Below are 115,343 nucleotides of genomic sequence, written 5' to 3'. Positions count from 1 at the left end.
TAGCACTCAATGTGATAGAGTGCTAATAAAAAATAACTACATATATATTTAGGGAGGTTGTTTCACTTGTTAAAACCATTAGGTGATCGCGTCATTATTGAGCTTGTAGAAACAGAAGAAAAAACAGCAAGCGGTATCGTACTACCAGATTCAGCAAAAGAAAAACCGCAAGAAGGTAAAATCGTTGCTGTTGGTACTGGCAGAGTTTTAGACAATGGCGAACGTGTTGCTCTTGAGGTATCAGAAGGCGATAATATTATCTTCTCTAAATACAGTGGAACTGAAGTGAAATACGAAGGAACAGAATACTTGATTCTACGTGAATCTGACATATTGGCTGTTATTGGATAATAATTATTCATTTCAAAAACGATGAGGAGGTCATTTTAAATGGCAAAAGATATTAAGTTCTCAGAAGATGCACGTCGTGCGCTACTACATGGTGTAGATCAGCTAGCAGATGCAGTTAAAGTAACTCTAGGACCAAAAGGGCGCAATGTGGTTCTTGAGAAAAAATTTGGTTCACCACTCATTACAAATGACGGTGTAACAATTGCTAAAGAAATCGAACTTGAAGATGCTTTTGAAAACATGGGTGCAAAGCTTGTATCTGAAGTAGCAAGCAAAACAAATGATGTAGCTGGTGACGGTACTACTACAGCAACTGTTCTTGCACAAGCAATGATCCGTGAAGGCTTGAAAAACGTAACTGCTGGAGCTAATCCTGTTGGCGTTAAAAAAGGGATGGAAAAAGCAGTTGCAACAGCAGTAACTGAGCTACAAACTATCTCAAAACAAATTGAAGATAAAGAATCAATTGCTCAAGTTGCATCTATTTCTTCTGGTGACGAAGAAGTTGGCCAATTAATAGCTGAAGCAATGGAACGTGTTGGTAATGATGGCGTTATTACAATTGAAGAGTCTCGTGGTTTCACTACAGAGCTTGAAGTTGTAGAAGGAATGCAGTTCGACCGTGGTTATGCATCTCCTTATATGGTAACAGATTCTGATAAAATGGAAGCTGTGCTTGAAAATCCATATATCTTGATCACAGATAAGAAAATTACAAACATCCAAGAAGTACTACCTGTTCTTGAGCAAGTTGTTCAACAAGGTAAACCATTGTTGATGATTGCTGAAGATGTAGAAGGTGAAGCACTTGCTACACTTGTAGTAAACAAACTTCGCGGAACATTCAACGCAGTAGCTGTTAAAGCTCCAGGATTTGGTGACCGTCGTAAAGCAATGCTTGAAGACATCGCTATCCTTACAGGTGGAGAAGTGATCACAGAAGAGCTTGGCCTTGACCTGAAAGCTGCTACACTAGAATCTCTTGGACGCGCTGCAAAAGTAGTCGTTACAAAAGAACATACAACGATCGTAGAAGGTGCTGGCGAGCCAGCTAATATTTCTGCACGTGTGAACCAAATCCGTGTTCAATTGGAAGAAACAACTTCTGAATTTGACGGAGAGAAACTTCAAGAGCGTCTTGCTAAACTAGCTGGCGGTGTTGCAGTTATTAAAGTAGGTGCAGCAACTGAAACAGAGTTGAAAGAGCGTAAACTTCGTATTGAAGATGCATTGAACGCAACTCGTGCAGCTGTTGAAGAAGGTATTGTATCTGGTGGAGGAACTGCACTAGTAAATGTATACAAGAAAGTAGCAGAACTTGAAGCTACTGGCGACGTAGCAACAGGTATCAACATCGTTCTTCGCGCACTTGAAGAGCCTGTACGTCAAATTGCACACAACGCAGGACTAGAAGGTTCAGTTGTTGTTGAGCGTCTGAAGAAAGAACAAATCGGCATCGGCTTTGACGCAGCTATTGGTGAGTGGGTTAATATGATTGATGCTGGTATCGTTGACCCAACTAAAGTAACACGCTATGCACTACAACATGCAGCTTCTGTTGCAGCTATGCTTCTTACAACTGAAGCAGTAGTAGCTGATAAACCAGAAGAAGGCGGCGCTGGCATGCCTGATATGAGCGGAATGGGTGGCATGGGCGGAATGGGCGGCATGATGTAAGGAAAACTCTAAACCCCTGATATACTAAGGGTTAGATCAACTTTTATCATACCGTGGTCGCCAGTAAATCACTCTAAATATGAAGGTCTTTCATCAATTCACTGAATTGTTGAGAGGCCTTTTTTCTAGTCCTCATACTACGACAAAATTTGGATCCAACAACAAAGTCAATCTATATAGTGCGAAAAAGACATGGCTAGAAGCTGGAAAAACAAAAATTATATTTTAAAAAGGGGGATTAAAAAGTGGTTTTCAATTCCATGTATTTATCTTTCCCCTATGAATCTAGAAACAAAAAATGCTTTTTATTAAAATAAAAACTAGTCATTAAGTACCGAGAGATAATTCACATTTTTAGCCTCCTTTTCTGTAAACATATAGTATAAATTAACGATATTAGGGGGGATAGGGGGTTTTTGGAAAATATTGTTTTGTGTTTTTTGAGAGTTTTAGTAGTGTTTTATATGCAAGTGATATAAAAAATAAGGAGTAGTGAATTTATCAAATTGAAAAAGTATCTTGTGTATCCATTTCTAGTTGTATCTTTAATCTTTTTACTGGGGGCTTGCTCCGAACAGACGAAGGAAACAACAACTACATCAAAAAAAGAAGAAGTAACTGACACTAAAGAAAACAATGCAGCAGAGTCATCTGAGAAACCCACTGCTCAATGGTCTTACGAAGGAGAAACAGGACCTGAACATTGGGGGGAATTGGATCCTTTATTCTCAGCCTGTATCCAAGGAAATGAACAATCACCCATCAATATCGAATTCTCTCAGGTGAAAACAAGTGAAAAATTAGAAAACATCGAAATTCAATATAAACCAACACCATTTTCAATAGTCAATAATGGTCATACAGTGCTGGCTAACGCCGTAACACCAAGTAACAGCATTGTCGTTGAAGGAAAGGAATACAAACTTGTTCAATTTCATTTCCATACACCAAGCGAGCATCAATTTAATAATCAAAACTTTGATATGGAACTGCATCTTGTACACCAAGATGCGACCGGCAAGCTTGCTGTCCTTGGTGTGATGATTCAAGAAGGAAAAGAAAATGAAAAACTAGCACCTGTTTGGGATGTATTACCGAAGGTTGAAACAGAAAAAGATACTTTAATAAAAGAACCTGTTAATTTACAAACCTTACTCCCTTCAGATCAAACATTTTTCCAATACAATGGTTCATTAACGACGCCACCTTGTACAGAAGAAGTAAAATGGGTTGTTTTTGAAAAGCCGATTGAAATGTCAAAAGAACAAATTCAAGCATTTCAGCAAATTTTTCCCGATAACCATCGTCCTGTTCTGCATTTAAACAAACGCGAAATTAATAAGAACTAGTTAAGAGAGATTCCAATCACACTCAGGCATATCAGCTGGATATTCAAGGCGTCATCTATAATATTTACAGTGATAAATAGGAAGGTGAAGGACACCTTGCTCCGCTTGTAGAGAAAGTACCTACACGATATTACACACTCTCATTTTATGGGCGGCATCTCATCGAGTATTTTGATTTGTTCCTGACAATTAATCAGGTAAGAAAATCAATGGTGGTGAGTCGTCTAGGATATTTGGGAGACCATTTAATCCATCCTTTATTAGAAAGAAAATACCGTGTAGTTGCGCCAGGAGAAGGAGAGCAAGAAAGATTGAATGCCTTTAAGGAACTCGGCACGGCTCAGCGATGGGTGGATTCAATCTTTACACCGTTTCGGCATAATACAGGTGCAGCCTTTGCAATAGCCTCTTCCTTTGCGTCTATACTGTTCAAAGAGTTCAACCTGTCACCAATAGTTGTAGACATATCCGGTATCCGGGTTCCTCTACGAACGGCAAGACAACCGTTCAGAAGGCGTGTGCTAGTGTCTGGGGAGTGCCAAAAGAGTATATGGGTACCCTGTCCGCAACTAAAGTAGGGATAGAACGTCTTGCAGGTTTTTTAAATGCCTTCCCGTTAATTTTGGATGACACCAATACATCGGACAAGCCGCATCGCATGAGTTCCAAAACATGATTTACCAGTTCGCCAACGGTAAAGGTAAGTTACGTGGAAATATAGAGGGTAGCCGGGCAATCAGTGGCTGTCTGTAAACTCATCAGCCTTGCCCATCCCTGCATTAAAAGTTAGAATCACCATCTTTAAACCCGCGGATAGCAAGTAGCCTTTTTATTCGGTCTCGAACGTTCTTAATCACAATAGGATAGGCGTATTGTCGTTCCATTTTGGCAAAAATAAAATCTTAGTTAAAGTAAATATCACCTATTCGCTTTATTACCTCGTAATAAACTTTTTTATGCTCCTTTCGACTCTTCATTCGGTAAAATTCCGACAGGACACAAATTGCTGCCCTTTAATCAGCCTAATAGGAAAATGTATTAGTAAATTACTAGCACATTTCAAAAGCATAGACATAAACCAAAATAAATTAAAATTTCATTGAATCGAATGACATTCTCGTACTATTTTCGGGACTAATAGTCGATTCGTATTTTACTGGAAAAGAACATCCCCTTATCCCTCTAAACTTCTAAGTTTACCGATTTCATGACCTTTGTATGATATTTAAATGTTCCTATATTTGGTAAAATCCCCTTATAAAGATGATGGGAGAATTTTGATGTCCATACATATTACGACATTACTATAAAGAGGGTAGAATAATTTTAATCAACACTCAATAGTTATTCCAATCTAATGGGGGTGATCAGATAATGGGGAAAATTAGGGTTATGATAGTTGAAAATGACCAGAGTTGGATGAAAGTTCTATCAAACTGTATTGGTAAAGAAAATGATATGGAAGTTATCGAGCAGATTAGTACAAAAGCGGGCGTATTAAAAGACCTATGCAAGGAGATTGATATTGTCCTAATGGATGTGACACTTGTAGAAAATGGGGATAAGGTATGTGGTCTTGAGATTGCTAGTAAGCTATTACACAGTGGAATACAGAAAATTATCTTTGTTACTTCCTTAGTAGAAAAAGAAATCATTCTTAGATCATTTGATATTGGAGCGGCGAATTATGTTACAAAGGAATCATACAGAGACATACCTAAAGTGATTAGAGAAGCATATCAAGATAAGATTTGTATACGATCAGATATATCAACCGTGCTGATTGACGAACTCAGGAGAGAAAGAAAAGTAAAAGTGTTATCACCAGCAGAACGTGAAGTTTATTCTTTAAAAGAACAGGGATTTAACAATCGACAAATATCCCAAAAACTATACAAATCTACGGAAACTGTAAAAAAACAGATTAGAACTATTAAAAGTAAAATAAAGTAAGAAATTGTGTGTGAATCCCTTAGCGTACTTTAAAAGGATTGAATTAACTCGAAGTCTGTATTCAGAAAATTACAATTATACATATTCCCCTACGATTTGAACAGGGGTAAATTTTCCCCCCTTTAAGGTAATAGAAGTAGCCTGTACACTGGAATTAGTAGGATTTCCCATATTTAGTTAAAGTTATCCTGCTGCTGTATGTTAAGAACTTTGAAGGGGGGGGTGAAAAAATGACTAACATGCTAGACTTAGCAGCGTATAAAATGATGAATCAATTTTATAAACTGCAAGAAAATAAGGGTGCTCTCGTATTTATCATTGTTTTAATCATTTTATTAGTTTTTGCCTATGCTTTTTATTGTACATCAAAAGGGTTTAACTTCGCAGGGAATCAAAATGTGACGAAGACAGGTACTTCCTACAAAATTGGTTGTTGGAAATAGCAATATTCTGCACAAGCCAAAAAAAATACGGCTTGTGCAGGATCAAAAGGTGGATGAGAAAAGATGAATGAAATATTACAAGTAGTAGATTTGAACAAGGCTTATCATGGCAAACCAATACTCAAGGATTTTTCGATTACATTAAAAAATGCACACATTAGCACATTACTAGGTCATAATGGTGCTGGAAAAACTACTGCAATAAGAACAATCCTTGGTCTAGAGGAAAAGATTAATGGAGAAATTTTATTTAAAGGAAAGAATATTAAGGAAGATTACAATTACTATAAAAGTAAGCTAGGGTTTATACCAGATGATGATGAGTTGTTTGATGATCTTACAGCAATGGAGTATTTAAACTTTTTAGGTAAGGTGAGGAAAATCCCCAAAAAGGACTTCGATAATATAACAAACCATCTAATGGATATACTAGATTTATATTCATTTAGAAATAATCTACTAAAAACCTATTCGCATGGAATGAGACGGAAGGTACAAATTATTTCTGGAATTATCCATAATCCAGAAATACTCATTATTGATGAACCTACAAATGGTTTGGACCCGGATATGATTATCACCTTTAAAGAATTAATTAAGACGCTGCGTGATTTAGGAACAGCAATCTTGTTAAGTACACATAACTTAGAGTTTGCTGAAAATATAAGTGATAGCATTACAATTATAAAAAAAGGTGAGATAAAAATTAGTGGACTTAAACAGCATATGCTTAAAGAACTCCAGGTGAAAAATCTTGAAGAAGCCTATATAAAAGTTAACTTGGATTCACAAAAATTACAAAGTATAAGGAATGTATTCAATTATGCTTAACACTCTATATTTAAAAATATGGAAAAATAAATTAATACACCAACTAAGGAAAAATCCTATTTTTATCGTTTTTCCTATTTTATTTATTACCATTATTACCATTGCATCTATTAAAATTACAAATGAAAATATTCTAATGATTAAAGAGGTAGGAGATAATCTGGTTGTGAACCAAATACTATCTCAAAGCCTGCTTGCTTCAAATTTATTTTCGCTAATGATAGCTTTACTATTGTTCTTTATCTTTAAGAATAATTTTAATCGGTCAAATTTATTGCGGATTTTGCCGATGGCTAATTACCAACTGCTAATGATTGAGTTAATACCATTTATCTGCTTAATAATGGGGTTTGTTTGCGCAGTATATACGCCAACATATATCTATCTATTTATTCAATCCATGAATGAATATATTTTACTAGATTTTCTTTTTCTGACCATCTTTCTATTAATGAATTGTAATGCGATTTTCTTTTCATTTATAAATGTTTACTTTTTTAATAATATGTCAGAATTTATTGCGCATAAACTTAGAAAAGAGTATCTACATGAACCATTATTTTTTTCGATGATAATTGGATGTGGCTATATATACTATCAGATTTTAAAAGAAACCAATTTCTACGGAATAGCGACAAAAAATATTTTTGTAGAAGGAGATACTCTTGCAACATTATTTAATTGCTTACCGATTATTCTATTATCTGTTATTATTTTATTCCTATTTTATATTATTAGTTTTATTCAAAAGAAACCATTACAAAATGGATCCACTGCATTTCTATTCATTCCGTTTTCGAAATTCTTTCCTTTAAATGTTGTTGTATTAGAGTTTAAAAGAGTTGTTCGAGATTATCACCGAATTCTGACTATTTACTTTTTATTTTTATGTCTTTTACTACTCAATTGGGTCGCTCTAAAAAACCCGGAGAATAATGAATTGCTAATGATTTCGCAGTTTATACCTATGTTTGTGATTGAAATTGTCATTTTGCTTCCATTAGTCGCTAATTCAAGGGATTATAAGAAGGAAAATCTAATTTATTTATTACCAACTAAATATGATTATTTTATCATTATAAAAATGACATTCTATCTTGTTTTATCGCTCCTTTTAGCGGGTACGTACTTTATTCTCCATTCATTATTTGGTTTAGATCAATCTGCGATTCATTTAGTATTGTTTATTGAAATTTCGCTCTTTACAATACTTGCTTTTCTTGTTGGAACATTTTTACCTTCTGACAAAAACTCTGGACTGCAAGAGGGGCTAGGGTTAATCCTTCTATTCATTCTATATTTCACCTTAACCTATACAATGAACTCTTTGGGAATTTACGAAATTAAATATTTAGTAATGCTTTGTTTCTTTCTTTTCATCCTTTCCCCCATTGTCATTAAAAGAGTTTCAGTGGGAGTTCATAAATAAGATGATTACGGAGGTAAACCCAAGGAAATTCAACATTATTCTAGTCACTAACGTTCTTTATGGAATGAGAAATTTTTTAGTTTTCCATATGTTATTTTGTTTGGCGGTATTTATGATTTTAGTTCTATTCGCAAATTCTTTTTTAGGAAACTTATTCTTAATGATTTACGGGAACTTTATATTAAGTATGGTTTTACATGAGTTTGGACATCTCATTCCATATCTTCTGTTTACAAAATGTAGGCAATTTTTCATTATTAAGTCAAGTCTTTTTGAATTGTCGATTGTGACAAAGGAAATTTCGAGGTTGCAAAATATAATTATTGCCTTTTCAGGGCCAGCAATTTGTTTATTCGTAGGAGTTGCTGTCATAAAAGCCAATCTACTAATCGGGCTTGTCTACTGCTTTCATATCGTGAATTATTATCCAACATTGCAAGATGGTGAAAATATACTAAAAAATATAATAAGGAGTCGAAAAAAGCATGAAAGTATTTAAAAAAGTATCTACAGGTTTTTTTATATTTGTTCTTCTTTATGCGTTATTAGTTATTTTTATTCCAATGCTCTTAGATTTTATGAATATAACGATGAACGTAAAAATGCAACTATTCTCATTAGAGCTTGGTGAAATTGTCAATAATTCAAAGGAAATGTACGGAACATTAACCATTTACGGTATCTTGCTATCTGGTATAGTTGGTGCATTATTAAATATCTCATTTTATTATATTTTTAAAAGAAGAGCTCACCATTCACAGCTTTGAAGAAGCTGTGTTTTTTACTATAATCATTGTCAGGTCTTTGTTAGAAGGTTTATGGCCGACGATTCCTTACTTAAACTTTTTAGTGGACGATATAATGAATTGTAGGAAAAAGTAATAGAATTGAATCAATTTTATAATCCTTTAATTTAGAGAAGAGTATGAAATTACTTGGCAGTATTTTTTAATTATCTTTGTCCGCATCAAATTTTAAAAAAATCCGCAAATAGAAAAAATTAGACGCCCCGTTGTGGGTTCTTTTATCAATAATTTTAAGTAGGCTTGGCTATATTCATGTCATAGACTTATTTAAGCAACCCTTATTTGAATGTTATGTAACCTAAAAAAGATAAATTAAAAGGAGAATCCCTCTATTATAAAAAGCAAAGCCTTTGGACATAAATTAAAATTTTGTTCATGGAAAGGGCTTTCATTAATTTGCAGAAAAGTGTGTTAACATATGAAGTGAAGAGTTGTTATATGTCTAGGATCTTTTACAAGGAGGATTAAAATGAATAGTAGATATTCCCTTTTTGGTTTCGTGTATTTAAAGCTCCATGCAAAGTCTATATTATAAACAACAGCGGTTGTTTGTATGGAGCTAGTTTGTTACCACCGTTGGACTTCTTTCTGAATTAAATAGTCGATATTGTTGATAGTATAGGCTTTGCTACCTTAAAATTCACAATTATTTTAAGGAGCGGAGCGAAAATGAAACCTATAAAAGCACATTCTATTTTTCCAGAAGATCTTCTTAAGGAAATACAAAAGCATGTTCAGGGAGAACTGGTGTATATTCCAAAGGCAGAAGGTGATCGCAAGAAGTGGGGAGAAAAGTCAGGGTATAAAGAAACTTTGAGCCGCAGAAACGATGAAATTTACCGAAAGTTCCGTGATGGTGCAACAATTAACGAACTTATGGAACTATATTTTCTTTCATATGATAGCATTAAAAAAATTGTCTACTCAAAAAAATAGTTTAAAGGCTCGTGAGATATAAAACTCACGAGCCTTTTTGTGCAAAAAACAATTATAAACTATTTTATATATATAGGTGGAATATTGATTACTTTACAATTAGGTTGAAGTGAGAAAGTGATAGCAATCAAAGGTAACATACTGTCAGCTTCCATTTTCAGAGGCAGTATTTTAGGAGGATTTTAATGAAAACTGTATTTAGCAATTTTAATAGCTCTTACTATGACACAGTCTGTAATTTCCTGATTGAATTATCACGAGATGATCGCAAACATATAAATTAGAATTGGGCAAGATGGGAATGGATGGTGTTTCATCCTGAGTTTAATCATGATTTAGCGAATAAAATAGGCTTATGGTTTAGTAGTAATAATGAGTTGATCGGGATGACGACGTACGATCATTATTTTGGAGAGGCATTTTATGCGGTTAAAAAAGGCTATGAAGAACTTGAAAAGGAAATATTAGACTATGCGATTGATAATTTCAGTGATGAGAATGGGCTTGGCATTGCAGTTAATGATGCTGATAGCGATACAAGAGATTTCTTATTGGGGCAAGGGTTTATAAAGAATGCCAATACTGAAAACATACTTGCGTGCACATTTGAGGGGTTTGATTTTAATTACTCTTTTCCTAAAGGCATCGTAATAAAGAATCTTAATGCTAAAACGGATTTGTATAAACATCAGCAATTGTTATGGAAAGGATTTGAAAACGAAGGAAATATGCCTAATGATGAAATAACTATTAATAGACAAAAAAGAATGCTGTCTGCGCCACATTTAAATTCATACCTACATACTGTAGCAGAAAATGAAAAAGGTGAGTATGTCGCCTACTGTGGTTGCTGGTATAGCCCGAATACTGATTATTCCTATGTAGAACCAGTATGTGCGATTCCAGATTACCGTCATACGGGACTTGGGAGAGCAGTGCTGTTAGAGGCGTTGAAAAGAAGTTATTCCTTAGGTGCAAAAAAATCGTACGTTATCTCAGATGACCCCTTTTATAGGTCAGTGGGTTTTGAACAGCATTCACACTATAACTTTTACTTTTACAGCTAATTTGGTGGCCGCCGTTAATAAGATAGTGGAGGATTTTGCTAAAACAATCTGGCGCTTATCTTTAGTGAAATCTAGGTACCAATTTATTGGGTAATATGAATGTAAGTTCTCGGCATGGGAGGGGTATATATCGATGTTTGGTTCTTATTATTTAATAAATGAAGAGTTTGCGATAGTAAAGGCTGATCACCGGGAATTCGCAGTACATTATACAACATATGGAGAAAATATCTTTTTCAGACAAAGCTGGGAGAGAAGAGTAGCTATTGTTGAGGAGAATGACCCTTGTTACTGGATTACACTAAGGGAGCAAAGAATTGGCGGGATTTGCATTGAACCAAATTCATTATCGTTCTTTTTCTTAGAACCTCCCTTTACTGACATAAATCAAGTATTGCTGAAATTAAAACAGCTTTTAATACAATATTCTAATTTGAATGAACCCATCCGTGTATATGGGATATTACCCTATCAAACGGAACATTTTTTGCGATTAGGTTTTTTACCTACTGAAACGAGGCGCGTGATGATAAGGCCGACTGAAATATTTGAATCACAAGATGTAGGAGATGAATTTATTGTTGAACTACCAACTTTAGAGCATTTAGATAAAATGGCTCATTCTTGTTTTAATGCTTATTCAGGCGCGGATAGTATTGGCTATCCAGAAAAGAATACGCTTGAACAACAGAAACAAGATCTGGAATATTATTTTACACATAATAAAGAGGAAATCTTGCGGGCTTCATCCAGCATCGTATTTGATGAATCTAATGGAAACATTATTGCAGTTTGCTTAGTATCTTTATGGGAAGATCTGCCTTTAATATCGAATATTTCAGTAATTCCCCAATACCGTGGCAAACAAATCGCAACTAAGTTATTAAAAAAGGCATTAACTGTATTGTTTGAGGAGTATGATGTTGTGCGCCTTTTTGTTACCGCTGGAAACCCAGCAGAATCTTTATATTTCAATCTTGGTTTCCATCCGGGGATGGAACAAACCACATTTCATTTGCCCTATAGAAATAGGTAAATACCAAGAACCAATATGTGTAACCTATCGTAAAAATAAGGAGTTTTATGGCTATGAAAAATCCAATACGAGAAATAGATTATAGCAATTATTTTTGGCAAGATGATAAAGTTAGATTGCGTGCAATTCAGCCGGAAGATTGGGAAGGGGACTATATTAGTAACTTTGATACTCCTGCACGTCGTTTTTTAGAATGTACGATTGAGTTACCGCCTACTATTGCAGGCTCAAAAAAATTCACTGAGGAAAATGCCGATTTCACTTCAACTAATGGACGAATAATGTTTACTATTGAAAATTTAGAGTGTAAAAGTATAGGTGGTATTAATTTAAATAGTATTGACGAGAGAAATGGCACGTTTAGTATTGGAATAGTGATTGATAAAGAGTACCGTGGTAGCGGGTATGGAACAAGTGCGATGAAAATTCTTTTAAAGTATGCATTCCTTGAAAGAAGGCTTAATAAATTTAATGACTATGTTCTTGAAGGAAATGAAGGTTCTGCAAAAATGATGAAAAAACTTGGCTGTGTCCAAGAAGGTGTTCGTCGACAAGTTGTGTATTTAAATGGGCAATATTTAGATTTTATATTATATGGGCTAACGAAAGATGAGTTTATTGAAAAACAGAAAAGAAGTAATTAATTCTCATAGAATATAGAAGAAAATGATTTACAGGTGGCATGATGTAATTTTTCGATAGAAACCCTATCTCATCAAGATTTAAGAGGGGGGCGAAAAGTTCGTGTCCATATTTTGATCGATTTTTAATAAATAAAACGTTAAATTAGCAAAGGAAATAGGGGATAGAAATGTCTATCATTTCGTACCCTATTTTTTTAAAAGGATTTCTAATCTTACTGGGAATATACAATTCCTATTAATCAATTAAAAATCAACGGAAGAAATGCCTAATTCTGGATTTGAACTAAGGTTTAATACAATAAGCAAGTAGACACGTAAAAGATCAATTCAAATCGCTTTATACGCATAATTATAGGAGTCTTTGTACGATTCTGGTTCATCCCAAGCGCCCATCCCATTAAAGGAGGAAAGATAAAGCAATTGATCTTCACGAATAATGAATTCGATGCCATGCTCCACTTCCCATTCACAATTTCCTTCTAAATGGATAACGGGTTTATGCGGATCTCTTGGTTCATCCACGATTAATCCTGTTGGATCTATATAATTCAAAATGTCTCTCGCTTTTTCAATTTTAGGTGGCTCTTGTCCTATAGCATCGCAAAAATCTTCGCAATAGGCAATGGCAGCTCTGCATATCTCATCTATGAGCTTATCATTCAAGTGATTTAAAGCATCTACACAAAAACGTCCATACTCTAAATCTACTCCATCTTCAAGCCAAACTCGAATGTGTTTATCAAATAGCTTGGAATATGTCGTTCCCTCTATCCCGTATTTTGTTTCTTGTATATTTTCAATCATCTATACCTCTCCTTTTGTCCTTTAAATAGCAGCCTTTAGAAGTTTGTAATCGTAATCAAAGGTAGCATGGATTCTATGCCCACCAAATAAATCCCCATCATCATATTCCAAATAGATGCTCTTTTCGTTTATCTCGATATCCAAAAGGGTGATAGCGTGGCAAAACTCCTCTAAGGTTGTATCGTATGCTCCAGCGTCTACAGCATCCCAATCTAATGTTTCATCATCTTCGTCATATTCAGGCCAAAACTCATTTTTATAAACGATTAATTCCTTTGCAATGGCTATTTTTGCTTCTATATTAAACTCCTCTAAAACTGAAAATAGTGTTTCGGCTCTTTTAATCGTTTCTTCCAAGCTGACATGATTTTCATTCAATGACCAATGGATAGGACCACTTTCTAGTTTAAAAGACTTTAAATGCTCATTATGTATAAAGGTTCCTAATTTACTCTCGATTGATTTTTGCAATAATTTATGACTCCTTTGCTATCAACTTCTCTTGGTCGGTCTTAAGAAAATTATAACATTGACATAGATTTAAAAGAGAAGAAATTGGATTTTGAGCAAATAGAATAAGGTATCCAAAATAATTGGTAAATTGGGGTAATTTGGAATAAAAGTGTCTTTTCTACATGGATGAAAAAAGAGTTGGAAGGATGCGAAAAAGATATAGATTCTTTACTCTTCGACAAACTTTCTAAGCGTTTCTTGAAAGGTTTATCTAAACTACCGATAATAATGATAGATCAATTGAAATGGAGTTATGACAAAATGGAGAAAATGACAACTTGGATCCTGTTATTGTTTTTACTAGTTGGGTGTAGCCCTCAAGGCAATAAGCAACAGGCAAGTGAATCCGTGGATAATGAAGACACGAAAGTAGAAAAGACTGCTGCGAAGGGAAAAGTCAAAGATAAGTTGGAACAACAGTCTCCAAATTTAAGCAAATATGAGACAGTTAAATTGGAAGATAAACAAGAAGAATTCGAAATCGAGATTGAGTACCCCTCTTTCTCCTATGCTCCAGTAGATGAGCTTTTGTCAAAGGAAATGCAATCCCAGTTTAAAAATAGTCAAAAGGCAGCAAAAGAGATTATAGAAGATATCTATGAGGATGGATTGGGTACGAATCTTAAATACTCTTATCATGTATTCTTTGAGAAGCCGGTGATCACAGACGACTTTGTCTCCATTTATTTTAATATACGTATCTATATGGGTGGAGCCAGTGGAATGTCACAAAGTTATGCCTTTAACTATGACTTAAAGAATCAGCAACTGCTTGACCTCGAAGAAGTATTAAAGAGGAGAGATACAAATCTCCAAATAGTATCAAAATTAGTAGCCGACGAGCTAATTCATGGTGACCAGTTTGCGGAATATCGTGAGGATCCTGCTCCATTTACTTACAAAACGAGTGTGAAAGGAGAAACCGAGCCAACTGTTGAAAATTACTATGCTTTTTCATTGACGGAGGACTCGATCATCCTTTATAAGCAATTTTATAGCCTCTTTCCGAATGCGGCAGGGGTAGTTGGGGTGGAAGTGAGCTGGGAAAAAATCGATAAGGCAACAGAGGAGAAAAAGAATGACATTGTGTATAAAAACGATGATTACCATTTCACCCTTCGTCTCCCTTCATCTTGGGAAGGGAGGTTCATTGTCAAAGAAGGTGATTGGAATGTTGCAGCAGAAACCAGCTATGACTTTCAATTCATGCATAACGGGAAAGAAATAAGCAATATTTTTAGTGTAAGTGTACTAGATACGGAATCGGATGGAGACGAGGAATTTGGACCGATGAATTTTATTGCCAGCCAAAATGGAAAAACCTTTGTATGGAATTCTATTATGGAGGTTCCACCAGAATTTTGGGAAGGTGGAGAATTACACGAACTTCAAAATGAATTCACTCATATGTTAAATGAAGATCTTCGAGAAGTGATTGAGACCTTCACATTAGAATAAAAAAATGGCGGTAGGAAATTTTCTTTCATGGATTAGATGCAAAAGAAGGTGTCACACAGTCCACAAAACACTAACATGAATATAACAATTACTGAAAAGCTCTTATCGCGATCACTAGATAAGGGCTTTTTTTCTGTGAAAATAATCTTTGCATAGATATTTGATCAATCCTGTGTCTAACTTTATTTTTATTATCTATTATAATTTGTTAACTTTATTTCGATTGTGCTTACGAAACTCATGAATGAACCAGATAAAACACCCATACATCTCGAAAAAATCAAAAGATTCTAATTGACAATAAATGAAAGGAAATGTAAACTAATTGATAATGATTATCAATATTAAGTAGAAAAGGAGTTTGATATATTAAGATTCATCCAATTACTGCTGTTTATTCATTGTAGAAAGTAAAACATTCTTTACTGAATGGTTCTAAAAATTAACATTGTGGAGTTGCTCCACAATGTTAATTAGCACTAATTTAAAAATACATTTATTAATAAGGTAGGGTATGTAATGATCGCAAAACGAAAAAATTTATTAATAACATTTATTATTTTGGCTATATTTATGGTTGGTTGTTCAGCCAAATCTAGTTCAAAACCTGGGTCAACTTTGACAGAAACACCTTCTTCTAAAGATACAAATTCAGAGATCGTGATCGAGCATGCTTTTGGCGAATCTGTAATACCAAGCAAGCCTAAACGAGTTGTTACAGTTCAATGGGGGAATCATGATGTTGCTCTTGCTCTTGGAGTTGTACCTGTAGGTTTTTCGGCAGCGAATTTCGGCGTGCAGGATGACAGTGGACTTTTGCCTTGGACAGCTGAAAAACTTGAGGAACTCGACGTAACCAATCCCAATGTTTTCCAAGATACGGACGGTCTGGACTTTGAGGCTATTTCAGATGCTAAACCAGACGTCATTCTTGCAGCCTACTCGGGTATAACAGAGGAAGACTATGATCTACTAAGTCAAATCGCTCCAGTTGTGGCATATCCAACCGCACCTTGGGCTACTACTTGGCGTGAACAAGTTAGCTTTAATGCAACGGGGATGGGCATGAAAGCGGAAGGGGAGCAACTCATAGAGGACATCGAAGGCCTAGTTAATGAAAAGCTAAGTCAATATCCTCAGATTAATGGTAAGAAAGTAGTTTGGGTCAACTTCTCAGCTGATGATATGTCTAAATTGCATATTTATACTCCTGCAGATTCTCGGGTCTCTTTCCTATATGAGTTGGGAATGATTTATCCTGAAAGTGTTACGGAGAAAATTACGGACCCTACTAGTTACTCCTTGAATTTAAGTGCTGAGAATGCTGAGGCCCTTTACGATGCGGATCTATTAATTGGATATGGAAATGACGAGTTGTATCAAGCCCTTAAAGCAGATCCACTGTTAGGTAAAATTCCGGCGATCGAGCGAGGTTCTGTTGCGTTTATTGAGAGCGATACGCCTTTAGTAGCTGCGGGAACCCCTAATCCACTTTCAATTTCTTATACGATCGACGAGTATCTGAAATTAATAGGAGGAGCTATTGACAAGTTAGATGAATAGTTTATTGGCTTCAAAGGGTAAACAGCTAAGTTCACATATTCCAAAGCATTTCGCGATAGTCTTGGTGATTAGTTTTATCTTGCTCATCGTATGCGTGTTTGCTTCCTTGGTTTTAGGTTCTCGAATGGTAGGATTTAATGGAGTAATGGACGGTCTATTTCACCAAAGTATAGATTCTTACGAAGCAAACGTGGTTCGCAAGAGGATTTCTCGAACGATATTCAGTTTGTTTTGCGGTGGGGCACTAGGAGTTTCAGGAGCATTGATGCAAGCGGTCACTCGTAATCCGATTGCGGACCCGAGTATACTCGGGGTTAACACAGGGGCATCATTGTTTGTTGTTTGTGGAATGGCGTTTTTGAATATAAGTAGTGCAAATCAATATATATGGCTAGCTTTAGCAGGTGCTGCAATTACTGCTACTTTCGTATTTGGAATTGGCTCTATGGGGCGTAGTGGTGCGACGCCCATTAAGCTTGTTCTGGCGGGAGCAGCTACAAGTGCAGCCCTTTCTTCTTTGGTTGTTGCGATAATGATTCCGCGCTCCCATGTCATGGACCAATTTAGGTTTTGGCAAGTGGGAAGCGTCGGATCGGCAACTTGGGACGGTATTGCTACGTTCTCCCCCTTCCTGATTATTGGGATACTAATAGCTATTCTTTCTGCTTCAGCACTAAATGCACTGGCATTAGGGGATGATGTTGCGACCGGACTGGGTGTTCGAACAGGAGTGCTGAGGCTTATTGCTGCTCTTGGTGCTGTTTTTTTATGCGGTGCGGCTACTGCATTGGCAGGCCCGATTGGTTTTGTCGGGCTATTATCGACTCACGTCATGCGGCTTCTCCTTGGTCCCGACCTGCGTTTTGTTATACCAATGTCAGCTATTTCAGGAGCAATCATTTTGACTGTATCAGATATAAGCGGCAGGCTCATCGGTAGTCCAGGAGAGCTTGAGGTCGGCGTTGTAACAGCATTTATTGGGGCTCCGTTACTAATAATATTAGCTATGAGATCGAAAGTGAGTTCATTATGAAAAACAAATCTGTTGAGTTTATCATGGACGGCAGACGCCATAGACACCGCCGATGGATACTTGTTACGAGCATTCTTGCGGTAATTTCATGCATTCTATGTAGTGCTATGCTTATACTGGGCAACACCATTTATCCGATGAAAGATGTGATCCGTGCGCTTTCCGGTGAGCAAATCCAAGGTGTCTCTTTTGCGGTTAATAAGCTACGTCTGCCGAGAATGCTGGCAGGTCTTTTTGCTGGATTTGCTTTCGGAATTGCCGGTAACACCTTCCAGACTATGTTGCGTAATCCCCTTGCGAACCCAAATGTAATCGGTATTACCACCGGATCGAGCGCGGCAGCTGTTTTTTGTATCGTTATACTTCATGCGAGCGGAGCGGTCGTTTCCATTGTTTCGGTGATTGCTGGCCTTGCCACAGTAACATTAATTTACATATTATCTAGGGGGAAGTCATTTTCAATTGGCCGATTAATTCTTATCGGAATAGGTATACAGGCTATGCTTAACGCTGTGGTGTCCTATCTTCTACTCATTGGGGCAGAACGAGACATTCCGGCAGCGCTTAGATGGCTAAGTGGCAGCCTCAACGGCTCTCAAATGCATGAGCTTCCACCTTTAGTAATATCAGTTATTCTCCTAGCGCCTATCGTTATGATGCTAGGAAGGCATCTAAATATATTGGAACTTGGAGAACAGTCTGCCACTTCTCTCGGAGTGGATACGGACAAGACGAGAATGATACTTATATTGAGTTCTGTCTGTATGATATCTCTTGCTACATCTACGACAGGTCCAATAGCCTTTGTCTCTTTCCTTTCTGGACCAATCGCGAAAAGACTAGTTGGAGTTGGCTACTCAAATGTAATTCCAGCAGGTCTTGTTGGCGTTAATTTAGTTTTGGCTGCAGATCTAATCGGACAATTTGCCTTTGTGGTCAGATTTCCCGTGGGCATCATAACGGGAATAATCGGAGCGCCGTATCTGATTTACTTGCTAATCCGAATGAATAGAAAGGGAGAATTATGATGAAGCCAAAACATGTTTTTCAAGCCGAACAAATAGTAGCAGGCTATGATAATAAAACGGTTATCCAAGGAGTAAGCCTTGTTATTCCCAGTAATAAAATAAGTGTTATTATTGGAGCGAACGCTTCCGGAAAGTCTACGCTTCTTAAAACACTAGCAAGGCTATTAAAACCCGCATCAGGCAAAATTACGCTTGATGGAAAGCCAATCGTAAAAATTCCTCCAAAACAATTGGCTCGCGTTTTAGGGTTGCTACCGCAATCTCCAATTGTCCCAGAAGGAATTTCTGTCGCGGATTTGGTTGGAAGAGGCAGGTTTCCGCATCAATCATTGCTTAGTGGATGGACAAGAAAGGATTACGAGGCAGTGGCTGAAGCTATGAGGATTATGGATATAACTGAGCTTGCAAACCATAATATTGACGAACTTTCAGGCGGCCAAAGACAGCGTGTCTGGATTGCAATGGCCCTGGCGCAACAAACTGATATTTTATTTCTTGATGAACCGACCACCTTTTTAGATATTACATATCAAGTTGAGATTCTTGATCTGCTCACAGATCTTAACCGAAAATATGGAACAACGATTGTAATGGTTCTTCATGATATAAATTTGTCTGCGCGTTATGCGGACAATATTTTTGCGCTTCATAAAGGAAAACTTATGGCAGAGGGGGAGCCATCAAAGGTGATTACAAGCACATTGATTAAGGACATTTTTGAACTGGAGTGTATTGTGGTCGAGGACCCAATTTCAGGATCCCCTTCAGTAGTACCAATAGGCCGATATCATATTAATAATAAATGAACTCGATCATCTTGCTTTGGTTTTAACGGTTTAGAGATTTAAGAAGATCTAGACTATCTAATGTTTTAGGTAAATATTAAAATGTGAGTATATCAATACTACAAGGCACTTAACTATTATGGTTGAGTGTCTTCTTTTTAGATTACTACATGCCTATTTGTTGTTTGACTAGAGAAGATATAAGGCAATAGATAAACTCATAAATACTTCAGCCCCATGGAAATTTTAAATAATATAGGACGATAGTACGCCGTTTAGCAACGAATCTCACTTATTAGGGATGTAATGCAATAGATATAATTTGTGAATAGAACAAATTGCTCGAAATAAAAACAATCTATTGATATAGTTAGCATACTAACTAATTATAATTGAAAGAAGGTGAACCATTGATTGAGGATGAGATTCGAGAAATACTTGATGAAATATCGACCAGAAAGCGCAGGTATTATGCGGAAATGTTGCGTCAGCTAGATCTTCATATAGGTCAAGATCAGTTGTTATGCCGATTATGGAAAGAAGAAGGAATTACACAGAATCAGTTAAGCGAACGTTTAAATTGTGAACCTTCCACTGTTGCAAATATGGTAAAAGCATTAGAAAACTACGATTTAATCTACCGACAACGGGATGAATTAGACGCTAGGGTCAACAGAGTTTATTTAACAGCTAAAGGTCAAGACTTAAAAGAGCCGATAGAAAAATTGTGGAAAAAGCAACAGGGTAAATTATTGGATGGACTGTCATCGGATGAGCTTTTAATATTAAAGAAACTGTTGAAAAAAATGGCTGAGAACATATCATAAGCTCCTCTTTTTCCTAAGAACGTTAGCATGCTAATGAATTTTTGGTGATAAGAAAAGTAAGGTTTTTTACGTAATTCCAATGAAGTAAAAGATATCTAATATAAAAGTGAGGGAGCTTGATCATTTATGAAAGTTTTCATTGTTGGAGCAAACGGACAGATTGGAGAACATCTAGTCAATCTATTAAAAAAGAGTAAGGAACATACAGTGAGAGCGATGGTTAGAAAGAAAGAACAAGCGGAAGCTTTTGAAAAGTTAGGTATAGAAACGAGATTAGCAGACTTGGAAGGAACTATGGACGATATTGCAAAAGCTGCAAAAGGCTGCGATGCTATTATCTTCACTGCGGGATCTGGCGGACATACAGGTGCTGATAAAACGCTTTTAATCGATTTGGACGGTGCAGCTAAAACGGTAGAAGCTGCTCAGAAAATAGGCATCAAGCGCTTTATGATGGTGAGTGCGATTCATGCCCATAGGAGAGAAAAGTGGAACAGTATTAAACCTTATATGGTTGCCAAACATCACGCGGACAAAATCCTTGAACAAAGCGGCTTAACTTATACAATCATTCGCCCTGGTGGATTACTAAATGAGCCAGGTACTGGAAAGGTTTCAATTGCGGAAGATTTAGATGCTGCCTCGATTCCACGTGAGGATGTAGCACAAACAATTATTACTGCTTTAACGATGGAAAATACTTTTAACCGCTCATTTGATCTTGTATCTGGTGAAGATTTAATCTCAGATGCATTGAATAAGATTTAACAATTAAGAGTGATTAAAGAAACTCGACTTACAATAGGAATAAAATGACGGAAAGGATATGGACAAATGAGATTAAGTATTTTGGACCAAGCCCCTATTACGAAGGGAAATAAGGCTGTAGATGCTTTGAAAAAGGCAGAAGAGTTGGCTATTTTAGGAGAAGAATTAGGTTATTATCGAATGTGGATGGCAGAACATCATGGAACCAACGGTTTTGCAAGTTCAGCTCCGGAAGTGATAGCAGCTCATTTGGCTGCTAAAACGAGTAAAATACGAATCGGCACTGGAGGAGTAATGATGATGCATTATTCCCCATTAAAATTAGCTGAGGTATTTAAAACGTTAAGCGCCTTTTCTCCAGGCAGAATTGATTTTGGTGTTGGTCGAGCTCCGGGCGGGGATCAGCGTTCTATCTATGCCTTATCTGAAGGACGTCAGCCGCTACTGCATAATATGTATGAAAAATTTGATACGGCATTACAGTTCATTAATGATGAAGTACCTATAGATGACTTGTATAATCAAACCATCGCTACCCCATCTCAAGTCGTTTTACCAAAGGCTTGGCTGTTAGGTTCTACTGGCAATAGCGCCATTCAGGCAGGGATAAGAGGCGTCGGATATTCATTTGCACAGTTTTTCAATGGCGAGCTATCTAAACAAATTTTGGATGCTTATAAAAAGAACTTTCAACCTTCTGTTTTTATGGAGAAACCAGAAATCAATGTTTCTTATATGGTAACAACAGCGGAAACAAAAGAGGAAGCTGAATTCGAAGCAATGCCTCAAGATATTTGGCGTTTATTATTTATGAAGGGAAGGATCGCTCCAATCATGACCCCTGAGGAGGCCAATGAATATCCATTAACGGAAATGGATCGTATGACCATTAAAGAAAATCGGAAAATCCATTTAGTTGGAGATGCGAAAGAAATTGCAACGATGCTACAAAAAGAACAGAAGCAATACGGATTTGACGAAGCGATGATTATTAGCATTCCCCATTCACAAGAGAAACGTCTCAATGTTTATCGATTATTAGCGCGGGAATTATTATAAATTGGGGTAAGGAAAGAAAGTGAAATAATCCAAATGTCATTCAGCATAAATCTTAGGTATTTATCTTGTATTCCTATCTAAGTTTACAGCCCTTTCCTAAAAATATCTGGGAAGGGCTTTTTCATATGGAAATTAGAAATGCACAATTATCTCACAAAAACTCCTGTATATGTGGGAAGAAATTGATAGCTAAGACTGAGAAAACTTTGAACCCTTGCTTTTCTAGAATTTGAGATTGCTTAGAAGAGGCCTCATAATGGCATTGACTTTAGTTGAAAGAGATTGTAAAGCACTTATAATTGAATAAACTAGCAGTTATGTAAAAATTATCTTTATAATATTGATCTGAAAATTAAAAAGGAGTTTTAACAACATGAAAGATATTATGTACTATACAATGGTTATTATTATTTTTTTAGTTGTAATAATAGGCTTTGCAACTCTAGCTATTAAAATAGCAAAATCCCCCAAAAAGTTATTTCTTGGCACTAAATACTTAGGTGTAAAAAAAGTAAGTATCTCATTTAAATTGTTTAATACGTACATTGGGCGGAATTTCCTAGTTCAACGGAATCAGACATATGAAGTAGTTTACAAGTTAGAAACTGAGCAAGGTAAACTTTCTATGTCACTTGATAATCAACTTTTTGAAGAAACAACGTCTTGCTCAGAGGGTTCTCGGCTGATGACGTTTAATACAGGTCGTCCAGTATTGAAATTAGTCGGAACGGATGCTAAGAATGGGCGGGCTGAGGTGAAGCTTATTAAACATTAATCTACGCTTCTTCACTCTTAAACGAGCGTATCCTCTCTTTTATCTTAGATAACCCGCACGATAACAGTTTGTCTCATTAATTATGCCTAGGCGTATTCAGTTAGAAAAAGAAAGTTCTCGTCTATTTTTTTATTATGTCTAATTATGTTACTCTATACGATAACCGATAAATAGTGACATCTAGAATTTATTGGATGTACATTATTGTGACATAATAGCAAAGGAAGATTGCATGAGAAATATATGGAAAATATTTACCTCTGATGTTAAAAACATAAGTAAAAATTGGGTTGCTGCCGTTCTGATTGGCGGATTAATTTTTCTCCCCTCCCTTTATGCATGGCTCAATATCATCGCTTCGTGGGATCCTTATTCGCAGACTGATCAAATGCCGGTGGCGGTCGTAAATGAAGATGTTGGAGCAACAGTGCGAGATAATCAAATTGATGCTGGAAAAGAGCTCGTAAAGACGTTAAAGACGAATAAGGACATGGGTTGGGAGTTTACAAATCGGAAAAAGGCGATGGAGAAACTGGAATACGGTGATTACTTTTCCGTGATTATTATTCCTAAGGACTTTTCTGAAAAGCTTGCCTCTGTTATCTCGGACAAACCTGAGAAGGCGACAATGGAATATTATGTGAATGAAAAAATCAATTCCATCGCGCCAAAAATTACTGGAAAAGGTGCAAGTGTCATTGTGGAAAAAATGAGTGGACAGTTTGTTTCCACAGTTAACGGTGTCATTTTTGACTTGTTTAATGATCTCGGTATTGAAATTGAAAACGACTTACCAGATATTAAAAGGTTTGAACAGTATATTTTTGATGTAGAAGCAAACCTGCCAGAAATTAATCAGAAGCTAAAGGAATCATTAACAGATGCAACATCCGCACAAAATATTTTACGAAAAGCCCAGAATCTAATGCCAGAGGCTCAGCGCTTAACAAATGAGGGACTTGGAACGATCAATAGTACAACAGAGTTTCTTACAAAAGCGGAGAATAGGCTGAATGAAATGGCACCGAAAATTAATGAGGATTTGCAGAAGGTACAAAGTATATCTAAGGAATCAAATGAATTTTTAAAAGAAATTCAGTCTGTTGACCTTGATTTTACCGAACTAGAAAATGTGAAAAAACAAATGAACGAAAGAATGAATAGTGCGATTAGTACAGTTGAAACAATTGAGGCTGATCTTAAACATTTAAGAGATATAAATAATGCACAGCCTTCCACACCAGCCGAAGAAGAGGAGAATGAGGTACCTTCTGCTCCAATCGGAGGAGCTGAGCTTGATGATGCAATCGAAAAAACAGCAGCATTAAAGGTGACCTTAGTGGAAGTTCAAAACAATGTGGAAAATGTCAATGGATTAGTAGAAGGGAAACAACAGCAATTGAAGCAAGCGATTGACGACATGCAACAAATTGCAGCTGGCACTTCTATTAAATTGGATACGTTCATCAAAGATTATAAAGAAACGATTGAACCTAAGGTGTTTAGTGAAGTGGCAAATGCAAAGAAAACATTACTAGACGCGAAAGAAGTATTAGTTGGGATACAATCCACTATTCCTGAAGTAGAACGAATCATAAATAATACAGATGGGCATGTAAGTGATGGAACAGAAGTGATCGAGAAAATCCTTGGAGAGTTTCCTTATGTGAACGATAAGGTGCGACAACTTGCTGATAGAATCAGGAAAGTACAGGGAGAGATGGACATCGGCGATATAATTGAGCTACTGCAAAACGACCCAGAAGCGGAGCGCTCCTTCTTCGAGGAACCGATTGTTTTGAAAGAAAACAAACTGTTTCCGATTGAAAACTATGGAACAGGAATGACACCATTCTATACGGTGCTTGCGATTTGGGTTGGTTGCCTGCTATTGATTTCTTTACTTGCAGTCGATGTGAAGCATGAAGACAACTACTTCGCGAGGGAAGTTTATTTTGGACGATTATTTACTTTTATAACAATTGGCATTCTACAAACGCTTATAGTTACAAGCGGTGATATGGTCCTCCTAGGTGTGAAAGTCCAAGAGCCATTCTGGTTTATCGTTTTTGGATTATTCATCAGTCTCATTTTTATGTCTATTGTCTATACACTGGTTTCCGTATTTGGGGATGTTGGGAAGGCACTTGCTATTATCATGCTTGTTTTGCAGATAGCTGGATCTGGCGGTACTTACCCAGTTGCATTATTACCGGAGTTCTTCCAATGGATTAATCCTGTACTTCCATTTACGTATGCGATTGATTTAATGCGTGAAGCAGTAGGTGGGATTGTATGGCGAAGAGTGGGTACTGATATCCTATACTTAGCATGTGTGGGCATAGCGTTTCAACTATTTGGTGCCTTTTTAAAAGAGACGGTTAATAAACAAACAAATAAACTCTTGAAAAAATCTAAAGAATCTGGGCTGTTTCATTAAGACAGGAAAATATCAGGCTATGATAATGCCCATCATAACGAAAAAAAGGACGGATGAAGCAAAATATATGCTTTATCTGTCCTTCTTTTGTGCTTAAATATAGTTAGTAACTAACACTTTTTTGTCTTTTTCTAGCCAATCCATAAAAAGACAGGAGGGCCAGTGTACTAGCTGAAAATATAATAACACCCATTGGGACAGCAGTACTTTCGCCAGCGACCCCGACAAGCGGTGCAGAAATGGATCCCAATATAAATGGAAGTAAGCCTAATAGTGCAGCCGCACTACCAGCCATATGCGCTTGTGAGTCCATCGCGAGCGAAAACGATGATGTGGAAATAATCCCGATGGAAGAAACAAAAAAGAAAATAGAAATAACGACTGCAAAAAGTGGGCCATTAAATAGGACAACAAGTAATAAAGAGATACTTGCTAAGCTTGACATAAGTAGGCCAATCTTTAAGAAGCGTGTTTCTGAAACGACATCTGCAAGTCGTCCAACAAGATGTGTACCAAGCATAATGCCAATCCCGTTCATTCCGAATAAAATACTGAATACTTGTGGAGATACTCCGTAAATATTTTGGTATACAAATGGCGTACCAGATACATAAGCAAAGATACCTGCGGTGATAAAGCCTTGTGTTAGTGCATATCCAGTAAATTGGCGATCCTTAATTAGCGATAGGAAATTTTTCAATGTTTGCCCTATATTGCTAGGCACTCGATCTTGGGGTGGTAGTGTTTCTTTCAGCCTTGAGGACACTATGATCACAAGAAGAATACCAATCATACCTAATACGATAAATACACCGTTCCATTTTGTAAACTTAAGAATGCCTCCTCCAGCAACTGGTGCTAAAATCGGCGCAAGATTATTAATGAGCATGAGCAATGCGAAGAACTTCGTTAGCTCTCGGCCACTGTATACATCGCGGACAACAGCGCGTGAAATTACGATACCGGCTGCTGCAGCAAAACCTTGTGTAAAGCGGGCAACGATAAAAAGGTAAATATTTGGTGCAAAAGCACAAGCGATAGACGCGACAAAATACAATGTCAGAAAAATGATTAGTGGTAAGCGTCTACCACGAACATCACTCATTGGTCCAATAATTAATTGACCGATACCAAGTCCGAGTAAGCAAGCCGTTAAACTAAATTGGACAAGGGAAGCATTTGTGCCGTATTCATTTGCAATCGTTGGAAAGGAAGGTAAATACATGTCGATTGTGAGAGGGCCAAGTGCTGCAAGCATACCAAGTATTAAAGCCAATCTTAATCGTTTATTATCTTTTAATCTATTCAAATTCAATGCACCTTTCTTTTAAAAACATAATAATAGCCAAATAAAAACGAGAGAGGAACCGAAGAAGGTTCTTCTCTCAATAGATCCGTAAGATCTTGAGTTTTTCAATCTATAAAACTTTCCTTTATAAAGTAGACATGCCTTTCCATCTATTATACGACAAGAAAACTTGTTTGGCATTAGACTATAGGAAAAAGATTTATGAAAGTATTTAAAAGAAATACGCCATCTACAGTGTCTGGAGAAAAGGACGGAGATCATTACATACCTCTGATTTGAATTGGAGATACTTCACATATGTAAATCATCAATTTAAAATATTTAGAAAAGTATTGACAATGCGGAAATGGAAATGATATCCTCAAGAAGTTAGATAATATAAAGAGGAATGGAGGTACGAAGAAAATGACTAACTTTAACAATAACCATCATAATTGCATAGTAATTTCGTGCCTAACCGATCTTTATTTTTATGTGAATAAATAAAAGGGGATGGCATGGTCAGCCGTTCTTTTCTATGAGCACACGCTTATGTAAAAAGGCGTGTGCTTTTTTGTGTTCATTTTTAATGAAATGGATGTTTTCACGCATTGCGTGTTGCATAAATACAAGAGAAGGAGTGCTGATGATGGTAATGATGAAACAGCAAAGAAAACTATTGAAAAAGGAATCTCTCGAAGGTGGGTAGTGTGAAGGAGAAAAACGGATAAGGCGATTGACAACATGTACGAAGCAGTAAAAATACGTAGCAAAGGAGGAAAAAATATGATTACGCAAAATGCAAATGAGCAATTCAAAGAATCAACAGTACAAGAAAAAATGGAGTCTTCAGTAGTATATATAAGGGATAGATGGCTAGTAAGAATGGTGTGTGTCATTCCCTGACAATGTTATTAAAGGCTCCTTCTAAAGGAGCAAGGGTTATAATGATTAGGATAGATAAAGAAGTTATCCAACAACGTATGATGGACTTACAGAAGGAAGCAAGACAATATGAACTGGCGCGTCGTAATATAGCCTCGAAAAGGGAAAAGAGAAAGTCCTTTTTAGGAATATTCCTAACCATTTTTCGCAGGTGAAAAATGGCCTGAAAGTGTAAAGAATGCGCATTATGATTTAGTAAAAGTAACAGAAACCCACCGAGCCTCTTAACAATGCGTACTAAGGTGGGCTTTTTTTATTAGAATAGTAGTGTCAGGAAAATGTAATTTTAAAACGTTGAGCTTCTCTTCTATCGATGATTAAATTGGTTTAATGAGTCTGCGGAAAGCTTGAAGTCGATAAAGGATATATTAGAGTTATTAGAAATATAAAGATAACATATTTTAAGTATTAAGCACTAAAGGAAATAAGGGTTATCCTAGTGCTATTTATAACGGATTCCGTTGGACAATTCTTCTAGTTTAGTCCAATTTAATATACGAATAAAACTATTATCTCTTTCAATAATATTTTTTTGGGAAAGAGAATGAATAACTCGATTTAGATGGCGATATGTTGTGCCAAGTAAATCAGCAATTTCTTTCATATTTGAAGTTCTTATCTCTATTCCAAAGTTATTTTCAGAATCTGGTGATAATGTAGACATAAGATAACTCGCAAATTTGTTTTCCACAGATGCTAATAAATTTACACGAGAAGCTGTTGTACAAGTTTGAAGTTTATAGCTAACATGTTCTAAAAGTGTATGTAAAAACTTTGCGTTATCCATCTCATGATGTTTTATATAATTAAAATGTAGTCCAATCAACAAGCATGGATCAACTGCTTTGACTTGTGATTGGACGGGAACGTCACGAATTAATTCGACATCACCAATAATAGAAAACGGTTGAACAAATCTCAGTAAAAGTGACTTTCCGGTTTCAACACTTGATGTTATTTTCACCTTCCCTTCCACTAAAAATAACAGTGATTTCGCCTCCATCCCTTCAAATAGAATAATTTCATCTGGTTCATATTTCTGCAAAGTAAACGGAAGTTGTTTTGCTTGGTCAAATATTTTCTCCATATTAAATTCGTGTAGTTTTAATGCAAGTAGCTTTGAATCGAGAATATATTTCATATAAAAACTCCTCTTGGGACATATGTCCTTTTCATTATAAAATAAATTGATATGATAAGAAAAATAAAAAGATGTGGGAGTGGCGTAGAATGAAATTTGTATTTGATTTAGATGGGACAATATGTTTTAAAGGTCAGCCAGTTTCTGAAAAATTATTAATTGCATTAGAAAAATTAGTAGGACAGGGGCATGAAATCATATTTGCTTCAGCTAGACCAATACGCGATTTACTCCCCATCTTACATGAGCGTTTTCATCCATACCCAATGATCGGGGGAAATGGCTCCATGGTTGCAATAAAGGGGCAAACCATATCAACAGTCAGCTTTGATGAGGAGACACTCGCGAATATTATCGATTTAGTAAAAGGTAATAATGTTTCGTATTTGATAGATGGGGATTGGGATTATGCCTATACAGGACCAAGTACCCATCCTATTTTGAATAATCTTGATCCACAAAGACGCGCTAAAAACGTTAAATTGGATGAATTAGAGTCAATCTTAAAAATTTTAATGCTTACTTCAGATAATATGAAAGCTATCCACAAACAGCTTAGCAAGCTTGATGTTGTTATTCACTCTCATGGAAATGAGAGAGTTTTAGATATAAGTCCGAGTGGCATAGACAAGTGGAGTGGGTTGCAAAAATTAGGTGTACAAGAAGGAGAATATATAGCGTTTGGTAATGATGCGAATGATATTACAATGTTTCAACATGCCATGTATTCAATTATGATTGGTGAAAGTCAACAACTAGCCCCGTATTCATCTGAGCAAATGTTATTAAGTGAAGATATAGAAAACCTGCTCGTGCAAAGACTTATTGAATTGGGAGATATAAATACAAACATAAAGTTAGTTTAAAAGTATTAACCAATACTTTTATGATTAGGACCTACATGATTGTCTTTATAAATTGTTGGCAACATTTTTGGTCCAGATGTTGCTTACAGAGGGGAAGTATTTGAAAAAGTCCTTTTCTCGAAGCAAAGACTCATGATTGCACGAATGTTTTTATTACATCTCCTGAGAGTAATGGTGGATGCTGAGCTTATTATGTAAGCGATAGACTCTGTATCGTGTTCTACTTAACTATCAACATCCATATATCCAACAACTCATTTTTGTAAACCCATAACTGTATGAAGAATGCGGTTATATTGATTGCCGATACTTATAAGTGATCTTGAAATTATAGTATAAAATACAAGATTAAAGAGTGATAAAATCTGATTTATTGCAAGTATGTTCTTAAATAGATGAATGCATAGAGTGGTATAATTTTTCTATTAAGTAATAGATGATCTTTTCAAAAGGTGGGGAGTGATTTAAATGTTATTTCCAAAAATGGCAAAAATAAAACAGCATGTAGTAGTTGAGAGCATAGATGACATAGCAGGGAAAATAGCGGAAGAAGTAATCCGCGTCCAAATCGATGAGAAGATTAAAGCGAATATGGAGATTGCGATTACAGTAGGGAGTCGCGGAATCGCCAATATTCCGCTCATTGTCAAAAGTGTTGCAGATGAGGTGAAAAGAAGAGGGGCGATTCCCTTCATCATTCCCGCAATGGGGAGTCATGGTGGCGCTTCTGCTGAAGGTCAAATAAAAGTATTAGAGAGCCTAGGAGTAACAGAGGATTTCACGGGGTGTGAAATTCGTTCGTCGATGGATGTTGTCGAATTAGGGAAAACGAAAGAAGGAATTCCTGTATATATTGATCAATATGCATATGATGCTGACGGAATTATTATAATGGGACGGATAAAACCACATACAGATTTCAGTAGTAAGATTGAAAGTGGGCTCTTAAAAATGGCATCTATTGGGATGGGAAAGCATAAACAGGCATTAGCACTTCATTCACACGGGATTAAAGGGATACGCGACATGATGCCAGCAGTTGGGAATATAGTACTTGAAAAATCGAAAGTTTTATTCGGCATCGCAATTGTGGAAAATGCTCACGAAGAAACCGCAATAATAGAAGCTATTGAAACCAAGAACATTGAACAGCGGGAAAGAAAACTGATTAATATAGCTTATGAATTAATGCCAAGCTTGCCGGTAAAGGAATTAGATATCTTAATAGTTGATGAAATGGGAAAGGATTATAGTGGCACGGGATTAGACACAAATATTATTGGTCGCCTTCGCGTATTAGGAGTAGATGAACCTGAAACTCCTCAGATCAACTATTTAATTGCTTCTAATTTAAGTGAGGCGAGCCATGGGAATGCACTGGGGATAGGGCTTGCGGATTTAACGACAAAACGATTATTTGAAAAGATTGATATAAAAGTGATGAATGAAAATGTGATTACAAGTACATTTTTGGATAGAGCTAAAATTCCAATTGTTCTTGATAACGATATAGATGCCTTGAAAACAGCCTTTCGCGCAAGCTGGGGAATAAATCCTAAAGAAGCGAAAGTACTTCGAATTCCTAATACCTTATATATCGGTGAATTATATGTTTCAGAAGTACTTTTTCAAGAGTTGAAAAACGAAAAGAATATAGAAGTATTAGAAGAACTGCAGGAAATGAGATTTGATCAAGATGGTTATTTTTTACCGATGAAATAGAAGTAGAATGTATGAGGACTTCTAACCTAAGCTCGAAGATTACTATGATTCGGACAACTTTTTACGGCTGATATATTTTAAAAAATATGAAAAGCAGTATAATTAACAGAGGTAGACTTGATTTTTTGATTAGAGGAGCATACAGATGAAACTAAATAACGTTGAAATTGAAATTTTATCTATACTGGAAGAGAATCATAAACTTCCAGTGCAAGATATTGCAATGATGATGAATACAAGTGTGGAAAATGTGGAAAATACGATTAAAAAATTAGAAGCAGAAAAAATTATTGTTAGTTATCCAGCATTAATTAATTGGAGCAAGGTAGAAGGAAAAGAAGTTATTGAAGCAATGATTGATGTAAAAGTAACACCTAAGCGTGGTGTCGGATTTGATGAAGTAGCGGAAAGGATCTATCGTTTCCCCGAAGTAACTTCATTGTATCTCATGTCAGGTACATATGATTTATCGATCACGATTGAAGGTAGGACGATGACAGAAGTAGCTAAATTCGTTTCGAATAAATTATCGACAATTGATAATGTTGTATCAACAACAACTCACTTTATGTTAAAAAGGTATAAGCATGATGGCGTAATACTGGAAGATAAAGATGATACTGACCGCAGAATGGTGGTATCTCCGTGAATTATCAAGTTTATTTATCAAAAACAGCGAAGCAGATTCAACCATCAGGAATAAGAAAATTCTTTGATCTAGCGTCTAGTATGAAGGATGTTATTTCTTTAGGGGTCGGCGAACCTGATTTCATTACTCCCTGGAATATAAGGGAGACAACGATCGCCTCCTTGGAAGAAGGCTATACTTCCTATACAGCTAATGCTGGATTAATGGAATTAAGACAGGAGATTTCTGCTTACTTAGAAAGACGCTTTCATGCTAGTTACGCTGCAGAGGACGAAATTATCGTGACCGTTGGAGCGAGTCAAGCATTAGATTTAGCTTTTCGTATGTTATTAAACACAGGTGACGAAGTGTTAATTGTAGAACCAGCATTTGTTTCCTATGCCTCGCTCGTTACAATGGCTGGCGGAACACCGATCCCAATTTCAACAAATGCGGACAATGGCTTCAAAGTAACAGTAGAACAAATTGAAAAAGGAATTACGGATAAAACGAAGGCGATTTTATTATGTTCCCCAAATAATCCCACAGGGACTTATTTAAACGAAGAAGAGCTAACGAAAATTGCACAAGTAGTAAAAAAACATGATTTAATCGTCGTTTCAGACGAAATTTATGCTGAATTAACCTATGATGAGGTGTATTCTAGCATCACCTCGATTGAAGGTATGTATGAAAGAACGATTGTTATCAATGGTTTTTCCAAAGGTTTTGCGATGACTGGGTGGAGACTAGGCTTTGTAGCGGCTCCTAGAGAATTTACACAAGTGATGCTAAAAATTCACCAATTTACTACGATGTGTGCACCACATATGTTGCAACATGGTGCAATCGAAGCATTGCGCAATAGTGCTGACAATGTAGAGAATATGAAAAATAATTATCGAAGGAGAAGAAACTATATCGTCCAATCATTAAATATGATCGGATTAAATTGCCATACACCAGGCGGTGCTTTTTATGTCTTTCCTTCGATTAAAAGTACAGGTCTGACCTCTGATGAATTTGCAGAACAGTTATTGAAACAAGAAAAAGTAGCTGTTGTTCCTGGAAATGCATTTGGTCAATGTGGAGAAGGGTATGTAAGATGCTCCTATGCAACATCGATGGAGCAGTTGCAAGAGGCAATGAAACGGATGCAGAGATTTGTGGATACGTTAGTTTAAAGGTTGGCATTGAAAGAGTCCTTTTTAGGATGGAGGTTAATGTAGTGTTGTTAATTTCTGCTCCTTGAGGGCTCCTTTGGCATTCTGTGAATGTTCTTGTTGCTTTCCGCTTCAACCAACGCTATATATAGGATACTATATTTAACCTTTGAATCTTTTTGGCTAGGAACACGTAGTATTCTGTAAGAGGTGGTTAAATGAGAAAAAAGATAGGCATATTTCTTATCGTCTTTAGTTTATTGCTTGCTCTTGGCAGTTTAATAGAATTCGAGGAAGATATGGCCTTCTCCATCTTCACTTTATTTTGCGTAAGTCTTCCACTTTACATACTCGGTCAATTCCTGCGAACGTCCAAAATGGAAATGAAACGAAAAGGCAAGCATTGGTTAGCAATCTATGTCTTTTGTGTCATTATTCTTCCTTTGATATTTTACACATATGAAAAATATGAAGATATGAAGTGGAATACCATTTCGGATGGAAAACTCATACTTTATGAAGCAAGCTCTGGTAATTTAGGTCAACTTTCACTTGGATTCTTACTAGTGCTCCTTTTATTAATACCCATACGTCTCTTTAGTCCCGAATTAAAGAGAAAAAGACTTATGAGTATCATTATTATAGGGATTATTTTCATATATGGTGGTTTTCAATACATGATGTGGTCTGATTATCGGGGCGTTCACGCGGAACAGGGCTTGATTACGCAAAAGTGGAATGGTCAGAAGCATATTCAATCATTCAACGAGATGGAGAGAATCTATGTACAACCAAACCTCCATATTGGAAAATTAAGTGACCCATCTGATGAAACACAATTTATGTGGAAATTAATTTTTACAAACAAAAATGGTGAAAATATTATATATTCATATCGAGGACTATCTAAAAATGTTCTAGATAGCGCCCTTCAGATCAAGGGAATTGCTTCTAAAGAGCAAATCACATTTGAAGTAGAGCAGATGAGCGAAAAAGAGCGAGAGTGGTTTGATTTCGAATTGATGTTGCAAGAATTAGAGGAGGAACCATTCTATCACTTTTTTGAGGTAGAGGATAATTGAAAAGTGCAACAGACCTTGTGACATGAGGTCTGTTGTACTTTTTACTATCTACACGTGTAAGCAACGACAGAGTCATCTCAATATAAATTTTTGTATTCCATTTGGAGCTTTTTTGGGGAAATATTGTATTCCTTTTTAAAAAGTCTGTAAAAACTAGAATAGTCAGGAAAACCACAATTTAAGGCAATATCTTCTATGGAGTGCTGATTTTGCTTAATCATAGTGACAGCAAAAGATAAACGCTTTAATGATACGTAACGGTAAAATGGTAGGTGCATATTCTTTTTAAAATAATGGGAAAAATAGTATTTATTCAAATGAAAATACCTCGATATATTGTCTAAACTTAAATTCGGCTCAGTCAAATGTGATTCAATATATTCAAGTATGGATACGAACCTTTGGTCTAACTTTTCCTTGTTGTTAAGGTTGGGCATACTACTTGCGGGATCGAAGATAATTTGAAGTACCTGAAATAATAAGTAATGCAATGTAAAGGAAAAATTATCTTCATTATTTTTTATTCTATGATTCATATCATGAAGTAAAGAATGGACCTCCTGCGAATGCTTTGGATGCAGATGTATTACGTGGGAACTTTGTGTTTTTTGATAAACAATATTTTCCTGCAAAGATGCTGAACTAGACAGGTAATCATCCATTAGATGCTCACTAACGCTAACAATGATGCGCTCATAGTTATCCATATTTTTAACAGTAGCTTTATGAACAGCATAAGGAGGGATCACAACTACATCGCCACTCCTTAAGAAATATGTTTTTCCTTCGCAAAAGAATTCGCATTCCCCATCTAAAAATACAAGAACTTCAAGAACATCATGCCTATGCAATTGGAATAGAGACTCTAATTGGGAAAACTTTTCGTCTGAATCATTATACTTCTTGAGCCAGCCATGAGATTTATTTTTTTTGCTAAGGTAATTAATTTCAAAACCTTTATCTATTACTGGAATAAGATTAGATTGCTTCATTTACTGACATCCTCTTCTTTAGCAAGAATTACAATATTTCAAGCAATAAATGCTATTTAATTTTAACTTTTTGTTGTTATTATAACATTATAAAAAGTAATAACAAATTCACTATACATGTCATCTCGAAAGTAGAACTAAGAGAAGAGCAACTTTAGGAGGCATTAGATTAAAATGGAGTTTAACGATAAACAACCAGAATTAGAAACCAGAGTCAAGCACATCATTGAGGTGGATGGATTAAAATTTAAAGATTTGAATAACAGTGGAAAGTTAGAACCGTATAAGGATTGGCGTTTAAGTCCGCAAGAACGGGCAGAGAATTTAGTTTCATTAATGAATATCGACGAGAAGGTTGGTATGATGCTGATCAATACCCGGAGGATGGGGCTTTCTCAAGAAGATAAAGAGAAGACTAGTCATGATGGGGTGCTGGATGAGGCTATTATAGAAAAAGGGACAAATATTTTCGCGTCATCAAAAGTATATGGATCAACACATACGATTGAGAATAGGCATTTAAGACACTTCATTTTAAGAGATAACTTTAGTCCAGCTGAAATGGCGGAGTGGATTAATAAACTGAATGAAGTTGCTGAGGGAACGCGTCTAGGTATACCAGTCATCGTAACGTCTAATTCAAGAAATGAAAACGCTGAACCTATTTTTGGTATGAATGATGCGGCAGGTATTTTTTCTACATGGCCTGGAACCTTAGGACTTGCAGCGGCAGCACAAGGAGAGATTAAAAATGGCGGAGATGCGTCACTTATGAGCGAATTTGCTAAAATCGCTCATAAAGAGTGGAATGCAACTGGTATAAGAAAAGGCTATATGTATATGGCGGATACCGTTACAGATCCAAGATGGCAACGGACATATGGTACGTTTGGAGAAGATCCAGAATTTATTTCTGATGCGATTGGCCGCCTTATCGACGGGTTCCAAGGTGAGGAGTTAGGGAAAGATAGTATTGCGATGACAACGAAGCATTTTCCAGGTGGTGGAGCAAGAGAAAATGGATTTGATCCCCATTATGCAGAAGGAAAGTGGAATCTTTACCCAACGCCGGGAAGTTTAGAAAAGTATCACTTGCCTCCATTTAGAGCAGCAGTAGAACATGGCACATCGTCTATCATGCCGTATTATTCTATCCCAAGTATCAAGAAGAGTGTGGTTCAAGAATTTGAAGGTGAAGACATTCCATTTGAAGAGGTAGGTTTCACTTTTAATCATTATTTCATCAATCATATTCTAAGAGGAAAGCTTGGATTTAAAGGCTATATAAATAGTGATAGTGGCATTGTGAATAATATGTGCTGGGGCGTTGAAGAGTTAAGTGAGGCTGAACGTTTTGCTAAAGCAGTCAACGCAGGAACAGATATAGTTGCTGATACAGGTGATATTGAAAATCTTAAACTGGCTGTCAGCAAAGGGTGGATTAGTGAAAAGCGTATCGATGAAGCGAATGTAAGACTTTTGACAGAAATGTTTGCGCTGGGTCTTTTCGATGACCGTACGTATAATTCACCAGAATTGGCTACATCTGTTGTTAGCACCCAAGAACATTGGGATGCAGCTTATGGTGGACATAAAAAATCTGTAACCGTACTTAAAAACCAAAATCAGACATTACCTTTGACAACTGAAAAGCTTGAAGGTAAGAAAGTATATGTGGAAGTTTTCCACAAGGAAGCAGAACGGGCTACTGCCTACACTGAAAAAGCAAGAAAAGAATGCCAAGAGCTTGGCCAATTTACGTTAACTGATAACCATGAAGAAGCTGATGTAGCGATTCTATTCTTACATCCAAAATCAGGATCTTATTTCAATGCGACACCAGGATTATTAGAACTTGATATCTGTGAAGATAAAGTATTATCAGCCTTGGATGGATCATTATATCAAGAAACGACTTTAACTGGTATGAATCATCTAAAAGAAGTGGCAGACAACATTAAAAATCGTGGTGGGAAGGTGGTCATTAGTGTAAACGTGACATTGCCATGGATTCTTGGGAATGTTGAACCATTGGCGGATGCATTGATTGCGGGATATGATACCTTCTATAACGCGCAGTTTGAAGTGATTGCAGGAAATAGCCAACCTGTGGGTGTTCTACCATTGACATTACCAGCGAGCGATCAAGTCATTGCAGTTTATCAGAATGGTGAGTGTGTATCTAGAAATGATGTACCTGGCTACGACAAGGACAAGTATATGCCTGAAGGATTATCCTATGCATATAAGGATAGTGATGGTAATGTTTATAAACTCTGGCATGGGTTGAGGTATTGATTAAGAGTAAGGGAAGTAGCATGATGTAATTTGTTCCTCAACCATTGATATATACAAGGGTTTATGTAAGACGAGAGTGCGATCACCATAATCTACATAGAAAATTGTAGGTATTCCCCTTCAAATGAAGGGGAATGGCCTGCATACCCTTATGAAAATTATAATCTACCGCTAACTACTTACTTTGAGCTATTATCGTTTTTTCGGCTGCTGACTGCCCTTTTTCTTTGATACATAGCACACCTATCAAGCCGATGATTGAAAAAATTACTGGAATAATGAAACCGTAGTAGTAGCCAGCATTTATATTTCCTGAAGCCTGAAACTGGTCCAATATATTTCCGAAAAGGGTTGGAAGCAATACAGCACTCAGAAAGCCACCTGTATTTGCAAACCCGGAGATAAGGCCAGATTCTGATATTGGATAGGATTGGCGGATGAGAGCAAAGGTTAGCATACTTGCCCCATAACAAAGGCCAATAATAAAGAAAAATGTCATAACCATGAAAATCGGCGGCTTCCCATAATAGATCAAAAAGGCAGACCAGTTCAATAACATGGTTATATGAACCACAACATATGGTCGTTTCACCATTTCTAACCGACTTGAAACCCAACTGGATAGCGGTGCACCAATAAGTGCCCCGATAAGGCCAACCATAATAAGCTGGCTTGCACCTGAACGCGTCATCTCAAACACATTCATCCCATAGGGCACTGCCCACGAACCGATAAATCCAACATACGCACCAACAACCCCAAAGTGACAAAAGAACAAAGCCCATGCTTGCCGACTCGAACAGATTCTTTTCAGTAAGACAACTGTTTTTTCGTGCTGTACTTTATTTTTAAAAATTACCGTTTGCTTGGGCTTTTTTACAAGTACAAAATAAAGAATAATCCCGCAAATGCATAATAACAGTCCCGCTGTAAAAAATGCTATCCTCCAGCCTAGCAAGTCAATCCATAAGGAAAAAGGTACTGTCGCTAAAACGAAGCCAAGGCTCCCTGTCATTCCCGCCAAACCAATTAATTTTACAAATTCCTTTGCATTAAACCACTGGCTCAAAATTAACACCAGATTGACCCAGATTGTTGCATCCCCTATCCCCGTCAATATTCTCGCGAAGAGCAGGATAAATTCATGGGTACCAAGACTATAAATAATCGTGCCGGCACCTGTCAGGATGGCACCAATAATCAGAAAAAAATTGGGCCCAAAACGATCAGTTAAAATCCCCATCGGAATTTGCAAACCAGTATAAACAAAAAATTGTATACTTGCCAGTATTCCAATCGTCGATGCAGTTACAGAAAAGTCCCTCATCAATTGGTCTGTAATCAACCCCGGGGCCGTTCGCTGACTCGACATTAATAAATAAGTAAATGCAACAGCAATAAATACAATCCACCTAAATCTGCTATTTTGTTTATCCAATGATTTCTACTCCTGTGATCTTTTACTCTTATGTATATGGGATAACTGCAACAGTAGAAATTATTTATTAAAATTTCGTGTGAAACATTCTTATGAAGCAAGAGAAACTAAGCGACATGATGTAATGAAGCCTTTTTAAAGAATCAATTTCATTATTTCTATCCCTTGCACACCAAGCTTCTTGGACATAATTATCTTTAATTATCACCTATAGTGGTGGAAATTAAAGATAATTAAAAAACATACAAATGCAGTTTCATTTATGCAGACAACAAGTTAGTACTCTTTACTTTTTACGCAAACCTTTAGAACACGAATTATAAAATTACCTCAGGCAAATTATTATACTCCTATAATAATAGGAGTATAATGAATATTAAGAGATATCCACTTCTAGATACCTCAAATCATAAGAAAATCAGGAGGAGTTTCATTATGAAGTCAGCAGTATGGTATGGAGAAAAAGATATTAGAATAGAAGAAAAAGAATTAAAGACATTAAAAGAAAATGAAGTAACAGTACGTGTTGCGTGGGCTGGTATTTGCGGTAGCGATCTACATGAATATCAAGAAGGGCCTGTCTTTGTACCGGCTGAAAAAGCAGATCCATTAACAGGTGAAATTGCACCTATTATCATGGGGCATGAATTCGCGGGTGTAATTGAAAAAGTTGGCTCACAAGTAACTAAATTTAAAGTAGGTGATCGCGTTGCGATCAACCCTACATTAACATACGGCAACAAACCAGAAGATATCGATGCTTATGACGGCTTCAGTTTCATTGGCTTACACGGAGATGGTGGGTTTACGAGTTTTGCAAATGCTCCAGAATCTAACGTATACCTTCTTCCAGAAACGTTAAGTTTACAGGATGGCGCATTAGTAGAACCAATGGCTGTTGCTGTACAAGCTGTTAAGGAAGGTCAACTTCAGTTTGGGGATACTGTAGCCGTATTTGGTGCGGGGCCAATCGGCTTATTAAATGTAATTGCTGCAAAAGCAGCTGGTGCAAGTAAAATCATTGTGTTGGATTTATCGGAAACACGTCTTGAAAAAGCGAAAGAATTAGGCGCTACACACATCGTTAACTCTGGTAACGAAAATGCAGTAGAAGCTATTCGCGCAATTGTTCCGGATGGGGTGGATGTAACATTTGAAGTTGCAGGCGTTGCACCAACATTCAAACAAGCTATCGATGCGACAAAAGCTCGCGGCACGATGGTCATTGTATCTATCTTTGCAAGACCAATCGAATGGAACCCAATACAATTGACAAATACGGGTGTTAAAATAACATCATCCATTGCATATACACCAACTACTTTCCAACAAACTGTAGATTTAATGGGGACAGGTCAACTACAACCACAAGGGATTATCACATCTCAAATTCAATTGGATGACATCGTCGAAAAAGGCTTCGAAGCTTTAACAAACGATAAAACACAAGCGAAAATTCTTGTTGAATTAAGTGGCGAAAAATAATTAGGAAATACTTAATAGATAAAGCAGGTGAAGAAAAACGAGTCGTTTTACTTCACCTGCTTTTATATATTTAATAACTTTAAGTGTTGAGTGACCTTTTTAGACACCTGTGGTTCTCTGAGTGTTTAGTTACAGAATAATACTGACATCCTGTATAGAGATTTTTCATTTATAGAATAGAAAATAGAAGTAGCTTTCAAATTTTAGTATGTTTTCCTGTAATTATTTAATCATGATAATATTCTGCTAATGCATTTGCGGCAATAATAGCTTGATACACATCATCAGGAGTAACTGGGTGTGGCATATTCCCCATCGTGTCTCCTTCAGCACAAGCGTCTTGTGCTACTTTTCTCCATTCCTTTTCTCTAAATTCATCAAGCCCAAGATCATTTAATGTTAACGGTAGTCCAACTTCTTTGATAAAATGAATGACCGTTTTGATTTCCTCTTTTGGTGCACTTTCCAAAACAAGCTGTGTAAGCAAACCGAATACTACTTTTTCTCCATGTTGTGCTTGATGGAGTGAAGGGACAGCAGTCATTCCATTATGAATAGCATGGGCGGCAGCTAAACCGCCAGCCTCAGCACCAACACCACTTAAGTAAATGGTAGCTTCAATTGTATGTTCAACAGCTGGAGTAGAGATTCCTTTTTCAACAGCAACTTTAGCTTGAGGACCATATTCTAAAATTGTTTCATAACACATCTTTGCCAAACCTAATCCAGCAAGAGATGGTTTTAAGTTAACTAGATTATCCCCGTTTTTGCGATAACATGCGCGTGCTTCGAAGTAAGTAGCAAGAGCGTCACCAATTCCAGCTACAAAGAAACGAACTGGTGCTGCTGCTAAAATATTCGAATCGGCTATTACAACGTCTGGATTTTCTGGTAAGAATAGATATTTATCAAAGGAGCCATCTTCTTTATAAATAACAGCAAGTGCAGTACAAGGTGCATCTGTTGAAGCGATAGTAGGAAAAATGACAACAGGTAAGTGTAGGTAGTAGGCTGTTGCTTTTGCAGTATCTAAAGTTTTTCCGCCACCAATACCAACAATAACATTTGCATCCGATTTTCTAGCTCCCTCTTGGTGTCTATCAATTTCTTCTTGAGTAATTTGATTATTAAATTTAACAAATTCACTTTTTTGTCCAGCAGCTTCAAAGGACTTACCAGCTTCATCCGTTGCTCGCTCTAGAATAAACTCATCACAGATGACATAAGGGTGATCTCCATATATTTTAGTATACGTAGATAAGTCTTCTAATAAATTTTTACCTACAATAAATTTCTTTGGTGATGTAATTGATTTTACGGATTTTGTCATTTTAATCAATCCTCATTTCATTCTTAGTAATATTAAATACAAACAAATTGTTGAGAAAGGTGAATCTAAATATGGTTCATGACTATCATTTCCTATGATTGAAAACATTAAACAAAAGTCAGCAGTTTCCACAGATTAGATGAACCACCTATTATCAAAAGATCTTCCCCTCAAAGCGTTGTTGCTGTCTCTTTCACACTCGTGTATGTAGAACAACTTTTATCAAACTAAAACGCCAGTGAAGGTCTTTGATTGATTCACTGAATTGTTGAGAGGCTTTTTTCTAGCCCTAGTGTAAGGAGTCTGGAGTTTTTGCTGTTTCATTTGTGTTTTTCTTAACTTATAAATAGGATAAAATCCAAATTATAATAATTATCATTTGGTATTGATTATCATGTTATATGTGTTATAATAAGTGTAAGATCAATAGAGGGGGTTTTTTTATGGAAAAGTTACATACAGCATTAAATGTTCAAATTGCAAATTGGAGTGTTCTTTACACGAAACTTCACCGTTATCATTGGTTTGTTAAAGGGCCGCAATTCTTCACCCTTCATGAAAAATTCGAGGAATTATATAATGAAGCAGCTAGCGCTGTTGATGAGGTAGCAGAAAGACTTCTCGCAAGTGGTGGAACACCTGTTGCAACGATGAAGGAGTATTTGACCATTGCCACTTTAGATGAGACAAAAGAAGAAAGCAATGCCAATGAGATGGTCTCAAACCTTGTAGATGATTACAAGCATCTAAAAGAAGAATTAAAGGTATTAGCAGAACTTGCAGATCAACACGGTGACGATGTAATTAATGATCTCGCTGTTGGGTTATTAGTTAAACTCGACACACATATTTGGATGCTATCTGCTTACTTAGGAGAATAACGGAAACTTGAAGAAGAGTCAGTGATTTATATCACTGACTCTTCTTTTTTTATTATTAGACCTTATTGAAAAAAGGTGAGAAATGACAGGGGTTCTTCACCAAAATATTTATTTTCGCTGATCTAGTAAAAGAAAATTCCAAGACAAACTAAAATTGTGACTAGGGCTAAACCTACATAAATCCATGATAATGATTTAATGTTCACGCGCATCGAACTAGTTTCATATTCATGAGATCTCTTTAGCTCGTTTTCAGCTGTATCCTTTTTTTCTTCATAATCTTTGAGTTGAGAACTAATATCTTTTCCGACTAATAATGTTCCAACTAGTGCTAAAATACTTACCAAAACTGCGGCGAGAATTAAAAATGCAGTCATAATATTCACTCCTAAAGTAAAAGATTACAGGTTTTCGAGCCAACTATTTGTGGCTTTATACTTGCTTTTGAAAAAAGTGTATAATTAATATACATCTGAATGGAAGAATCAGGATGCTTAACCCTTGATAATAATTATGGTGGTAACAGATCTTCTTTCCATCATAATATAAATTTAATCTTTTTCACCATCCATTCCATTCTTTTTTTCACCATCCACTTCCGTTTTTTATTGAAAAGTGGTTGATAAAAGTATCGTTGTATTCTGGAAATATCGGAGGGAATGTTGAAATGGAGTGGAAGTTGGACCGAACAATAAAGAAACCTATATATAAACAGATCGCAGATTTTATTGAGCAGGGAATTTCTACAGGGGCGTTTTCACAGGAAAGTATGCTGCCATCGGAGCGCATACTTGCGAAAGAATTAGGTGTGAACCGAAGTACGATTGTGGCCGCATATGATGAGCTTCAGTCACTCGGTATCGTTGAGCGAAAGAAAGGAAGCGGGACCCGTATAAGCACGGACATTTGGGGAGTTTCTCACAAGCGTATTCCGAACTGGGGGCGTTACATGGAAGACGGCTCTTTCTTGCCTAATTTGCCGTTTGTACAACGCATTCGTACTGAAATTAGAAGAAACGATGTGATCAATTTATCAAGCGGTGAATTATCACCCACTCTATGGCCAAGTGAACAATTCCGCACGATCTTTACAAAACACCCATTTACGGAGCCTCTTGGGTATGATCATCCAAAAGGAAATGCGTCACTTCGAGAAACAATCTCTGAACATGTAAGAGAATACAGAAATATAGATATTCCATCTTCATCGATATTAATTACGTCTGGTGCTCAACAAGCACTTCATCTCATTGTCCAATGTTTATTAAAGTCTGGTGATTCGATTGCGATCGAAGACCCTTCTTATTTTTATTCATTACCGCTTTTTCAATCGGCCGGTTTAAAAGTATATTATCTACGAGTTGATCAAGATGGTGTTAATCCCGACGATGTAGTTGAACTATATAGGAAACATAGAATTAGAATGATTTTTTTGAATCCATCTTATCAGAATCCTACAGGTGCAAGTCTGCATCCATCACGTCGGAAAAAAATACTTGATATATCATCAGAACTTGGTATTCCTATTGTAGAAGATGACCCATATTCACTTATATCATTTAATGGGGACAATGGTACGACACTAAAATCAATGGATGAAAACGGTAATGTCCTTTATATTAGCTCTTTGTCGAAGATTGTTACTTCGGGCCTGCGGATTGGCTGGGTAATCGGCCCGTCAAAAGTAATAGATCGTCTGGCAGATGCAAAACAACAAGTGGATTTCGGTCATAGCATTTTTCCACAGTGGGCTGCCAATGAGTTTTTAAAGGATCCATATTTTGATGCGCATATATCTATGCTTAGAGGCGAACTGGAAAAACGGTGTGATGAAATTGTCAAAAGTTTAGACGAATATTTACATGGAGAAGTAGAATTTAATCGACCTAAAGGCGGGATACATATATGGTGCAGATTTAAATCAGTGTTTAATGAAAAACAGCTTCTGGAAGAATCAATGAGAAGGGGCGTTTCATTCGTTCCTGGGAGTGTCTATGGATCTGGAAAAGGCTATGTTCGTTTTACTTATGGAAGAGGTGAAATGAAGTTCATTCGGGAAGGGATTTCAAGATTTGCTGATGCATTGATAGCATGTAAGCAACAATAAACTATAATCGTAGGTAAGGGAAGGCATCTTTCTATCTGTATACTAATCAACGTATATAAATAGAACAGCTGCCTTCTCTTTTTAATGATAAATTCCTAATGGAAAGCCTTCAATAGCATGTTATCAAGTGAAGCAGACATCGCGATGTTAAAAATAATGATTGTTATCGAGAAATGATCCAATCTCTCCGTCTATCTAAAGAAAGAATATACAACGTTTTTAAATGGATAGAAAAATAATAGAAGAGTAGTTGACATTAATCATCAATTAATATAGTATGAATTAAGGATAATTAAATAAATGATTACTAAAGGAGATTCACATATATGAACGTATTAGTAGTAAAGGCAAATAACCGTCCAGCTTCAGAAGCTGTATCAAGTAAAATGTATGAAACATTTATGGAAAATATAGAAGGTGTAAATGTCACAACTTATGATGTTTTTGCTGAAGATATGCCTTACCTTGGCCAAGATTTATTTAATGCTTTCGGTAAAGTAGAATCAGGCGAGGAAATGACAGACATGGAACAACGCATTTTAGCTGCAAAACAAAAAGCAATGGATGCATTAACAGCAGCAGACATCGTTGTATTCGCATTCCCATTATGGAACCTAACAATTCCAGCTAAATTACAAACATTCATCGACTATGTGTATCAAGCAGGTTTCACATTCAAATATGACGAAAATGGTCAAGCAGTTCAATTGATGACTGACAAAAAGGCTGTCATCCTAAATGCACGTGGTGGTATTTATTCAACACCAGAAGCAGCGCCGATGGAAATGGCTGCTAACTATATTAAAAACGTTGCCGGCGGTGTATTCGGTATGGAAATCATCAATGAAGTTATTATTGAAGGCCATGCAGCAGCACCAGATCAAGCAGAAGCAATTATTGCTGAAGGGTTAGAGAAAGTGAAAGCTGTAGCAAAAGAATTATCAGCAGTTTTAGTTTAATTTTTATTTAGCCATTCTTTAGAAAAGACCATTCGTAAGCTTACTGAACTTATGAATGGTCTTTTTGTGAAATTTTGATCATCTTAGCGTATATTTCCTAAATTCTTTGCATTAGTATTGTCACTTCATGCGTAATAGAGGTAATTTCTATCAAACTTATTAAAAAGCTCCCATCTCAGCAAATGATGCTAAGATGGGAGCTTTTTCTGTTTATACTTTTGTTCCACTTGCTTAACCCATAAAATACAAAGAATCCTAAAGTATTAAATTTAATAGTAAGGCGAGATCAAAATATAAACCAAAACACCGGTTAAGCTGACATATAGCCAAATTGGCATTGTCCAGCGAGCGATTTTTTTATGGCGTTCATTTTCCATATTCCAAGCCCGTGCAACACTTGTAAGTGCAAGTGGAACGATTGCTGCTGCTAGTAAGATATGTGTAATCAAAATAAAATAGTAAAAGCCTGCCATAAAACCTTCACCACCATACGGAGTAGAAGGGGCTAAATAATGAAAAGCGACATATGTTACGAGAAATAGTGATGTTGTTACAAATGCCGCATAAATAAAACGACGATGAATCTTTACGTTTCGCTTTAGAATGGCAATCAATGCTCCGACTAAAAATAAAAATGTAAAGCTATTGAGAATCGCATTAATGAGAGGAAGGATCGTCACATCGAATGCATCAAAGTCATCAACACCCTGCATGCCAGAAAGAACACCGATCGCACCAATTAGGATGATAGAGATCGTTATGATTGCTGGTTTATAATTACGTTTTTTATTACCAAATACTGCATTGCTACTATTATTTAACATTCTATACGCTCCATGAAAATATTATATAATCTACAAATGTAGTGTATCATAACTATTTCCTTTATAGCGGGTGTTCTTACAAGTTTCACAGTCTTTTCGATATTTACGTTAGCAATAAACAAATCACCCTAGTGAATCCTTGAAGAAGACGCAGGGACAAACTCACCAATAGATATTGTAGACAATGGCACTGACCCCGATATAGAGCAGGATTATAGTAGTATTTACCAACTTTACGATCCACAAATTATCTTTGCGGGCGACCTTCCATTCCACGAAAGTTCGTAACAATGAAATGATAAAAAAATAGCTAAGTATGGTAAACATCCATCTCCCGTCACCAAAAAGAATCGCATTTTTATTCTTTAACAAAAGAAAGAAGGCGAGGGTAATTATAGCTTCCAGCACCAAGTGTAAATTATGACGATATTGATAATAACGCCCTTTTGGTTCTTGAACTATCCAATTCTTTCTAATGAAACTGTCAGTAACTATTGAAATTATTCCAAAGATAATTCCGGTAATAATAATCATCTTATACAAAATATTTTCGCTCCCTGTTCGGTCTTGTTGATGAAGTTCTAAAATATAGCTATCTTCCACCTTGTTGAAATTTAGTTATCAGAACTCATAAAATAGTTAGCTAGTTAATATATTAACATGTAAGTTTTATTTTTGGAGCGTTTAGAAAATAAATTTAAATGTTATTCTGTTCGCTAGAAAGAAATACAGTCTTTTCAACTTTACAGTTAATAAACAATGCAGGACATTAAAAAAGTATAGAAATACTATTGCTTTTTTTATAGAAATAATGTAAGATTTTTTCATAGTTCAAATCGTAATCATTACGATTTAGTTTAAGGAGGTATTATATATGAAAAATAAGCTTTATTTATTATTCACCGTTTTTATACTTATTCTTGCTGGTTGTCAAAATAACCAAACAGAAAAAGTAGGGAAAGAAAGCAAGAAAGAAAAACTGGATGTATTCACAACCGTCTACCCACTAGAATACATTACAAAACAAATTGGAGGTAACAGTGTAGATGTTAAATCTATTTACCCTCCAGGAGCTGATGAGCATACATATGAGCCAACCCAAAAAGATATGATGAAGCTAGCGGATTCAGACTTATTTTTATACATCGGTCTCGGTCTGGAAGGTTTTGTGGAAAAATCAGAATCTATACTAAAGAATGAACATGTAACAATGGTTGCTGCGGGGGAAAACCTTCCTATTATGGATCTGAACGAAAATGAACATGCTCATACAGAAGCTGATCATAGTCATGAGGAAGAAGCGGGAGAACATGAACATGTGGATGGTAGTGATGAAGAGCATGAGCATGAGGAAAATGAAAACGATGATCATGATCATCATGATCACGGAGATATTGACCCTCATGTATGGATGGATCCAAAGCTAATGAAAGAGCTTGCTATGAACGTATTAGGTGCTATGACTGAAAAAATGCCCGATCAGAAACAGACCTTTGAAAAAAATTACCAAGATCTTGTAAAAGAATTAGATGAAATTGATCTCCAAATTAGTGAGGTAGCTGAGAAGGCAAAACGTAAAAAAATAATTGTGCCCCATGCAGCCTATGGGTATTGGGAACTTAGATATGGCATTGAACAAATCGCAATCTCTGGCATCTCATCTACTAGTGAGCCTACACAGAAAAAGTTACAGAGTATCATTGATACCATTAAACAAGAAGAAGTTCCATATATTTTATATGAGCAAAATATTCAATCCAAACTTGCTGATGTAGTACTTGAAGAAACAGGTGTGAAAGCTTTGCATATTCACAATCTTGCCGTTTTAACAGAGGATGATTTGAAAAATCAGGATGATTATATAACTCTGATGAAAAGAAATATTGAAGTATTAGAAAAGGCACTAAATTAAATAATACTAGCTTTTTTTTAGGTTTTAAATCGTAATGGTTATTATTTGTAGTTGGAAACATGAAGGATTGCAACAGATGCAAATGGATAGAGAAAATTCAGATGAATAATATTCAATAGGTTTAATAATAAGGTGGGATACTAATGGGAAAAAGGATACCTGTGACAGTATTAAGTGGATATTTAGGATCAGGGAAGACAACACTTCTAAATCATATATTAGCAAATAAAGAAGATAAAAAGATTGCTATCATTGTAAATGATATGAGTGAAATAAATATCGATGCGGAATTGATTAAACAAGGTGGATTTTCCCGTACGGAAGAGAAAATGATAGAACTACAAAATGGCTGCATATGTTGTACACTTCGGGAAGATTTAATGATTGAAGTTGAGAAACTAGTGAGAGCAGGAAATATTGATTATATTGTGATTGAATCAACAGGTATATCAGAACCGATTCCCGTAGCACAAACATTTACGTTGGAGGACGAAACGATTGGGGTTCATTTGGCAGAAATCTGTAGGTTGGATACAATGGTGACGGTCGTGGATGGCAATCGTTTTTGGGCTGATTTTGCCTCTGGAGAAACTCTTTTGGATCGTAAACAAGCAATGGATGAAGTAGATACAAGGGAAGTGGTAGATCTACTCATTGATCAAATTGAATTTGCAGATGTAATATTACTAAATAAAACTGATTTGATCGATGAAGAAGCGACTCAAGAACTAATTTCCATTATAAAAAAGTTGAATCCACGCGCCAAACTATATGTAACTTCGCATGGGGAAATCTCATTAGACAAGGTATTGAATACACATTTGTTTGATTTTGAATCTGCGAGCCAAGGAGCGGGCTGGATAAAAGAGCTAAATGAGGAACATATACCTGAGACGGAAGAGTATGGTATTACTTCTTTTGTTTATAAAAGAAATCGTCCATTTCACACAGAAAGATGGACTAATTGGTTGAATGATTGGCCAGAAGATATTGTACGTGGAAAAGGGTTTTTCTGGGTTGCGACGAGAAATAACATGGTTGGATTAGTATCACAGGCAGGTCCATCTGTTAGCGTTCAAATGGTAGGTGAGTGGGTTGCCTCCTATCCTGAAAAAATAAGAGATGAAATACTAAGCCGAGAACCTGAACTAATGGTAGAGTGGGATGAAAAATATGGGGACAGAAAGACAGAACTGGTTATGATCGGTTTAAACTTGAATCAGGAAGAGATCATTCAATCACTTGATTCTTGCTTACTAACTGATAAAGAAATGGAACAAGATTGGTCCAAGTTCATTGATACGTTTCCTTCAATGGAAGCGGAAAGTATACATTAAGAGTTTTGGAGTTGAGATAAGATGAGAGTGAATATTACTTTGGCATGTGTGGAAACAGGAGATCGCAATTATATAACTACAAAGAATAAGCGTAATAACCCAGAGAGGTTGGAACTGTAAAAGTATTCGCCAAGATTAAAAAGAGTTACGTTGCATAGGGAAGTTAAATAATATTAAAATGGCTGTAGACAAGTGAGGAATAGACTTTGTCTACAGTTTTTCTATAAACAATTCGGAATTTATCCATGCAAATAGGACAATAAATTAGGAGATCGAAAATGCTAGACGAAGTATATTAATACTGATAGTATAGTGTAGGTCTGTATGAAAATTCACATAATGGTGGAAAGCGTACGCCTACATAGGAGAATAATGATGAAAAAACTTATTTGGATTGCTTGTCTTATTTATTGCTTAAATGGTTTTGGCCATATAATTATTGGAACCGTTTTAGAGCCTATGGTTCACTCTTATGGCATTGATTATCGAGACGGTGGGCAGTTGATTATGAACCAATTTTTAGGATTTCTAGGAGGGGTTTTAATTGCTCCACTGATTGTAAATTCAATTGGTCGCAGGATGACAATATTTATTGCTTTACTTAGTTTCGCTATTTCTCAATTTGTACTTAGCTTTCTCCCAAATTGGGATGTGTTGTTAATTACCGCTCCGCTCGGAGGGGCAGGGATTGGGATTGCTGAAACTGTTGTAGCAGCTCTTATCATCGGCTATTTTAAAGAGAAAAAGGCAACGACGCTTATACTTGCTGAGGTCTTTTTTGGAGTAGGTGCGTTAGTCATTCCTATTATTTCAGCTATTCTCATTACAAAAGGTATGTGGAATGCTTCGTTTACAATAGTAGCTGTGTTAACTACAATGACAATGTTATTATGGCTATTTATGTCATTCGGTGAGTTTGACTCTATTTTAAAAAAACAACCAAAAATACGAACGGTCGATGGAGAAAAATCTGTAAAAAGGCGTTATTCCCGTAAACAAATTCCGATTGTTGCATTTGGTGCCTTCTTTTTCTTTATGTATGTTGGAACGGAAATGACTCTACCCAACTATTTGCCAACAATATTGAGTAAAACAACAGATTTAGATGCTTCATCTTTGGCCTTAAGTATTACTGTATTTTGGGCAGCGATGACAGTTGGGCGGGTTGCTATGACGTTCATTATTGATAAAATAGGCTATACTAAACTTTTTATTATTTGCTGTATCGGACAATTTATCAGTCTTTTTATGTTCGCAAATTCAACATCCGTTGCCTTTAGTTTTATTTCCATCTTTTTAACAGGCTTGTTAATGGGAGGAATATTCTCGATCGGATTATTGCTTGTAAATGAAACTTCATCAGGTTTAGAAGAATGGACGACAAGCTTGCTCGTTGCCATGGGTGGATTAGGTGGCGCATTTTTACCGAGAGTTGCAGGAGAATTAATTGATCGCTATTCGATCACAGTTACTTTATGGTCTCTTGTTCTATGTGCATTCATATTATTGAGCTTAATGATAGTTATCTTCTACTTTAGAAATAAAGCGAGCAAATTGCCTGGTGTACATGTTGCAGATAAACAAGAAGAAAATCCTAGCGGAGCGATATAATAAGAGCATGTATAATATAAAAACAAAGATTCTATCAAAAGACTCATAGAATCTTTGTTTTTTTACTTCAAATGAGTTATGGACCTAAAGTCTATTTTACTAGTATGAAAAAACTAACCCTTCTTTTCGAATGCAAAGTTTACAATGTAAACACAATCTCATTAACTTTAGTCGATTAAAGTTAGGAAAAAACACCTATCTTTTAATATATTATTGAAAAGCGCTTCCAAAGAGTTTATACTTTTACTAAATCGATTTACTAAACCGGTTTATTTAAAGAGAGGAGTTAAAAATGAAGAGTGTCATTATTCCATTAAATGCATTTGATATAAATGCAGTATTAAAGAATGGTCAAATATCCTTTATTAAGTTAATTGCTGAATCTGGGGCATATGGGGTGGAAGTTAGAAGGGAGCTATTTTCTAATGGTAACTACCCATTAGAGCTGCTAAGGAAAGAGATTGAAAACCATTTATTATTCACTGTCTATTCGGCCCCCATTGAACTATGGAAACAGGATGGTACTTTGAATAGGGAAGGGCTAGAACAAATCTTTCAGGAAGCTAGCCGATTGGGAGCGAGTTGGGTAAAAGTCTCCTTGGGACATTATATAGATAAAATTTCAAATTTAGATGAACTAAAACAATTTCTTAATACTAAAGATCAATTAAAGTTACTCGTTGAAAATGATCAGACACCTTATGGTGGAAGTATAAGGAATGTAAAAGTATTTATTGAAAAGGCTTTCCGTATGGGAGTTCCTGTAAATATAACTTTTGATATGGGAAACTGGGTATTTACGAATGAAAATGTATATGAAGCCTTGGCTGAATTAAAAGATTATATAGTGTACATACATCTTAAAAGTGTCGTCCAAAAGAATAAAAGACTTATAACTCTCCCACTGTCACATGATTTAGATGCCGAATGGCGGAAGATCGTTCAGCATTTTTCGTGGGATCTTCCTAAAGCGCTCGAGTTTCCGATAGAGTCTTCAAAACAATTAAATGAATATATCAAGATGGTGGGAAATAATAAAGATTACGAGGAAGGTGATTTGATATGCAAAAGTTAGATGTGGTGACATTTGGAGAAGCAATGGCAATGTTTATGGCAGAAACTCCTGGACCTCTTCATGAAATTGAGCACTTTACAAGGGAACTCGCAGGAGCTGAAACAAATGTAGCAATTGGTCTTTCTAGGCTGGGGTTAAAGGCTGGTTGGGCAAGTAAAGTAGGATCAGACGCATTTGGTCAATTTATTATGAAGAGGCTTACTGAAGAAAATGTAGATTTAGAACATGTGTATACGGATGAGCGATTTCCTAGCGGTTTCCAGATAAAATCCAAAGTCTTAACAGGGGATCCTGAGGTGCAATATTTCAGAAGAGGATCTGCAGCAAGTTTTATGGGAGTAGAAGATTTTCAAAAAGAATATTTTAGTAATGCTCGGCACTTACATATGACTGGTATCCCATTGGCTATTTCAAGTCACACACGAGCATTTGCATATGCTGCTCTTTCACATATGAAGGAAATTGGGAGAACAGTTAGTTTTGACCCGAATTTAAGACCGACTTTATGGACGTCGAAACAGGAAATGATTGAAATAACGAATAAAATTGCGCAAAAGGCTGATTATGTTTTACCAGGTATTTCTGAAGGGGAGATTTTAACAGGATTTAACACTCCGCAAGATATTGCCTCTTTTTATTTAGATAAAGGGGTGAAACTTGTAGTAATTAAACTTGGCGATAAAGGTGCTTTTTATAAGAGTGGCATAGAAGAAGGCGTAGTGAAACCCTACGAGGTAAAGGAGGTTATTGACACAGTCGGTGCGGGTGATGGTTTTGCTGTTGGTCTAGTCAGCGGGCTTCTTGAAAATCTTTCATTGCAGGAAGCAGTTCTACGTGGAAATGCAATCGGGGCATTGGCTGTACAATCAGCAGGAGATAACGATGGATACCCTAACCGTCAACAATTAATTGAGTATATGAAAATACCAATACAAGAGGTGAATTAATATGAAGCAAACAATTGCGAAACAAAGGTGGATTCGTCTTATACCAATCGTTTTTATTACATATAGTCTCGCATATCTTGATCGGGCTAACTATGCATTTGGTGCAGCCGGAGGCATGGCTGAAGATTTAGGTGTTACACCGGGCATATCATCTTTGCTTGGCTCTTTATTCTTTCTTGGTTACTTCTTTTTCCAAGTTCCCGGTGCGCATTACGCGGAGAAAAAAAGCGCTAAAGTGCTAATTTTCTGGTCCCTGATTGGGTGGGGCGCTCTTGCGACTGCGACAGGGATGGTTTCAAATATCAACTTATTGATTGTCATTCGCTTTATGCTTGGTGTTGTTGAAAGTGCTGTCATGCCAGCGATGCTCGTATTCTTAAGTCATTGGTTCACAAAAGCAGAACGCTCTCGCGCAAATACTTTTTTAATACTCGGCAATCCAGTAACCGTTCTTTGGATGTCTATTGTCTCTGGATATTTACTTGAAGCATATGGTTGGAGATGGATGTTCATCATTGAAGGACTACCAGCAATCATTTGGGCATTTATCTGGTGGAAGCTTGTTATTGATGAGCCGAAAGATGCAAAGTGGTTAAGTGCTCGAGATAAAGCTGATCTTTATGCTGAACTAGAAAAGGAACAGCAAGGAATTAAACCAGTGAAAAATTATGGTGAAGCATTTAGATCACCAACCGTCATACTGTTGTCGTTGCAATATGCATTATGGAGTGTAGGTGTTTATGGGTTCGTCATGTGGCTTCCTTCCATTATAAAAGCCGCGCCAAATATGGACATCGTTAAAACAGGATGGTTATCTTCTGTCCCATATATACTAGCAGTTGTTCTAATGCTAACAGCTTCGCATTTCTCAGATAAGATGCAAAATAGAAGATTATTTGTATGGCCATTTCTTCTTATTGGAGCTATTGCATTTTATGGTTCCTATTTAATTGGTACGAGTAATTTCTGGCTAAGTTTTGTTTTGCTTGTTATAGCGGGTGGAGCAATGTATGCACCGTATGGTCCATTCTTTGCCATTATTCCAGAAATTTTACCTAGAAATGTTGCAGGAGGAGCAATGGCATTAATTAATTCAATGGGCGCATTAGGTTCATTTGCCGGAGCATATCTAGTTGGTTATTTGAATGGAGCTACTGGAGGCTTTGGTGCTTCCTATGTATTTATGGCCGGTTCCTTACTGATATCTGCTATTTTAACTATTATCGCAACTAAGAATAAACGGAAAGAAAATATAGAATCACCAAGTAAACTACGAGCTAGCGCATTATAAAAAGTAATCGTTTTAAAAGGAATAGGATTTTTTATCCATTGCAAAAAACGATTAAAGAAAGGGAGATAATAATGGGAGTAACCGAGATTAAAAATAGAGGTGTCGTGGCAGTTATTAGAGGAGCAACACCAGATTCCATTATACAGATAGGAAATGCGTTGAAAGAAGGCGGTGTTACAGCAATAGAGATCACGATGGAAACTCCGCAAGCCGCAGCGGTCATTGAAGCAGCCACTGTTTATTTTAATCAAGATGTTCTTGTAGGGGCTGGAACTGTTCTTGATGCTGAGACAACAAGGGTAGCGATCTTAGCAGGTGCAAAATTTATCTTCTCTCCAACTGTAAATAAAGAAACGATCACAATGGCTAAACGCTATGGGGTGATCAGTGTACCTGGGGCATTTACCCCTACGGAAATATTAACAGCCTATGAGTATGGTGCTGATTTAATTAAAGTTTTTCCAGCTGGAACAGGCGGTCCGGATTACATAAAAAATATTAAAGGACCATTACCTCATATTCCACTAATGCCGACAGGTGGAGTTGATTTAGATAATACAGGGGATTTTATTAAAGCCGGAGCAGTTGCGGTGGGAGTGGGAAGTACACTAGTTAATACAGAATCTAAATTAACAGAAGAATATCTGCTAACTATAAAGAATAAAGCGGCACGGTTTATTGAAGAAGTAAAGAAGGCGAGAGAATAGCAACAAAGCGTTAACCATGATTATAATTCCTACTCTTTTTCACAAACTTGTACCTCTCTATTCTGAGAAATAGTGGATTAATACGTTTGCAGCCTATAATATAGAGTTACAAAGCAAGTGGAAAGAGGAAGATAATATGTCAAGAGTAACAATGGCTGACGTGGCTAATGAAGCAGGGGTTTCTAAGAGCACCGTTTCACAATTTATTAATAAACGTTATGAATATATGGGAGAAAATACAAAGAAAAAAATTGATAAAGCTATAAAGGAACTAGGCTACCAGCCTAACTACCTTGCGAGAAGCTTAAAACAGAAACGCACGTCCATGATAGGCGTAATTATAGCAAATATTATGCACCGTTTTTCAACGGAAGTAAGCCGTTCCATTGAGGATTTTTGTCATAAGCATAATATGCACGCAATCTTATGTAATGCAGATGATGATCCAGAAAAAGAAAAGAAATATATAGAAGTACTTCGTGCAAAGCAAGTAGATGGTTTAATTATTTTTCCTACTGGAAAAAATATTGAACTATATGAAAAAATGATAAATGAAGATTATCCCGTAGTTTTCATGGACAGAAAGATAGAAGGATTACAAGCAAATGTAGTAATAGCTGGAAATAAGGAAGCTACTTATGAAGCTATTAACCACTTTTTAGAAAACGGTCATAACAAGATTGCTATAGCAACACCACCATTGAATATTAGCCCTCGGATTGACAGACTGAATGGTTATAAGCAGGCATTGCATGAAGCTGGTATTCCTCTCGAAAAAGAATATATGGTTCATTCCGAGATAAAAAAAATGAAAAATGAACTCGAAAAACTTTTTAATCTTCCAGAGCCACCAACCGCTTTATTAGCGGGGAACGATCTTGTATTTCTTGAAATTCTGGAGTTTTTCAAAGAAAAACAAATAAAGGTCGGAATAGATACGGCATTAATTGTTTTTGATAATCTTCCATTTGCCCATCTAACAGAGACTCCCGTAACAACGATTGCTCAGCCGGGATATGAAATGGGACAAAAGGCTGCAGACCTATTAATTAAGAAAATTAATAGTGAAAAAAAGGTACAAGACTTTAATGATTATGTTTTTCCATGTGAATTAATTATTAGGGAATCTTCCCAATCAGAAAACAAATAAATCATCAATGCCTTTCAATCTGAAGTTGAAAGGCATTGAATTAAATGTTACTAAATCGATTTAGTTAGGGTGATACAATGAAGATTCAACTAGCCTTAGACCGCCTAACAATTAGAGAAGCTATCCAGATAGCCAAAAGTACCGAATTATACATTGATATGATTGAAGTAGGCACATCATTAATAAAAGAGTATGGCGTAACAAGTATATCTGCATTAAAAGAAGTATTTCCTCATAAAACCATTGTAGGTGACATAAAAACAATGGATAATGCTACTTATGAATTCGATTTATGTTTTGAAGCTGGAGCAGATATAGCTACAGTGATGGGGGTGGCTCCATTATCTACAATAGAGGCATGTTTGGATCGAGCAAAAAGGCATGGAAAAACCGTAATGATTGATTTATTAAATACAACGGATGAGCAAAAAGAAGCTCTATACGAGTACAAAGAAGCGATATTTTGTGATCATATTAGCAAAGACGAACAAGAACTGGCAGGGAAAAAGGTAAATGAAGTGAGCTTTAATGATTCACTAAAATGGGCAGTCGCTGGAGGAATTACAACAGATTCCCTTAAAGGAATGGAAGAACGAAAACCTGATATTTTGATTATAGGTTCTGCGATTACAAAAGCTGAACAGCCAGAAGAAGTGGCAAAAATATTCAAGGAAATAATAGGATGAAGGAAGGCTAGATGTAATGGATCAAATAGAAACAATTCTTACAGAAATCTCTTCTGTACTCAAGGAGAGTAATACCCAGGACGTAGATATGATTGTTAAAGAGTTGGGGAATGGAAATAGAATATTTGTGATCGGAGAAGGACGTTCAGGCTTAATGTCAAAATCATTTGCTATGAGACTTATGCATCTAGATGCTGAAGTATATGTGATAGGTGAAACCATTACACCAGCAATATCAGCAGGGGACGTACTTATTGCTGTATCTGGTTCAGGAAATACAAAATCTGTTATCTGGACTGCAGAAAAGGCACAGTCTATTGGCTGCCCAGTTATTGCAGTTACTACAGATACGGAATCTGAACTAGCTTCATATGCTTCCTTGATCCTTCATGTCCCGGCTGCGACCAAATATCGAAAAGAAGGGGAACAAGCAACCATCCAACCGCTTGGTTCATTATTTGATCAATGTGCTCATATTCTCTTTGATCATATTTGCCTAACATATGCGAATTCAAAGGAAATTAGTAATGAACAAGCATTTTTGAAACACAGTAATATGGAATAATGTCCTTAGTTTAATCCATATTCACCAACCGATACTAATGTTTACATAGTACTAGGTCTCTCATTATTTTTAAAAGAGAGACCTATTGGTTTAAGTAACCTTTTTTATTCTAAGTAATGCGGCATTGCCGAAAGCAATTCCTACTAAAATGAAGACCACTCCACACCATTGGGAAATAGCCACTTGCTCCCTTAAAATGGTAGCAGACATGATTACGGCGATTGGCAGCTCTGATGCTGATAAGATCGTTCCTAGTCCTGGTCCTACATATGGCATGCCAATTGAAAATAACAAAGGTGGTAATATGACTCCAAATAAACCAAGTAATGAAGCATACGGTGCTAATTCAAGTAGTGTAGAGAAGTGAAATATAAACAATGGTGGAAACAGTATCATCACGATAAATAAAGCCCCTGTCGAAAGAAGCGCACTTTTAAGAATGGGAGGAGTATTGTTCCCAACTGCTCCGCTTACCAAAATAAAAACTGAAAATGTGCAAGCAGAAAGCAGTCCCCACACTATGCCGACTAAAGAGAATTGTCCCGAGCCATTTCCAATAAAACCAGCTGCTAACACGGAACCGAAGAGAAGAACAATAATAGCAATGATTTTGCTTCGGTCAGGCCTCTTTTTATAAAAAACCCATTCAATAACTGTCCCAATCCAAACAAATTGAAATAAAAAAATAATAGCAAGAGAAGCATCTACTGTTTGTAATGATTTATAGTAAAATATGCCTGTTAAACCCATTGGGAAACCAGAAACAATAATCTTTAGTATTTGAATTTTATCTATCAAAATCTTGTTTTTCCTAGTAAAAAGAAAGACCAACCATATGAAAAGGGTCCCGAATAAAAATTGCCCTCCTGTTACTTCTGCCATAGAAAAACCAGCAGCATAAGCTAGCTTAACGAAAGTCGATAAAACACCGTAACAACATCCACCTAAAAAAACGATGATTGCATATTGCCAAATTTTCATAAATACCCTCTTTTCTAATCAAATAAAATAGGGAGAGAGATAAACTCCAACCCTACTTTATTTCGGAAGTAACAATAAAAGACCTATAAGTGAAACGATAGGAAGGCTAAGTGTCAACATAACTCCTATGAAAGCCAATGTAGTAACGATGCCCTTTGTTTCTTTAGTTACATCCACCTTTGTTTGCAGAAATATAAAGAAAGGAGCGAAAGCCATGGATAATATAATGATGATAGCAGGTAATAATAAATCACCCATTAATGCGACAGGTTGACTCATAATAAATCCAAAGACAATTAGTATAATCGGAATAACCTCGGCAATTGCCACTCCAACAAAAAACTTCGATTGTAAGGCATTACGGTCCTCGGGTGCTCGCTTCACCTTATCAATGAACATCTTAAAAACTATTAAAATAGAAATAACAGCAAGAACAGAACCAAACATAAACAAATAAGCAGCTGACAATGAAATACCCTCCAGTTCTTTTACCGATTTAATTAAAGTAAATATCATGCTAATTTTATGATCGCCAGTATAAATATAATCACCATTGATTATACCGTACTGTTCTATTGATTTAAATCTATTATCCGTAAATCAAATGATTAACATAACATCAAATAGACTCATGAATAACGGTAAATGGTCTCAATGTATTGACAAGTACGGTGTATAATTAAAGACTAGATGAGTAAGTAAAGGTACATGCCTAATTCTATTTGAAGAGAAGTTGGGATTCGCACTAGCAGGCTATTGAAAGACATATAGATAAAGGAGTGGGAGAGCGCTGATGGTTAAAAAAGAACAAGTCATTGAATGGTCCATTTTAGAATATGACCTAGGACAATTATATATAGCCAAGACTGAAAAGGGACTTTGCTATATCGGTTCACCTGGGCAGTTGTATGAAGAGTTTGAAGCATGGATACAGAAGCATTTTCCGAAAGCAATCCTTATTGAAAAGCAGGAAACATTGAAACCATATTTATCTGAACTACGTGAATACTTTGAGGGAGATCGACAGTCATTCTCCTTGCCTGTAGATATAAAAGGTACGCCGTTTCAAGAAGAAATTTGGGAAGCATTAAAGCAGATTCCTTACGGAAAAACATACTCCTATTCAGATATAGCGGAAATGATTAAAAGGCCGAAAGCAGTCCGTGCGGTTGGATCGGCGATTGGTGCAAACCCAGTACTTATAACGGTGCCATGTCATCGTGTGATTGGAAAAAATGGGGCAATAACTGGTTATCGCGGAGGCACAGAAATGAAGCGATATTTACTTCAATTAGAAGGAGGCACACAAAAAAATACTTGAAAACTTTGGGTGTATCGAACTCATGCAGTAAAATTAGAAGAGATAAGTATTTTGGAAATATTTTATTAGTAAAGAGGTGTGTATTATATGGATGCAGAAGTAGCGGTAATTGGTCTTGGGACAATGGGTAGTATGGCAATGTGGCAACTTGCTCGAAGAGGTGTTTCCGTTTTAGGCTTTGAGCAGTTTGGGATTGGACATGATCAGTCAGCTGCCGGAGGGGAATCACGACTTTTTAGGACCGCATATTTTGAAGGTGCTGAATATGTGCCATTGCTTCAAGAAGCATTTAGTCAATGGAGAGAACTTGAACAAGAATCTGGCTTTAACCTACTTACTATTAATGGTGGTCTGATGATTGGTGACCCTGAAAGTGACTTCATAAAGTCGGTGATGAATAGTATTCAAATGCATCAGCTTGACCATGAAGTGCTCGATGAAAAAGCAGCGAAAGAACATTTCCCGCAACATCGTTTACTACCAGGAGAAGTGATGGTTTTAGACAAGCAAGCTGGATTTCTACGTCCAGAGCTTTCTGTTTTGGCGGCGGTTCAATCCGCTGAAAAACTCGGAGCAACTGTACAAAAACATGCGCAAGTTCAAGAGATCATCCCCGATGAACACGGTGTGAACATCAAAGCCAATGATGCGTATTATCGAGTGAAGAAAGTCATCATAACAGCCGGTCCTTGGACTGGGACTTTACTTCCAGAGCTTCAAAAGCAACTAACAGTTCAGAGATTAGTGATGACATGGTACCCTATATTAACAGAAAAGAAGTTTGATATTGATCAATTCCCTACATTTATCAGGATGAGCCGTGATATCACTTTTTTTGGGGCACCAACGTTAGACGGTAGCATGGTAAAGGTGGCACTTGGAACTTTTTATGGACAAGTAGATGATGCTAGCGCACTTGATCGAAGTGTAGACGTCCAAAGTCTACAAAAGGTAAATTGTGCAGTGAGTCAATTAATGTCAGGTTTACATCCGGCACCGAGCCGTGTAAGTGCTTATATGGATGCATATACACCTGATAATGATGCTATTGTTGGTATTCATCCCCAATTTAATAATACGGTTGTACTAGGTGGCTTTTCGGGGCATGGTTTTAAAATGGCGCCAATTTTTGGCCAAATAGCCGCAGATCTTGCCACAACTGGAAAAACGGATTATCCAATCGATCATTTATCATTAGCTAGATTTTTATAAAAATACAATGAATATTCATTTTGCATAGCTCCGCCCTTTTTACACAAGTATAAAATTGAGTGAAGGAGGGGAAAAGAAAGAAAAAGGGGGGGAGACTTCATGCATAAAGAATTTTATGAAACAGAACAGCGCCCATTTCCATTGCCACATAAACCATGGGTGATGACACAAACTTGGAATAATTTATTATTCAGTCATTGGCCTGTGCCCTCAGTTCTAATAAAAGATCTTGTTCCATCTTCTTTAGAAGTTGACCTTTATAATGAGACTGCTTGGATAGGGATTATTCCCTTCTATGTAAATCATATGAGGTTTCGTGGATTGCCTAACATACCTTATTTACACTCCTATTTGGAGTTAAATGTACGCACCTATGTTACCTATAAAGGAATACCAGGCGTTTATTTTTTTAGTCTTGATGCCAATAAATGGATGAATGTAATTGGAGCAAAAATAGGTGCATTGCTTCCTTATCGATATGCCACAATGGATATGAAAGTAGAAGATCATACAGTTCACTTTCATAGTGAACGAAAGTATTCCACAAATCCGAAGATAATTTTAAACCTCACCTATCGACCTACCTCTGACGTCTATTTACCAAACTTCGATAGTCTGGAATATTGGCTATTTGAACGCTATTGTTTCTTCACAGCTAAAGGAAAGCATCTATATCGTGGTGACATACATCATGATCGCTGGCGAGTAAGTGATGCGGAAATATCTTTGTACGCCAATTCTATGGCTCCCTTTCTACCAGAACATTATATTGAAAGTCAGCCACTTGTACACTATTCTACAAAAAAACAAGTCTTCGCTTGGCCGCTTAAAAAGTTGCGATAAATTAAATTTTTAAGCGGCTGAAATACATATGAAGTCCCCAATGAGCATTTTCAGCGATTGTAGAAATTGAAAAGCGATATTATTTCACTGGATAGCTATTTAAAAATGAAAAGGAATGAGCTAACTTTTTGGCAAATTGCAATGGAGGTTCAATAGATTGAAGATGAATGTACATAATCAATGGGTTCATGTATAACCAATGATTATGTAAGGCACTAACAATAATTCCTTGTTGGACAATAGAGTGCGTGAAACCTGGAATCTCTTCTTGTAAAATGGCAATTTCCGCTAAATTTAAAGCATTACCATTTTGATCTAGTGATTCAAATAAAACATCAGCTGGTACAACAGTTGTACTTGGACGCCCTTGAACAGTTACCTTCATATTACGGTGTAGAGATACAGAACAAACCCCTTTGTCTATCGAACTTATGCCATTAAGGATAGTGGCAAATTGGTCACATAAAGAATGAGCACTATTTAGTAGGCTCGTGCATGAATGATCGGATGTACATTTACAATGCTCTCCACACCGGCAATGAAAGTTATCACAGTGCGGATTAGGACAAGATGTTGAAATTGCTTGCTGGCTTTGTGCATATCTGTTAAACATATTTATTCAAAGGCCCCCATTCATCTTGCTAATATTAGTAATGATATTCATCCCTCTTTATAAGGTTCTATTTTCTCCATAAATAACCATGTTTTTTGAATAGATTTCCCTAAAACTTAACCAGGACCTAGGAACGATAATGGGTAATTAATGTTTAAATAAACGTTTATTGAGAAAATAGATGATATAAAGACACAAAGTAGAAAGAGGGAGAGATATTGAAAACTAAGGTCTTTTTATCATTTATTATCGTTTTTCTTTTAGGAGCCTGTGGGACTAAGGATATGGAAGTAGAAGATCAGAAGAAATTAAATGAAGAAACTTCATTAATAAATGAAAATAATAAACAGGAAGATTTAGATAAGGCTGATCAGACGACAGATACATTGATGGTAGAGTTGAAAAACACGAAAGATGAAAAAGTGGGCACTGCTGAAATAAACCAAGGATCAGAAGGAGTTTTGATCGATCTAAGCGTTACTGATTTACCACCAGGATTGCATGGTTTTCATATTCATGAAATTGGGAAGTGTGAAGCTCCGACTTTTGAATCAGCAGGAGGACATTTTAATCCAACAAATGCCAAGCATGGTATGGACGAAACGGAAGGTCCACATGCAGGAGATTTACCTAATCTTGAAGTAGGAGAAGATGGGAAAGTAGATTTAGAAGTGATAGCGGAGAATGTTACTTTATTAAGTAATGAACCAAATTCATTATTAGGTCCCGAGGGAACAGCTTTAGTAATACATGCTACGGAAGATGACGGAAAATCTCAGCCATCTGGCGACTCAGGTGATCGCATAGTATGTGGAGAAATTGGTCAATAAAAAGGACTATCTAATCAAGCAAATAAAGCCAGTGTCAAAATGACGCTGGCTTTATTATGGACAGGGGTTTAACGATTATTCAAGGTCAAAATTGCTTTGCAGCGGACAAGTAGTTCGGCAATTCACAGTCTGCGAAAGGATAATCTGATTTGTGTATAATGAAAGGGGGAAAATGTTACATAGATAGGAGAACGGACGTTGGGAATTTTAAAAGTCGTAATTCAAATTACCTTTTTATTCATTTTGTATCGAGCTGGTATATCAATTCAAGAAACATTTCACTTGAGTGTTCCTGGAAGCATCATTGGTATGCTCCTTTTATTCCTTTTATTATCAATGAAAATTGTAAAAGTGGAGTGGATAGAAAAGGGAGCATTATTATTAATTAAATATCTTCCATTGCTATTTCTCCCCATCACAGTAGGAGTTATTACGTTTTTTGATGTATTTATAGGGAAAGGTTTTTTCATTATTGTTATTGTGTTAATCAGTACTACCCTCGTAATGGTTAGTTCCGGGTTGATTAGTCAATTTCTGTTGAAAGAAAAGGTACAAGAACATGAATGATGTATTAATTGGTATGCTCGCCATCATTTGTACACTAATTGTTTTTTTCTCTTCCAAGTGGTTAAGTATAAGATACCCACACCCTTTAACAATACCGATATTAATTTCTACTATTGTTATTGTTGCGGGATTGCTTTTCTTCCATATATCGTATGATACATACTTTATCGGTGGTCAATGGATTGACCGCTTTCTAGGGCCAGCGGTAGTAGCACTTGCCTACCCACTTTATCAACAAAGAATTATCTTGAAAAAGAATGCCATACCTATAATCATCGGGGTCATTTGTGGTTCCTTTATTGGTGTATTAAGCGGATTGATCATGGGAAGATGGCTAGGTTTAGATCGTCTGATTATTACATCGCTTCTGCCTAAATCAGTCACTTCTCCGGTGGCAATGGATATTGCTCACACAATAGGCGGTTCTCCTGCATTGGCTGCAGTCTTAGTGATGTTTGCAGGTATAAGTGGAGCCGTAATGGGTCCATCTTTGCTGAAGTGGGCACGTGTTCATCATTATTTAGCAAAAGGTGTTGGTATGGGAAGCGCATCACATGCGATTGGAACGGCAAAAGCAATGGAGAGTGATATAAAAGCGGGAGCTGTAAGTACAGTTGCAATGGTACTAAGTGCAATCATTGTTTCTATCATTACGCCATTGCTCGTTATTCTTTTTATGTAATAGAGAGAAAGCCATTCTTGATTATCAACAACAAGAGTGGCTTTTTCTTCTTTAGTAGATCTTTTTCATCATTTGTTCAATAATTTGTAATAGTTACATAGAACATAGTGAAAAAAATTAGGTATACTATGTGTATAGAATATATTTGTAACAAGCTAAATCTTTTTTTACACTCACTTGTGAAATTATTCACAAGTTGATAGCAATACTTTATTTGTATGCCTCACATAGTAAATTTTTAAAATAACTTGTGAAAATATTCACATGGGGATAATGGAGGAACAAAATATGAAAAGGAAGCTAGTAATGATTGGAAATGGCATGGCTGGAGTTCGTTGTATGGAAGAAATACTGAAAAGGAATCGAGAAGCGTTTGAGATCACTATTATTGGTGATGAACCACATCCGAACTATAACAGAATTATGCTCTCTAATGTTTTACAAGGAAAAACTGAGATGAAAGATATCAATATGAATGAATGGGATTGGTACAAAAATAATCAAATTACACTGTATACAGATGAAAAAGTCATTGAGATTGTGCCTGAAAAAAAGGAGATTAAAACGGATAAAGGGAAAAGGATTGACTATGATGAACTTATCATCGCTACAGGCTCAAGTGCATTTATTTTACCAATACAAGGACATCAACTTGAAGGAGTTATTGGTTTCCGGACAATACAGGATACGGAGTACATGATCGAAACGGCGAAACAGTATAAAAAAGCAGTTGTAATTGGTGGTGGTCTACTTGGACTTGAAGCCGCAAGAGGATTAATCGATCGAGGAATGGATGTCTATGTCGTGCATCTCCTACCGAGTTTAATGGAGCAACAATTGGATGCTACCGCGGCAAAAATGTTGAAAAAGGACTTAGAAGCACAAGGAATGAAGTTTTTAATGGAAAAACAAACGACAGAAATACACGGAGACGGACGAGTAGAGGGAATTACTTTCTCGGATGGTACGTCTATTGAATGTGATCTTGTCGTCATGGCTGTAGGGATCCGACCGAATATCGATTTGGCAAAGAATGCAGGCTTAAATATCAATCGAGGCATCATCGTGAACGACTTTATGCAAACTTCTATTCCTACTATATATGCCGTGGGTGAATGCTCTGAGCATAATGGCATTACTTATGGATTGGTTGCACCACTTTATGAGCAAGGCATTGCGCTTGCTGACCATATTACCGAAATTAAAACAAATGGTTACCGAGGAAGCATTTTATCCACCCAATTAAAAGTAGCCGGATGTGACTTGTTTTCAGGGGGACAAATTCATGAAGATGATGATACACAGGCAATCATTGTACAAGATCAATTTGCAGGGCTTTATAAAAAGGTGCTTGTAAAAGATAACAAAGTTGTTGGGGTTGTTCTTTACGGAGATTCATCAGATGGTACCCGTTTGTTTTCTATGCTAAAAAAAGGGACAGATATAAGTGCATTTACGAGCGCAGCGGTTCTTCAAAAAGCAGGTGAAGATGCAGTAGGAGAAATGATTGCAGAGATGAGCGCTGAGGAAACAGTGTGCGGCTGTAACGGTGTAACAAAAGGTACCATTGTTCAAGCTATATTGGAACAGGAATTAAATACGTATGAAGAAGTAAAGACTTGCACAAAGGCAGGGGCGTCTTGCGGAAAATGTCGTGGTGTTGTTGAAGGTATTCTTGCTCATACATTGGGTGATAGCTTTGATGCTGCAGCAGAGAAAACAGGTATGTGTGTTTGTACAACATTCACACGTGATGAAGTGGTTGCGGAAATAAAAGCAAAAGGATTGCAAACACCAAAAGAAGTGCGCAATGTACTTGGATTTATAAATGAGGAAGGTTGTCCAACTTGTCGTCCAGCACTCAATTACTATATGAGAATGCTACGACCAGAAGAATATGAAGATGATAAAGCCTCAAGGTTTGTCAACGAACGGATGGAAGGAAATATTCAAAAAGATGGGACATTCTCCGTCATTCCTCGGATGTATGGTGGAACGACAACAGGAGAAGAGCTAATTCGACTCGGGGAGGTTGCCAAAAAATATAATGTACCGTTAGTGAAGATTACAGGTGCGAGCCGAGTTGGGCTTTATGGGGTGAAGAAGGAAGATGTCCCGCAAGTGTGGGAAGAACTTGGAATGCGCTCAGGATACGCCTATTCTAAATCATTACGAAATGTAAAATCATGTGTCGGATCACGTTTCTGTCGCTTCGGAACTCAAGATGCTTTAGGATTAGGCATCAAGTTAGAGAAAGCGATTGAAATGGTCGATACGCCACATAAAATGAAAATGGGTGTGTCAGGCTGTCCACGAAATTGTGCTGAAGCTTTGACGAAGGACTTTGGGGTAATATGTGTAGAAAATGGCTTTCAATTATATTTGGGCGGCAATGGTGGGACGGAAGTTCGTGAATGTGATTCTTTTATTACTGTAAAGACAGAAGAAGAAGTAGTTGCTATGGCAAAAGCTTATACACAATATTATCGTGAGACAGGGATTTATAACGAGAGAACAGCTCCATGGATAGAACGTATAGGTGCCGAAAATATAAAAGAAGTATTACTAAATGAAAAAATGAGCACTGAATTAGCTGCAAGCTTTGACAAAGCAAAAAATACGTATGAAGAAGCTTGGAGTAACGCGCTTCATAATAAGCAGAAAAAAGATATGTTTGAAATTATAAAAAAATAGGGGGATGTTCAATGAAAGCAGAGAAACGGAAAGTAAAAATCGCTGAACTGGATCATTTACCGAAACAAATCGGGAAAGAAGTGCATGTAAATGGAAAATCCATTGCCCTTTTTCACTTAGAAAATGGAGCTATACGGGCAATCGGAAGTACGTGTCCACATACAAATGGACCACTAGCAGAAGGGATCGTTTCAGGAGAATATGTTTTTTGTCCATTGAAGAATTGGAAGGTTTCACTGATTACTGGAGAGGTACAAAAACCAGATGATGGCATTGTGGAGACGTACAAAACAGAAATCCATGATGGCTTCGTATATATTGAGGTGTAGAGAATGAAAAATCAAAAAGGCTTTGTTTCATTTGTCGGGGCTGGACCAGGAGATATTGGGTTAATAACGCAAAAAGGTATGCAATGTATAGAAAGGGCGGACGTTATTTTATACGACCGCCTCGTTAATCCCAGATTATTACGATCTGCAAAGGCTACATGTGAATTTGTGTACTGTGGGAAATTACCGAAAAATCATATAATGAGACAAGAAAAGATCAATGAAATGCTCGTTCAACTAGCAGAACAGGGGCAATATGTGGTTCGCTTAAAAGGTGGTGACCCATCCGTATTTGGCAGAGTTGGTGAAGAGGCAGAGGAACTTGGAAAGCATGGTATATTATATGATATTGTTCCTGGGATTACATCGAGTATTGCGGCTGCGACCTATGCGGGGATTCCTATTACCCACCGTGATTATAGTAATAGTTTTACGCTCAGAACTGGACATTATTGTGCGAATAATGAAAGAGCCGATTCTAAGGGACAACAAATGGGTGATACGATTGCCTATTATATGGGGATTAAAAATCTGAATATCAATTGTAAAAGATTGATAGAACAAGGGAAGCCGAGTAAAACAAAAGTAGCAATTATTCAATGGGCTACACTGGGCAAACAAAAAGTGGTAGAAGGTACACTAGAGACAATCGCTGATATTGTCAACGAAGAAAATATTGAAAATCCTGCCATGATGATTGTTGGGGATGTTGTTTCATTAAGAGAGTCACTTGCTTGGTTTGACAAGAAAAGACTCAATGGAAAGCGAGTAATCATTGCAAAATCAACTGCAGGTGATTTTGAATTAGAAAGTTATTTTTCAGCACAAGGGGCAGAGGCTTATTCATTCCCGATTTTACAAAAGAAAGAGAGAAAATTTACAGAGAATGAATTAACAATGATAGTGAACAGTAAACGGCTCGCTTTTGCTACTCCAGATAGTGTAGTAATTTTGCTTGAGCAATTAATGGAAGCGGGCTATGATATTCGGGATCTGCCTAGAAACATAGCATGTCGTTCAGACAAAACAAAGAAGGTACTAGCCGAAAGGGGAATCATCGCTGACAAACTAAAAGGCAGTGACGAATCGATGGTAATGATTGCTCCAACGAATGATAAAGTAATTGGGCTAAATGTAGATTTATATTTTTCTCACGAAATACTTGTTGATCAGCGTTTTAATGAGATCAATGAGCGGATGTTAAAGGAGGATGAATGGGCTACTGTCATATTTCCAAATAAAGCTGCCGTTGATTCATATGTAAATGAACTGGTTAACCTGAATATCGAGCATATGCAAAACATCAATTTTGCATATATCGGGGAATCAGTAAAGGAGTATGCTAATAGGTTTGGATTCTCAACAATCGATGAAGAGATTCAGTGTCAATTAGATTGTAATGAATGGAGGCGAAGTCAATGATGGATGCCGTTGTTTATATCGGTCACGGTAGTCGGCGTGAGGAAGGGAATGCCCAATTTATTAGATTTGTAGAATCAGTCATGAAGGAAATTCCTTATAAGAAACAGGAAGTAGCCTTCTTAGAATTAACAACTCCAACGATTGCTGATACGCTAACGAAGCTTATTGCAGCAGGGGCTAAGCGAATTCTAGTTGTTCCCGTTCTATTATTTGCAGCAATCCACCATAAGCAAGATATTCCCGAAGCATTACAAGCTGTCCAAAATAGGCATCCTCATGTTACTTTTATGATGACAGAGCCATTTGGTGTTCATGACAATATGATTAAACTTGTGGTAAAACGAGTGGAGGCTGAGATAAGTGAAAGGAATGCGGCCATTTTACTAGTTGGGAGAGGAAGCAGCGATCCAGAGCCGATTGAAAAGCTTTATCAAATTAGTCGGAATGTGGAACAAATACTAGGCTTGCCAGTATATACCGCATTTCTAACATCCTTTGCTCCGAAAATGAACACGGCTATCTTAGATATTCAGAATAAATATAAAAAAATCTATGTAATGCCATATTTATTATTTACTGGATTATTACTTAAGAAAATAGAAAGGACAATTGCCGCTTATTCACAAAATATTATACTCTGTAAAAATCTAGAATTTGATGAATTAATGAAGCAAACTTTAATTGAGCGAATCGAGGAGAAATACGATGGATAATCTGTATCCCGTAATGATGAAAATGAAAGGGAAAAGGGTAGTAATTGTTGGTGGTGGTCAAATTGCTCTACGTAAAGCGAAGGGGTTGGAAGAATCAGGTGCTGATATTACGATTATCAGTCCTAATATTCACAAGGAATTACTGCAGCTACCTAATATAAAATGGGAAAAAAAGGAGTTTGAAGCAGAAGATATAAAAGAGGCACAACTTATCTTTGCTGCAACTAATATTAAAACAGTGAATGAATACGTTTGTCAATGTGCTACAGAGAGTCAATGGATAAACGATACGAGTAATAGTGAGAACTCTAACTTTATAACTCCAGCAGTTGTAAGAAGAGAAAAGTTCGTCCTCTCTGTATCCACATCGGGGGCAAGCCCAATTCTTGCTAAAAAAATAAAAAAAGAGTTGGAAGAACGATACGATGATCATATGGTGGAAATGCTCGAAGACTATGAAAGGAGGAGAGAAAAAAGATGAAAGAAACGATCGATATATTTGCCAACACCGCTGTTACAAAGGTAAACCAATTAAAAAGTAGTAAAAGTAAATATATTACGTTAGCAATGTTAGCTGGATTTTTCGTTGGTTTAGGAATTATTCTTATTTTTACAATTGGCGGTTTACTAGCGCCGGCTAATTTTGCTGGAACAAAGATTGTCATGGGAGTTTCATTTGGAATAGCGCTAAGTTTAGTAATTATGGCTGGAGCAGATCTATTTACAGGAAATAACATGATCATGACAATTGGTACAATGATGAAAAGGACGACATGGTATGAAACGATAAAGGTATGGATTTTTAGCTATTTTGGTAATTTTGCTGGGTCCGTTCTCGTTGCCGTCCTTTTTTTCTATTCGGGATTGGCTGTGGGCGATACAGCGGAATTCATTACAGGAACAGCAAGCGCTAAAATGAACGCGCCTTTTATGGAATTACTTGTTCGCGGGATACTATGTAATATTCTTGTATGTTTAGCCGTCTGGTGTTCTGTAAAGCTCAAAGATGAAACAGCAAAATTAATTATGATTTTCTGGTGTTTATTCGCTTTTATCACATCCGGTTTTGAGCATAGTGTCGCAAACATGACCTTGCTATCCATTTCCCTAATGATCCCACATCCCGAAACAATTTCGTTAGCTGGTATGGCAGCAAATCTAATTCCGGTATCTATTGGTAACATCATTGGTGGAACCATTTTTATTGGGGCCGCATATTGGTACGGCATTACTGAAAAAGAAGAAAAAGTTCAACCGGTGATTAGCGAAAAACATAGAAAAGAAGCTTAATTATTCATTTCATATTAAGCTACAAATATAGAAAAAGCTCAAGAAATAAATTGAGCTTTTTCTATATGAAAATCTTGCGCTTTCGCTTTTCCTTGTTATTCTATCGTTAAGCCTTTTTCTTCGTAGTATTTCTTAGCACCTTCGTGCAATGGTATTCCTGCAAGGTCTGTTGTTGCATTCTCTAATTCCATTTGTTTGACGATGGCATGAGTTGACTCCAATTGATCTAAGTTGTCCCAAAAGCTCTTAGTCATTTCATAAATGATATCGTCGTCTACAGATGCGTCGGCAATGAGCATCATTTTGATTGCTAATGTGTCAATATCTTTCTCTTGTTTTTCATATGTTCCTGTAGGTATGGTCATTTCAGAATACCATGGATACTCATCCATTAGTTGTTTGCGAATCTCAGGCTCAATACCTATTAACTCTCCGTCAGCAGTAGAGATCATTTCAGTTACAGCGGCAGTAGGTAATCCCGCTTGGATTAACGCACCATCGATTTGTTTATTTCTCATTAAATCAATTGCTTCCGTGAATCCAACAAAGTTTTCTTTAATATCATCTGGATAAGCTATTCCGTAAGCTGGAAGAATGATACTAGACTCTACTTCTGGAGTACTTCCTACAGATCCCGGAGCGAAACGTTTTCCTTTTAAATCTCCTAATGAACCGATATCTGCACCTTTTCGCACAACAAATTGATTCGGATTATAATATAGCCCAGCTACGATGCGAACATTATCATACTTACGGTCTTTAAAACCTCTTTCACCGTTAAAAGCTTCCCAAATGATTCCGGCAGTTGCGAATGAAATCTCCGCTTCTCCTTCTTTCATCAAGTTTAAGTTATTCACTCCACCATTTGAAGCTTGCGTATTCACCCGGAGTCCATCTACTTCATTTCCCCATAAATTTGCCATTGCAGAACCTAATGGATAAATGGTACCCGTCGTCGCAGCAGTCGGGAAATTCAAATTCACCGTTTTTTGTTTACCCTTTCCACCATCAGAATTGTTATTTCCACAGCCACTTAGTATAAGAATCATAGATAATAAACCTAAGCATAAAATGCTTTTCCATCTTCTATTTAACAATTTTATTTACCTCCATTTTTCTATTGAAAAGGGGCAGAGCTACTTAAATCGAATAGAACAACAAATAGATAGTAATTAATCTTTCATTAATATTCAGATTTCAAATGAAGTAGTTTCACCTTTATTTTGTATTTGCTTAATCCTAATCTATCTTCCATGCAAGGGTAAGTGCTCTACTCAACTTTAATTTTATTGATTGACTGCAATTTCGCTCACTGTTTTCTTTTTCATTACGCTTTGCCAAACGAAAACGACTATGAATAAGGCGATACCTATATAATCAGTCATAAAGTCAGGTGCGATCATTAATAGACCTACTATTACTAGAAGAACTCTTTGTAACATGGATGCTCGCATGAGAAGCCATCCTTGTAATCCAGCTGCCAGGGAAACGACCCCAACTGCGGCTGTGAGCCCAGGCATAATACTTTTTGCATAACTAGCTTCACCAATTAGTAATGCTGGTTCAAATATAAAGAAAAATGGTAAAATAAACCCGGTAATTCCCAGCTTAACAGCTGTCATGGATACTTTGTGCTGATTTGTCCCGGCGATCCCTGCTGCGACGTAAGAAGCAAGTGCTACCGGCGGTGTAATATTTGATAAGCAAGCATAAAAAAGTACAAACATATGTGCCGCAAGCGGCGCAACACCTAGATCGATTAAAACGGGAGTTCCAACGGTTGCCACAATCACATAAGCTGCAACACCAGGAACACCCATGCCTAAGATAATACTCATTAGCATAACAAGGAAAGCAGCGAAGAAAATATTGTCATTCGTGTAATTCATTACTGTATAGCCAAAATTAAGCCCAAGTCCAGTTAAAGAAACGGTACCTATAATCACACCAATAATTGCACAGGCAACAGCAACTCCAACTGCTCCTTTTGCTCCTTCTTCAAGCGCTAATATAATATCTTTTAAGCGCATCCTTGTTTCTTTGCGGAACCAACTAGCAACTACACACGCAATTATAGAAAATACTGCGGCATATAAAGGAGTAAATCCAGTAAATAAAAGTCCTAATAAAACAAATAAAGGAAGAGACAAATGACCTTGTTTTTTTATTACTTCCATTGCTTTTGGAATATTTTCTCGAGAAAGTCCTTTTAAGCCTAGTTGCTTCGCTTCAAAATGGACGACCATAATTAAAGCTAAATAATAGAGTATGGCTGGAATTATTACCGCGATCATAACAGTCGTATAAGGTACACCTAAATACTCGGCCATTACAAATCCAGCTGCCCCCATAATAGGAGGTGCGAATTGTCCGCCGGTAGATGCAACAGCTTCAACAGCAGCGGCAAAGTGGGCTTTATATCCATTCTTTTTCATTAATGGAATCGTCAATGTGCCAGTAGTCGCCACGTTTGCTATCGCACTACCATTAATCATTCCCATTAAAGCACTTGCGATGACCGCCACTTTGGCTGGTCCACCCGGAGAACGCCCTGCGATCGTTAAAGCCAGATCATTAATAAACTGACTAAAGCCGCTTCTGTTTAAAAAGGCGCCAAATAAAATAAAGAGGAAAACAAATGTGGCAGAAACACCAATTGCAATTCCGAATACACCTTCACTACCCCAAAATATGTAATCTACTATTCTTGTAATGCTAAAACCACTATGTCCGAATATACCAGGGATCCAAGGGCCGATAAAATTATATAAAAGAAAGATTAGCGCTAAAATTGCAAGATTTCCAACGACACGTCGAGCCGCTTCAAAAATAATTAAAATACCTATCGCTCCAAAAATATAATCAGGCGTTAATAAAAAACCGCCCCGTAGGACAATTGCCTTGTAATTAAATAGCAAGTAACCTATCGATATAATGCTTAATAATATACAAATCGCATCGAATAGGGATGGATAGCCGATTTTTCTTTTCGCTTTTTTTGTTGCTGGATATAACAGAAAGGTCATAACTAAGAGGAATAATAAATGCCAGCCCCTTAATGTCATCGCATCAAACACTCCTGCACCTGCAGAAAATATTTGAAAAGTAGACCAAATCACAGCAATGCCTGTTACGACCTTAGCGAATTTTCCGACATATTCCTTTGTACGAAATTCACTATCCGCTTTCTCCATTAATTCAGTAGGTGATTCTTCTACTTTAACCAATTCAGCCTCTCCTTTTCTGCTTTAACGCTGTAAAGTAATGGTATTCAAAGACGTTATTAATTATAACAAACATTCCTGTACAATGGAATATCTAATTTATCAGAATAATTTTAAGACAGCTTATTTTAAGCACACTTCATTTAGGCATGAATAAAGTATGTTGGCTGAGAAAAGTAAACGGGGGTATCAAGACGACTAAGGAAGATCGAAAAAGACTAGCATGGCATGAAACTCTTGAAATTCATGAGCTGGTTGCTGCTCAATCGAATGGATTAATGAAGCTTAAAATGTCAATCGGAAAAATAGATGATCCTGAACTCAGCAAGATTTATAAACAAGCTATTCAAGATCTAGAATTGAATTTAAATGAGTTAATAAGTTTTTATTCCTCTATGCCTTCAGGTGAAAGAGCGGAATCTAACAAGGATTTACTAGGCTTCTATGCAGGAGACTTACTTGCTTTGTCTAAAATATTAGTTCGAAATTATGCAATAGCAATAACAATAGCAATAGCAATAGCAATAGCAATAGCAATAACAGAAACGGCAACTCCTATTCTAAGGAAGACATTGACAGAGCAAATGTTAAGGGCGATCATATGCCATGAGAAGATTTTTAACTATATGTATAAAAAGGGTTTATATCCAGCGTATGACTTAAGCCAGCTATTAAACAACGATCTTAAAAATGCTAAAAAGCAATTTCGATGAAATATTAAAAGTATTTTAATAATAGAGGAAATAGTCTGCGAAAGTTATTTTAAGGAAACACTGGAATACGTCAACGATATTATAAGTGCTATATTGACTTCAATAGTAAATAAGCGAGAGATTGATGTTTTACGTCATTCTCTTCAGCTTGTGAGTATGAAGTCATTTTTCAGTGGCGGCGAACAGACATCGAATGACCGTCAGTTATTTTAAAATACAGACCATTTTGATTGTAGATAGTTGCCACTTACTGTTTATTATCCAAAATTACGGACAGGTTCATATAGTTATTTTACGTTTATTGGCTCAGGTGGACATCGAAAGGCATCTATAAGAAAAAAATAGATGCCTTTTTGCTTTTATTAGCGGTTAATAGGGATTTACTGGCGGTCACATGTAAGATACTAGCCAATGAAGTGAACTTACTGGCCTAGCTAACAACTTACAGGCCATTGTAGCCAGATACTGGCCGTCGTACATTTTAGTTAGGTGGGCACTGGAATTATTTTTCAACTTTTTTTCTATTTAGCAATCAAGTATAAGAAAAGGGTAAAGGAGATAGAACTAATTTCGTAAGGCGAAATAATATACTTTCTCATAGAGTTCTAATGTGGCTCACAGTCCATTCACATATTACAAAACTATGATAATAGTAAGCTCTATAACAGAAAATGAATGTAGCGGAAAAGAAAGGGGTGACGTGTTTAGTGGCAATTGAAATATTTAGTCGCCGAGAACAGAAATATTTAATTACTCGCGAGCAATATGAGCAGATAGTGAAAGAAATAGCACTTTATATGAGGCCAGATAAATATGGTCGGGATGGAAAGTACACGGTTACAAGTTTGTACTTTGATAATCAAGATCATCAAATCTACTTTGAGACGAAAAATAAATTAAAGTATCGCCAAAAGCTTAGACTGCGAGTGTATGACAAAACGAATAGGGAAGGCATTGCATTTTTCGAGGTGAAGCAAAAGCATAAAAATGTGGTGAATAAAAGGCGGATGACTATGCCACTTTCTGAAGCTTACCGGTATTTAGAAGAAGGTTCAGAACAGGGGCTATCAAGTTATCAAACGTCTAATCCGCAAGTGCTAAGGGAAATTGATCATTTCATACGCTTTTATCAATTAGAGCCGGAAATGGTTGTTAGTTATGATCGGCACGCGTTTCACGGAGTAAACGATCCAGAGCTCAGAATAACGTTTGACTTGGAATTGAGATGTAGAAATGAGGAATTATCCATTGAAGCAGGACCATACGGAGAACATTTCATCGATCCGAGCTATGTTGTTTTAGAAGTGAAGGTGAATGATAGTGTACCTCTATGGCTCGCAAGAATACTACAAAACTTAGATTGTGAGCAAAAAAGTGCTTCGAAGTTTTGTACTAGTAAAGAATTACTGAGGAAACATGAATTACCACAAGGTGAATGGATGGAAAATACAGCAATCGGAGGAATGGAATATGGGACAATTGAATGATTTTTTTAACTTTAATGGAGCGGCTGGAGAATCTTCTGTTTGGATGAGTCTTCTCGCCATGCTCCTCGCAACTGTACTTAGTTTAATCATTACCAAGCTATACCAGATTACTTTCACGGGAGAGCGTTATTCACAGGCTTTTGTTCATACGATTATTATGATGAGTGTCGTTGTCTCAGTCGTCATGAATGTCGTGAGTGGTAATGCGGGTGTCGCGTTTGGTCTGTTTGCAGTCTTCTCACTTATTCGTTTTAGAAGCGCAGTCACAAATGCAAAAGATATTGCTTATATCTTTTTTGGTCTGTGTGTCGGGATGACAAGTGGCCTGTTTCAGTTTAAACTAGCAATTGCACTTACATTGTTTGCAAGTCTTGTCTTTTATCTCTTATATAAATTTAACTATGGGCAAGGTCGTGACACACAGATTTTAAAAGTTACTGTACCTGAAAACCTTAATCATGAAAATTTGTTTGACGATGTGCTAGATGAAAAGACGGTTCATTATGAATTACGTCAAGTCGAAACGACAAATCTAGGAACAATGATTATGTACACTTACTCTATTCGTAGCAAAACTGAGACGAAGGATCAAGATCTTTTAAATTTAATTAGAGATAAAAATGCGAATTTGAAAGTTACTTTATCCTATTTGGAGACAAGAGATTAGCAAATACATCTTTTTAATAGGACTGTCTAAAATCTGTGTGAAAAGCTGATTTTAGACAGTCTTTTTCATTATCATTATTAATAAAGAAGGGACATGTCATTAATGTGATAAAATATCATGATAATCAGATATATATGGAAAAGGGGTAATTTAATTGGCCTGGCTGTATGTACTTTTTGCTGCCATAGTTGAAGTGTTTTGGGTAATTGGTTTACGATATTCCGATTCATTATTAGAGTGGAGCGGCACCATTATCATGATTGTATTAAGTTTTTATTTCATTATAAAGGCGTGTGAGCAGCTTCCGGCAGGAACGGTTTATGCCATTTTCACTGGGTCGGGGGCAGTGGCAATTGTATTCATTGACTTTTTAATTTTTGAAGCAGATTTTTCTATTTCTAAGATTTTCTTGATAGGTTTAATCATTACTGGGGTTGTTGGTATTAAAATGACAACAGAAAATCAACAGGATTCTGATCAATCTATGAAACGGGGAGGAAAGTAAAATGGCTTGGATATATTTGGTTATAGCAAGCTTAGGAGAAATATTTGGTGTGATGAGTATTAATATATATTTGCGTAAAAAAACATGGGGTAGATTGCTACTTATTGTGCTAACTTTTGGTACAGGTTTTATATTCTTATCGCTTGCGATGCAAGAAATTCCATTGGGAACTGCATATGCGATTTGGACAGGGCTTGGGGCAGCTGGAGCGGTCATAATGGGTATTATCTTTTTCAGTGAATCAGCTGGATGGAAACGTATGCTATTTTTAGTCTTTATTATTGCCGGCGCTGTAGGACTGAAAATAGTGGATTAGGTAAATCATTTTTAGAACCTGGTAAGAATATAATGTTAAAAGTAGGATTGTGGAAATAGTTTTCGAGCAAGTAGTTTCATATAAATAAAGGTAAATACCTTCTTCATGACGTAATGTATAAATAATAGACATTATTTTTAGAAGTATAGACCGATCAAAAGTAAGATAAGGGATTTGCGTTCTTCAACTGTTTAACTCATGACCTTAATTAATTGGCTAGATAATAAAGAAAAGGCGGGAATAAAATGAATGCTCAATTAAAGTTTGATTTTCATACGCATCATTATCGTTGTGGACATGCGCGAGGGGATATCAGGAATTACATTGAAGCAGCAATTGATAAAGGATTGGATATGATAGGTATATCAGATCACTCGCCATATTTTGCTAGGGAGGAAGAGCAAGCTTATCCATCTATCGCCATGGGAAAAAGTGAGTTTGACCATTATATTTCCGAGGTGTTAAAGCTAAAGGAAGAATACAAAGGAAAAATTGATGTGCTATTAGGTGTTGAATCCGATTTTTTTCCAGAATATATACATATTTATCGTGAGCAATACAAAAAATACGCATTTGACTATATTATTGGATCGGTTCATCAAGTAAATGGTATTAGTATATTTAACAAAAATCATTGGGAAAACCTATCTGTTTCAGAAAAAATAGAAACAAAAGAATCCTATTACACACTTATTGCTGAATCGGCAAAAAGTGGATTGTTTCAGATTCTAGGACATATAGACGCACTGAAGGCATTTTATCCCTCCTTCAGCTCTGTTCAAACGGATGCGGTAGACCGCGCTTTACAAGTAATCGGAGAATGTAATGTGGCGATTGAAATAAATACATCAGGAAAAATGAAAGACTGTGGTGGCTGGTATCCTGCCGATGATATACTTGAGAGGGCGCTTCGTTATGGAGTAAAAGTAACCTTTGGTTCTGATGCGCATGATCCCGAAAGAGTCGGCGATGAATTCGAAGTAGTAGGCAAGAGACTGAAGGAAATTGGCTTTAAAGAATGGGCATATTTTAAAGAACAGCAGATGTTCTTATCGCCATTATAAAAATTATTGGAATGGGAAAGGTCAGTGGAAAATGCACCAAATTTCAAAGGGAAATGATGGAAATTATCAAATATATGAATTAACAGATTCAGTGGCGAATGCTTGTTTGAAAGTAGCTCCTGAAAGGGGTGGAATCATTACTGGATTTACTGTACATGGCGAAGAGATTCTGTTTCTTAATAAAGAAACTTTTCAAGATGAAGCGGTAAATGTTAGAGGGGGAATTCCGATTTTATTCCCAATATCTGGTCAACTGGAGCAAGGGAAATACGAATGGGAAGGTATTCCATATAAGATGAGAAACCATGGATTTGCTAGAAATAATCCGTGGGAAGTCATTGAGACGAATACAGACGGGCATGCAGCAATTACTATTCGTCTAAACAGTAATAAAGAAACGAAAGAATCGTATCCTTTTGATTTTGAAGTAATATTTACATATATTTTAAAAGGGAATATGTTAACGATCGATCAAGCATATACAAATAAATCTGTCGATGATATGCCAATATATGCAGGCTTTCATCCTTACTTCAAAAGTACAAAGAAAAATATTTCGTATGATACAGATGCTATCACTTATCTAGATAACGATGAGTTGCAAGTGAAGAAAGTTATTGATGGACTTGATCTATCAAATAAAAAGGAAGCTTTCGTATTATTAGATGCAAAGAAGAAAGAAATCGCTTTTGAGCTACCAGATTTGAATAAGAAAGTACGAATGACATACGGAGATGAATTTAAATACGTTTATTTATGGACAGAGCAAGATCAAGATTTTATTTGTGTAGAACCATGGATGGCAATGACGAATGAGTTCAATAGAAAAAAAGAATTATATTTAGTAGCTCCAGGGGAAACAGTTAAGACGACAGTGACTATTTCCGTGGATTGAATAAAAGAAAGAGAGGCTTTGCAGAAAATGGCAAAGCCTCTTTTTGGCATTGACAAAAGTATAAAATATAGTAAAATGACTATTAGTCACATAATAATGATTTACAATCACAATTTGCCAGTAATTACTATATTTCTTTATATAGATTCAATTTAAGATTTTCTAATTTTTGATTTTCAAAGAGGTGATGATGTTGAAAAAGGATTATTTAATTTTACAGGCAGCTATTGAGCTTATTAAGGAAAAGGGATTTGAAAAGACATCAATTTCAGCGATCACTAAAAAGGCTGGAGTAGCTCATGGTACATTTTATCGTTATTTCAAAAGTAAAAATGAAATTATCCCGGCGATTGCCGAACTGATATTTGAGGATTTACTTACCACAGCACAAACGAGAGTAGATTCATCCATGCATTTCTCTGAAAAAATGGAGTGCCTTGTATCTGTTACTTTACAAAAGACAAGTGAGTATAAGGAAATGTTGATTTTCTGTTATTCAGGGATGGCATTACATTCCTCCTTTGAAAAGTGGGAAGAAATATATAGTGATTACTATGAGTGGCTTGGTAGTCTTTTACTTGATGCGCAAATTAAAAAAGAAATTGATTTATCCGCATATCCGGAAGCAAAGATGCTACCGAAAATGATTATTTCTTCTATTGAAAGCATTACGGAAAATTATTTGTTTTCGATGGAAAATGAGCAAACAGAAGATAAAGTATTACTTGAGCGTCAAATCATCACTTTTTTGACTCAGGCGCTTAATATTAAGAAAAAATAAGGGGAAATCTATATGGGTTGGCTATTATTAATTATTGCAGGTATAGGAGAAATTTTTTGGGCGAGCTTTTTAAAGTATGCAGATAGTGTGACAGATTGGGCTATCATTGCAGCGATGGTTGCAGGAAGTTTTATTTTACTCATCAGATCATATAAAACAATTCCAGTTGCTGTTGCATATACTGTATTCGTCGGTATTGGGACAATTGGCACCTATTTTGTTGGGATCTATTTAGGAGAGCCATATAATATGAAGCAAATCTTCTTTTTGTTCATCCTAATGACTGGAATACTCGGTCTTAAATTGACAACGGAAGAGAAGGAAGTGGCATAAATGGCTTGGCTATTGTTAGTTATCGCAGGGATCGAAGAAGTAGTTGCTGTGTTTTTTATGAAGCATGTAGATGGCTTTAAAAAGAAGTGGCCATTAATTGGCATGACAGTCGGGTTTATATTAACCTTTTATTGTTTGTCCGTAGCGATGCAAGAGATCCCGGCAGGTGTAGCTTATGGGGTTTGGGCAGGAGTTGGAACAGTTGGTATCGTCTTATTAGGAAGATTTGTATTTAAAGAGAAATATAATAGGGTACAATGGTTGTTTTTAAGCTTTGTTGTTATAGGGATATTTGGCATGAAAATGACTGTATAGCTAATGGATCATTATTTATTTAAAAAGGTTTAAATAAATCTTGAATCTAACTACAATAAGTATCAAAGTTTCACTTTGAGAAAAATATGTACAAAGTTTATATCATTCACATATTAAAGCGCAATCGCCTTAGTTTTCGATACACTCACTTCTTGTGGGTGCGTCGCTACAGGCGCTTGCGTTTTTGTCTATTTCAGGGTGAAAGATATAAATATAGAAAATGAACAGATATACCCATTTTTTTGCGGTAGGAAAAAAAAATATGAAGATATTGGAATTCAAAAGAGGGGTTACCCAGCGGAAAGGAAAATAAACCACAACCTATTGCCTAATTATAATCTCGGATTCAAAGTAATGCTAGGGAAAATATACTAGTTGAAAATTAGGACGTATTTTATCACAAATTGACCAAAATATGAACAAATGATATTACTTACATTATGAAAAACATGTGAAGGAAAGATAAACCAATATTTAAAGGATGAGATTTTAACAGATAAATAGATTAATTATCTAGAAAATATGAGGGGTACTTTATGCTGGTATTAGTAGATGAATTTTTAGCTCTCGATCAAACAGAAAGAATAAAAAAAATTAAACTTAAAGGCAAATTTTATCAATTACAAGATGCGATTCGTTTAATAAATCCGCGCTTAGTAGCAAGAAAATTAAAAATACAACTGCCATCTTTAAATGATGAATTGGAGTATTTTAGTAAGTTATTTCAGGAGGAAGACAAGATTGTATATTTTTATGATGCTCGGTATCAGTCAGGAGAAATATTAGATCGAATTCAAAACTGGTTACTACCTGATAAAATACTCTGGCCCATTCCTATTGTTAATGGGAATAAGGCAGAATTTTTATTTTTGCTAGATGAGGTGATGCAATATAATGACGCATCTACATCTTATACAGATTTGATGGCTCGTATAAATACGCTACGCTCTAATATGACATATTGGATTATGTCTCCAAGCCCTATGTTGGTTTTTTCGCCAAATAAATACAATGCAATTTATAAGAAGAAAGAGAGAAATATTTTTCTACTGACGGAAGTATTATCAAAAAATAGAGTGAAAACCCATCAATCAGGTGAAGTAAATGCATTATGGAGCTATTTAAGAGAAAAAAAACAAATTGATGAGATATGGGCAGTGAGCAAAGGAATAACAAGTGAGTTGCCTGCTTTACATAAACACGTAAAATTGGAAGAACCTACTTTACCAGTTGGGATTCCTTATATACAAATATTAACAATCAATAAAGATAAATAGTATCATGACCATGCAATATACCAAACTATTACCAGTTGTATCAGCAAAAAATGAATAATCATTGGTGGGGGAACATGTATGATCGACGCAAAAAGAAAAGCATTTATTTTTTTAATTATTGCATTTATTTTAGCCATTGTGACAGGTTGGTTTATTAGCAACCAGGTAACTTTAGCTAAAGAGAGTATGGGCCAGTCAGTAAAAGTGGCTGTTGCTAAAAAGAAGGTACCAGCATATACGGAAATTAGTGAAGATATGGTTGATTGGATAAATATCCCTAAATCAAGTGGCTTATCCTCTTTTATTACGAATAAAAAAGAATTGGAAGATCACCTATCTATTGTGAATTTAAGTAAAGGCGATTTAATTACAAAAAACATCGTAAGATCACGGGTAGATATTCCAGAAGATCATCGAATTGTTTGGTTAAACCCCACGCAAAATGTACTTATGGATCAGGAAATATTTATAGGTGACAAGATTGATATCATCGCTTCATATAAAGCAACAGAAGGTGCTGGAGTTGAAACGAAACGTATTTTAAACAATATCGATGTGATCCAAAGTGAAGAAGTGACAATGCCTAAAGAACAAACAAGCGGAACCGCGCTAAAGGTTTCCTTAACATTACCACAAGCTGAGCAACTCATTCATTTACAAAATACAGCGGAGCAAATTCGCGTACTTAGAGTTAATCAGCTAGAAGTAGAAGAGGCCGGCATTACAACTCAAAATGAAGAACAAGAAAAAGCAGAAGCAGAAGCAAAACAAGCTGAAAAAGAAGCTGCTGCTAAGCAAGAAGCGATAAAGAAAGAAGAGCAAGAAAAAGCTAAGCAGCAAAAAGAAAAGGAACAAAAAGAAAAAGCGAATAAAGAAGAAAAGAAATAAAAATGATAATCGAATGATTGCAGCCTCGCAATTCGGCTGAGGGAAGAGATAAATTAGCGCACGAAAAGAGGTCAATTAATGAGAAGTTCCACTGCACTTGTAATAACAGATGATGAATCTCTGCTAATGGGGATCAGACAAATACTTACAGAACATAATATTGAAATAAATGAAAGTGAAGAATGGGAAGGCCCTTATTTGGGAGAAGAGAATATCTCATACTTTATTATAGATGAATCAATTCTTGAAACCGCAAATGATATTCGTATACCACAGACAAGCGCCCTTATTGGGTTAGTACGAAAGCGATCATTTGAAAGTGCCAGACAATGGATGAAGTTAGGGGCAAAAGAGATTATTATTGTCCCTGATGAGATAGAACAATTGAATGCCGCTTTACAGAAAAATACTCCGCACTTATTAGGACAAGATCATGACTCAGCAGATGATTATCTTGCATTTGAAGGTGCTGGTAAAGTAAGAGCCTTTTATAGCGCTAAAGGGGGAACAGGAAAAACGCTCATTGCGTCGATGGTTTCTCAAAACCTGCAAATTCAATGTAATAAGAGTGTTATTTTAATAGATTTGAATGTCCAATTCGGTGGGGTTGAAGTTGTTTTTGGGATTGAGCCACAAAGGTCTTATATAGATCTATTACCTGTTATTGAAGAGCTCTCTGTCAGTCATGTCCATAACGTGGCTGTAAAGGAAGAAAACACTGGTATACATGTGTTATTAAGTCCCTCTAATCCAGAACAAACGGAAATGGTGACAGACCAATTAATTACCAGAATTATACGGACATGTAGAAATTATTTTGATGAAGTAGTGTTGGATTTACCAAGTGGATTTACATCTATTACCTTTACAGCTTTAAATGAAGCAACACACATATATTATCTTTTAAATCCAGATAGCTTGTCGGTTCGCAGTCTTAAGCATACGATCAATCAATTCCGCCGTTATCAGATTGGTAATAGGGATAACCTATTTTTAATTATCAATCGAAAAAATATTAAAAGTGAATTAACGGAAAAAAATATTGAACATTTAACGGATTTGCCGATTGCAGGCAGTATTAGAGCAGATTTCTATGGGGTACAACCATATTTAAATATGGGAAAACCTTTTTATCAGAAAAGGAATGATAAAGGGGCATCGAAGACAGCTCAAGATGTGAAAACGATGGTGAAGAAGTCCATCGTTAAAGGAGGTTAGGTATTATGCCATCGTGGTCAGGAAGAATGAAAGAACAAACTTTAAATATCCGTGATCAGTGGAATGTAACAGATATGCAGTTAGAAAAGAGAGCAAAACATTATAGATCACGGTTATTAAAAGAGTCTGATCTAGAAACAATTACCGCCCTTCCTCCTACAGAAATGCGTCAAACAATTGAGCGTTTAGTCTATCGAATGATCGAAGAAGAACGGGCTATTATTCCAAAAAAAGAAATGGAAGACCTTGTAAAGCAAATTATTAATGAATCTGTAGGATATGGCCCTTTGGAAGCTCTTCTTAAAGAGGACAGTATTACAGAAATAATGGTTAATGGTCCAAAAGAAATTTATATAGAACAAAAAGGTAAGTTATTTAAAACCGATGTTAGATTTAAAGATGATCAGCATATTCGCCATATTATTGATCGAATTATTGCTCCTATCGGTAGAAGAATTGATGAAAGTTCGCCAATGGTAGATGCTCGATTGCATGATGGTAGTAGGGTGAATGCTGTCATACCACCTATTAGTTTAAATGGTCCCATTTTATCGATTCGTAAGTTTAATAAAAATCCTTTTACACCAGATGATTTAATTGGATTTGGTACTTTTACAGATGATATAAGTGAATTTTTACAGGCGGCTGTAAAAGCAAAATGTAATATATTAGTATCCGGTGGAACTGGCAGTGGGAAAACGACATTACTTAATGTTTTATCCAGTTCTATTCCTATAGGAGAACGGGTTGTCATTATTGAGGATATGGCCGAGCTTAAATTTGAGCATGATAATCTCGTGCGAATGGAAGCCCGACCAAACAATATGGAGGGAAAGGGAGAAATAAATATTCGTATGCTCGTTAGGAATGCATTACGAATGAGACCTGACCGAATTATTGTTGGAGAAGTGAGGGGATCTGAAGCAATTGATATGCTTCAAGCGATGAACACAGGACATGAAGGGTCATTGACAACTGTTCATGCTAACTCCCCGAAGGATGCCCTAGGGCGTTTGGAAGCAATGGTTATTATGTCAGGTTTGTCCTTAAGTGTAGATGTTGTTCGGCAATACTTTGTCGGTGCTTTAGATTTAATTGTTCAAAGTGAGCGCCTTCCAGATGGGAAAAGAAAGTTAGTCAGCGTCGCAGAAATTGTTGATAACGCAGGTGTGATAGAAATTAAAGATATATTTAAATATAAAAGACATGGTGTAGATCAGCAGGGGAATGTTCATGGTTCATTTGTCTCAACAGGATATATACCTCGGGTATTCGAACGAATGAAATCTTTTGGTGTTGATGTGCCTGAGACGTTATTCCAAGAAGGGGTGTTAGTGTGAATAATGTTTTCCTAAGTAGTGGAGCAACCTTATTTACTCTATGTATCTCCTTTTACTACTTTTTTATCTATCGAAATACAAAGCAAACAAATAAAAAAGTGGAAGAATGGTTTGGTAATGATACTGATAATGAGAGAAAAAGTGCCATCCTTTTAATTGGAGATAAATATGATAAGTCTGAGGCAGCTGAAGATTTACAACGTAAGCTTATTCAGTCGGACATACAACTTAAACCATCTGAATATATAGGTATTTGTTTTCTTATGTTTGCGGCATTTCTCTTTGCTGGACATTTCTTATTTAAACTAATTTTTATCGTCAACCTGACATTGGCTTACTTCGTTATTTGGTTTGGTTCGAAAATGTATCTGAAATCCAGACAAGATAAATTGACAGAAAGATTAAATCAACAATTGCCAGAAATTTGCCGTACGATGAGCAATACGATGAAAGCAGGTTTAACGATCCCACAAGGAGTAGAATTGGTCGGTAGGGAAATGAAGGCACCAGCGGGACCAGAATTTAAAGCGATGGTTCAGCAACTGCGACTAGGTAATAGTTTTGAAGAGGTAATGGACCATTTACGTGACCGATTTGCAAGTAAGGAACTTAATATTTTTGTAAGCACCGTATTAATTCAACACCGGGTAGGTGGAAACTTAGCTGAAGTGTTAGGACTAATGGCTGAAACATTAGAAGAACGGGCAAGGGTTAATAAGGAAGTAGATACCGTAACAGCGGAATCAAAGTTTGTTGCATTAATACTTCCAATCATGCCGTTAATGATGGCATTAATGATGAACTTATTTATCGATGGCTTTTTGAATCCATTATTTACAAAATGGGGTCTTGTCCTTTTTATCATATTTTTAGGAATGCAATTTCTAGCCTATTTAGTTATAAGAAAAATTACACAGATAAGGGTGTAGCAGATGAGTCCTTATTTTGACATTATTGTAAAATTGCTTGTGATCTTTACGATCATCATGATTGGTATAGGGTTTATGTATATATGGTTTTATATCGCTAAAAAAGAAAAGCTAATCAAGCATATACATCCGGAAGAAAAGCGAAGAAATCAGAAGAAAATGCAAGATATTATTTGGGGGCCGCTTATTAAAGCAAGTGAATATATCGGACCCACAGCGAAGAAGTATCCACTGATGTTCGATTTTCAAAAGGATGAGCTAACATTGGTGCAAGCTGGAAATCCACATGGATTACGCATGGAGAGCCTTCATGGCCTACGATTTGTTCTTGGGATGGGATCGTTATTTATTGCCATTCTATATTCCTTTCTTGGTATGCCATTTGCCTTGCTACTATTAGTTATTTTACCTGTATCGGGTTTTATGTTTCCTTCACTGTGGATTATGTACCAAGCAAAGGAACGTCAGGAAATAATCAGTACCTCTATGCCAGACTTTTTAGACACTGTTAGTATTACTTTACAGGCTGGGGTTTCGATGGATGCGGCGTTACGTCAAGTAACGAACCAAATGGACGGACCACTTAGTGAGGAAATTCAAAGATTTAATAGAGAGATAGATTTAGGGGTTCAACGGCGTCAAGCTTTTCAAAGTTTATTGGATAGGAATACGTCGAAGGAATTAGAAATGCTCGTCAATTCATTAGTACAAGGTGCCGATTTAGGGGTTCCAGTATCAACTACATTCCGGGTTCAAGCGGAAGATTTACGTGCAATGCGAGGCTTTAAAGCGAAAGAAAAGGCTGCGAAGGCTAGCCCACAGGTTACGCTCGTAACTACTTTTCTTGTAGCGCCAGCAGTCTTTCTTTTAATCATTGGATTATTATTTTTAAATATGTTATACAATCCCGGAGCTTTTGGCCTTGATGTTTGGTTTTAAGGTTCATGCTTTGGGAGTTAATAAATAAATATAAATTATTGGGAGGAATAAAAATGTTAACAAAATATTATGTTTCTATTAAGTCAAAGTGGGATCATTATGTAGGTAAAAATGAGAAGGGTGCCCAAGCGCTTGAATGGATTGCTTTAGGAATGCTTGTTTTAGCTATCATGGGAGCAATTGCTGCAACAATGGAAGGCGATACATCTATGGGGCAGGCTGTAAAAACTCAATTGGCGAAAATGATTAATAGCTTAGGTGGTTGATTAATCTAACTTAACCATCGAAATTTGGCTGGGAATCGATCTGTAAGGGCGTGAATGATAGATGAAAAGCTTGAAAGGATATATGAGAAATGAGCGGGGATCACAGCTAATCGAATTTATGGCTGTGTTCCCTATGATTATCATGGCTTTGCTATTTATTTGGCAGGTTGCTTTAGTAGCATACACGGTTGTAGTTGCTGAATCCGCTGCACGAGATGGCGCGCGAGTAGCTGCGGTTGGCGGAGATTACGGTTCCGCAGTCGATCGAGCTGCTCATGGATTACAAGTAAGCAGTTCAGTATCTGAAGGAATGACTTCATATGGCGAAGAGGTAACAGTGACAGTTAAAGCTATTGTTCCAACAATAAAGATACCTTTGATCGGTAGATTTGAACATGAACTAACGGCAGATGCATCTATGCCTAAAGAGGAGGAGGAAGACTAATGGGGAACCGCTACTTAAATAACGAAAAAGGAAATACCCTTCTCGTTATTTTGGGTTTACTGGTAGGGGCAATCTTCATTAGTTTCGTCTTTTTTGACTTTTTTACAACTTATGCTAGTAAACGAATCAGTCAAACAAGTGCCGATGCAGCAGTTTTAGCCGCGGCTAATGAAATTCAAAAAGTATATGATGAGGAACTTAAATCAGAAATCGGGTCTAGAATGGATCGATTACGAGAAGTGGCAAAAGAACTTGTCGAAAAAGAAGTGGGCGACATAGAGGAAGAGGAAGAAAAAGAGAAAGAAAAGGAAAAAGAGAAAAACAAAGATAAAGGAAAGAACAAGAAGGAAGAAGTAGAAGAGAAAAGAGAATTTACAGATCGAGAAATGGATGCAATATGGAAAAAAGTGTTAGATAAAATGGAAATACCTAATGAATTAAGAAAAGCGGTTAGATATGAATATGAAGAAGTAAATGCAAACATTGCATTGAAATACTTTTTTAAAAATGTTTGGTATAAAGAATGGTTTAGTAGTGAAGTAAAAGAAATCAATGATGTAGCTTGTGAAGCAATTAGAAATGCAGAGTCCGAATGGACCGAGGCAGCTAAATACTTTGCAACAAAAAATGGGGCAGAGGAAGATTTTGAGTTGATTTTTAAAGGTCAGGAATTTAAGGTGAAGGCAAGAGTGAAAAAGGAGGCATCCTTCATCACAGTAGAAGATGAGACCTTTGGTAATGGGCAGCGAGATGTCTATGCAGAAGCGGAGGCAAGTATAAAAACTCCAAAAGATATTGACATAAAGTGTAATTAGTACTTAGAAGAAAATATAAGAAGCGCATCTTATGTTTTCTAGGAGGTTGTATGTTATTGAGTAAGCAACGAAAATATGGTCTCGTATCTATTATATTCTTAATTATTTGTCTAACATTGGTTGCATGTTCCTCCAAACAGGATACTGGCCCATCAAAAGATGAACTAAAAAAGGAAGAGAAAGCTGCTAATTCCGATCAAGGGAAAAATGGAAAAGAAAATATAGACTCACTGCTTGAAGCCCCACTTCCACCAGAGGATACACAATCATTTCTTGCTTATCCTTCCGGTGCTTTCTCAGAAGTATTTTATGATGATAATCAAGAAGCGATTGAGGAAGAACTAAAAAAATTACCGGCATTAAAAGAAGAAGCTAATGAAGTAGAGATTGAGAAGTATTGGGCAAAGTTACTATCCTTATTTGCTGAAGATTATCCGAATCCGGAAAGATTAATAGAAGACTGGAAAAAAGATGATTTCGGTAATCCAGAATTAGGAGATCCGCGGCTTGCATTTAAAGAGAATTATAATGTGGAAATAATATTAGATGCGAGTGGAAGTATGGCAGCTGAAATGGATGGGAAATCGATGATGGAGTTGGCGAAGGAGTCCATTCAAACATTTGCAGCCAATTTACCTAGTGAAGCGAATGTTGCTTTGCGTGTTTACGGGCATGAAGGAACAGGTGATGAGAAAGATAAGAATCTTTCATGTGCCAGCAATGAATTAATGTATGATATGCAGCCGTATGATGAAACGAAATTAAACGATGCATTAAATAAATTTGAACCAAGTGGCTGGACACCTGTTGCGGAATCTCTAATAAAAGCACAAGAAGATTTTGCCGAATTAAAAGGAGAAAATAATACGAATATTATTTTCTTAGTTAGTGATGGTGTAGAGACTTGTGATGGTGATCCTGTAGAAGCTGCGAAAAAATTAGCGGAATCAGCAATTACTCCTTTAGTCAATGTCATTGGTTTTAATGTAGATAGTGAAGGACAAAGTCAATTAAAGCAGGTTGCTGAGGCCGCTAATGGAACATATTCGACGGTTAGGAATATGGATCAATTACAAGACGAATTTAATCGATCACAGGAAATGGCAAGTAAATGGATGGACTGGAAGCTGGGTGCAGAAACAGAAAATATTAATACAGTTCTAAATAGAGAAAGTTCTATCTTGGAGTTTAAAAACGAATGGGCTGAAAAAAGCTCGCTAGAAATTCGAAATTTAGATGAAGCGATTTTCTTTTTATATAAAAATGATCAAATATCAACGGAACAAAGAGAGTTGCTAAAAAAGCAACGAAATGCACGTTATGATCTAGCAAATAATAGTGAAAATCAAGTTTATAATGATCTATTAAAATTAGCACAAGAAAGCTACCGAGAAATGGAAAAAGAAATTAATGAAAAATACAAGCAAGACAATTAGAGTTAAAGCACAAGTTAAATCGTGAATAGATAGGTATTTTCGACGTATTAACTATGCTTATTCACAGTTAAAGATTACATGCTTCTAGCAGCAAGTATATCAATCAAACTCCCGCTTCACTTAACTCAGATAGCAATGAAAACAAGCTAAATGGAATGAAGAATGCATGAAGAAATAGATAGATAAAAGATTGATACCCTAGTATCGAGGAGGATTCAGCATGGCTGACAGTAGCTATTATCGAACAACAAGCCATATGATTAAGACTGTAATGCTGCTTGTTTTCTTACTGTTTAATCCAGGTGCAAGTACGGCGGCGAGTACAGTTGGAGACATTGAATATGATAATAATGGTTTGACGCCTACAGAGCAGCAAGGTGGCAGTAGCAATGGTATAAACTTAAATCCCCTTGACTGGGATTGGGGTCAAATAGGCGAAATCGCATTGGATGGTTTAAAAGAATTATGGGATGGCGCAGTAGATGCTTGGGATGGATTCGTGGATTTTTTATCTGATGTTGGAGGTATGATAGGAGACATCTGGGAATCGATGCCTGACTGGGCTCAAGACTTAATTATCACAATTGGGATTGTCGTAGCAGCTGTGGTTGTAATCGCGTTGTTGGTAGTAGCCGGTGTCGTTACAGTTATCGTTGGCATCGTTGCCGCGATTGCAGCGATTATCGCAGGCGGTATTTATTTTGCCATACACGGTGGAACAGATTCCTTTAATCCATTACATGCTGCAGCATGGATATTTGGCTCGGCATTAGCAGGTGGATTATTAGCTTTTGCAATTGAAACAGGAGCAATGGCAGTATTCCTTTCTTCTACGTGGAACGGGATAAGATTTTTAGGAGGAAAGTTGTTACTAGGCTTACGGTTAGGTTGGCAATTCACATGGAACAAAGTCTTGGTCCCAGCATTTCAAGGTATACGTTTGTTTTTGCAATTTACATGGAGCAAAGGGCTGGTCCCAGTATTTCAAGGTATACGTTTGTTTTTACAATTCACATGGACACATGGACTTGTCCCAGCGTTCCGTATGATCGCAACTGGGTTCAGGGGCTTGCTAGCAGCAAATAATGGATGGATGGGCCTACTGAAGACTGGGATGAGCGGTTCCTTAGTTTCATTAGCATTTGATGGTGTAATGGGATTTATGACCGGAGAATGGGATATGAAGGCAATCTTGTTAAATGCCGCCTTTGGCTTTTTCGGAGCCGTTCTCGGTGCAGGATTATGGACTAGAGTACGCGGAGTTACGGGGTGGAGTCGACTTGGTTGGATATCCTATGGTGGAGCTGTTGGAACAGGCTTAGAATTACTTAAACAATGGGTAGCTGGTGACGGAATTAATTGGATAGATGTAGGAATAACTGCTTTGGTCTTTGGAACCCTAATTCCATTAAGCCGATGGACAGCGGGTTTAAATATTTCGGAAACGATGGATAAGTTTAAAATAATCGATTTCGCAGAGAAATTTCCGAGTAAATTCTTGTCGGGCTTATATAAAGATATTATTTATTGGAACAACCCAGATGCGCATCCAGACAACAATTTAAAAGATTATTACCATTCATGGGGAGACTTTATAAATAACTTTAAGTTTGAATTTACTACAGGTTATAAGAATTGGATGTGGAAGGTTTTTAGAATATATATCCCTTAAAATATCATTCGCCTAATCCATGAATGAGGAGTGTTTTTATTGAGTGATCAGATGTGGAATATAATATGGTGGTTTTTTGCACTTACAATTGCTATTGGGGTTTTAACATCAGCCTATTTTGGAGAAAGAAATCAATTAGGTATAGTAATGGATAACCCGTTGATCAAATATTCCATTATACTTTACCTTTTAGTAGGTGTTTTCTTTATTGTATACTCTGAGATACGTAAAAGGGTGGAAGTTGAAAGTGTTAAAACTATAATCGTTACTATTGTGATTATTCTTGTAGTATTTGGTTTTTTCGCACTTACTCGATTATGATATATCACAAAAAAGAGATAGAGACATAGAACTGTTATAGGAAAGTTTAGTGTACATGTTATACGGGGACCTAAGGGAGTGTTTCTTTGAGTGATCGAATATGGGGCTATTTAGGTCTATTTTTTACAATTACGATTATCATTGGAGGGTTAACATTAGCCTACTTCGGTGAAAGAAATCAATTAGGTATGATAATGGAAAGTAGATTAATTAAGTTTTCTATTATTCTTTATTGTATGCTGGGAGTATTTATTATGGTTTTCTCTGAAGTTCGCAAAAGAGTAGAGATCGTGAATGTAAAAACAATAGGAATTACACTTGCTATTATTTTGGTCATAATTGGTTACCTTGTACTTACTCGTCTATAAATAACAAAATGGTAGAAGTGAATATATTATGGGACCGATATTATTAGAAACTAACGTATCGGTCCTTTCTTGTTTTACTAAAGAAGCAGGATAGAAAATATAGTTGGGAAGCGAAAGAGAAGTAGCCAACCCGGTGTTTGTGCAATTGAAATATCACTTATTAGGCAAATCGATATATTCCAGCACCAATCTTTCAATTCTTGTAGATTGCAAGAAGTATTGAAGGTTTTTAAGATATCATTCGAAGACTTCATCTATGAATACGGGGTTTTTGGGTGAATACAATGTGGAGCTTTTTAGATGGAAAAACAGCAGGGTTGATCTTAGTAATTAAGAAGGGATTTGATGCTCATGAGTTATACAGTAAAGCCACCTCCTCTGATGAGCTTAGCTGAAGGGAAAAATAGCACAATGGCAGAACCTTATGTGGGGGCATGGGAGCTAGCGTTTATTAGTCCCGACATATTTATTGGGCAAGGGGTGTATCGACTATTAGGGATATATAGTGGTAGTTCTGGTAAAGTTGCTGCTGAACATTTTCATAAGTTTCATATTTTAAACGAAGAAGGAAAAGTAGTTGATGATGAGACAATTGCATTATATTGCATAAAAGTGTACGTAACTTTTTATAAACTGATGATTAGTAATAAGGATATAGAATACTCATTACTAATTAGTGAGAAAGATAATGTCGAGCTTAGAGATAATCTTCTCGATATAAAGGAATCGGTTGATGAAGGTTATATTCAAGATCATGGAAAACGTCATAAATTGTTTAAAGATATGGATGAGATGCTCGTTTATCTAGAAATGGTTGAGGGACTAGAAACGAAAATGCATGAATATGCTAAGCAAATAAGAAAATGTGAAGCTGATATACAAGATGAAACTAAGATGAATAAAGACGTACTTGATGCTTTACTTACTGCAACGTCCCAATTCAAAAAAAATGCAAGACAAAAAGGTATTTTATTAATGCAAAATCAGCATCGACTGCGAATGGTTAGAACCTTGTTACAAGATGACCTAGCAAATAAGTATTTGGACCCGGATCAAAAAGAAAAAGCTAAAAGAATGATTAAAAAGATCGGTGATGAAATAGAATATCAACAAATTGTTTATAGCACACATGATATGGTTCTTTTTACCCCTAAAGGATATATAAAAAAGTTGCAACAAATTCCGGACGATTATATAAGATTGGAAGCAGAACAATTTGTTGGGAAGAAGTGGATGGTTACTAAAAAGCCTTCTCTTTTGAAAAAATTCAAAAGAGAAAAGGAAGAATAATTTCATCTAACTTTTACAAAATGCTACGGAAAGGAGTGGAAAGAGATGAACTTGGAAAAAGCTGAGCAATCAATTAAAAGTATGGTAGTGATCGCATGTGTTTTAGCAGGGTTAACATTTATAGGCATTATATTATCAGCAACGGTAATAGAGTTGCCATTAAATTGGTGGTCATTAATTGATGTAATTATTTTTCTTTCTTTAGCTTATGGTGTACATAAAAAGAGTCGTGCTTGTGCTGTTCTTTTATTTGCCTGGTTTACTCTTAATCAATTAATTTTACTTACTACTATTAAATCAGGAGCTTCAGCCCCGGTCACTTTAATATTAGGGTATTTTTTATTCAAAGGAATGCAAGGCACTTTTACATATCATAAACATCATATCTCAGACACTTCTATAGTGGATGATGGTGATAAGGGGAAATGGTATAAAAGATTGAATCTAGTCTCCTTTTATCTATCCATACTCGTCTGGTCACTGCTTTTTTTATTAGTAATAACGAGCGTAGTTATTATTAATACTTCGATCCTTCCATCAGCAGTTGCACAAGTGTTACTCATGATATTCCTCATCCTTGTTGTCGTTGGAAATGTAGTTTTTAGTTTGACAAGTATTGGTTTGGGCATCGCTAGTCTCGTAAAAAGAGAGAAGAAACGTAAATTTTCTATAATGGGTATTATATTTAGCGGTTTATTCGCCTTGATATACTTTACAGTTGTGCCAATTCTTATTTCATCTTACCCATAAGCGATGTATCGGGAAGGTGTGAATTTGATGAAAAGTGAAAAGAAATGGAGAAGCCTTTATTTGTTTTTGAGGATATTCTTTTACGGAATTTATACACCTGTTCGATAATAGGGTGGCTAGCTGAAGATGAAAGATTCCCTATTATAGTCGGAGTTGCACTACTGTTCATGAGAAGAAGTCATTAAAAAAATACAGCAAAGTAGGAAAAGTAACTAACTCATTGAAAGACCGATTTCAGTCTAAGTATGTCAATCGGTCTTTTTGCTATTGAATTAAGCTATTTAAAGGAGGTTCGGAATGATTAGAATGCAGCATTTGCAAGAGCATATCTTAGAATCTTTAAAACCATACTATCAAAAAGATGAAACACCCGATGTTTTTCCAGCCAAATTTAGTATAGAGGGAGGTATGTATTATTTTTTCACCTTTGCCCCAGCTGCGGAACAACTTATTATGAAGGAAGATGGAAGTGTTTCAAAGTATAGTGAAATAAAACATATTAATTTACTTGCTACTGACTATAATTATTCAATTGAATTCTTGTTGAATATTGGCAGTAAATGGGCGAATATTTCGTTTTTAGATAATTACGTAAGGTTTCAAAAGATACTTAATGAAATAGAAGTGACGTTGCCTGCCGATCTAAGTATTTTAAGAGAGGATATTCTTATTTTAAAGACTACAGTATCTAAAATTATAGAGTATCATCATCAAACGGTTGATTTGGTGAAAATTATGATTTCCGCGTGGGACACAATGAAGAAAACAGAACTTGTAACAAAAGAAGATCAGAAAGAAATGAGAAATAATCGTTTTAAGTTAGCACAAATCCAGTTCAAACAAAATGAATTGCAAATTAATACGGAAATAGAAAGAATGAATGTTTTTAACTATCTATCTTCTAAAAAAGGGCTGGTTCATCTAAAGATGTGGAGCCTGTATCTAAAATTCAAGCCTTACCAGAGAAAAATGTTAACGAGTAATCAAATAGTAGAACTGGAAGAAACAAGAGCGATACTGTTAAAGGGGCAGTTGCCACTAGAAGAGGAAGAAAATGCGGTAGATATCCTTGCTCATTTACGTAATCCAAAATAAGAATAGTATTAAGTGTCAAGATTCAATATGTTTTACGAGGAAGAGAAAGAGGGAACATGAATGAAGTGTGATTCTATTTCAAATATAAGGAAGTAGAGATTTATTCTCTAGATAATAAGTTGGCAAGGGATCCAGAAATCACGCAAACCTTCAAGTTCTATCTGACTACTGGTATGATTAAAGAATACTTGTAAGTCATGGGAGGGAAAGATGGATAATCGTGATTGCTTAGTATTACTTAAGAAAACTTTTATTGTACGTCGTAACCCAGAAAATGCTGTACCTATGGAAAAATATATGAAAGGGCTTTTCCCCTTTGTAGGAATTAGAACTCCTGAAAGAAGAGAACTGTCCAAGCAATTTATTAAACAATTTAATTTCCAATCTGAGGATGCAGAGCTTATTATAAAAGAATTATGGGAAATGCCGGAAAGAGAATTTCAATATGTCGCAGCGGATGCGCTTGTAAGGAATAAAAAGATGCTTAGAGAAAACCATGCCGATTTGTTGGAATACTTAATTATGACAAAATCATGGTGGGATACTGTTGATACGATTGCTAGTCATCTGGTGGGGGCTTTGTTTTTTAGACATCCTCATTTAATTATTGAACGAGGTGATAAGTGGCTACACTCTGAAAGTATATGGCTACAGCGATCAATGGTTCTTTTTCAATTAAAATATAAGGACAAAACAGATGCAGAACTGTTGTTTTCTATCATTGAGAAAATTGCCCATAAAAAAGAGTTTTTTATCCAAAAAGCAATCGGTTGGTCCTTAAGAGAATATTCGAAAACGAATAGTGAAGCTGTTATTCATTTTATTGAAACGCATGAGTTATCTAATTTGGCAAAAAGAGAAGGTTTAAAACATATAGAAAAATAACGAAGTATATAAAAATTATGATAATATTTAAGTTAAGATTTAGAAAAACAATGAGGTGAAGTAGTGAGATTGTTATGGGATTTAGATGGCACAATTTTTGATACATATCCAGCAATATTGGATAGCTTTTGCAAGGTTCATGAAGAAGCCCATGGAAAAGCAGTTGACAGAGTGGAAGCACTTCGCTGGCTGAAAAGAACATCAAAGGAGGCGTTTTCCCATTACGGAATTTCTGAGGATTTCCGCGACAGATTTAAAGAATTGGATCACGCCAAGGCCGAAGCAGGGAGCCCACCATTTGAAGGTATTAAAGACATTTTAGCAATTGCAGAAGTAAATGTAATTGTGACACATCGTACGAAAGCTTCCACAAAAGAGCTATTGGAAAAATGGGGCTTGTTTCAGTATTTTGATGAAATTGTCAGTCCTGATGATGATGGTTATCCACGGAAACCTGATACCGAGGCTTATCAGTACTTGCATGATAAGTATGAGTTAGACTGGGCAATTGGCGATCGCGCCTTGGATTTAATGCCAGCTAAAGCGGTAGGGATGAAAACATGTGCATTTCAAAACCCTGATATTGAAGCAGATCTTCATATTGATGCATACGCAGATTCATTAATAGAAACAATGAAATCAACTGGAGGTAAGTAAATTGTCAAAAAGAGCTCTATTAAATGTTGATTATACATATGATTTTGTTGCGGAAGACGGGAAGTTGACTTGTGGAGAGCCTGGACAGAAAATTGAAAGTGCAATTGTTCATTTGACAAAGGCGTTTTTAGAAGGGGGAGATTTCATCGTTTTTGCGATTGATAAACATAAAGTCATTGACGAATTACATCCAGAAATGAAATTGTTTCCCCCTCATAATATTGAAGGAACAGCAGGCCGTGAACTATATGGGGAGCTTGCTGAGTTGTATAGTTTACATAAAGATAATCCAAACATATATTATATGGATAAAACTAGATACAGTGCTTTTGCGGGAACGGATCTTGAGATCAGGCTGCGTGAACGTGGGATTGAAGAAGTCCATATTTGTGGTGTTTGCACGGATATATGCGTTCTACATACTGCAGTTGACGCATATAATAAAGGCTTTGATATTGTTGTACACGCAGATGCGGTGGCAAGCTTTAATGCAGATGGCCATGAGTGGGCTCTAGGGCATTTTGCCAATACACTCGGTGCAAAAGTGAAAAGAACCGGAAACTAAGGAGTGTAGAAAATGAATAAGCGTTATGAAGATGATAGTTTAACACTACATACAGATTTGTATCAAATCAATATGGCGAAATCGTATTGGCAGGATGGTATTCATAATAGAAAAGCTATCTTTGACCTTTATTTTCGAAAGCTTCCATTTGCTAATGGATATGCCATTTTTGCTGGTCTGGAAAAAATAATTGAGTATCTTTCTGATTTCCGTTTTAGTGAAACAGATATCGCTTACCTACAAAACGAACTTAATTATGAAGAAGATTTTCTTGAGTATTTGCGTAATCTAAGGTTCACTGGTTCCATTCGTTCGATGAAAGAGGGAGAAAGTGTTTTTAGTAATGAGCCAATTCTAGAAGTAGAAGCACCGCTCGCAGAAGCCCAGTTAATTGAAACAGCCTTGCTTAACATTGTGAACTATCAAACATTAATAGCGACAAAAGCTTCTCGTATTAAACAAGTCGCTGGTGAAGAAGTAACATTGGAATTTGGAACAAGAAGGGCACAGGAAATGGATGCAGCACTTTGGGGGGCAAGAGCAACATTTATAGGCGGATTTGATGCGACAAGTAATGTGCGTGCGGGAAAATTATTTGGCATGCCAGTTGCTGGAACACATGCCCATGCGATGGTTCAAGCTTATCAAGACGATTATACGGCATTTAAAAAATATGCGGAAAGTCATCAGGAATGTGTATTTTTGGTTGACACGTATGACACATTAAGATCCGGTGTCCCAGCGGCTATTAAAGTAGCTAAAGAGTTTGGGGAAAAGATTCAATTCAAAGGCATAAGACTAGATAGCGGAGATATGGCATTTTTATCAAAAGAGGCTCGGAAATTGCTTGATGCAGCTGGGTTTGTAGATACAAAAATATTTGCGTCAAGTGATTTGGATGAATACACAATCTTACATTTAAAAGCACAAGGGGCAAAAATCGATGCTTGGGGTGTAGGGACAAAGTTGATTACAGCATACGATCAACCTGCCTTGGGTGCCGTATACAAACTTGTTTCCATTGAAGGTGAAAATGGTGAAATGGAAGATACGATCAAGATTTCAGCAAATGCTGAAAAAGTAACTACTCCTGGTAGGAAAAAAGTTTATCGAATCATAAATCGGTTAAATGATAAATCAGAGGGTGATTATATTGCCTTGTGGGAGGAAACTCCAGAGAATGAATCCCGATTGAAGATGTTTCATCCTATCCACACATACATTAGTAAATTTGTGACTAACTTTGAAGCAAGAAACTTACATCATCCAATTTTTGAAAATGGTGAACTTGTCTATAAGTTGCCAACATTGCACGAAATTCAAGCGTATGCTAAAGAAGGTCTTAGTTTGTTGTGGGAGGAATATAAAAGATCACTTAATCCAGAGGAATATCCAGTCGATTTAAGTCAAGAGTGTTGGGATAATAAAATGGCAAATATAGAGGCAGTGAAAGAGAAAGTAAAACTGTTGAAAAATAAAATGAATGAGTAGGAGGAATTGCATTGGATGAACTCCAACGTCAGATTATTGAAGAGTTAAAAGTTCAACCGTCTATAGATCCAAAAGTTGAAATTCGCAGAAGTGTTGATTTTCTAAAAGATTACTTGAAGAAACATGGATTTTTTCATGGATTTGTATTGGGAATTTCAGGGGGACAGGATTCCACGCTTGTTGGTAAATTAGCTCAAATTGCAGTAGATGAATTGAATGAGAGTCAGGACCAAGATAAGTATACTTTTATTGCAGTGAGACTACCATATGGGGCTCAGGCGGACGTAAGTGATGTAGAAGACGCACTGGCGTTTATCCAACCAAGTAAAACGTATGAGATCAATATTAAACAAGCAGTTGATGCAAGTGCTGCGGCGCTAAAAGCTGCTGGAGTGGAGATTTCTGATTTTACGAAAGGAAATGAAAAAGCTCGCGAACGTATGAAAGCTCAATATAGTATCGCGGCAACATATAATTGTGTTGTTCTTGGAACAGATCAAGCAGCAGAGGCCTTAACAGGATTTTACACAAAACACGGAGATGGTGCCTCTGATATGGTACCGATTTTCCGACTAAATAAAAGACAAGGAAGACAATTGTTGAAAGAACTTGATTGTCCTGAACATCTGTATATGAAAATTCCAACTGCAGATTTAGAAGATGATCGACCGATGCTTCCTGATGAAGTAGCGTTGGGAGTCTCTTATGAATCGATAGATGATTACTTAGAAGGAAAGCAAGTGCATGAAACAGCTAAAAATACGATAGAAGCACTTTATCGAAAATCACAACATAAGCGGCATTTACCTGTTAACGTGTTTGATGATTTTTGGAAATGAAGGAAAAAGTAAAAAGTGGACGATCAAGGGCGATAAGCAGAAGGCTATCACTGACAGAAGGCGTAGTTTGCCTCCAGGAGTGATAGCCCCTTGTGACAACACCCCTTGCCGCTAATCAATGTGAGTTCCTCCCTTGATAGAAAGTGTTTGTGGATTTTTCTAGCAAAACACATAATACAGCTAAATATAGCAATCCAGGAAGGAAGGCTATATCGACTGAAATAAAACCGACTAATAAAAACATCATCCCTGCGAGTTTTGGATTATTATTGCGACTAATATTCATTACACCGATAACTCCCAAAAATAAACCTATGCTAATAAGTGCGATTCCAATAGACGACATATTTGCAAATATCAGGTCCACATCAGCAACTTCTCTTTAAAGGATGTAGTCGATGACATACATGTCTTCTTTATCTACTTTGAGATCCTGAAACCACCAAAGTCCATTACACCGCATAGAATAATCCCCAGTACGTCCTAACGCAAATTCACCTGTACGCCTCAAATACAGAAATCCCTTTTCATATGTTCTCCCAACTATACTTATGAATGATGAATTAAATTGCAAGAAGTTTCAAAACACAAGGAATATTTCCCCGCCTAGTTTTTTCTCCATGTATAATAAGAGAAGGATGTAATAATCACCATTAGACATTAACAATTCCTCAAAGTGAAACATATAAAAGAAAAAATAGATGGTAGGTGCAAAACATGAATAATGATATGTTGCAACAGCAAGTAAAGAAAATTATACAAAATATTGAGAAGGTAATGATTGGCAAGAATGATGTGGCCAAGTTGAGCCTAGTGGCACTTTTGGCAGAGGGTCATGTATTGCTTGAGGATGTACCGGGTGTTGGAAAAACCATGATGGTCCGTGCTTTAGCGAAGTCTGTTAATGCATCATTTAAACGAATACAATTTACCCCAGACTTATTGCCCTCAGATGTATTAGGTGTATCTATATATAACCCAAAAGAAATGGAATTCACTTTCCGTCCGGGACCAATTGTAGGCAATATTATTCTCGCTGATGAAATTAATCGGACATCTCCTAAAACCCAGTCAGCTTTGCTAGAAGGGATGGAGGAAAAAAGCGTAACTGTTGATGGTGTCACTTTAAAATTAGACAAGCCATTTTTTGTCATGGCGACTCAAAATCCGATTGAATACGAAGGAACATACCCATTACCGGAAGCACAGCTAGATCGCTTCTTAATAAAAATGAAAATGGGATATCCTTCTATAAATGATGAAATAGAAGTATTAACAAGCTCGCAAAGGATATCTCCGATCGAAGAACTTCAACCTGTTATTACACTTGATGAATTAAGGGATATGCAACAGCAAGTGAAGGAAATATTTGTAGAAGAAAATATAAAACAATATATTGTTGAGTTGGCTAGTAAAACAAGAAACCATCGACATATATATTTGGGGGCCAGTCCAAGAGCATCCATTGCATTAATGAAAGCTTCACAAGCTTTTGCTTTCTGTTCTGGGAGAGATTATGTAATACCAGATGATATTCAATATTTAGCACCTTTTGTTTTTTCACACCGCATTATATTGAAATCAGAAGCGAGGTATCAAGGTATTATTGCTGAAACGGTGATCGAGAATATTATATCCGAAACTCGTGTTCCAATTAAAAGGGCTGTTAAATAAACATGTTGCATAAATGGCGGAAAAGACGTCGATTCAGGATGCTTAAATCATTGTTTAGTACATTATTATTACTTATCTTACTTATGCTTACCTATGCATATGCTATGTTTCAAGGCGGGTTTGTAAGTTGGTTTTTGTTTTATTGTTTTCTTCCATTTGCGGTTTATGCCGCTCTTATATTTATCTATCCGTTGCGGGAATTTAAGGTAACAAGAGTGATTAGCCCCCAAAGGATTAGTGCAGGTGATCAACTTATTGTAAAGCTTGAGCTAAAAAGAAAAATGCCATTTCCATTGTTATTTTTAATTATAGAGGATATCACTCCTAAGGAGTTTAATACTCAAAAGAGTAAACAAATTATATTTCTCGGGTTTAGGCGCAAATATAAATTAACTTATCATATAGAACAAGTACAAAGAGGAGAGTATACATTTGAGGCGATTCGCTTAAAAACAGCTGATGCACTTGGACTTGTTGAGAAGGAAAGCTATTTGGATTGTCAGGATACGATACTTGTATATCCAGAAATGGTAGAAATGGTTTACAAACCATTGGAAAGTCAATTTGAGCAAGGTGGAACTGTCTCTGCGATGCAATTTCAAAAAAACACCTCTCTTGTTGCTGGTGTCAGGCAATATCAGCCAGGTGACCGATTTGCTTGGATTGACTGGAAAGCAACAGCTAGAACGAATGATATGATGTCTAAAGAATTTGAGATTAGACAATCGAATGATTTACTTATTGTCCTTGATAGAACTCAATCTAATAATTTTGAGTTGCTTGTGAAATTTGTTGCATCTACTGTAAGAAGTAATTTAAAACAAGGTGGCCAAGTTGGCTTATTTTCTGCAGGAGAAAAAATGATGTTTATTCCAATTAATGGAGGAGAGCAACAGTTACATAAACTACTACATTATTTGGCTAGTGTGGACGTTATTAGAGATATTCACTTTACAAAGCTACTTTTGGAAGAGGTAACTCTTTATCAGCAATCTGCTAATTTACTAGTAGTGACCTCTAGTTTAAAGAGAGAGCTAATCGAAAATATTGGTTCCTCAATAAGACGTAAAGGAGCCATCTATTTGATTAAAAAAGATGGAGAAATTCTTTCGCGGGAAGAAGAGGAGCTAAGAATACTTGCTTTCAATAGTGGCATTAACATAGCAACGATTTACGAGTCTGATTTTCGAACAGCTTTTTCGGAGGTGAGACTAGCATGAAAAAAAGTCGAATTATATATACTTTTATATTATATTTATTCGGATTTTTTTTACTCTTGGAGTGGATGCTGCCTGTTCCTATTATTACGCAAACTGGAGAACTTCGTTATTTTAATTTATTTATCGCCATTTCACTTATATTATACTTTTTCCAATTTCCATGGTGGTTAAGAATCCCCATTAAATTTGGGATAATATTATATTTTCTTTATCGTATTTTTGGGGGAGGACTTCTAAGGGATCACTCGTGGATGCAAATTTTAATTTCCGATCTGATGGATGGTATGAAAAGTTTATTAGTAGGAGATTGGTATGACCTGTCTGATTTATCGAGAAGTTTATTGCTTTTTATTTTATTATGGTTGATGACATATCTACTTCGCTATTGGCTTATGATTAGGAAGAGTATTTTTATTTTTTATGTGATGACAATTATATATATTGCTGTGCTTGATACATTTACTGGATATGTTGGAGATTGGGCAATGGTTAGAATTGTAGCTATTGGGTTTGCCTTGCTAGGATTGTTGTTTTTCCAAAGGTTATTGGGCAAGGAGCAATTTGAGAATCGTCCATATATAATTATCAAATGGGCATTTCCATTAGTAATCATGATTACTGTAAGTGTATGCCTTGGCTATCTATTACCTAAAGCTGATCCGATATGGCCGGATCCTGTTCCGTTTATTCAATCAACTGCCGAAAATGTCCAGTCCCAATCTTCTATTTCTACAATTGGATACGGGCCAGATGATTCTCAATTGGGTGGACCTTTTGAAGGAAATGACCGAGTAGTTTTTGAGGTTGAAACTCCATCAAAACAATATTGGAAAGTGGAGATAAAGGATTATTATACAGGGAAAGGTTGGATATCTACGATTGAGCCAGATTCAGGATTTAGAATGGAATCAGGCGAAGTTTTTCCCGTTGAGATCGCTTCGAGGAAAGATGAGCCGATAAAAGAAGCGATTGTTGATGTGAAGTTAGCCTATCCACATATTGTAAGACCCTATGCATTCTTATCTGTAAAAGGAAATGAACAAGGTTACTTTCAGTATAATGGCAGTTTGGATAAAATTACTTCTTACTCTGATGATGATCAACCTGTCCAATTAGAAGAATATATCGTGCAATATAAAAACACGGCTTTTAGTATGAAAGAAATGCGCAAAACCACAATGGTTCCAAATGAGCAACAATATGATGATCTGTTTAAGTATTTCACGCAGTTACCTGAATCATTGCCGGACAGAGTAAGGGAACTGGCTGATGAGATAACAGCTGAGCATGATAATTGGTATGATCAAGCGATAGCAATTGAAAATTATTTTCAATCAGGCGATTTTATATATGATCAAAAGAATGTTGCCATTCCCGAGGAAGATCAGGATTATGTAGATCAATTTCTTTTTGAAACATTTCGTGGATATTGTGATAATTATTCTACATCCATGGTTACATTGCTCCGAGCAGTCGATATTCCAGCTAGGTGGGTGAAGGGATACACAGCGGGAAATTATATTGGAAACGCGGCTCAAGAGAATAGCATTTACCAAGTGACAAACAATGAGGCCCACTCATGGGTAGAAGTGTATTTTCCAACTGAGGGTTGGGTTCCTTTTGAGCCGACAAAAGGTTTTGATAATTTTGCTTCGTATGAACAAGACGAGGAAAAGACAGAGGTTGAACCTGTTCAGCCTAAAAAAGAGGAAAATAAAGTAGAAGCTCCTAAAATAAAAGAGCAGAAAGAAACAAAAAAGGATGAACCAAAGAAATATCGAAACTCTATCTCCATATGGCCTAAGCTAAAAGCTTTCTCAGCAGAAAATTGGTTTATATTTGTGGTTCTTCTAATAGTCATCATTGTTGGCTGTGTTTGGATGGTGTGGAACAAAAGTAGGTGGATTCCATATGTTTTAATTAAATTGTATAAAAAGAAAAACAACGAGGATATATTCGTCCATGCTTATAATGATTTATTAAGACAACTGAACCGTTTTGGTATCAAACGCGAGCCGGGACAAACACTTCGTGAATATGCACTTGAAATTGATAAGCATTTTGATACAAACGATATGACAAGGCTTACTGAATATTACGAGCGAATGATTTATCGTGGCGATCCAGCAGATGAAGATTGGGAGCATCTTCAAGACATATGGGAAAGTCTACTAAGAAAAACAACGAAAAAGCTGTCCTAGATAAATACTAGGACAGCTTTTTTTATAAACTGAAAGTTAGTAGAGAAAATCATGCTTGTGCCTGAGTTATATTCTCAATTTTTCTAAATGATCTTTCGCATAATAAGTAAAGAAAGTAGACTGCAATACTCCAAACAATAATAGAAGTAATAGGAATGAAAACACTTAAAAATGCAGCCAATACTAGTATTATTCCACAGAGAACTGTCACCCAAAGTTGGCTTATAGATATTAAGAAGGAATTTTTTATTAATAATGTCCAACGCAATTTATAATGAACCATAACAGGAAACAGAAAAATGCTTGTCATAATAAAAAATATACTAAAAAACATAAAGGTAGAGACCATAACAATCTTTAATACTCCAGACATATGCAAGCTCACGTTGATATTATAGTAAAGGGAAAAAGCTAATAGTAGCCAAACAAGCCCTACAATAAAGCTTTGTAAAAAATTTTCTTTGAAGAAAACAAAAAAGTTCCGGAAAACACCATTATCCTTTTTTTGGACCCATTGTCTAACGACGCCAAACATCGCTGTTGTGGCCGGGAAAATAGTGATAATTGGTATACACATAATAATCCATAATAAGTTTAATAATATGAAGTTAGTAAACTTTTCCAAGAAACGATAGAAGCCACTATCAAGACTAAATATATTCAATGTTTTTTCACCCTACTCTCTTTCTTGAAAGGATATGTTGTAATAAAATTATCACAATATGTGGAAGAAGGCAATATTTCAAGTTTATGAATTTTATAAAAATAACAGGTATTTATACCTATTGAAAAGTCCGATGAAGTATTTTAACATTCTAAATGTAAGCGATTTCTGAAATCGATATCATGTATAGTTCATAGAAAATGAAATGAGGGAGGGACATGCCGACTATCTCTGATGTAGCCAAATTGGCTGGACTATCTAGGGCAACTGTATCTCGAGTAATTAATAATCATCCATATGTCACGGAGGAAAAGAAAAGGCTTGTTGAAGAGGCGATGGATCACTTAGGGTATATTCCTAATTCCCATGCACAGTTTCTAAGAAAACAAAAAACAAATATTATTGCCGTTTTAGTGCCTAAGCTGACTAATCCGTATTTTGCTTATCTAGTTGAAAGTTTGGAAAGGCAAGCTTCTAGAAAAGGATTTCAAATCTTAATTTGCAATACATTATACGATAAAAAACGTGAAATTGAGTTTTTGGAATTATTGAAGAAAAAGCAAGTGGATGGAATTATTATGACGACTATCGAAAACGCATGGGAGAAGATTAATGCGATCCCGTTGGATGGACCGATTTTATTTTGCAACGAGTATGTTACGGGAGTAAATGTTCCATCTATTCGTTTGAATAATGTAGAAGGTGGATACATTGGCACGCGACATTTAATTCAAAGGGGACATACGAAAATAGGATATTGTTGGGGTGGAGATGATAGAAGTCTTTCTAAAGACCGTTGGGAAGGCTATCAATCAGCGATGACAGAGCAAAGGTTACCCATAAAAAAAAGTTGGTTATTCGAGAAAACTTTCGATATTGAAGATGGTAGAAGAGTAATGAATGAAATAATGACAATGGAAGACAAACCAACAGCTCTCTTTACGGGAAGTGATGAAGTTGCAGCAGGTATTATCTCCGAAGCTAAAAAACTAGGTCTTAGCGTTCCAGAAGATATGGCTGTAATTGGATTCGATGATCAACCAATTGCAAGAGTGGTAGAGCCACAATTGACTACGATTCGGCAACCCATTGAAGAAATTGGCGATATGACAATTAAAGTGATGCTGGAACTATTAACAAACAAAGAGAAAATGAAAAAACGACTGATTTATGAGCTACCCTTAAAATTAGTCGTGCGAGACTCAAGTTAAAAATAGAGGAGGATTTCTAAATGAAAAAGAAATGGTCGCTCATCAAAGTTATACCAATGTTACTAGTATTGTTGCTCATTATTTCGGGATGTAGTTCAGGTGCTAGTAAAGGTTCAGATGGAAAATCTGGTGGGAAAGTAAAGCTAACAATGTCTGCATGGGGGAACCCTGCAGAAATTAAAGTATATCAAAAAGCAATTGATGAATATCAAAAAGAAAACCCGAATGTGGAAGTGAAATTATTACCGGTTCCCGGTGATAATTATGAACAGAAACTTATGACTCAATTATCAGGAGGACAAGCGTCAGATGTTTTCTATGCGGGCTCAGAGTATATTTCTAAGTTAATTTCTACTGGGAAACTTGCTGAACTATCGGAATTCCTCGAAGGTCCTGATAGCTATGTAAAGCCAGATGAGTTTGCGGAAGGATTATGGGGAGCTGCAAAGAAAGATGACGAAATATACGGAGTAGCGGTGGATAATAATCCATTCCTAATGTATTACAATAAAAAACTACTTAAAGAAGCTGGGGTTGAAAAAACACCGCAAGAATATTTTGATGAAGGTCAGTGGAATTGGGATACATTTGCGGAAATGACAGGGAAGCTAAATGCTGCAGGAAAAAGAGGTTTTGTTGCTGAAAACAACAGTGGACATTTATTCTCGTGGATTTGGTCTAATGGTGGCGAAATGTATGATGAAGAAGGAAATATAATTTTAGAAGAAAATGAAAAAGCTAAAGAAACATTTGAATACCTTGCAAAATTAGTAAAAGATAAAAATGTTACTTACGCTGGGTCTTTACCGAAAGGGCAAGGTGCCGATGCTATGTTTATGTCGAACCAAGTTGGATTTGTTGCTGCTGGTCGTTGGTTAACACCAATGTTTAGTGAAAATAAATCATTGGAGTTTGACTATATTCCATGGCCAACTAATACAGGTGAAAAAACAGAGCCAGGTGCGATCGCGACAGCTTATATTGCCACTAGCGTAGATTCTAAAAATTTAGAAGAAGCAAAGAAATTTCTATCGTTTTATACTTCGACAGTAGGGCAGGAAGCACGTTTAACAGGCAATGGTAATGCTGTTCCTTCAGTAAGTGGTATTGATGAAATTATTACAGATGCAGAAATACCAGAACATGCTAGCTATCTGATTGATGCTCGTGAATCTGGGTTTGTAGATGACAAACAATCCGTTATTCCAGGTTTAGATAAAGAAATAAGTGACATTATGGACCTTATGTATCTTGGAAAGCAAGATGCTCCAAAAACAATTGAAGCTGTATCCAAAAAAGCGAAGGACATGATTGAAGATTATAGACAGCAATAATAGTAGATTATCAAATTGAAAGAAAGGAGAACCATTCCTTTCTTTCAATAGTTTGAAAGGGTGAGTCCATGAAAAAAAATAATACGGTTTGGGGTTATATATTTTTAGCTCCTCAATTAGTAGGATTACTCGCTTTTGCTTTGATTCCACTTGGCTTTGCTTTTGTTTTAAGCTTTATGAAATGGGACGGATTTGGCGAAAAAACATTTGTTGGTTTAAGTAACTTTATTGGTCAATTTTCTAATCCAGTTTTTTGGAAAGCCTTAGGAAATACAGCATATTACACCGTACTTTATATTCCTATCGGAATAACCATTTCTTTAGTATTAGCCATAGCATTAAATAAAATAAAAGGAAAAGAGTTATATCGCATATTTTTCTTTATGCCTGTTATCACAAGTTCTGTATCCGTAGGTGTTATTTGGATGTGGATCTTAAATGGGGATTTTGGGATATTAAATCAAGCACTTAGTTATATAGGAATCGCGGGACCGCAATGGTTAACCGATACTAAGTGGGTAATGATTTCCATTGCTATGCTAAGCATATGGTGGCAGCTTGGTTATAATATGGTTATCTTCCTTGCAGGTTTACAGGGGATTTCAAATAGTTATTATGAAGCTGCTGAAATTGATGGTGCAACAGGCTTTCAAAAGTTTATGCATATCACATTGCCATTATTATCTCCTACAACGTTTTTCGTAACAATTATGTCTATCATTAGTTCCTTTCAAGTATTTGACCAAGCATTTGTTATGACGAATGGTGGTCCAGCAAAATCAAGTTACACGATTGTTTACCATGTATACGAAAATGCGTTTATAAACTTTAGAATGGGTGAGAGTTCGGCAGCAGCGATGATATTATTTGTCATCATTTTGATCTTCACTTTAATTCAATTTAGAGTGTCAAAAAGGTGGGTTCATTATGAAGAGTAATATTCTAAATAAAGACAACAGCCCAGTAGTTTCAACAGCTAAGGTCCGGAAAAAAATGAAATTCTCTGGTTTACTTATCCACTTTTTCATTATTATTGGTTCACTTATTATGATTTTCCCATTTTTGTGGTCCATCAGTAGTTCCTTAAAAGATATTTCTCAAATATTTTTGGTGCCTCCTGAATTTATTCCAAATCCTTTCGTTTGGTCAAACTATCCCGCATCCTTACAGGCTATGCCTTTCGGTAAAGCTTATTGGAATAGTTTCTATATTACGGTGCTAGTAGTAGGGATTCAATTGATAACCGCTTCTATGGCGGCGTATGCTTTTGCGAAAATACGCTTTCCGGGTTCGAATTTTCTATTCATATTCTTTTTAGCGACGATGATGATCCCGAAGCAGGTAACAATGATTCCAACCTTTATGATTATGGAGAAAATCGGTTGGTTAGATACTCATTTACCATTAATTGTTCCTGGCGCTTTATTTAACGCGTTTGCTGTTTTCTTATTAAGGCAATTTGTAATGGGAATACCGAAGGAACTAGAAGAAGCAGCAATAATTGATGGAGCAAATCCATTGCGTATTTATTGGAATGTCATTTTGCCATTAATTAGACCAGCTATGGCTGCAGTAGGTATTTTCATATTTATGGGAACGTGGAATAACTTCTTGGAACCATTGATTTATTTAAGTACTCCTGATCTATTCACTGTACCTTTACTGTTAAACTATTTTAAAGGCTTGTACGTAACAGACTGGGCACTTATGATGGCAGGTTCGACAATATCTGTTATTCCTGTACTCATCATTTATATATTTGCTCAGAAGCATATAATAGAAGGAGTTGCTCTAACCGGAGGGAAATAATATTTAGTTAGAGTTAAAATACGTAATAAATGATGACTTTGGCAATTTGCCAAGGTCATTATTTGTTTATAACAGAATATGTCTTGGAATTATGGGAAAATTTAATTAGAAAGAGAACAGGTTGACCATGGTATGAAACAGGTATAAAATAAAAATTAATTAAAGATGATACGGTGCCAGTGAAAAGTGGAAGCTGGCGACCCTTCATATAATTCCGCAAATAAGGTGCGGAAGTCTCTACGTAGCCACCATAAAAGGCTCGGCTATGAAGGCAGTTTTTCCAAAACGATAAAAAGTTGTTGCGTCGATATGTGATGTTTTTGCGCATATAATGACGACTTTTTGTCCGATGTATGCTGGAATCCTGCCTTCTTAGCAATGAGAGGGAGCTTTCCGGTTTTTTTTATATTTAATATAGTAATGGAGGGTCTAGTATGCCAGGAAAAATAGAATTACAAAATCAAGAAATGATTATTGTGCTTGATTTTGGAAGTCAATACAATCAATTAATTACGAGAAGAATACGTGAATTTGGTGTTTACAGCGAATTGCATCCACATACTATTACAGTTGAAGAAATTAAAGAAATTAATCCAAAAGGGATTATTTTATCAGGTGGACCAAACAGTGTGTATGATGAAAATACATTTCGATGTGATGAGCGTTTATTTGAATTAGGAATCCCTGTACTCGGTATTTGTTATGGAATGCAATTGATGACTACTCATTTTGGCGGTAAAGTCGAGAGAGCTAGTAACCGTGAGTACGGAAAAGCGTTGATTCAGGTTGTTGAAGATTCGGCTTTATTTACAGAACTACCGAGCGAACAAGTTGTTTGGATGAGCCATGGCGATTTAGTACAAACGGCGCCAGCGGGTTTTGTTGTAAATGCGACAAGCCCTTCTTGCCCGATTGCAGCTATCAGTAATCCAGACAAACATTTGTATGCTGTGCAGTTTCATCCTGAGGTTCAACATTCCGTTCATGGAAATGAAATGTTGAAAAACTTTGTGTTTGAAATATGCGAAAGCAAAGGCGATTGGTCAATGGAGAATTTTATTGAAATTGAGATGGAAAAGATCCGCCAAGAGGTAGGAGATAAGAAAGTTTTATGTGCATTAAGCGGTGGGGTCGACTCTTCAGTAGTAGCTGTATTAATTCATAAAGCAATTGGAGATCAGTTAACATGTATTTTCGTTGATCATGGCCTACTACGCAAAGGTGAGGCTGAAAGTGTGATGAAGACATTCACTGAAGGCTTCCATATGAATGTCATTAAAGTAGATGCACAAGATCGCTTCCTTAATAAGCTTAAAGGTGTTTCAGATCCTGAGAAAAAACGTAAAATTATAGGAAATGAATTTATTTATGTGTTTGATGATGAAGCAACAAAACTTGAAGGCATTGAATTCCTAGCACAAGGAACGCTGTACACAGATATTATTGAAAGTGGGACAGCCACTGCACAGACGATTAAATCACATCATAATGTTGGTGGACTTCCTGAAGATATGCAATTCTCTTTAATTGAGCCACTTAATGCATTATTTAAAGATGAAGTACGTGCTGTTGGAACTGAATTAGGTATCCCAGACGAAATTGTTTGGCGTCAACCGTTTCCAGGTCCAGGGCTTGGAATTCGGATCTTAGGAGAAATAACTGAAGAAAAACTAGAAATCGTTCGTGAATCAGATTTCATTTTACGTGATGAAATTAGAAAAGCTGGATTAGAACGAGAAATCTGGCAGTATTTCACAGTGCTACCTGACATTCGAAGTGTTGGTGTGATGGGCGATGCACGGACATATGATCATACAATTGGTATTCGTGCCGTTACATCAGTCGATGGGATGACTTCAGACTGGGCAAGAATCCCATGGGATGTGCTAGAGAAGATTTCTGTACGAATAGTTAATGAAGTGCAACATATCAATAGGGTTGTCTACGATATTACAAGTAAGCCGCCAGCAACTATTGAGTGGGAGTAAATAGATATCCTAAAAAATAAATAGCTTTATATCGTATAATAACGGGAATATGGCCCGTAAGTTTCTACCGAGCTGCCGTAAATAGCTTGACTACGAGGTTATGGGAATAATGTTGAAAAGTGAAGCGGGCATAAAGCTTGTTTTACTTCTCGGTTCTCTACCTTTTTGTCATGCTCTGAGCGATAGCCGCTCAGAGCTTTTTTATTTTTAAAATAGAAGTTAGGTGGAGGAAGCATAGTGAAGAATTATTTTAAATTTGATGAGCTTGGAACGAATTACCGCCGAGAAATCATCGGTGGGTTAACGACGTTTTTATCTATGGCTTATATACTTGTATTGAATCCAATTACATTATCGTTACAAACCGTTGAAGGATTAGATGATTCACTGAGAATGAATTATGATGCAGTTTTTGTTGCAACAGCATTGGCTGCGGCGATCGGAACACTCACAATGGGATTGTTAGCAAAATATCCGATTGCTCTTGCACCAGGAATGGGATTAAACGCATTCTTTGCTTACTCTGTTATTTTAGGTATGGGAATACCCTGGCAGAATGCATTAGCAGGAGTATTATGTTCAGGATTGATTTTTATACTTCTAACATTATCGGGTATACGAGAGAAAATAATTAACTCTATACCTGCAGAATTAAAAATAGCAGTGGGAGCTGGGATTGGGTTATTCATTACATTTGTTGGTTTGCAAAATGCGAAAATTATTGTTGATAATGAAGCAACACTTGTTGGTTTAGGTAACCTGACCGATGGGAATGTCTTGCTTGCAGTTGTCGGTATCGTAATCACAGTTATATTAATGACTCGTGGTATAAAGGGTGGAATCTTCTATGGAATGTTAATAACTGCAGTTATAGGAATGTTTGCAGGTGTTGTGGAAGTTCCAAAACAGATTGTCGGGGCCGTGCCTAGCATTGCACCAACATTCGGCGCTGCTTTAGATCCAATTTTCAATTCGCCAGCTGAATTATTTACATTGCAAATGCTCGTGGTGATTTTAACCTTCCTGTTTGTTGATTTCTTTGATACTGCTGGTACACTTGTGGCAGTTGCTCAACAAGCAGGCTTAATGAAGGGAGACAAACTACCACGGACAGGAAAAGCATTGTTGGCAGATTCAACAGCAACTGTATTTGGTGCGATCCTTGGAACATCGACAACAACATCTTATGTCGAATCAACTGCAGGAGTTGCGGCGGGCGCACGTACTGGTTTTGCAAGTGTAGTTACCGCAGTGTTATTTCTATTGTCCTTGTTTTTCTTTCCTGTCCTTGGTGTGATTACAGCACCAGTTACAGCGCCAGCTTTAATCATTGTTGGAGTATTGATGGTGTCAGTCATTGGCAAAATAGATTGGAAAAAGTTTGAGATTGCTGTTCCAGCGTTTTTCACGATTATTTTTATGCCTTTAACTTATTCCATTGCCACCGGGATTGGTATCGGATTTATCTTCTATCCAATTACAATGCTAATAAAGGGTCGTGGAAAAGAGATTCATCCGATTATGTATGCATTTTTTGTCATATTTGTTTTGTATTTTATATTTATCCTTTAAAAAAAATCCCAAATAGATCTGTTGGCAAAAGCCAATGGATCTATTTTTCTATTAATCTTCTATTTGAAATGGTGTGTTCTGCTGCGGGTTATATGAAAAAAGAGGGAGTGGTGAAATCACTATACCGAATTAAAATAAACTATTGACCTATGTATGTGAAGATGGTAGAATAGCTTTACCGTTAAATATTAAAACTCTATTAAAAACATTTTAAAAAAAGAGTTGACGATTTGATGTGTGCGTGTTATATTAATAGATGTCGCTGCAAACTGAGTTTGAAGTTGGCGCTAAGTAAAAAAAAGAAAACAAAAAAACGCTTGACTAACTCACGAGAAAGAGTTATGATAGTAAAGTTGCTGAAAAAAGAGCAACAAGTAAGTTT

116 protein-coding genes, 1 pseudogene and 2 riboswitches are annotated in these 115,343 nt (G+C 36.4%); of the genes and pseudogenes, 100 read left to right on the top strand and 17 right to left on the bottom strand.

The window, feature by feature from the left end; all coding sequences use genetic code 11:
* Positions 1 to 66: 66 nt before the first annotated feature.
* From groES to BLE01S_RS17005, 16 genes are all read left to right on the top strand, one after another.
* The gene (groES, locus tag BLE01S_RS17070) at positions 67 to 351 is read left to right on the top strand and encodes a co-chaperone GroES (RefSeq protein WP_066145115.1); all 285 of its coding nucleotides are present in this window, start codon (positions 67 to 69) and stop codon (positions 349 to 351) included.
* Between the two features lie 39 nt (positions 352 to 390).
* On the top strand, positions 391 to 2,028 hold the full coding sequence (groL, locus tag BLE01S_RS17065; protein WP_066145113.1) for a chaperonin GroEL: 1,638 nt from the start codon (positions 391 to 393) through the stop codon (positions 2,026 to 2,028).
* 506 nt (positions 2,029 to 2,534) lie between these two features.
* Complete coding sequence (locus BLE01S_RS17060) at positions 2,535 to 3,377, top strand: carbonic anhydrase (RefSeq protein ID WP_066145111.1); 843 nt, start codon at positions 2,535 to 2,537, stop codon at positions 3,375 to 3,377.
* A gap of 161 nt (positions 3,378 to 3,538) precedes the next feature.
* Positions 3,539 to 3,955, top strand: coding sequence for a DUF927 domain-containing protein (locus BLE01S_RS20895; protein ID WP_111703400.1), 417 nt, complete (start codon positions 3,539 to 3,541; stop codon positions 3,953 to 3,955).
* Entirely contained in the window at positions 3,913 to 4,053 is a 141-nt protein-coding gene (locus BLE01S_RS21455; RefSeq protein ID WP_369691411.1) for a hypothetical protein, read from the top strand. The genes BLE01S_RS20895 and BLE01S_RS21455 overlap by 43 nt, the downstream gene beginning before the upstream one ends.
* The gene (locus BLE01S_RS21450; protein WP_111703402.1) at positions 4,017 to 4,130 is read left to right on the top strand and encodes a DUF927 domain-containing protein; all 114 of its coding nucleotides are present in this window, start codon (positions 4,017 to 4,019) and stop codon (positions 4,128 to 4,130) included. The genes BLE01S_RS21455 and BLE01S_RS21450 overlap by 37 nt, the downstream gene beginning before the upstream one ends.
* A 621-nt stretch (positions 4,131 to 4,751) precedes the next feature.
* Positions 4,752 to 5,330, top strand: a complete 579-nt coding sequence (locus tag BLE01S_RS17050; RefSeq protein ID WP_066145108.1) for a response regulator transcription factor — start codon at positions 4,752 to 4,754, stop codon at positions 5,328 to 5,330.
* Positions 5,331 to 5,560: 230 nt separating this feature from the next.
* Entirely contained in the window at positions 5,561 to 5,773 is a 213-nt protein-coding gene (locus BLE01S_RS17045; protein ID WP_066145105.1) for a hypothetical protein, read from the top strand.
* 63 nt (positions 5,774 to 5,836) lie between these two features.
* Positions 5,837 to 6,604, top strand: a complete 768-nt coding sequence (locus tag BLE01S_RS17040; RefSeq protein ID WP_066145103.1) for an ABC transporter ATP-binding protein — start codon at positions 5,837 to 5,839, stop codon at positions 6,602 to 6,604.
* Positions 6,597 to 8,033 (top strand): hypothetical protein, encoded by a 1,437-nt coding sequence (locus BLE01S_RS17035; protein WP_066145101.1) that lies wholly within the window; start codon positions 6,597 to 6,599, stop codon positions 8,031 to 8,033. The genes BLE01S_RS17040 and BLE01S_RS17035 overlap by 8 nt, the downstream gene beginning before the upstream one ends.
* 307 nt (positions 8,034 to 8,340) lie before the next feature.
* Complete coding sequence (locus BLE01S_RS20995; RefSeq protein WP_145981918.1) at positions 8,341 to 8,532, top strand: hypothetical protein; 192 nt, start codon at positions 8,341 to 8,343, stop codon at positions 8,530 to 8,532.
* Complete coding sequence (locus tag BLE01S_RS17025) at positions 8,519 to 8,800, top strand: hypothetical protein (protein ID WP_066145097.1); 282 nt, start codon at positions 8,519 to 8,521, stop codon at positions 8,798 to 8,800. Before BLE01S_RS20995 ends, BLE01S_RS17025 begins: the two co-directional genes overlap by 14 nt.
* A 708-nt stretch (positions 8,801 to 9,508) precedes the next feature.
* Positions 9,509 to 9,775: a CD3324 family protein gene (locus BLE01S_RS17020; protein ID WP_066145095.1), complete on the top strand. Its 267-nt coding sequence runs from the start codon at positions 9,509 to 9,511 to the stop codon at positions 9,773 to 9,775.
* A 305-nt stretch (positions 9,776 to 10,080) separates the two neighbouring features.
* The gene (locus tag BLE01S_RS17015; RefSeq protein ID WP_197713567.1) at positions 10,081 to 10,842 is read left to right on the top strand and encodes a GNAT family N-acetyltransferase; all 762 of its coding nucleotides are present in this window, start codon (positions 10,081 to 10,083) and stop codon (positions 10,840 to 10,842) included.
* Positions 10,843 to 10,975: 133 nt separating this feature from the next.
* On the top strand, positions 10,976 to 11,878 hold the full coding sequence (locus BLE01S_RS17010) for a GNAT family N-acetyltransferase (protein ID WP_066145093.1): 903 nt from the start codon (positions 10,976 to 10,978) through the stop codon (positions 11,876 to 11,878).
* Between the two features lie 53 nt (positions 11,879 to 11,931).
* Complete coding sequence (locus tag BLE01S_RS17005) at positions 11,932 to 12,522, top strand: GNAT family N-acetyltransferase (RefSeq protein WP_231955890.1); 591 nt, start codon at positions 11,932 to 11,934, stop codon at positions 12,520 to 12,522.
* Between the two features lie 327 nt (positions 12,523 to 12,849).
* Here the strand turns inward: BLE01S_RS17005 and BLE01S_RS17000 are convergent, their stop codons facing one another.
* Positions 12,850 to 13,326 (bottom strand): DUF6985 domain-containing protein, encoded by a 477-nt coding sequence (locus tag BLE01S_RS17000; protein WP_066145091.1) that lies wholly within the window; start codon positions 13,324 to 13,326, stop codon positions 12,850 to 12,852.
* A gap of 21 nt (positions 13,327 to 13,347) precedes the next feature.
* Complete coding sequence (locus tag BLE01S_RS16995; protein ID WP_066145089.1) at positions 13,348 to 13,797, bottom strand: DUF2262 domain-containing protein; 450 nt, start codon at positions 13,795 to 13,797, stop codon at positions 13,348 to 13,350.
* A 303-nt stretch (positions 13,798 to 14,100) separates the two neighbouring features.
* Between BLE01S_RS16995 and BLE01S_RS16990 the strand changes: the two genes are divergently transcribed.
* The 10 genes from BLE01S_RS16990 to BLE01S_RS16945 all read left to right on the top strand — a co-directional run bounded on the left by BLE01S_RS16990 (position 14,101) and on the right by BLE01S_RS16945 (position 25,575).
* Positions 14,101 to 15,297, top strand: coding sequence for a PdaC/SigV domain-containing protein (locus tag BLE01S_RS16990; RefSeq protein WP_169800040.1), 1,197 nt, complete (start codon positions 14,101 to 14,103; stop codon positions 15,295 to 15,297).
* A gap of 519 nt (positions 15,298 to 15,816) precedes the next feature.
* On the top strand, positions 15,817 to 16,860 hold the full coding sequence (locus BLE01S_RS16985; RefSeq protein ID WP_066145086.1) for an iron-siderophore ABC transporter substrate-binding protein: 1,044 nt from the start codon (positions 15,817 to 15,819) through the stop codon (positions 16,858 to 16,860).
* Positions 16,853 to 17,893: a FecCD family ABC transporter permease gene (locus tag BLE01S_RS16980; protein WP_066145084.1), complete on the top strand. Its 1,041-nt coding sequence runs from the start codon at positions 16,853 to 16,855 to the stop codon at positions 17,891 to 17,893. Before BLE01S_RS16985 ends, BLE01S_RS16980 begins: the two co-directional genes overlap by 8 nt.
* On the top strand, positions 17,890 to 18,921 hold the full coding sequence (locus BLE01S_RS16975; protein ID WP_066145081.1) for a FecCD family ABC transporter permease: 1,032 nt from the start codon (positions 17,890 to 17,892) through the stop codon (positions 18,919 to 18,921). The genes BLE01S_RS16980 and BLE01S_RS16975 overlap by 4 nt, the downstream gene beginning before the upstream one ends.
* Positions 18,921 to 19,727: an ABC transporter ATP-binding protein gene (locus BLE01S_RS16970; protein WP_066145078.1), complete on the top strand. Its 807-nt coding sequence runs from the start codon at positions 18,921 to 18,923 to the stop codon at positions 19,725 to 19,727. The genes BLE01S_RS16975 and BLE01S_RS16970 overlap by 1 nt, the downstream gene beginning before the upstream one ends.
* 389 nt (positions 19,728 to 20,116) lie before the next feature.
* Positions 20,117 to 20,533 carry a MarR family winged helix-turn-helix transcriptional regulator gene (locus BLE01S_RS16965; protein WP_066145077.1) on the top strand — a complete coding sequence of 139 codons (417 nt, stop codon included), beginning with the start codon at positions 20,117 to 20,119 and terminating at the stop codon, positions 20,531 to 20,533.
* A 126-nt stretch (positions 20,534 to 20,659) separates the two neighbouring features.
* Positions 20,660 to 21,301 (top strand): SDR family oxidoreductase, encoded by a 642-nt coding sequence (locus BLE01S_RS16960; protein WP_066145075.1) that lies wholly within the window; start codon positions 20,660 to 20,662, stop codon positions 21,299 to 21,301.
* Positions 21,302 to 21,367: 66 nt separating this feature from the next.
* Positions 21,368 to 22,360, top strand: coding sequence for an LLM class flavin-dependent oxidoreductase (locus BLE01S_RS16955; RefSeq protein ID WP_066145073.1), 993 nt, complete (start codon positions 21,368 to 21,370; stop codon positions 22,358 to 22,360).
* Between the two features lie 373 nt (positions 22,361 to 22,733).
* Positions 22,734 to 23,135 carry a hypothetical protein gene (locus tag BLE01S_RS16950; RefSeq protein ID WP_066145071.1) on the top strand — a complete coding sequence of 134 codons (402 nt, stop codon included), beginning with the start codon at positions 22,734 to 22,736 and terminating at the stop codon, positions 23,133 to 23,135.
* Positions 23,136 to 23,367: 232 nt separating this feature from the next.
* Positions 23,368 to 25,575, top strand: a complete 2,208-nt coding sequence (locus BLE01S_RS16945) for a YhgE/Pip domain-containing protein (RefSeq protein ID WP_174521742.1) — start codon at positions 23,368 to 23,370, stop codon at positions 25,573 to 25,575.
* A 103-nt stretch (positions 25,576 to 25,678) separates the two neighbouring features.
* Here BLE01S_RS16945 and BLE01S_RS16940 read toward each other — a convergent pair whose 3' ends face one another.
* Positions 25,679 to 26,884, bottom strand: coding sequence for a Bcr/CflA family multidrug efflux MFS transporter (locus BLE01S_RS16940; protein ID WP_082788794.1), 1,206 nt, complete (start codon positions 26,882 to 26,884; stop codon positions 25,679 to 25,681).
* 926 nt (positions 26,885 to 27,810) lie between these two features.
* Here BLE01S_RS16940 and BLE01S_RS20885 point away from each other — a divergent pair.
* Positions 27,811 to 27,963: a hypothetical protein gene (locus BLE01S_RS20885; RefSeq protein WP_157419508.1), complete on the top strand. Its 153-nt coding sequence runs from the start codon at positions 27,811 to 27,813 to the stop codon at positions 27,961 to 27,963.
* A 287-nt stretch (positions 27,964 to 28,250) separates the two neighbouring features.
* Here the strand turns inward: BLE01S_RS20885 and BLE01S_RS16935 are convergent, their stop codons facing one another.
* The gene (locus BLE01S_RS16935; RefSeq protein WP_066145069.1) at positions 28,251 to 28,949 is read right to left on the bottom strand and encodes a Crp/Fnr family transcriptional regulator; all 699 of its coding nucleotides are present in this window, start codon (positions 28,947 to 28,949) and stop codon (positions 28,251 to 28,253) included.
* A gap of 89 nt (positions 28,950 to 29,038) precedes the next feature.
* Here BLE01S_RS16935 and BLE01S_RS16930 point away from each other — a divergent pair, with 89 nt between their 5' ends.
* From BLE01S_RS16930 to BLE01S_RS16910, 5 genes are all read left to right on the top strand, one after another.
* Positions 29,039 to 29,815, top strand: coding sequence for an HAD-IIB family hydrolase (locus BLE01S_RS16930; protein ID WP_066145067.1), 777 nt, complete (start codon positions 29,039 to 29,041; stop codon positions 29,813 to 29,815).
* A 468-nt stretch (positions 29,816 to 30,283) separates the two neighbouring features.
* Positions 30,284 to 31,537, top strand: a complete 1,254-nt coding sequence (locus BLE01S_RS16925; protein ID WP_066145065.1) for a nickel pincer cofactor-dependent isomerase, group 22 — start codon at positions 30,284 to 30,286, stop codon at positions 31,535 to 31,537.
* A 145-nt stretch (positions 31,538 to 31,682) separates the two neighbouring features.
* Positions 31,683 to 32,186, top strand: a complete 504-nt coding sequence (locus tag BLE01S_RS16920) for an Lrp/AsnC family transcriptional regulator (protein WP_066145063.1) — start codon at positions 31,683 to 31,685, stop codon at positions 32,184 to 32,186.
* Positions 32,177 to 33,349, top strand: coding sequence for an aminotransferase (locus BLE01S_RS16915; RefSeq protein ID WP_082788793.1), 1,173 nt, complete (start codon positions 32,177 to 32,179; stop codon positions 33,347 to 33,349). Before BLE01S_RS16920 ends, BLE01S_RS16915 begins: the two co-directional genes overlap by 10 nt.
* Before the next feature lie 197 nt (positions 33,350 to 33,546).
* The gene (locus BLE01S_RS16910; RefSeq protein WP_066145059.1) at positions 33,547 to 34,410 is read left to right on the top strand and encodes a hypothetical protein; all 864 of its coding nucleotides are present in this window, start codon (positions 33,547 to 33,549) and stop codon (positions 34,408 to 34,410) included.
* Positions 34,411 to 34,487: 77 nt separating this feature from the next.
* On the opposite strand, the gene BLE01S_RS16905 is transcribed toward BLE01S_RS16910, so the two are convergent.
* Entirely contained in the window at positions 34,488 to 35,402 is a 915-nt protein-coding gene (locus tag BLE01S_RS16905) for a helix-turn-helix domain-containing protein (protein ID WP_066145056.1), read from the bottom strand.
* Positions 35,403 to 35,576: 174 nt separating this feature from the next.
* Here BLE01S_RS16905 and BLE01S_RS16900 point away from each other — a divergent pair, with 174 nt between their 5' ends.
* Positions 35,577 to 37,700: a glycoside hydrolase family 3 protein gene (locus tag BLE01S_RS16900; RefSeq protein ID WP_066145054.1), complete on the top strand. Its 2,124-nt coding sequence runs from the start codon at positions 35,577 to 35,579 to the stop codon at positions 37,698 to 37,700.
* 175 nt (positions 37,701 to 37,875) lie between these two features.
* Here the strand turns inward: BLE01S_RS16900 and BLE01S_RS16895 are convergent, their stop codons facing one another.
* Entirely contained in the window at positions 37,876 to 39,138 is a 1,263-nt protein-coding gene (locus tag BLE01S_RS16895) for an MFS transporter (protein WP_066145052.1), read from the bottom strand.
* 435 nt (positions 39,139 to 39,573) lie between these two features.
* Between BLE01S_RS16895 and BLE01S_RS16890 the strand changes: the two genes are divergently transcribed.
* Positions 39,574 to 40,623, top strand: a complete 1,050-nt coding sequence (locus BLE01S_RS16890) for a 2,3-butanediol dehydrogenase (RefSeq protein WP_066145051.1) — start codon at positions 39,574 to 39,576, stop codon at positions 40,621 to 40,623.
* 226 nt (positions 40,624 to 40,849) lie between these two features.
* Here BLE01S_RS16890 and BLE01S_RS16885 read toward each other — a convergent pair whose 3' ends face one another.
* On the bottom strand, positions 40,850 to 41,953 hold the full coding sequence (locus tag BLE01S_RS16885) for a glycerol dehydrogenase (protein WP_066145049.1): 1,104 nt from the start codon (positions 41,951 to 41,953) through the stop codon (positions 40,850 to 40,852).
* 443 nt (positions 41,954 to 42,396) lie between these two features.
* On the opposite strand from BLE01S_RS16885, the gene BLE01S_RS16880 reads away from it, so the two are divergent.
* A complete protein-coding gene (locus BLE01S_RS16880; protein ID WP_066145047.1) occupies positions 42,397 to 42,834 on the top strand; it encodes a Dps family protein in 438 nt (145 codons plus the stop codon).
* A gap of 122 nt (positions 42,835 to 42,956) precedes the next feature.
* On the opposite strand, the gene BLE01S_RS16875 is transcribed toward BLE01S_RS16880, so the two are convergent.
* Entirely contained in the window at positions 42,957 to 43,211 is a 255-nt protein-coding gene (locus BLE01S_RS16875; protein ID WP_066145045.1) for a hypothetical protein, read from the bottom strand.
* 290 nt (positions 43,212 to 43,501) lie between these two features.
* Between BLE01S_RS16875 and pdxR the strand changes: the two genes are divergently transcribed.
* Both pdxR and BLE01S_RS16865 read left to right on the top strand, forming a co-directional pair.
* Positions 43,502 to 44,941 carry a MocR-like pyridoxine biosynthesis transcription factor PdxR gene (pdxR, locus tag BLE01S_RS16870; protein WP_066145043.1) on the top strand — a complete coding sequence of 480 codons (1,440 nt, stop codon included), beginning with the start codon at positions 43,502 to 43,504 and terminating at the stop codon, positions 44,939 to 44,941.
* Between the two features lie 326 nt (positions 44,942 to 45,267).
* Positions 45,268 to 45,900 (top strand): FMN-dependent NADH-azoreductase, encoded by a 633-nt coding sequence (locus BLE01S_RS16865; RefSeq protein WP_066145041.1) that lies wholly within the window; start codon positions 45,268 to 45,270, stop codon positions 45,898 to 45,900.
* Positions 45,901 to 46,169: 269 nt separating this feature from the next.
* Here the strand turns inward: BLE01S_RS16865 and BLE01S_RS16860 are convergent, their stop codons facing one another.
* Together BLE01S_RS16860 and BLE01S_RS21445 are read right to left on the bottom strand one after the other, a co-directional pair.
* A complete protein-coding gene (locus BLE01S_RS16860) occupies positions 46,170 to 46,724 on the bottom strand; it encodes a DUF420 domain-containing protein (protein WP_066145039.1) in 555 nt (184 codons plus the stop codon).
* 162 nt (positions 46,725 to 46,886) lie between these two features.
* Entirely contained in the window at positions 46,887 to 47,258 is a 372-nt protein-coding gene (locus BLE01S_RS21445) for a DUF4181 domain-containing protein (RefSeq protein ID WP_369691412.1), read from the bottom strand.
* Between the two features lie 340 nt (positions 47,259 to 47,598).
* Here BLE01S_RS21445 and BLE01S_RS16850 point away from each other — a divergent pair, with 340 nt between their 5' ends.
* The 11 genes and pseudogenes from BLE01S_RS16850 to hxlB all read left to right on the top strand — a co-directional run bounded on the left by BLE01S_RS16850 (position 47,599) and on the right by hxlB (position 58,005).
* Entirely contained in the window at positions 47,599 to 48,636 is a 1,038-nt protein-coding gene (locus BLE01S_RS16850; RefSeq protein ID WP_066145035.1) for a metal ABC transporter solute-binding protein, Zn/Mn family, read from the top strand.
* Positions 48,637 to 48,779: 143 nt separating this feature from the next.
* Positions 48,780 to 49,973 (top strand): GTP-binding protein, encoded by a 1,194-nt coding sequence (locus BLE01S_RS16845; RefSeq protein WP_066145033.1) that lies wholly within the window; start codon positions 48,780 to 48,782, stop codon positions 49,971 to 49,973.
* Positions 49,974 to 49,994: 21 nt separating this feature from the next.
* A pseudogene (rpmG, locus tag BLE01S_RS20540) lies at positions 49,995 to 50,090 on the top strand (50S ribosomal protein L33); the annotation flags it as partial.
* Positions 50,091 to 50,348: 258 nt separating this feature from the next.
* Positions 50,349 to 51,584: an MFS transporter gene (locus tag BLE01S_RS16840; protein ID WP_066145031.1), complete on the top strand. Its 1,236-nt coding sequence runs from the start codon at positions 50,349 to 50,351 to the stop codon at positions 51,582 to 51,584.
* A 292-nt stretch (positions 51,585 to 51,876) separates the two neighbouring features.
* A complete protein-coding gene (locus BLE01S_RS16835; protein ID WP_066145029.1) occupies positions 51,877 to 52,659 on the top strand; it encodes a sugar phosphate isomerase/epimerase family protein in 783 nt (260 codons plus the stop codon).
* Complete coding sequence (locus tag BLE01S_RS16830) at positions 52,647 to 53,606, top strand: sugar kinase (protein WP_066145028.1); 960 nt, start codon at positions 52,647 to 52,649, stop codon at positions 53,604 to 53,606. The genes BLE01S_RS16835 and BLE01S_RS16830 overlap by 13 nt, the downstream gene beginning before the upstream one ends.
* Position 53,607: 1 nt before the next feature.
* Complete coding sequence (locus tag BLE01S_RS16825) at positions 53,608 to 54,897, top strand: MFS transporter (protein WP_066145026.1); 1,290 nt, start codon at positions 53,608 to 53,610, stop codon at positions 54,895 to 54,897.
* A gap of 71 nt (positions 54,898 to 54,968) precedes the next feature.
* Positions 54,969 to 55,604, top strand: coding sequence for a bifunctional 4-hydroxy-2-oxoglutarate aldolase/2-dehydro-3-deoxy-phosphogluconate aldolase (locus BLE01S_RS16820; RefSeq protein ID WP_066145024.1), 636 nt, complete (start codon positions 54,969 to 54,971; stop codon positions 55,602 to 55,604).
* 136 nt (positions 55,605 to 55,740) lie between these two features.
* Positions 55,741 to 56,754 carry a substrate-binding domain-containing protein gene (locus BLE01S_RS16815; RefSeq protein WP_066145021.1) on the top strand — a complete coding sequence of 338 codons (1,014 nt, stop codon included), beginning with the start codon at positions 55,741 to 55,743 and terminating at the stop codon, positions 56,752 to 56,754.
* 77 nt (positions 56,755 to 56,831) lie between these two features.
* Entirely contained in the window at positions 56,832 to 57,440 is a 609-nt protein-coding gene (hxlA, locus tag BLE01S_RS16810) for a 3-hexulose-6-phosphate synthase (protein ID WP_066145019.1), read from the top strand.
* A gap of 16 nt (positions 57,441 to 57,456) precedes the next feature.
* The gene (gene hxlB, locus BLE01S_RS16805) at positions 57,457 to 58,005 is read left to right on the top strand and encodes a 6-phospho-3-hexuloisomerase (protein WP_066145016.1); all 549 of its coding nucleotides are present in this window, start codon (positions 57,457 to 57,459) and stop codon (positions 58,003 to 58,005) included.
* Positions 58,006 to 58,095: 90 nt separating this feature from the next.
* Here the strand turns inward: hxlB and BLE01S_RS16800 are convergent, their stop codons facing one another.
* On the bottom strand, positions 58,096 to 58,986 hold the full coding sequence (locus tag BLE01S_RS16800) for an EamA family transporter (RefSeq protein ID WP_066145014.1): 891 nt from the start codon (positions 58,984 to 58,986) through the stop codon (positions 58,096 to 58,098).
* A gap of 57 nt (positions 58,987 to 59,043) precedes the next feature.
* Complete coding sequence (locus BLE01S_RS16795; RefSeq protein WP_111703407.1) at positions 59,044 to 59,454, bottom strand: ATP synthase subunit C-like protein; 411 nt, start codon at positions 59,452 to 59,454, stop codon at positions 59,044 to 59,046.
* 322 nt (positions 59,455 to 59,776) lie between these two features.
* Between BLE01S_RS16795 and BLE01S_RS16790 the strand changes: the two genes are divergently transcribed.
* From BLE01S_RS16790 to BLE01S_RS16780, 3 genes are all read left to right on the top strand, one after another.
* A complete protein-coding gene (locus BLE01S_RS16790; RefSeq protein WP_174521744.1) occupies positions 59,777 to 60,307 on the top strand; it encodes a methylated-DNA--[protein]-cysteine S-methyltransferase in 531 nt (176 codons plus the stop codon).
* A gap of 87 nt (positions 60,308 to 60,394) precedes the next feature.
* Positions 60,395 to 61,519: an N-methyl-L-tryptophan oxidase gene (gene solA, locus BLE01S_RS16785; protein WP_066145009.1), complete on the top strand. Its 1,125-nt coding sequence runs from the start codon at positions 60,395 to 60,397 to the stop codon at positions 61,517 to 61,519.
* Positions 61,520 to 61,618: 99 nt separating this feature from the next.
* Positions 61,619 to 62,362, top strand: coding sequence for a YqjF family protein (locus tag BLE01S_RS16780; protein WP_066145007.1), 744 nt, complete (start codon positions 61,619 to 61,621; stop codon positions 62,360 to 62,362).
* Between the two features lie 79 nt (positions 62,363 to 62,441).
* Here BLE01S_RS16780 and BLE01S_RS16775 read toward each other — a convergent pair whose 3' ends face one another.
* Positions 62,442 to 62,807: a DUF1259 domain-containing protein gene (locus tag BLE01S_RS16775; protein ID WP_066145145.1), complete on the bottom strand. Its 366-nt coding sequence runs from the start codon at positions 62,805 to 62,807 to the stop codon at positions 62,442 to 62,444.
* 386 nt (positions 62,808 to 63,193) lie between these two features.
* Here BLE01S_RS16775 and BLE01S_RS16770 point away from each other — a divergent pair, with 386 nt between their 5' ends.
* The 9 genes from BLE01S_RS16770 (at position 63,194) to BLE01S_RS16730 (ending at position 71,502) form a co-directional block, all read left to right on the top strand.
* Entirely contained in the window at positions 63,194 to 63,805 is a 612-nt protein-coding gene (locus tag BLE01S_RS16770; RefSeq protein WP_326255778.1) for a superoxide dismutase family protein, read from the top strand.
* 198 nt (positions 63,806 to 64,003) lie between these two features.
* Complete coding sequence (locus tag BLE01S_RS16765; protein ID WP_231955891.1) at positions 64,004 to 64,372, top strand: CidA/LrgA family holin-like protein; 369 nt, start codon at positions 64,004 to 64,006, stop codon at positions 64,370 to 64,372.
* On the top strand, positions 64,365 to 65,054 hold the full coding sequence (locus tag BLE01S_RS16760; protein ID WP_066145001.1) for an LrgB family protein: 690 nt from the start codon (positions 64,365 to 64,367) through the stop codon (positions 65,052 to 65,054). The genes BLE01S_RS16765 and BLE01S_RS16760 overlap by 8 nt, the downstream gene beginning before the upstream one ends.
* Before the next feature lie 288 nt (positions 65,055 to 65,342).
* On the top strand, positions 65,343 to 67,748 hold the full coding sequence (gene nirB, locus BLE01S_RS16755) for a nitrite reductase large subunit NirB (protein WP_066144999.1): 2,406 nt from the start codon (positions 65,343 to 65,345) through the stop codon (positions 67,746 to 67,748).
* A gap of 11 nt (positions 67,749 to 67,759) precedes the next feature.
* On the top strand, positions 67,760 to 68,077 hold the full coding sequence (nirD, locus tag BLE01S_RS16750) for a nitrite reductase small subunit NirD (protein ID WP_066144997.1): 318 nt from the start codon (positions 67,760 to 67,762) through the stop codon (positions 68,075 to 68,077).
* Between the two features lie 3 nt (positions 68,078 to 68,080).
* Positions 68,081 to 69,499 (top strand): uroporphyrinogen-III C-methyltransferase, encoded by a 1,419-nt coding sequence (gene cobA, locus BLE01S_RS16745; RefSeq protein ID WP_066144994.1) that lies wholly within the window; start codon positions 68,081 to 68,083, stop codon positions 69,497 to 69,499.
* A complete protein-coding gene (locus BLE01S_RS16740; RefSeq protein WP_066145143.1) occupies positions 69,499 to 70,212 on the top strand; it encodes a sirohydrochlorin chelatase in 714 nt (237 codons plus the stop codon). Before cobA ends, BLE01S_RS16740 begins: the two co-directional genes overlap by 1 nt.
* Complete coding sequence (locus tag BLE01S_RS16735) at positions 70,205 to 70,693, top strand: precorrin-2 dehydrogenase/sirohydrochlorin ferrochelatase family protein (RefSeq protein WP_082788789.1); 489 nt, start codon at positions 70,205 to 70,207, stop codon at positions 70,691 to 70,693. The genes BLE01S_RS16740 and BLE01S_RS16735 overlap by 8 nt, the downstream gene beginning before the upstream one ends.
* A complete protein-coding gene (locus BLE01S_RS16730) occupies positions 70,690 to 71,502 on the top strand; it encodes a formate/nitrite transporter family protein (protein ID WP_066144992.1) in 813 nt (270 codons plus the stop codon). Before BLE01S_RS16735 ends, BLE01S_RS16730 begins: the two co-directional genes overlap by 4 nt.
* Before the next feature lie 95 nt (positions 71,503 to 71,597).
* Here the strand turns inward: BLE01S_RS16730 and BLE01S_RS16725 are convergent, their stop codons facing one another.
* Entirely contained in the window at positions 71,598 to 72,599 is a 1,002-nt protein-coding gene (locus BLE01S_RS16725; protein ID WP_231955892.1) for a TAXI family TRAP transporter solute-binding subunit, read from the bottom strand.
* 189 nt (positions 72,600 to 72,788) lie between these two features.
* Positions 72,789 to 74,729 (bottom strand): TRAP transporter permease, encoded by a 1,941-nt coding sequence (locus BLE01S_RS16720; protein ID WP_197713568.1) that lies wholly within the window; start codon positions 74,727 to 74,729, stop codon positions 72,789 to 72,791.
* A gap of 146 nt (positions 74,730 to 74,875) precedes the next feature.
* On the opposite strand from BLE01S_RS16720, the gene BLE01S_RS16715 reads away from it, so the two are divergent.
* The 31 genes from BLE01S_RS16715 to nadE all read left to right on the top strand — a co-directional run bounded on the left by BLE01S_RS16715 (position 74,876) and on the right by nadE (position 101,288).
* Positions 74,876 to 75,439, top strand: a complete 564-nt coding sequence (locus BLE01S_RS16715) for a spore coat protein (RefSeq protein WP_082788788.1) — start codon at positions 74,876 to 74,878, stop codon at positions 75,437 to 75,439.
* A 707-nt stretch (positions 75,440 to 76,146) separates the two neighbouring features.
* Complete coding sequence (locus BLE01S_RS16710; protein WP_066144990.1) at positions 76,147 to 76,926, top strand: polyphosphate polymerase domain-containing protein; 780 nt, start codon at positions 76,147 to 76,149, stop codon at positions 76,924 to 76,926.
* Positions 76,910 to 77,593, top strand: a complete 684-nt coding sequence (locus BLE01S_RS16705; RefSeq protein WP_066144988.1) for a DUF4956 domain-containing protein — start codon at positions 76,910 to 76,912, stop codon at positions 77,591 to 77,593. Before BLE01S_RS16710 ends, BLE01S_RS16705 begins: the two co-directional genes overlap by 17 nt.
* Before the next feature lie 154 nt (positions 77,594 to 77,747).
* A complete protein-coding gene (locus BLE01S_RS16700) occupies positions 77,748 to 78,098 on the top strand; it encodes a DMT family transporter (protein ID WP_066144986.1) in 351 nt (116 codons plus the stop codon).
* Position 78,099: 1 nt separating this feature from the next.
* The gene (locus BLE01S_RS16695) at positions 78,100 to 78,414 is read left to right on the top strand and encodes a DMT family transporter (protein ID WP_066144984.1); all 315 of its coding nucleotides are present in this window, start codon (positions 78,100 to 78,102) and stop codon (positions 78,412 to 78,414) included.
* Between the two features lie 245 nt (positions 78,415 to 78,659).
* Positions 78,660 to 79,478 carry a histidinol-phosphatase gene (locus tag BLE01S_RS16690; RefSeq protein WP_066144982.1) on the top strand — a complete coding sequence of 273 codons (819 nt, stop codon included), beginning with the start codon at positions 78,660 to 78,662 and terminating at the stop codon, positions 79,476 to 79,478.
* 31 nt (positions 79,479 to 79,509) lie between these two features.
* The gene (locus BLE01S_RS16685; RefSeq protein ID WP_066145135.1) at positions 79,510 to 80,373 is read left to right on the top strand and encodes an aldose epimerase family protein; all 864 of its coding nucleotides are present in this window, start codon (positions 79,510 to 79,512) and stop codon (positions 80,371 to 80,373) included.
* A 187-nt stretch (positions 80,374 to 80,560) separates the two neighbouring features.
* A complete protein-coding gene (locus BLE01S_RS16680) occupies positions 80,561 to 81,154 on the top strand; it encodes a TetR/AcrR family transcriptional regulator (RefSeq protein WP_082788787.1) in 594 nt (197 codons plus the stop codon).
* A 12-nt stretch (positions 81,155 to 81,166) separates the two neighbouring features.
* Positions 81,167 to 81,487, top strand: coding sequence for a DMT family transporter (locus BLE01S_RS16675; protein ID WP_066144980.1), 321 nt, complete (start codon positions 81,167 to 81,169; stop codon positions 81,485 to 81,487).
* The gene (locus BLE01S_RS16670) at positions 81,488 to 81,802 is read left to right on the top strand and encodes a DMT family transporter (protein WP_066144978.1); all 315 of its coding nucleotides are present in this window, start codon (positions 81,488 to 81,490) and stop codon (positions 81,800 to 81,802) included.
* A 536-nt stretch (positions 81,803 to 82,338) separates the two neighbouring features.
* Complete coding sequence (locus BLE01S_RS16665; RefSeq protein ID WP_066144976.1) at positions 82,339 to 83,079, top strand: hypothetical protein; 741 nt, start codon at positions 82,339 to 82,341, stop codon at positions 83,077 to 83,079.
* 78 nt (positions 83,080 to 83,157) lie between these two features.
* Positions 83,158 to 83,967 carry an SAF domain-containing protein gene (locus BLE01S_RS20880; protein ID WP_066144974.1) on the top strand — a complete coding sequence of 270 codons (810 nt, stop codon included), beginning with the start codon at positions 83,158 to 83,160 and terminating at the stop codon, positions 83,965 to 83,967.
* Between the two features lie 78 nt (positions 83,968 to 84,045).
* Positions 84,046 to 85,185: a CpaE/TadZ family protein gene (locus BLE01S_RS16655; RefSeq protein WP_066144973.1), complete on the top strand. Its 1,140-nt coding sequence runs from the start codon at positions 84,046 to 84,048 to the stop codon at positions 85,183 to 85,185.
* Between the two features lie 5 nt (positions 85,186 to 85,190).
* Entirely contained in the window at positions 85,191 to 86,525 is a 1,335-nt protein-coding gene (locus BLE01S_RS16650) for a TadA family conjugal transfer-associated ATPase (protein ID WP_066144971.1), read from the top strand.
* Positions 86,522 to 87,454 (top strand): type II secretion system F family protein, encoded by a 933-nt coding sequence (locus BLE01S_RS16645; protein WP_066144969.1) that lies wholly within the window; start codon positions 86,522 to 86,524, stop codon positions 87,452 to 87,454. The genes BLE01S_RS16650 and BLE01S_RS16645 overlap by 4 nt, the downstream gene beginning before the upstream one ends.
* Before the next feature lie 3 nt (positions 87,455 to 87,457).
* Positions 87,458 to 88,393, top strand: a complete 936-nt coding sequence (locus BLE01S_RS16640; RefSeq protein WP_066144968.1) for a type II secretion system F family protein — start codon at positions 87,458 to 87,460, stop codon at positions 88,391 to 88,393.
* 53 nt (positions 88,394 to 88,446) lie between these two features.
* Complete coding sequence (locus tag BLE01S_RS16635; protein WP_066144966.1) at positions 88,447 to 88,659, top strand: hypothetical protein; 213 nt, start codon at positions 88,447 to 88,449, stop codon at positions 88,657 to 88,659.
* A gap of 61 nt (positions 88,660 to 88,720) precedes the next feature.
* On the top strand, positions 88,721 to 89,104 hold the full coding sequence (locus BLE01S_RS16630) for a TadE/TadG family type IV pilus assembly protein (RefSeq protein ID WP_066144964.1): 384 nt from the start codon (positions 88,721 to 88,723) through the stop codon (positions 89,102 to 89,104).
* Entirely contained in the window at positions 89,104 to 89,919 is an 816-nt protein-coding gene (locus BLE01S_RS16625; RefSeq protein ID WP_066144962.1) for a pilus assembly protein TadG-related protein, read from the top strand. Before BLE01S_RS16630 ends, BLE01S_RS16625 begins: the two co-directional genes overlap by 1 nt.
* A 56-nt stretch (positions 89,920 to 89,975) precedes the next feature.
* A complete protein-coding gene (locus BLE01S_RS16620) occupies positions 89,976 to 91,355 on the top strand; it encodes a vWA domain-containing protein (RefSeq protein WP_169800039.1) in 1,380 nt (459 codons plus the stop codon).
* Positions 91,356 to 91,575: 220 nt separating this feature from the next.
* Positions 91,576 to 93,027, top strand: coding sequence for a hypothetical protein (locus BLE01S_RS16615; protein WP_066144958.1), 1,452 nt, complete (start codon positions 91,576 to 91,578; stop codon positions 93,025 to 93,027).
* 39 nt (positions 93,028 to 93,066) lie between these two features.
* Entirely contained in the window at positions 93,067 to 93,348 is a 282-nt protein-coding gene (locus BLE01S_RS16610) for a hypothetical protein (RefSeq protein ID WP_066144956.1), read from the top strand.
* Positions 93,349 to 93,434: 86 nt separating this feature from the next.
* Positions 93,435 to 93,716 carry a hypothetical protein gene (locus BLE01S_RS16605; protein WP_066144954.1) on the top strand — a complete coding sequence of 94 codons (282 nt, stop codon included), beginning with the start codon at positions 93,435 to 93,437 and terminating at the stop codon, positions 93,714 to 93,716.
* Between the two features lie 351 nt (positions 93,717 to 94,067).
* Positions 94,068 to 95,006, top strand: a complete 939-nt coding sequence (locus BLE01S_RS16600) for a hypothetical protein (protein ID WP_145981919.1) — start codon at positions 94,068 to 94,070, stop codon at positions 95,004 to 95,006.
* A 45-nt stretch (positions 95,007 to 95,051) separates the two neighbouring features.
* The gene (locus BLE01S_RS16595) at positions 95,052 to 95,756 is read left to right on the top strand and encodes a hypothetical protein (protein ID WP_066144950.1); all 705 of its coding nucleotides are present in this window, start codon (positions 95,052 to 95,054) and stop codon (positions 95,754 to 95,756) included.
* Between the two features lie 297 nt (positions 95,757 to 96,053).
* Complete coding sequence (locus tag BLE01S_RS16590) at positions 96,054 to 96,851, top strand: hypothetical protein (RefSeq protein WP_066144949.1); 798 nt, start codon at positions 96,054 to 96,056, stop codon at positions 96,849 to 96,851.
* Between the two features lie 210 nt (positions 96,852 to 97,061).
* The gene (locus BLE01S_RS16585) at positions 97,062 to 97,736 is read left to right on the top strand and encodes a DNA alkylation repair protein (protein ID WP_066144947.1); all 675 of its coding nucleotides are present in this window, start codon (positions 97,062 to 97,064) and stop codon (positions 97,734 to 97,736) included.
* A gap of 63 nt (positions 97,737 to 97,799) precedes the next feature.
* The gene (locus BLE01S_RS16580; RefSeq protein ID WP_066144945.1) at positions 97,800 to 98,393 is read left to right on the top strand and encodes an HAD hydrolase-like protein; all 594 of its coding nucleotides are present in this window, start codon (positions 97,800 to 97,802) and stop codon (positions 98,391 to 98,393) included.
* Between the two features lies 1 nt (position 98,394).
* Complete coding sequence (locus BLE01S_RS16575) at positions 98,395 to 98,958, top strand: cysteine hydrolase family protein (RefSeq protein ID WP_066144943.1); 564 nt, start codon at positions 98,395 to 98,397, stop codon at positions 98,956 to 98,958.
* A 12-nt stretch (positions 98,959 to 98,970) separates the two neighbouring features.
* Positions 98,971 to 100,449 carry a nicotinate phosphoribosyltransferase gene (locus BLE01S_RS16570; protein WP_066144941.1) on the top strand — a complete coding sequence of 493 codons (1,479 nt, stop codon included), beginning with the start codon at positions 98,971 to 98,973 and terminating at the stop codon, positions 100,447 to 100,449.
* A gap of 11 nt (positions 100,450 to 100,460) precedes the next feature.
* Complete coding sequence (gene nadE, locus BLE01S_RS16565; RefSeq protein WP_066144939.1) at positions 100,461 to 101,288, top strand: NAD(+) synthase; 828 nt, start codon at positions 100,461 to 100,463, stop codon at positions 101,286 to 101,288.
* A gap of 115 nt (positions 101,289 to 101,403) precedes the next feature.
* On the opposite strand, the gene BLE01S_RS16560 is transcribed toward nadE, so the two are convergent.
* Positions 101,404 to 101,655 carry a hypothetical protein gene (locus BLE01S_RS16560; protein WP_066144937.1) on the bottom strand — a complete coding sequence of 84 codons (252 nt, stop codon included), beginning with the start codon at positions 101,653 to 101,655 and terminating at the stop codon, positions 101,404 to 101,406.
* 350 nt (positions 101,656 to 102,005) lie between these two features.
* Between BLE01S_RS16560 and BLE01S_RS16555 the strand changes: the two genes are divergently transcribed.
* The 3 genes from BLE01S_RS16555 to BLE01S_RS16545 are packed head-to-tail and all read left to right on the top strand — an operon-like array spanning position 102,006 to position 106,383.
* On the top strand, positions 102,006 to 102,962 hold the full coding sequence (locus tag BLE01S_RS16555) for an AAA family ATPase (RefSeq protein WP_066144935.1): 957 nt from the start codon (positions 102,006 to 102,008) through the stop codon (positions 102,960 to 102,962).
* A 50-nt stretch (positions 102,963 to 103,012) separates the two neighbouring features.
* The gene (locus BLE01S_RS16550) at positions 103,013 to 104,182 is read left to right on the top strand and encodes a DUF58 domain-containing protein (RefSeq protein ID WP_066144933.1); all 1,170 of its coding nucleotides are present in this window, start codon (positions 103,013 to 103,015) and stop codon (positions 104,180 to 104,182) included.
* Entirely contained in the window at positions 104,179 to 106,383 is a 2,205-nt protein-coding gene (locus BLE01S_RS16545) for a transglutaminase TgpA family protein (protein WP_066144931.1), read from the top strand. Before BLE01S_RS16550 ends, BLE01S_RS16545 begins: the two co-directional genes overlap by 4 nt.
* A gap of 49 nt (positions 106,384 to 106,432) precedes the next feature.
* On the opposite strand, the gene BLE01S_RS16540 is transcribed toward BLE01S_RS16545, so the two are convergent.
* Positions 106,433 to 107,047, bottom strand: a complete 615-nt coding sequence (locus BLE01S_RS16540) for a YesL family protein (protein WP_066144930.1) — start codon at positions 107,045 to 107,047, stop codon at positions 106,433 to 106,435.
* Positions 107,048 to 107,265: 218 nt separating this feature from the next.
* Here BLE01S_RS16540 and BLE01S_RS16535 point away from each other — a divergent pair, with 218 nt between their 5' ends.
* From BLE01S_RS16535 to BLE01S_RS16510, 6 genes are all read left to right on the top strand, one after another.
* Positions 107,266 to 108,258: a LacI family DNA-binding transcriptional regulator gene (locus BLE01S_RS16535; protein WP_066144927.1), complete on the top strand. Its 993-nt coding sequence runs from the start codon at positions 107,266 to 107,268 to the stop codon at positions 108,256 to 108,258.
* A 20-nt stretch (positions 108,259 to 108,278) separates the two neighbouring features.
* A complete protein-coding gene (locus BLE01S_RS16530; protein WP_066144925.1) occupies positions 108,279 to 109,592 on the top strand; it encodes an ABC transporter substrate-binding protein in 1,314 nt (437 codons plus the stop codon).
* Between the two features lie 68 nt (positions 109,593 to 109,660).
* On the top strand, positions 109,661 to 110,530 hold the full coding sequence (locus BLE01S_RS16525) for a carbohydrate ABC transporter permease (protein ID WP_066144923.1): 870 nt from the start codon (positions 109,661 to 109,663) through the stop codon (positions 110,528 to 110,530).
* A gap of 55 nt (positions 110,531 to 110,585) precedes the next feature.
* Positions 110,586 to 111,401: a carbohydrate ABC transporter permease gene (locus tag BLE01S_RS16520; RefSeq protein WP_066145133.1), complete on the top strand. Its 816-nt coding sequence runs from the start codon at positions 110,586 to 110,588 to the stop codon at positions 111,399 to 111,401.
* Positions 111,402 to 111,585: 184 nt separating this feature from the next.
* Positions 111,586 to 111,687, top strand: a riboswitch (purine riboswitch).
* A 148-nt stretch (positions 111,688 to 111,835) separates the two neighbouring features.
* Positions 111,836 to 113,389 (top strand): glutamine-hydrolyzing GMP synthase, encoded by a 1,554-nt coding sequence (guaA, locus tag BLE01S_RS16515; protein WP_066144921.1) that lies wholly within the window; start codon positions 111,836 to 111,838, stop codon positions 113,387 to 113,389.
* An 11-nt stretch (positions 113,390 to 113,400) separates the two neighbouring features.
* Positions 113,401 to 113,502, top strand: a riboswitch (purine riboswitch).
* Positions 113,503 to 113,626: 124 nt separating this feature from the next.
* The gene (locus BLE01S_RS16510) at positions 113,627 to 114,961 is read left to right on the top strand and encodes an NCS2 family permease (protein ID WP_066144917.1); all 1,335 of its coding nucleotides are present in this window, start codon (positions 113,627 to 113,629) and stop codon (positions 114,959 to 114,961) included.
* Positions 114,962 to 115,343: the final 382 nt, after the last annotated feature.

This window comes from Lederbergia lenta NBRC 16444 (assembly GCF_001591545.1).
GTDB lineage: Bacteria > Bacillota > Bacilli > Bacillales > Bacillaceae_C > Lederbergia > Lederbergia lenta.
This window is presented reverse-complemented; position numbering and strand designations above follow the sequence as displayed.

What these genes read in the sequence shown, in the direction of transcription:
- BLE01S_RS16600 (WP_145981919.1), top strand. Translation starts at nt 94,068, where the DNA reads ATGAGTTATACAGTAAAGCCACCTCCTCTGATGAGCTTAGCTGAAGGG.
- BLE01S_RS16935 (WP_066145069.1), bottom strand. Translation starts at nt 28,949, where the DNA reads ATGAAATATATTCTCGATTCAAAGCTACTTGCATTAAAACTACACGAA.
- BLE01S_RS16625 (WP_066144962.1), top strand. Translation starts at nt 89,104, where the DNA reads ATGGGGAACCGCTACTTAAATAACGAAAAAGGAAATACCCTTCTCGTT.
- BLE01S_RS16665 (WP_066144976.1), top strand. Translation starts at nt 82,339, where the DNA reads ATGCTGGTATTAGTAGATGAATTTTTAGCTCTCGATCAAACAGAAAGA.
- BLE01S_RS16980 (WP_066145084.1), top strand. Translation starts at nt 16,853, where the DNA reads ATGAATAGTTTATTGGCTTCAAAGGGTAAACAGCTAAGTTCACATATT.
- BLE01S_RS16985 (WP_066145086.1), top strand. Translation starts at nt 15,817, where the DNA reads ATGATCGCAAAACGAAAAAATTTATTAATAACATTTATTATTTTGGCT.
- BLE01S_RS17035 (WP_066145101.1), top strand. Translation starts at nt 6,597, where the DNA reads ATGCTTAACACTCTATATTTAAAAATATGGAAAAATAAATTAATACAC.
- BLE01S_RS16640 (WP_066144968.1), top strand. Translation starts at nt 87,458, where the DNA reads ATGAGTCCTTATTTTGACATTATTGTAAAATTGCTTGTGATCTTTACG.
- BLE01S_RS16735 (WP_082788789.1), top strand. Translation starts at nt 70,205, where the DNA reads ATGGATAATCTGTATCCCGTAATGATGAAAATGAAAGGGAAAAGGGTA.
- BLE01S_RS16820 (WP_066145024.1), top strand. Translation starts at nt 54,969, where the DNA reads ATGGGAGTAACCGAGATTAAAAATAGAGGTGTCGTGGCAGTTATTAGA.
- BLE01S_RS16630 (WP_066144964.1), top strand. Translation starts at nt 88,721, where the DNA reads ATGAAAAGCTTGAAAGGATATATGAGAAATGAGCGGGGATCACAGCTA.
- BLE01S_RS16860 (WP_066145039.1), bottom strand. Translation starts at nt 46,724, where the DNA reads ATGTTAAATAATAGTAGCAATGCAGTATTTGGTAATAAAAAACGTAAT.
- BLE01S_RS17000 (WP_066145091.1), bottom strand. Translation starts at nt 13,326, where the DNA reads ATGATTGAAAATATACAAGAAACAAAATACGGGATAGAGGGAACGACA.
- BLE01S_RS16960 (WP_066145075.1), top strand. Translation starts at nt 20,660, where the DNA reads ATGAAAGTTTTCATTGTTGGAGCAAACGGACAGATTGGAGAACATCTA.
- hxlB (WP_066145016.1), top strand. Translation starts at nt 57,457, where the DNA reads ATGGATCAAATAGAAACAATTCTTACAGAAATCTCTTCTGTACTCAAG.
- BLE01S_RS16615 (WP_066144958.1), top strand. Translation starts at nt 91,576, where the DNA reads ATGGCTGACAGTAGCTATTATCGAACAACAAGCCATATGATTAAGACT.
- BLE01S_RS16890 (WP_066145051.1), top strand. Translation starts at nt 39,574, where the DNA reads ATGAAGTCAGCAGTATGGTATGGAGAAAAAGATATTAGAATAGAAGAA.
- BLE01S_RS17015 (WP_197713567.1), top strand. Translation starts at nt 10,081, where the DNA reads ATGGTGTTTCATCCTGAGTTTAATCATGATTTAGCGAATAAAATAGGC.
- BLE01S_RS16655 (WP_066144973.1), top strand. Translation starts at nt 84,046, where the DNA reads ATGAGAAGTTCCACTGCACTTGTAATAACAGATGATGAATCTCTGCTA.
- BLE01S_RS16920 (WP_066145063.1), top strand. Translation starts at nt 31,683, where the DNA reads ATGAAACTAAATAACGTTGAAATTGAAATTTTATCTATACTGGAAGAG.
- BLE01S_RS16695 (WP_066144984.1), top strand. Translation starts at nt 78,100, where the DNA reads ATGGCTTGGATATATTTGGTTATAGCAAGCTTAGGAGAAATATTTGGT.
- BLE01S_RS16835 (WP_066145029.1), top strand. Translation starts at nt 51,877, where the DNA reads ATGAAGAGTGTCATTATTCCATTAAATGCATTTGATATAAATGCAGTA.
- BLE01S_RS16970 (WP_066145078.1), top strand. Translation starts at nt 18,921, where the DNA reads ATGAAGCCAAAACATGTTTTTCAAGCCGAACAAATAGTAGCAGGCTAT.
- BLE01S_RS16685 (WP_066145135.1), top strand. Translation starts at nt 79,510, where the DNA reads ATGCACCAAATTTCAAAGGGAAATGATGGAAATTATCAAATATATGAA.
- BLE01S_RS16800 (WP_066145014.1), bottom strand. Translation starts at nt 58,986, where the DNA reads ATGAAAATTTGGCAATATGCAATCATCGTTTTTTTAGGTGGATGTTGT.
- BLE01S_RS16635 (WP_066144966.1), top strand. Translation starts at nt 88,447, where the DNA reads ATGTTAACAAAATATTATGTTTCTATTAAGTCAAAGTGGGATCATTAT.
- BLE01S_RS16520 (WP_066145133.1), top strand. Translation starts at nt 110,586, where the DNA reads ATGAAATTCTCTGGTTTACTTATCCACTTTTTCATTATTATTGGTTCA.
- BLE01S_RS16530 (WP_066144925.1), top strand. Translation starts at nt 108,279, where the DNA reads ATGAAAAAGAAATGGTCGCTCATCAAAGTTATACCAATGTTACTAGTA.
- BLE01S_RS17020 (WP_066145095.1), top strand. Translation starts at nt 9,509, where the DNA reads ATGAAACCTATAAAAGCACATTCTATTTTTCCAGAAGATCTTCTTAAG.
- BLE01S_RS16875 (WP_066145045.1), bottom strand. Translation starts at nt 43,211, where the DNA reads ATGACTGCATTTTTAATTCTCGCCGCAGTTTTGGTAAGTATTTTAGCA.
- BLE01S_RS16955 (WP_066145073.1), top strand. Translation starts at nt 21,368, where the DNA reads ATGAGATTAAGTATTTTGGACCAAGCCCCTATTACGAAGGGAAATAAG.
- BLE01S_RS16760 (WP_066145001.1), top strand. Translation starts at nt 64,365, where the DNA reads ATGAATGATGTATTAATTGGTATGCTCGCCATCATTTGTACACTAATT.
- BLE01S_RS16730 (WP_066144992.1), top strand. Translation starts at nt 70,690, where the DNA reads ATGAAAGAAACGATCGATATATTTGCCAACACCGCTGTTACAAAGGTA.
- BLE01S_RS16950 (WP_066145071.1), top strand. Translation starts at nt 22,734, where the DNA reads ATGAAAGATATTATGTACTATACAATGGTTATTATTATTTTTTTAGTT.
- BLE01S_RS16880 (WP_066145047.1), top strand. Translation starts at nt 42,397, where the DNA reads ATGGAAAAGTTACATACAGCATTAAATGTTCAAATTGCAAATTGGAGT.
- BLE01S_RS16840 (WP_066145031.1), top strand. Translation starts at nt 50,349, where the DNA reads ATGAAAAAACTTATTTGGATTGCTTGTCTTATTTATTGCTTAAATGGT.
- BLE01S_RS16740 (WP_066145143.1), top strand. Translation starts at nt 69,499, where the DNA reads ATGGATGCCGTTGTTTATATCGGTCACGGTAGTCGGCGTGAGGAAGGG.
- guaA (WP_066144921.1), top strand. Translation starts at nt 111,836, where the DNA reads ATGCCAGGAAAAATAGAATTACAAAATCAAGAAATGATTATTGTGCTT.
- nirB (WP_066144999.1), top strand. Translation starts at nt 65,343, where the DNA reads ATGAAAAGGAAGCTAGTAATGATTGGAAATGGCATGGCTGGAGTTCGT.
- BLE01S_RS16825 (WP_066145026.1), top strand. Translation starts at nt 53,608, where the DNA reads ATGAAGCAAACAATTGCGAAACAAAGGTGGATTCGTCTTATACCAATC.
- BLE01S_RS16975 (WP_066145081.1), top strand. Translation starts at nt 17,890, where the DNA reads ATGAAAAACAAATCTGTTGAGTTTATCATGGACGGCAGACGCCATAGA.
- BLE01S_RS16705 (WP_066144988.1), top strand. Translation starts at nt 76,910, where the DNA reads ATGGGACAATTGAATGATTTTTTTAACTTTAATGGAGCGGCTGGAGAA.
- BLE01S_RS16910 (WP_066145059.1), top strand. Translation starts at nt 33,547, where the DNA reads ATGAGAAAAAAGATAGGCATATTTCTTATCGTCTTTAGTTTATTGCTT.
- BLE01S_RS17045 (WP_066145105.1), top strand. Translation starts at nt 5,561, where the DNA reads ATGACTAACATGCTAGACTTAGCAGCGTATAAAATGATGAATCAATTT.
- BLE01S_RS20885 (WP_157419508.1), top strand. Translation starts at nt 27,811, where the DNA reads ATGATTAGGATAGATAAAGAAGTTATCCAACAACGTATGATGGACTTA.
- BLE01S_RS16680 (WP_082788787.1), top strand. Translation starts at nt 80,561, where the DNA reads ATGATGTTGAAAAAGGATTATTTAATTTTACAGGCAGCTATTGAGCTT.
- cobA (WP_066144994.1), top strand. Translation starts at nt 68,081, where the DNA reads ATGAAAAATCAAAAAGGCTTTGTTTCATTTGTCGGGGCTGGACCAGGA.
- BLE01S_RS16925 (WP_066145065.1), top strand. Translation starts at nt 30,284, where the DNA reads ATGTTATTTCCAAAAATGGCAAAAATAAAACAGCATGTAGTAGTTGAG.
- BLE01S_RS21445 (WP_369691412.1), bottom strand. Translation starts at nt 47,258, where the DNA reads ATGATTATTATTACCGGAATTATCTTTGGAATAATTTCAATAGTTACT.
- BLE01S_RS16905 (WP_066145056.1), bottom strand. Translation starts at nt 35,402, where the DNA reads ATGAAGCAATCTAATCTTATTCCAGTAATAGATAAAGGTTTTGAAATT.
- BLE01S_RS17050 (WP_066145108.1), top strand. Translation starts at nt 4,752, where the DNA reads ATGGGGAAAATTAGGGTTATGATAGTTGAAAATGACCAGAGTTGGATG.
- nirD (WP_066144997.1), top strand. Translation starts at nt 67,760, where the DNA reads ATGAAAGCAGAGAAACGGAAAGTAAAAATCGCTGAACTGGATCATTTA.
- BLE01S_RS20880 (WP_066144974.1), top strand. Translation starts at nt 83,158, where the DNA reads ATGATCGACGCAAAAAGAAAAGCATTTATTTTTTTAATTATTGCATTT.
- hxlA (WP_066145019.1), top strand. Translation starts at nt 56,832, where the DNA reads ATGAAGATTCAACTAGCCTTAGACCGCCTAACAATTAGAGAAGCTATC.
- BLE01S_RS16780 (WP_066145007.1), top strand. Translation starts at nt 61,619, where the DNA reads ATGCATAAAGAATTTTATGAAACAGAACAGCGCCCATTTCCATTGCCA.
- BLE01S_RS16830 (WP_066145028.1), top strand. Translation starts at nt 52,647, where the DNA reads ATGCAAAAGTTAGATGTGGTGACATTTGGAGAAGCAATGGCAATGTTT.
- BLE01S_RS16690 (WP_066144982.1), top strand. Translation starts at nt 78,660, where the DNA reads ATGAATGCTCAATTAAAGTTTGATTTTCATACGCATCATTATCGTTGT.
- BLE01S_RS17010 (WP_066145093.1), top strand. Translation starts at nt 10,976, where the DNA reads ATGTTTGGTTCTTATTATTTAATAAATGAAGAGTTTGCGATAGTAAAG.
- BLE01S_RS16945 (WP_174521742.1), top strand. Translation starts at nt 23,368, where the DNA reads ATGAGAAATATATGGAAAATATTTACCTCTGATGTTAAAAACATAAGT.
- BLE01S_RS16595 (WP_066144950.1), top strand. Translation starts at nt 95,052, where the DNA reads ATGAACTTGGAAAAAGCTGAGCAATCAATTAAAAGTATGGTAGTGATC.
- BLE01S_RS16555 (WP_066144935.1), top strand. Translation starts at nt 102,006, where the DNA reads ATGAATAATGATATGTTGCAACAGCAAGTAAAGAAAATTATACAAAAT.
- BLE01S_RS16650 (WP_066144971.1), top strand. Translation starts at nt 85,191, where the DNA reads ATGCCATCGTGGTCAGGAAGAATGAAAGAACAAACTTTAAATATCCGT.
- BLE01S_RS16845 (WP_066145033.1), top strand. Translation starts at nt 48,780, where the DNA reads ATGGGAAAAAGGATACCTGTGACAGTATTAAGTGGATATTTAGGATCA.
- groL (WP_066145113.1), top strand. Translation starts at nt 391, where the DNA reads ATGGCAAAAGATATTAAGTTCTCAGAAGATGCACGTCGTGCGCTACTA.
- BLE01S_RS16930 (WP_066145067.1), top strand. Translation starts at nt 29,039, where the DNA reads ATGAAATTTGTATTTGATTTAGATGGGACAATATGTTTTAAAGGTCAG.
- BLE01S_RS17005 (WP_231955890.1), top strand. Translation starts at nt 11,932, where the DNA reads ATGAAAAATCCAATACGAGAAATAGATTATAGCAATTATTTTTGGCAA.
- pdxR (WP_066145043.1), top strand. Translation starts at nt 43,502, where the DNA reads ATGGAGTGGAAGTTGGACCGAACAATAAAGAAACCTATATATAAACAG.
- BLE01S_RS16900 (WP_066145054.1), top strand. Translation starts at nt 35,577, where the DNA reads ATGGAGTTTAACGATAAACAACCAGAATTAGAAACCAGAGTCAAGCAC.
- BLE01S_RS16670 (WP_066144978.1), top strand. Translation starts at nt 81,488, where the DNA reads ATGGCTTGGCTATTGTTAGTTATCGCAGGGATCGAAGAAGTAGTTGCT.
- BLE01S_RS16815 (WP_066145021.1), top strand. Translation starts at nt 55,741, where the DNA reads ATGTCAAGAGTAACAATGGCTGACGTGGCTAATGAAGCAGGGGTTTCT.
- BLE01S_RS16525 (WP_066144923.1), top strand. Translation starts at nt 109,661, where the DNA reads ATGAAAAAAAATAATACGGTTTGGGGTTATATATTTTTAGCTCCTCAA.
- BLE01S_RS16990 (WP_169800040.1), top strand. Translation starts at nt 14,101, where the DNA reads ATGGAGAAAATGACAACTTGGATCCTGTTATTGTTTTTACTAGTTGGG.
- BLE01S_RS16585 (WP_066144947.1), top strand. Translation starts at nt 97,062, where the DNA reads ATGGATAATCGTGATTGCTTAGTATTACTTAAGAAAACTTTTATTGTA.
- BLE01S_RS16865 (WP_066145041.1), top strand. Translation starts at nt 45,268, where the DNA reads ATGAACGTATTAGTAGTAAAGGCAAATAACCGTCCAGCTTCAGAAGCT.
- BLE01S_RS16535 (WP_066144927.1), top strand. Translation starts at nt 107,266, where the DNA reads ATGCCGACTATCTCTGATGTAGCCAAATTGGCTGGACTATCTAGGGCA.
- solA (WP_066145009.1), top strand. Translation starts at nt 60,395, where the DNA reads ATGGATGCAGAAGTAGCGGTAATTGGTCTTGGGACAATGGGTAGTATG.
- BLE01S_RS16675 (WP_066144980.1), top strand. Translation starts at nt 81,167, where the DNA reads ATGGGTTGGCTATTATTAATTATTGCAGGTATAGGAGAAATTTTTTGG.
- BLE01S_RS16715 (WP_082788788.1), top strand. Translation starts at nt 74,876, where the DNA reads ATGAATAAAGTATGTTGGCTGAGAAAAGTAAACGGGGGTATCAAGACG.
- BLE01S_RS17040 (WP_066145103.1), top strand. Translation starts at nt 5,837, where the DNA reads ATGAATGAAATATTACAAGTAGTAGATTTGAACAAGGCTTATCATGGC.
- BLE01S_RS17025 (WP_066145097.1), top strand. Translation starts at nt 8,519, where the DNA reads ATGAAAGTATTTAAAAAAGTATCTACAGGTTTTTTTATATTTGTTCTT.
- BLE01S_RS16885 (WP_066145049.1), bottom strand. Translation starts at nt 41,953, where the DNA reads ATGACAAAATCCGTAAAATCAATTACATCACCAAAGAAATTTATTGTA.
- BLE01S_RS16570 (WP_066144941.1), top strand. Translation starts at nt 98,971, where the DNA reads ATGAATAAGCGTTATGAAGATGATAGTTTAACACTACATACAGATTTG.
- BLE01S_RS16590 (WP_066144949.1), top strand. Translation starts at nt 96,054, where the DNA reads ATGATTAGAATGCAGCATTTGCAAGAGCATATCTTAGAATCTTTAAAA.
- BLE01S_RS16545 (WP_066144931.1), top strand. Translation starts at nt 104,179, where the DNA reads ATGAAAAAAAGTCGAATTATATATACTTTTATATTATATTTATTCGGA.
- BLE01S_RS16850 (WP_066145035.1), top strand. Translation starts at nt 47,599, where the DNA reads ATGAAAAATAAGCTTTATTTATTATTCACCGTTTTTATACTTATTCTT.